At 60.8% G+C, this 114,590-nt stretch carries 104 protein-coding genes, 2 tRNA genes, 1 pseudogene and 1 riboswitch (2 of these 108 running past the window's edge); of the genes and pseudogenes, 62 read left to right on the forward strand and 45 right to left on the reverse strand.

Going from position 1 to position 114,590, the window contains the following annotated elements:
- The 4 genes from DTW90_RS08245 to ppk2 (DTW90_RS08255) form a co-directional block, all read left to right on the forward strand.
- Positions 1-587, forward strand: partial view of a LysR family transcriptional regulator gene (locus DTW90_RS08245; protein WP_149338386.1) — the final stretch only. Its footprint begins 610 nt before the window's first position; the window shows 587 of its 1,197 coding nt (coding positions 611-1,197); the start codon falls outside the window, past its left edge; the stop codon is at positions 585-587.
- A gap of 74 nt (positions 588-661) precedes the next feature.
- Positions 662-922, forward strand: a complete 261-nt coding sequence (locus DTW90_RS08250; RefSeq protein ID WP_149337594.1) for a BON domain-containing protein — start codon at positions 662-664, stop codon at positions 920-922.
- A 116-nt stretch (positions 923-1,038) separates the two neighbouring features.
- Entirely contained in the window at positions 1,039-1,212 is a 174-nt protein-coding gene (locus DTW90_RS37040; protein ID WP_165927786.1) for a hypothetical protein, read from the forward strand.
- A gap of 166 nt (positions 1,213-1,378) precedes the next feature.
- On the forward strand, positions 1,379-2,293 hold the full coding sequence (gene ppk2 / locus DTW90_RS08255) for a polyphosphate kinase 2 (protein WP_132520913.1): 915 nt from the start codon (positions 1,379-1,381) through the stop codon (positions 2,291-2,293).
- A gap of 168 nt (positions 2,294-2,461) precedes the next feature.
- Here ppk2 (DTW90_RS08255) and DTW90_RS08260 read toward each other — a convergent pair whose 3' ends face one another.
- The 3 genes from DTW90_RS08260 to DTW90_RS08270 all read right to left on the reverse strand — a co-directional run bounded on the left by DTW90_RS08260 (position 2,462) and on the right by DTW90_RS08270 (position 5,269).
- The gene (locus DTW90_RS08260) at positions 2,462-2,674 is read right to left on the reverse strand and encodes a hypothetical protein (protein WP_132520915.1); all 213 of its coding nucleotides are present in this window, start codon (positions 2,672-2,674) and stop codon (positions 2,462-2,464) included.
- A gap of 197 nt (positions 2,675-2,871) precedes the next feature.
- Positions 2,872-3,096: a hypothetical protein gene (locus DTW90_RS08265; RefSeq protein WP_149337595.1), complete on the reverse strand. Its 225-nt coding sequence runs from the start codon at positions 3,094-3,096 to the stop codon at positions 2,872-2,874.
- A 139-nt stretch (positions 3,097-3,235) separates the two neighbouring features.
- Positions 3,236-5,269: an acyltransferase family protein gene (locus tag DTW90_RS08270; protein WP_246664911.1), complete on the reverse strand. Its 2,034-nt coding sequence runs from the start codon at positions 5,267-5,269 to the stop codon at positions 3,236-3,238.
- Between the two features lie 32 nt (positions 5,270-5,301).
- Here DTW90_RS08270 and DTW90_RS37045 point away from each other — a divergent pair, with 32 nt between their 5' ends.
- On the forward strand, positions 5,302-5,709 hold the full coding sequence (locus tag DTW90_RS37045) for a hypothetical protein (RefSeq protein WP_188079903.1): 408 nt from the start codon (positions 5,302-5,304) through the stop codon (positions 5,707-5,709).
- A gap of 425 nt (positions 5,710-6,134) precedes the next feature.
- A complete protein-coding gene (locus DTW90_RS08280) occupies positions 6,135-6,941 on the forward strand; it encodes a hypothetical protein (protein ID WP_149337597.1) in 807 nt (268 codons plus the stop codon).
- A 65-nt stretch (positions 6,942-7,006) separates the two neighbouring features.
- Here the strand turns inward: DTW90_RS08280 and DTW90_RS08285 are convergent.
- Positions 7,007-7,082 (reverse strand) — tRNA-Thr (locus tag DTW90_RS08285).
- A 115-nt stretch (positions 7,083-7,197) separates the two neighbouring features.
- A complete protein-coding gene (locus DTW90_RS08290) occupies positions 7,198-8,172 on the reverse strand; it encodes a nitronate monooxygenase family protein (protein ID WP_149337598.1) in 975 nt (324 codons plus the stop codon).
- Positions 8,173-8,493: 321 nt separating this feature from the next.
- Between DTW90_RS08290 and DTW90_RS08295 the strand changes: the two genes are divergently transcribed.
- On the forward strand, positions 8,494-9,732 hold the full coding sequence (locus DTW90_RS08295; protein ID WP_149337599.1) for a hypothetical protein: 1,239 nt from the start codon (positions 8,494-8,496) through the stop codon (positions 9,730-9,732).
- Positions 9,733-9,747: 15 nt separating this feature from the next.
- Here DTW90_RS08295 and ppk2 (DTW90_RS08300) read toward each other — a convergent pair whose 3' ends face one another.
- Complete coding sequence (gene ppk2, locus DTW90_RS08300; RefSeq protein ID WP_132520927.1) at positions 9,748-10,644, reverse strand: polyphosphate kinase 2; 897 nt, start codon at positions 10,642-10,644, stop codon at positions 9,748-9,750.
- Between the two features lie 283 nt (positions 10,645-10,927).
- On the opposite strand from ppk2 (DTW90_RS08300), the gene phoR reads away from it, so the two are divergent.
- From phoR to phoB, 7 genes are all read left to right on the forward strand, one after another.
- The gene (gene phoR, locus DTW90_RS08305; protein ID WP_149338390.1) at positions 10,928-12,148 is read left to right on the forward strand and encodes a phosphate regulon sensor histidine kinase PhoR; all 1,221 of its coding nucleotides are present in this window, start codon (positions 10,928-10,930) and stop codon (positions 12,146-12,148) included.
- A gap of 179 nt (positions 12,149-12,327) precedes the next feature.
- Positions 12,328-13,362: a substrate-binding domain-containing protein gene (locus tag DTW90_RS08310; RefSeq protein ID WP_132520929.1), complete on the forward strand. Its 1,035-nt coding sequence runs from the start codon at positions 12,328-12,330 to the stop codon at positions 13,360-13,362.
- Positions 13,363-13,419: 57 nt separating this feature from the next.
- Positions 13,420-14,901, forward strand: a complete 1,482-nt coding sequence (gene pstC, locus DTW90_RS08315; protein ID WP_132520931.1) for a phosphate ABC transporter permease subunit PstC — start codon at positions 13,420-13,422, stop codon at positions 14,899-14,901.
- The gene (pstA, locus tag DTW90_RS08320) at positions 14,898-16,232 is read left to right on the forward strand and encodes a phosphate ABC transporter permease PstA (RefSeq protein WP_149337600.1); all 1,335 of its coding nucleotides are present in this window, start codon (positions 14,898-14,900) and stop codon (positions 16,230-16,232) included. Before pstC ends, pstA begins: the two co-directional genes overlap by 4 nt.
- 13 nt (positions 16,233-16,245) lie before the next feature.
- Positions 16,246-17,061 carry a phosphate ABC transporter ATP-binding protein PstB gene (gene pstB / locus DTW90_RS08325; RefSeq protein WP_132520935.1) on the forward strand — a complete coding sequence of 272 codons (816 nt, stop codon included), beginning with the start codon at positions 16,246-16,248 and terminating at the stop codon, positions 17,059-17,061.
- Between the two features lie 45 nt (positions 17,062-17,106).
- Positions 17,107-17,820 carry a phosphate signaling complex protein PhoU gene (gene phoU, locus DTW90_RS08330; RefSeq protein WP_132520937.1) on the forward strand — a complete coding sequence of 238 codons (714 nt, stop codon included), beginning with the start codon at positions 17,107-17,109 and terminating at the stop codon, positions 17,818-17,820.
- 30 nt (positions 17,821-17,850) lie between these two features.
- Positions 17,851-18,534: a phosphate regulon transcriptional regulator PhoB gene (phoB, locus tag DTW90_RS08335; RefSeq protein ID WP_132520939.1), complete on the forward strand. Its 684-nt coding sequence runs from the start codon at positions 17,851-17,853 to the stop codon at positions 18,532-18,534.
- 70 nt (positions 18,535-18,604) lie between these two features.
- Here phoB and DTW90_RS08340 read toward each other — a convergent pair whose 3' ends face one another.
- Entirely contained in the window at positions 18,605-19,129 is a 525-nt protein-coding gene (locus tag DTW90_RS08340; protein ID WP_132520941.1) for a GcrA family cell cycle regulator, read from the reverse strand.
- Positions 19,130-19,554: 425 nt separating this feature from the next.
- Here DTW90_RS08340 and DTW90_RS08345 point away from each other — a divergent pair, with 425 nt between their 5' ends.
- The 3 genes from DTW90_RS08345 (at position 19,555) to DTW90_RS08355 (ending at position 22,836) form a co-directional block, all read left to right on the forward strand.
- A complete protein-coding gene (locus DTW90_RS08345) occupies positions 19,555-20,754 on the forward strand; it encodes an aspartate aminotransferase family protein (protein WP_149337602.1) in 1,200 nt (399 codons plus the stop codon).
- A 72-nt stretch (positions 20,755-20,826) separates the two neighbouring features.
- Positions 20,827-21,744, forward strand: a complete 918-nt coding sequence (gene argF, locus DTW90_RS08350; protein WP_132520945.1) for an ornithine carbamoyltransferase — start codon at positions 20,827-20,829, stop codon at positions 21,742-21,744.
- A 102-nt stretch (positions 21,745-21,846) separates the two neighbouring features.
- Positions 21,847-22,836, forward strand: a complete 990-nt coding sequence (locus DTW90_RS08355) for an Hsp33 family molecular chaperone (protein ID WP_149337604.1) — start codon at positions 21,847-21,849, stop codon at positions 22,834-22,836.
- Between the two features lie 5 nt (positions 22,837-22,841).
- Here the strand turns inward: DTW90_RS08355 and apaG are convergent, their stop codons facing one another.
- Together apaG and DTW90_RS08365 are read right to left on the reverse strand one after the other, a co-directional pair.
- Entirely contained in the window at positions 22,842-23,234 is a 393-nt protein-coding gene (apaG, locus tag DTW90_RS08360) for a Co2+/Mg2+ efflux protein ApaG (RefSeq protein WP_132520949.1), read from the reverse strand.
- Positions 23,235-23,470: 236 nt separating this feature from the next.
- Entirely contained in the window at positions 23,471-24,655 is a 1,185-nt protein-coding gene (locus DTW90_RS08365) for an O-succinylhomoserine sulfhydrylase (protein WP_149337606.1), read from the reverse strand.
- Between the two features lie 45 nt (positions 24,656-24,700).
- Positions 24,701-24,779, reverse strand: a riboswitch (SAM riboswitch).
- A 73-nt stretch (positions 24,780-24,852) separates the two neighbouring features.
- On the opposite strand from DTW90_RS08365, the gene DTW90_RS08370 reads away from it, so the two are divergent.
- From DTW90_RS08370 to DTW90_RS08385, 4 genes are all read left to right on the forward strand, one after another.
- Complete coding sequence (locus DTW90_RS08370; protein WP_188079904.1) at positions 24,853-25,947, forward strand: 2'-deoxycytidine 5'-triphosphate deaminase; 1,095 nt, start codon at positions 24,853-24,855, stop codon at positions 25,945-25,947.
- Positions 25,948-26,004: 57 nt separating this feature from the next.
- Positions 26,005-26,078: transfer RNA gene (locus DTW90_RS08375), tRNA-Gly, on the forward strand.
- 386 nt (positions 26,079-26,464) lie between these two features.
- The gene (locus DTW90_RS08380; RefSeq protein ID WP_149337609.1) at positions 26,465-27,577 is read left to right on the forward strand and encodes a hypothetical protein; all 1,113 of its coding nucleotides are present in this window, start codon (positions 26,465-26,467) and stop codon (positions 27,575-27,577) included.
- Positions 27,578-27,886: 309 nt separating this feature from the next.
- Positions 27,887-28,441, forward strand: coding sequence for an acyltransferase (locus tag DTW90_RS08385; protein ID WP_246664912.1), 555 nt, complete (start codon positions 27,887-27,889; stop codon positions 28,439-28,441).
- A 105-nt stretch (positions 28,442-28,546) separates the two neighbouring features.
- Here the strand turns inward: DTW90_RS08385 and DTW90_RS08390 are convergent, their stop codons facing one another.
- Entirely contained in the window at positions 28,547-30,562 is a 2,016-nt protein-coding gene (locus DTW90_RS08390; protein ID WP_149337613.1) for a methyl-accepting chemotaxis protein, read from the reverse strand.
- Positions 30,563-31,019: 457 nt separating this feature from the next.
- Between DTW90_RS08390 and DTW90_RS08395 the strand changes: the two genes are divergently transcribed.
- The gene (locus DTW90_RS08395) at positions 31,020-31,340 is read left to right on the forward strand and encodes a low molecular weight protein tyrosine phosphatase family protein (RefSeq protein WP_149338392.1); all 321 of its coding nucleotides are present in this window, start codon (positions 31,020-31,022) and stop codon (positions 31,338-31,340) included.
- Positions 31,341-31,400: 60 nt separating this feature from the next.
- Here DTW90_RS08395 and DTW90_RS08400 read toward each other — a convergent pair whose 3' ends face one another.
- Entirely contained in the window at positions 31,401-33,323 is a 1,923-nt protein-coding gene (locus DTW90_RS08400; protein ID WP_149337615.1) for a glycosyltransferase family 2 protein, read from the reverse strand.
- Between the two features lie 60 nt (positions 33,324-33,383).
- On the opposite strand from DTW90_RS08400, the gene DTW90_RS08405 reads away from it, so the two are divergent.
- Positions 33,384-34,271, forward strand: a complete 888-nt coding sequence (locus DTW90_RS08405) for a transporter substrate-binding domain-containing protein (protein ID WP_149337617.1) — start codon at positions 33,384-33,386, stop codon at positions 34,269-34,271.
- A 71-nt stretch (positions 34,272-34,342) separates the two neighbouring features.
- Here DTW90_RS08405 and DTW90_RS08410 read toward each other — a convergent pair whose 3' ends face one another.
- The 5 genes from DTW90_RS08410 to DTW90_RS08430 all read right to left on the reverse strand — a co-directional run bounded on the left by DTW90_RS08410 (position 34,343) and on the right by DTW90_RS08430 (position 38,366).
- Positions 34,343-34,756, reverse strand: coding sequence for a tellurite resistance TerB family protein (locus tag DTW90_RS08410; RefSeq protein ID WP_132520973.1), 414 nt, complete (start codon positions 34,754-34,756; stop codon positions 34,343-34,345).
- A gap of 140 nt (positions 34,757-34,896) precedes the next feature.
- Positions 34,897-36,399, reverse strand: coding sequence for a thermonuclease family protein (locus DTW90_RS08415; protein ID WP_132520975.1), 1,503 nt, complete (start codon positions 36,397-36,399; stop codon positions 34,897-34,899).
- 15 nt (positions 36,400-36,414) lie between these two features.
- Complete coding sequence (locus DTW90_RS08420) at positions 36,415-37,080, reverse strand: helix-turn-helix transcriptional regulator (RefSeq protein ID WP_132520977.1); 666 nt, start codon at positions 37,078-37,080, stop codon at positions 36,415-36,417.
- A gap of 152 nt (positions 37,081-37,232) precedes the next feature.
- Positions 37,233-37,880: a response regulator transcription factor gene (locus DTW90_RS08425; protein ID WP_149337619.1), complete on the reverse strand. Its 648-nt coding sequence runs from the start codon at positions 37,878-37,880 to the stop codon at positions 37,233-37,235.
- 57 nt (positions 37,881-37,937) lie between these two features.
- Positions 37,938-38,366: a hypothetical protein gene (locus tag DTW90_RS08430; protein WP_246664913.1), complete on the reverse strand. Its 429-nt coding sequence runs from the start codon at positions 38,364-38,366 to the stop codon at positions 37,938-37,940.
- Between the two features lie 112 nt (positions 38,367-38,478).
- On the opposite strand from DTW90_RS08430, the gene DTW90_RS08435 reads away from it, so the two are divergent.
- Positions 38,479-38,835: a DUF952 domain-containing protein gene (locus tag DTW90_RS08435; RefSeq protein ID WP_149337621.1), complete on the forward strand. Its 357-nt coding sequence runs from the start codon at positions 38,479-38,481 to the stop codon at positions 38,833-38,835.
- Positions 38,832-39,920 carry a quinone-dependent dihydroorotate dehydrogenase gene (locus DTW90_RS08440; protein ID WP_149337623.1) on the forward strand — a complete coding sequence of 363 codons (1,089 nt, stop codon included), beginning with the start codon at positions 38,832-38,834 and terminating at the stop codon, positions 39,918-39,920. Before DTW90_RS08435 ends, DTW90_RS08440 begins: the two co-directional genes overlap by 4 nt.
- Here DTW90_RS08440 and DTW90_RS08445 read toward each other — a convergent pair.
- The 3 genes from DTW90_RS08445 to DTW90_RS08455 are packed head-to-tail and all read right to left on the reverse strand — an operon-like array spanning position 39,896 to position 42,053.
- Entirely contained in the window at positions 39,896-41,257 is a 1,362-nt protein-coding gene (locus tag DTW90_RS08445) for an MATE family efflux transporter (protein ID WP_149337625.1), read from the reverse strand. The two genes, DTW90_RS08440 and DTW90_RS08445, sit on opposite strands and share 25 nt — an antisense overlap.
- Before the next feature lie 18 nt (positions 41,258-41,275).
- Positions 41,276-41,785: a CAP domain-containing protein gene (locus DTW90_RS08450; protein ID WP_149337627.1), complete on the reverse strand. Its 510-nt coding sequence runs from the start codon at positions 41,783-41,785 to the stop codon at positions 41,276-41,278.
- Position 41,786: 1 nt separating this feature from the next.
- Entirely contained in the window at positions 41,787-42,053 is a 267-nt protein-coding gene (locus DTW90_RS08455; protein ID WP_132520989.1) for a DUF6460 domain-containing protein, read from the reverse strand.
- Between the two features lie 145 nt (positions 42,054-42,198).
- Here DTW90_RS08455 and DTW90_RS08460 point away from each other — a divergent pair, with 145 nt between their 5' ends.
- The 3 genes and pseudogenes from DTW90_RS08460 (at position 42,199) to DTW90_RS37050 (ending at position 44,272) form a co-directional block, all read left to right on the forward strand.
- The gene (locus DTW90_RS08460) at positions 42,199-43,143 is read left to right on the forward strand and encodes a methyltransferase domain-containing protein (protein ID WP_149337629.1); all 945 of its coding nucleotides are present in this window, start codon (positions 42,199-42,201) and stop codon (positions 43,141-43,143) included.
- A gap of 216 nt (positions 43,144-43,359) precedes the next feature.
- Positions 43,360-43,992: pseudogene (locus DTW90_RS08465) on the forward strand (YitT family protein); the annotation flags it as partial.
- 112 nt (positions 43,993-44,104) lie between these two features.
- The gene (locus DTW90_RS37050) at positions 44,105-44,272 is read left to right on the forward strand and encodes a hypothetical protein (protein WP_188079905.1); all 168 of its coding nucleotides are present in this window, start codon (positions 44,105-44,107) and stop codon (positions 44,270-44,272) included.
- Positions 44,273-44,360: 88 nt separating this feature from the next.
- On the opposite strand, the gene DTW90_RS08470 is transcribed toward DTW90_RS37050, so the two are convergent.
- The 3 genes from DTW90_RS08470 to DTW90_RS37055 form a co-directional block, all read right to left on the reverse strand.
- Positions 44,361-44,822, reverse strand: coding sequence for a carboxymuconolactone decarboxylase family protein (locus tag DTW90_RS08470; protein ID WP_132520995.1), 462 nt, complete (start codon positions 44,820-44,822; stop codon positions 44,361-44,363).
- Positions 44,823-44,849: 27 nt separating this feature from the next.
- Positions 44,850-45,350 carry an Rrf2 family transcriptional regulator gene (locus DTW90_RS08475; RefSeq protein ID WP_149337633.1) on the reverse strand — a complete coding sequence of 167 codons (501 nt, stop codon included), beginning with the start codon at positions 45,348-45,350 and terminating at the stop codon, positions 44,850-44,852.
- Between the two features lie 112 nt (positions 45,351-45,462).
- Positions 45,463-45,606: a hypothetical protein gene (locus DTW90_RS37055; RefSeq protein ID WP_188079906.1), complete on the reverse strand. Its 144-nt coding sequence runs from the start codon at positions 45,604-45,606 to the stop codon at positions 45,463-45,465.
- A 144-nt stretch (positions 45,607-45,750) separates the two neighbouring features.
- Between DTW90_RS37055 and DTW90_RS08480 the strand changes: the two genes are divergently transcribed.
- The 3 genes from DTW90_RS08480 (at position 45,751) to DTW90_RS08490 (ending at position 49,672) form a co-directional block, all read left to right on the forward strand.
- Positions 45,751-48,261, forward strand: a complete 2,511-nt coding sequence (locus DTW90_RS08480) for a ligase-associated DNA damage response DEXH box helicase (protein WP_149337635.1) — start codon at positions 45,751-45,753, stop codon at positions 48,259-48,261.
- Between the two features lie 157 nt (positions 48,262-48,418).
- Positions 48,419-49,147: a ligase-associated DNA damage response endonuclease PdeM gene (pdeM, locus tag DTW90_RS08485; RefSeq protein ID WP_149338396.1), complete on the forward strand. Its 729-nt coding sequence runs from the start codon at positions 48,419-48,421 to the stop codon at positions 49,145-49,147.
- 57 nt (positions 49,148-49,204) lie between these two features.
- Positions 49,205-49,672, forward strand: a complete 468-nt coding sequence (locus DTW90_RS08490; protein ID WP_132521001.1) for a DUF3828 domain-containing protein — start codon at positions 49,205-49,207, stop codon at positions 49,670-49,672.
- A gap of 12 nt (positions 49,673-49,684) precedes the next feature.
- Here the strand turns inward: DTW90_RS08490 and DTW90_RS08495 are convergent, their stop codons facing one another.
- On the reverse strand, positions 49,685-50,650 hold the full coding sequence (locus tag DTW90_RS08495) for an alpha/beta fold hydrolase (RefSeq protein ID WP_149338398.1): 966 nt from the start codon (positions 50,648-50,650) through the stop codon (positions 49,685-49,687).
- A 91-nt stretch (positions 50,651-50,741) separates the two neighbouring features.
- Here DTW90_RS08495 and DTW90_RS08500 point away from each other — a divergent pair, with 91 nt between their 5' ends.
- Positions 50,742-51,320 carry a TetR/AcrR family transcriptional regulator gene (locus tag DTW90_RS08500; protein WP_149337637.1) on the forward strand — a complete coding sequence of 193 codons (579 nt, stop codon included), beginning with the start codon at positions 50,742-50,744 and terminating at the stop codon, positions 51,318-51,320.
- Positions 51,321-51,329: 9 nt separating this feature from the next.
- Here DTW90_RS08500 and DTW90_RS08505 read toward each other — a convergent pair whose 3' ends face one another.
- Positions 51,330-51,893, reverse strand: coding sequence for a dihydrofolate reductase family protein (locus tag DTW90_RS08505; protein ID WP_149337639.1), 564 nt, complete (start codon positions 51,891-51,893; stop codon positions 51,330-51,332).
- 114 nt (positions 51,894-52,007) lie between these two features.
- Between DTW90_RS08505 and DTW90_RS08510 the strand changes: the two genes are divergently transcribed.
- Both DTW90_RS08510 and DTW90_RS08515 read left to right on the forward strand, forming a co-directional pair.
- Positions 52,008-52,502: a helix-turn-helix domain-containing protein gene (locus tag DTW90_RS08510; RefSeq protein ID WP_132521007.1), complete on the forward strand. Its 495-nt coding sequence runs from the start codon at positions 52,008-52,010 to the stop codon at positions 52,500-52,502.
- 189 nt (positions 52,503-52,691) lie between these two features.
- A complete protein-coding gene (locus tag DTW90_RS08515; protein ID WP_149337641.1) occupies positions 52,692-53,609 on the forward strand; it encodes an MBL fold metallo-hydrolase in 918 nt (305 codons plus the stop codon).
- Between the two features lie 93 nt (positions 53,610-53,702).
- Here the strand turns inward: DTW90_RS08515 and DTW90_RS08520 are convergent, their stop codons facing one another.
- Positions 53,703-54,509: a TIGR02186 family protein gene (locus DTW90_RS08520; RefSeq protein WP_132521011.1), complete on the reverse strand. Its 807-nt coding sequence runs from the start codon at positions 54,507-54,509 to the stop codon at positions 53,703-53,705.
- On the reverse strand, positions 54,509-55,432 hold the full coding sequence (locus DTW90_RS08525; RefSeq protein WP_132521013.1) for a sulfite exporter TauE/SafE family protein: 924 nt from the start codon (positions 55,430-55,432) through the stop codon (positions 54,509-54,511). The genes DTW90_RS08520 and DTW90_RS08525 overlap by 1 nt, the downstream gene beginning before the upstream one ends.
- A 279-nt stretch (positions 55,433-55,711) precedes the next feature.
- Here DTW90_RS08525 and DTW90_RS08530 point away from each other — a divergent pair, with 279 nt between their 5' ends.
- Positions 55,712-57,340, forward strand: coding sequence for an ABC-F family ATP-binding cassette domain-containing protein (locus DTW90_RS08530; protein WP_149337643.1), 1,629 nt, complete (start codon positions 55,712-55,714; stop codon positions 57,338-57,340).
- 45 nt (positions 57,341-57,385) lie between these two features.
- Here DTW90_RS08530 and DTW90_RS37600 read toward each other — a convergent pair whose 3' ends face one another.
- The 5 genes from DTW90_RS37600 to DTW90_RS08555 form a co-directional block, all read right to left on the reverse strand.
- A complete protein-coding gene (locus tag DTW90_RS37600) occupies positions 57,386-57,874 on the reverse strand; it encodes a hypothetical protein (RefSeq protein WP_246664914.1) in 489 nt (162 codons plus the stop codon).
- A 465-nt stretch (positions 57,875-58,339) separates the two neighbouring features.
- Positions 58,340-59,032: a hypothetical protein gene (locus tag DTW90_RS08540; RefSeq protein WP_149337645.1), complete on the reverse strand. Its 693-nt coding sequence runs from the start codon at positions 59,030-59,032 to the stop codon at positions 58,340-58,342.
- 192 nt (positions 59,033-59,224) lie between these two features.
- On the reverse strand, positions 59,225-63,160 hold the full coding sequence (locus tag DTW90_RS08545) for a peptidoglycan-binding protein (RefSeq protein WP_149337647.1): 3,936 nt from the start codon (positions 63,158-63,160) through the stop codon (positions 59,225-59,227).
- Positions 63,161-63,509: 349 nt separating this feature from the next.
- A complete protein-coding gene (locus tag DTW90_RS08550) occupies positions 63,510-64,247 on the reverse strand; it encodes a glycerophosphodiester phosphodiesterase family protein (RefSeq protein WP_149337649.1) in 738 nt (245 codons plus the stop codon).
- 96 nt (positions 64,248-64,343) lie between these two features.
- Positions 64,344-65,189 (reverse strand): protein-L-isoaspartate O-methyltransferase, encoded by an 846-nt coding sequence (locus DTW90_RS08555; protein ID WP_149337651.1) that lies wholly within the window; start codon positions 65,187-65,189, stop codon positions 64,344-64,346.
- A 212-nt stretch (positions 65,190-65,401) separates the two neighbouring features.
- Here DTW90_RS08555 and DTW90_RS08560 point away from each other — a divergent pair, with 212 nt between their 5' ends.
- The 3 genes from DTW90_RS08560 to DTW90_RS08570 all read left to right on the forward strand — a co-directional run bounded on the left by DTW90_RS08560 (position 65,402) and on the right by DTW90_RS08570 (position 70,833).
- A complete protein-coding gene (locus tag DTW90_RS08560) occupies positions 65,402-67,198 on the forward strand; it encodes an acyl-CoA dehydrogenase C-terminal domain-containing protein (RefSeq protein WP_149337652.1) in 1,797 nt (598 codons plus the stop codon).
- 76 nt (positions 67,199-67,274) lie between these two features.
- Positions 67,275-68,483 (forward strand): acetyl-CoA C-acetyltransferase, encoded by a 1,209-nt coding sequence (locus DTW90_RS08565; RefSeq protein WP_149337654.1) that lies wholly within the window; start codon positions 67,275-67,277, stop codon positions 68,481-68,483.
- Between the two features lie 136 nt (positions 68,484-68,619).
- The gene (locus tag DTW90_RS08570) at positions 68,620-70,833 is read left to right on the forward strand and encodes a 3-hydroxyacyl-CoA dehydrogenase NAD-binding domain-containing protein (RefSeq protein WP_149337656.1); all 2,214 of its coding nucleotides are present in this window, start codon (positions 68,620-68,622) and stop codon (positions 70,831-70,833) included.
- An 85-nt stretch (positions 70,834-70,918) separates the two neighbouring features.
- On the opposite strand, the gene DTW90_RS08575 is transcribed toward DTW90_RS08570, so the two are convergent.
- Positions 70,919-71,695, reverse strand: coding sequence for an adenylate/guanylate cyclase domain-containing protein (locus DTW90_RS08575; RefSeq protein WP_149337658.1), 777 nt, complete (start codon positions 71,693-71,695; stop codon positions 70,919-70,921).
- Positions 71,696-71,874: 179 nt separating this feature from the next.
- Between DTW90_RS08575 and DTW90_RS08580 the strand changes: the two genes are divergently transcribed.
- From DTW90_RS08580 to DTW90_RS08595, 4 genes are all read left to right on the forward strand, one after another.
- Positions 71,875-72,210 (forward strand): metalloregulator ArsR/SmtB family transcription factor, encoded by a 336-nt coding sequence (locus DTW90_RS08580; protein ID WP_149337660.1) that lies wholly within the window; start codon positions 71,875-71,877, stop codon positions 72,208-72,210.
- Positions 72,207-72,641 (forward strand): SRPBCC domain-containing protein, encoded by a 435-nt coding sequence (locus DTW90_RS08585; protein ID WP_149337662.1) that lies wholly within the window; start codon positions 72,207-72,209, stop codon positions 72,639-72,641. Before DTW90_RS08580 ends, DTW90_RS08585 begins: the two co-directional genes overlap by 4 nt.
- 56 nt (positions 72,642-72,697) lie before the next feature.
- On the forward strand, positions 72,698-73,573 hold the full coding sequence (locus DTW90_RS08590) for a dienelactone hydrolase family protein (RefSeq protein ID WP_149337664.1): 876 nt from the start codon (positions 72,698-72,700) through the stop codon (positions 73,571-73,573).
- Between the two features lie 206 nt (positions 73,574-73,779).
- A complete protein-coding gene (locus DTW90_RS08595) occupies positions 73,780-75,216 on the forward strand; it encodes a DUF1254 domain-containing protein (RefSeq protein WP_149337666.1) in 1,437 nt (478 codons plus the stop codon).
- A 60-nt stretch (positions 75,217-75,276) separates the two neighbouring features.
- Here the strand turns inward: DTW90_RS08595 and DTW90_RS08600 are convergent, their stop codons facing one another.
- Positions 75,277-75,681 carry a cupin domain-containing protein gene (locus DTW90_RS08600; RefSeq protein ID WP_188079907.1) on the reverse strand — a complete coding sequence of 135 codons (405 nt, stop codon included), beginning with the start codon at positions 75,679-75,681 and terminating at the stop codon, positions 75,277-75,279.
- A 43-nt stretch (positions 75,682-75,724) separates the two neighbouring features.
- Positions 75,725-76,441 carry a nitroreductase gene (locus DTW90_RS08605; protein ID WP_149337668.1) on the reverse strand — a complete coding sequence of 239 codons (717 nt, stop codon included), beginning with the start codon at positions 76,439-76,441 and terminating at the stop codon, positions 75,725-75,727.
- Between the two features lie 288 nt (positions 76,442-76,729).
- On the opposite strand from DTW90_RS08605, the gene DTW90_RS08610 reads away from it, so the two are divergent.
- Positions 76,730-77,008, forward strand: a complete 279-nt coding sequence (locus tag DTW90_RS08610; protein ID WP_149337669.1) for a hypothetical protein — start codon at positions 76,730-76,732, stop codon at positions 77,006-77,008.
- A 1,078-nt stretch (positions 77,009-78,086) separates the two neighbouring features.
- Here DTW90_RS08610 and DTW90_RS08615 read toward each other — a convergent pair.
- Positions 78,087-78,476, reverse strand: coding sequence for a hypothetical protein (locus DTW90_RS08615; RefSeq protein WP_149337671.1), 390 nt, complete (start codon positions 78,474-78,476; stop codon positions 78,087-78,089).
- 995 nt (positions 78,477-79,471) lie between these two features.
- On the opposite strand from DTW90_RS08615, the gene DTW90_RS08625 reads away from it, so the two are divergent.
- Positions 79,472-79,843, forward strand: coding sequence for a hypothetical protein (locus DTW90_RS08625; RefSeq protein WP_149337676.1), 372 nt, complete (start codon positions 79,472-79,474; stop codon positions 79,841-79,843).
- Between the two features lie 70 nt (positions 79,844-79,913).
- On the opposite strand, the gene DTW90_RS08630 is transcribed toward DTW90_RS08625, so the two are convergent.
- Positions 79,914-80,615: a hypothetical protein gene (locus tag DTW90_RS08630; RefSeq protein WP_149337678.1), complete on the reverse strand. Its 702-nt coding sequence runs from the start codon at positions 80,613-80,615 to the stop codon at positions 79,914-79,916.
- Positions 80,616-80,896: 281 nt separating this feature from the next.
- On the opposite strand from DTW90_RS08630, the gene DTW90_RS08635 reads away from it, so the two are divergent.
- Positions 80,897-82,261, forward strand: a complete 1,365-nt coding sequence (locus tag DTW90_RS08635) for a diguanylate cyclase (RefSeq protein ID WP_149337680.1) — start codon at positions 80,897-80,899, stop codon at positions 82,259-82,261.
- A gap of 3 nt (positions 82,262-82,264) precedes the next feature.
- Here DTW90_RS08635 and DTW90_RS08640 read toward each other — a convergent pair whose 3' ends face one another.
- Positions 82,265-82,747 (reverse strand): GNAT family N-acetyltransferase, encoded by a 483-nt coding sequence (locus tag DTW90_RS08640; protein ID WP_132521049.1) that lies wholly within the window; start codon positions 82,745-82,747, stop codon positions 82,265-82,267.
- A gap of 145 nt (positions 82,748-82,892) precedes the next feature.
- On the opposite strand from DTW90_RS08640, the gene DTW90_RS08645 reads away from it, so the two are divergent.
- Together DTW90_RS08645 and DTW90_RS08650 are read left to right on the forward strand one after the other, a co-directional pair.
- Positions 82,893-83,336 (forward strand): nuclear transport factor 2 family protein, encoded by a 444-nt coding sequence (locus DTW90_RS08645; RefSeq protein ID WP_132521051.1) that lies wholly within the window; start codon positions 82,893-82,895, stop codon positions 83,334-83,336.
- Positions 83,337-83,564: 228 nt separating this feature from the next.
- Positions 83,565-84,890, forward strand: coding sequence for an MFS transporter (locus tag DTW90_RS08650; RefSeq protein WP_132521053.1), 1,326 nt, complete (start codon positions 83,565-83,567; stop codon positions 84,888-84,890).
- Between the two features lie 64 nt (positions 84,891-84,954).
- Here DTW90_RS08650 and DTW90_RS08655 read toward each other — a convergent pair whose 3' ends face one another.
- A complete protein-coding gene (locus DTW90_RS08655; RefSeq protein ID WP_149337682.1) occupies positions 84,955-88,458 on the reverse strand; it encodes a PAS domain-containing hybrid sensor histidine kinase/response regulator in 3,504 nt (1,167 codons plus the stop codon).
- A gap of 211 nt (positions 88,459-88,669) precedes the next feature.
- Here DTW90_RS08655 and mscL point away from each other — a divergent pair, with 211 nt between their 5' ends.
- The 4 genes from mscL (at position 88,670) to DTW90_RS08675 (ending at position 93,829) form a co-directional block, all read left to right on the forward strand.
- Positions 88,670-89,104 carry a large conductance mechanosensitive channel protein MscL gene (gene mscL / locus DTW90_RS08660; RefSeq protein WP_149337684.1) on the forward strand — a complete coding sequence of 145 codons (435 nt, stop codon included), beginning with the start codon at positions 88,670-88,672 and terminating at the stop codon, positions 89,102-89,104.
- A gap of 127 nt (positions 89,105-89,231) precedes the next feature.
- The gene (locus DTW90_RS08665) at positions 89,232-90,398 is read left to right on the forward strand and encodes a pyridoxal phosphate-dependent aminotransferase (RefSeq protein WP_149337686.1); all 1,167 of its coding nucleotides are present in this window, start codon (positions 89,232-89,234) and stop codon (positions 90,396-90,398) included.
- A 223-nt stretch (positions 90,399-90,621) separates the two neighbouring features.
- The gene (gene galE, locus DTW90_RS08670) at positions 90,622-91,656 is read left to right on the forward strand and encodes a UDP-glucose 4-epimerase GalE (RefSeq protein ID WP_149337688.1); all 1,035 of its coding nucleotides are present in this window, start codon (positions 90,622-90,624) and stop codon (positions 91,654-91,656) included.
- 211 nt (positions 91,657-91,867) lie between these two features.
- Positions 91,868-93,829, forward strand: a complete 1,962-nt coding sequence (locus DTW90_RS08675; RefSeq protein WP_132521063.1) for an EAL domain-containing protein — start codon at positions 91,868-91,870, stop codon at positions 93,827-93,829.
- Here DTW90_RS08675 and DTW90_RS08680 read toward each other — a convergent pair.
- Positions 93,826-94,755, reverse strand: a complete 930-nt coding sequence (locus DTW90_RS08680; protein WP_132521065.1) for a LysR family transcriptional regulator — start codon at positions 94,753-94,755, stop codon at positions 93,826-93,828. The two genes, DTW90_RS08675 and DTW90_RS08680, sit on opposite strands and share 4 nt — an antisense overlap.
- 173 nt (positions 94,756-94,928) lie before the next feature.
- Between DTW90_RS08680 and DTW90_RS08685 the strand changes: the two genes are divergently transcribed.
- From DTW90_RS08685 to DTW90_RS08725, 9 genes are all read left to right on the forward strand, one after another.
- A complete protein-coding gene (locus DTW90_RS08685; RefSeq protein ID WP_132521067.1) occupies positions 94,929-96,137 on the forward strand; it encodes an ABC transporter substrate-binding protein in 1,209 nt (402 codons plus the stop codon).
- A gap of 8 nt (positions 96,138-96,145) precedes the next feature.
- Positions 96,146-96,928, forward strand: a complete 783-nt coding sequence (locus DTW90_RS08690; RefSeq protein WP_132521069.1) for an ABC transporter ATP-binding protein — start codon at positions 96,146-96,148, stop codon at positions 96,926-96,928.
- Position 96,929: 1 nt separating this feature from the next.
- The gene (locus tag DTW90_RS08695) at positions 96,930-97,631 is read left to right on the forward strand and encodes an ABC transporter ATP-binding protein (protein WP_132521071.1); all 702 of its coding nucleotides are present in this window, start codon (positions 96,930-96,932) and stop codon (positions 97,629-97,631) included.
- A gap of 244 nt (positions 97,632-97,875) precedes the next feature.
- Positions 97,876-98,763, forward strand: coding sequence for a branched-chain amino acid ABC transporter permease (locus DTW90_RS08700; protein WP_149337690.1), 888 nt, complete (start codon positions 97,876-97,878; stop codon positions 98,761-98,763).
- A 1-nt stretch (position 98,764) separates the two neighbouring features.
- Positions 98,765-99,757, forward strand: coding sequence for a branched-chain amino acid ABC transporter permease (locus DTW90_RS08705; protein ID WP_149337692.1), 993 nt, complete (start codon positions 98,765-98,767; stop codon positions 99,755-99,757).
- Between the two features lie 19 nt (positions 99,758-99,776).
- Complete coding sequence (locus tag DTW90_RS08710; RefSeq protein ID WP_149338404.1) at positions 99,777-101,372, forward strand: GMC family oxidoreductase; 1,596 nt, start codon at positions 99,777-99,779, stop codon at positions 101,370-101,372.
- 99 nt (positions 101,373-101,471) lie between these two features.
- A complete protein-coding gene (locus DTW90_RS08715) occupies positions 101,472-102,563 on the forward strand; it encodes an enoyl-CoA hydratase/isomerase family protein (RefSeq protein WP_149337693.1) in 1,092 nt (363 codons plus the stop codon).
- On the forward strand, positions 102,560-103,441 hold the full coding sequence (gene mmsB, locus DTW90_RS08720; protein ID WP_149337695.1) for a 3-hydroxyisobutyrate dehydrogenase: 882 nt from the start codon (positions 102,560-102,562) through the stop codon (positions 103,439-103,441). The genes DTW90_RS08715 and mmsB overlap by 4 nt, the downstream gene beginning before the upstream one ends.
- A gap of 111 nt (positions 103,442-103,552) precedes the next feature.
- A complete protein-coding gene (locus DTW90_RS08725; RefSeq protein WP_149337697.1) occupies positions 103,553-104,407 on the forward strand; it encodes a hypothetical protein in 855 nt (284 codons plus the stop codon).
- A gap of 464 nt (positions 104,408-104,871) precedes the next feature.
- Here DTW90_RS08725 and DTW90_RS08730 read toward each other — a convergent pair whose 3' ends face one another.
- The 3 genes from DTW90_RS08730 to DTW90_RS08740 all read right to left on the reverse strand — a co-directional run bounded on the left by DTW90_RS08730 (position 104,872) and on the right by DTW90_RS08740 (position 107,052).
- Entirely contained in the window at positions 104,872-105,051 is a 180-nt protein-coding gene (locus tag DTW90_RS08730; RefSeq protein ID WP_149337699.1) for a hypothetical protein, read from the reverse strand.
- Between the two features lie 202 nt (positions 105,052-105,253).
- Complete coding sequence (locus DTW90_RS08735) at positions 105,254-106,480, reverse strand: alpha-D-ribose 1-methylphosphonate 5-triphosphate diphosphatase (protein WP_149337701.1); 1,227 nt, start codon at positions 106,478-106,480, stop codon at positions 105,254-105,256.
- Between the two features lie 194 nt (positions 106,481-106,674).
- Complete coding sequence (locus DTW90_RS08740; protein ID WP_149337702.1) at positions 106,675-107,052, reverse strand: helix-turn-helix domain-containing protein; 378 nt, start codon at positions 107,050-107,052, stop codon at positions 106,675-106,677.
- A gap of 84 nt (positions 107,053-107,136) precedes the next feature.
- On the opposite strand from DTW90_RS08740, the gene DTW90_RS08745 reads away from it, so the two are divergent.
- Complete coding sequence (locus tag DTW90_RS08745; protein ID WP_149337704.1) at positions 107,137-108,297, forward strand: alkene reductase; 1,161 nt, start codon at positions 107,137-107,139, stop codon at positions 108,295-108,297.
- A gap of 105 nt (positions 108,298-108,402) precedes the next feature.
- Here the strand turns inward: DTW90_RS08745 and DTW90_RS08750 are convergent, their stop codons facing one another.
- The gene (locus DTW90_RS08750; RefSeq protein ID WP_149337706.1) at positions 108,403-110,472 is read right to left on the reverse strand and encodes an ATP-dependent helicase; all 2,070 of its coding nucleotides are present in this window, start codon (positions 110,470-110,472) and stop codon (positions 108,403-108,405) included.
- Positions 110,473-110,712: 240 nt separating this feature from the next.
- Between DTW90_RS08750 and DTW90_RS08755 the strand changes: the two genes are divergently transcribed.
- On the forward strand, positions 110,713-111,588 hold the full coding sequence (locus tag DTW90_RS08755) for an SMP-30/gluconolactonase/LRE family protein (RefSeq protein ID WP_132521089.1): 876 nt from the start codon (positions 110,713-110,715) through the stop codon (positions 111,586-111,588).
- A 64-nt stretch (positions 111,589-111,652) separates the two neighbouring features.
- Here the strand turns inward: DTW90_RS08755 and secD are convergent, their stop codons facing one another.
- Positions 111,653-114,217, reverse strand: coding sequence for a protein translocase subunit SecD (gene secD, locus DTW90_RS08760; protein ID WP_132521091.1), 2,565 nt, complete (start codon positions 114,215-114,217; stop codon positions 111,653-111,655).
- A 99-nt stretch (positions 114,218-114,316) separates the two neighbouring features.
- Positions 114,317-114,590, reverse strand: partial view of a hypothetical protein gene (locus DTW90_RS08765; RefSeq protein WP_149337708.1) — the 3' portion only. 149 nt of this gene lie beyond the right edge of the window; only the last 274 of its 423 coding nucleotides appear in the window; its start codon lies beyond the right edge, outside the window; it ends in the stop codon at positions 114,317-114,319.

A 114,590-nucleotide genomic window follows, 5' to 3' on the forward strand; every position in this document is an offset into this window, starting at 1 on the left:
GCTGGGTGGCCCGCTGCCTCGGTTCTCTCGTGTCGCGCTGGAACACCAGCGGCAACAGGAGCGCGCTGTCATTGGTGCTGATGACAGCGGATGACCTGAGAGAGGCGCTGAGATCAGGCCGGATCGACGTTGCGATCGTCGACTCCGTCTTTGGCCTCGACAGTTTCGAGCATGTGGAGCTTCTGGCGACGGAGATGGTGGCGATCGCTCCGATCGAAAGCACGGAGAAGGACCTCGCCGCACTGATCGAAAACCGTCCGCTCTGCCTGCCGAGCCCCCGCACCGGCATCGGCCATGCGGCCACAGGCCTGAGCGACGGGCGGGGCAGGCCGCGCCGTCACCGCGGACGGGATATCACCTCGGTGGATTCGCTTCCCGTTATCGTCGATCTCGTAGCCAATCACGGCTACGTCTCCTTCCTCGGCCATGTCAGCGCCAGGCCGATCGCGGACAAGGTGCGCATCCTCGAGCTAGAGCAGCCGCTGCCGCTATCCTATCATCTGGCCCACAATGGCCGGAAAGCCTCGATCGATGCGTGCCGGCTGATCCGGGAGGCGGTCGCGGAAATAATAGGCGACCAGCAATAGCCCTGTTCACAGGCCTTTGATGAAACGAAACCGGTAGCGAAGCGTTGAACCAGTCCAAACAGATGGAGACCGTCATGGTACAGCGTTTTTCGAACCTTGATGCCGATGAAGCAGCCGGCAGGGCGAACAGCGCCGGTTTGATGGCGGCAGCTGTCAGCAGCGCGCTCAGTGACGCCTATGACATCAATGCATCGAACATTAGAGTCTCCATGCTCGGCTCCTACGCCATTCTGGAAGGCACCGTCCATAACCGCGGTGACATCGCGCGGGCCATTGAAATTGCTGAGGAAGTGGCGGGCGTTGGCAAGGTCAGAAGCCGTCTGGTAGTGCGCTGAAGCGTCACCCGAAACTTACGCGACGGAACAAACGACCGTCTTCTGCATTATCCTTATGTCGTTGGTAATATCATATTGCGATCCGGCCCCACTGCCGGGCGTTTAAGGAGAAGAGAATGAAGATGCTTGTAACGGCGCTTTTTGCGCTGAGTGCCTTTGCCGCCACTGCGACATTTGCCGAAGCCCGTGACTATCACCATCACTGGCACCACCATGAATACCACCATCATTGGCACAACTGGCACCACTATCATCACAACAATCATCATCAGCATTTTTCCCACAACTGAGATTCAGCTGATCGCTGCTTGAAAGAGGTCCGAAACGGAATTGAACGGCGCCACCCAGGCGCCGTTTTCATTTGCGCGTGAGCTAGGAGACTGCTCGTCGCATCTTTGTTATCAAAGCGACACATGCCATTGGCAGTGTGGACTTTCAAGCAGAAGGACGCGCACTATGATCGAGAATTCCGAAGAGCAGCTGAACCGTATCAAAGAAGAGATCGCCGACAGTTTTGACGAAGAGCTGGAAATGCAGCTTGAAGAGGACCGGCTCGATGAGCTGGTCGCCGAGGGCCTGAGCAGCGCTACGGAAGCCAATATCGATCGCAAGCTCTATTTCCGCGAACTCTTTCGCCTCCAGCACGAACTCGTCCGCCTCCAGGATTGGGTACAGTACAAGAAGCTGAAGGTGGTCGTGCTGTTCGAAGGCCGCGACTCCGCCGGCAAAGGCGGCGCCATCAAGCGCGTCACGCAGCGCCTCAATCCGCGCGTCTGCCGTGTTGTCGCATTGCCCGCCCCGACGGAGCGCGAGCGGCACCAATGGTATTTCCAGCGCTATGTCCCGCACCTGCCGACCGCCGGCGAAATGGTCCTCTTCGACCGCAGCTGGTATAACCGCGCTGGCGTCGAGCGCGTCATGGGTTTCTGCACGCCAGACGAACTGGAAGAGTTCTTCCGCACCGTGCCGGAATTCGAGCGTATGCTGGTCCGCTCCGGCATCATCCTCCTGAAATACTGGTTCTCGATCACCGACGAGGAACAGGAATTCCGCTTCAACATGCGTATCCAGGATCCGTTGAAGCAGTGGAAGCTCTCGCCGATGGACCTGCAGAGCCGCGTCCACTGGGAAGAATACACCAAGGCCAAGGAAGAGATGCTCGACCGCACCCACACGAAGGAATCGCCGTGGTGGGTCGTTCAAGCAGTCGACAAGAAGAAGGCCCGACTGAACTGCATCGCCCATCTCCTGAAGCAGATTCCTTACGAAAACGTGCCGAAGGACGAAATCATCCTGCCGGAACGCGTCCGCAACGCCGATTATCACCGCGCGCCGGTTCCGCCGGAAATGTACGTTCCGGAAATCTACTGATATCGCAGCACGATTGCTGCTCACCCGTAAAGCGGCCGTTCCGTCAGGGGCGGCCGCTATATGATTCCTGGATCTTTGAATTCAGCCGGTCGATACCGCTCGCCGGATATCCTGCCGAAGCACTGCCTGGCAAAGCCGCCGCCAGATGCCTCGGTCGCAGCTTGCATATCAATGCGCTGTAGGTCTTGAAACCGGTTGCCGCCCGGCACTGCTGACGGGTCGCCGCGTGTTGCTCAACATCTTCTGACGATCGAGATAACCATGCTCCCAAGCCTTGCAATCGGCGCTTTCGGACGCATGCGGATTATGCTCACCACCCATGCCCTTCAAAAAGGCACTCGCACCAGCACGATAGGCATTCTTCTGCGGTCTTCTTGCCATGACCTTTCTCCCTCTTGCAACATACCCAAACGCGCGGAGAGGCTGATGGTTCCAAGGAATATGAGAAAAAACGCATACGAGGCAGGAAGGTTTTTTCTGTCGGAAAAATACAATTATTGCAAAAGCTTACGTCGAATCCGTCTCCATTTTTCAGGAGCCGAATACTCACAAATGGCGCGAAAGCGGATAGACCGCTGTCAGATTTCCCCGGCGTCGATGCGGCGGCGAATATCTTCTCCCAGCGTTTTGAAGGTCCCGAGGAGCTGCTCGTAGTGATCCAGCACGAGTTGGGTGCTGTCCTCCCACGGCCCATCGCCAAAGCGCACCTGATGATGCACGTCGCCAGCCTTGATCCTGACGATGCGCCTCGAAAGCTCTTCCATATGCTCAACGCAATCGGCCAGTCGCTCTACCAGATCCAAGCTCAACACCTCCCCAGTTCTTGGGATGCCGCATATGGCGGCACTGAACTATGTTGAAAGGGCAAATGCAAGGCGGGCTGAGGCTGCGTCGAAACATTCTTTCGAACGATCTTCCGTGACCTCAATCCGGCCCACTCAGTCACCGCCGCTGCAGAGGTTGGAATGCCTGACGGAACAGATAGGCGATGCTCGCCGACGTGGTAGCGGTAATGTGATCCGCGTCCTTGTAGAGTGGCACACCGTTGCGCAGCGCATCGCAATGCTGGTTGGCGCAGAAGGCAGGCAGCGGATCGACGATCTCCGCATTATAGGTTTGCGCGAGTTGAGTCAGGACTTCGCGGGAAAGCGCCTGCCTCTTGCTTACATAGTCCCAGGGCGGTGCGAGATCGGGTGACGTTCCTTCCATGGCCGCCTTGGCCGCGGCTTCCGGAATGTAGTGGCCCATCTCCGGAACATCGTGAACGAGAATGACGCGGGTTCCGGCCTGCTTCAGGTCATTCAGCAGGCGCGACAAGGCCGCCTTGATCGGGGCCGACTTGTCTGTCAGCGGCGGCGGAACGGAGGGGTCGAAATAGACACCCTCGTTTGGCAGTTCGGCGTCGTGGATGTATTTCGGCCAGTAGGCCGCCAGGAAAACGAGCGGAATGTGCCGGGACAGGACCAGATCCTTGACCGCATCGTTGAACGCCCCGCATCGCTCGGTATCACCACGCGCTGAAAGCGGGACGCCCGGAAGCGGCGGACACGACGCATGCCCGGCAAACAGTCCGGAAACGCCGGCATCGCGAGCGGCAACGCCGATCGCCGGGGCCATTGCGCCGGAATGCGAGTCGCCCCAGACGACGAAAGCCGGGTCTTGCGATGACTGGGCGCCGACATTGCAAAGCTTGCCTGCACGAATATCGGAAATCGATGGACCTCCATTGTCATCGATAAAGCAGGGCGAGACGCCATATGGCCCTGCATCGTACGTCGCCGAGTATATCTTTTGAACGTTGTCAGGCAGGCGACCGGGAATACCCTTCATATGGACGACGGTATTGCCGAGAATGACTGCTCCGACGGCAACCACGATCGCGCCGCCAAAGACGGACTTCCGTCCAATATGGCTTCGGCTTCCCCGGAACGGGCGCTCGATGAAGGCCCAGGATAGGGTCGCAATCGCAATCGAGCCAAGGACGACGAGGATGGTCTTTGCTATATCGAGCGAATGACCGTCCAGCATTCTTGTGAAGACGATCAGCGGCCAATGCCAGAGATAGAGGGAATAGGAGATCAGGCCCACTGACACCAGCGGCGGAGAGCGCAGCAGCTTCGCAGTCACCCGGCTGCCATTGCCGAACTGGATAACGAGCGCCGCTCCAAGGCAGGGCAACAGCGCCGCGATACCGGGAAAAGCCATGCGGTCGTCGAACCCGAATACCGCAACGGCGATCAGCGCCAGGCCAAGGGCCACCAGAGCCTCTTTCGGCAGGTCGGCAATCCTCTGCGGCAGCGGATTGACAGCGACCAGCGATCCCAGCAGCAATTCCCACGCCCGGAACGGAAGCAGATAGAAGGCGGCACTCTGGGAGCGCTCGACCATCCAGGCGCTGGCCACCAGCGAGGCCACGAACAAGATCACTAAAACAGCGGTCAGCCGCCGGGGCGCGAACCGATGGATTGCGATAAGAAGCAGCGGGAAGAGGATATAGAACTGCTCTTCGACGGCGAGTGACCAGGTATGTAGCAGAGGCTTCGTCTGCGCCGCGATGTCGAAATATCCGGTTTCCTTTTCGAACTGGAAGTTCGAACCGAACATTGCCGCCGCCTTCAGGCTGCGCGCGAAATACTCCATCTCGACCGGCATCAGCAGCAGCCAGGCAGCGACCGCACATGCAATCATGACAGCAAACAGCGCTGGGAAAATCCGCCGGATGCGACGCTCGTAAAAGCGTATCAGGCTGAATTCGTTGCGTTCGAGTTCTCCCCCGATCAGGCCCGCCATCAGGAAACCGGAGATCACGAAGAAGACGTCGACACCGACGAACCCGCCGCCAAAGCCTGAAATTCCGGCATGGTAGAAGACGACGGGCAGAATGGCGATTGCTCTTAGACCGTCGATGTTAGCCCGGTAGGGCATGCCTGGCCGTGATGCGCCGGAAATCGATCGGCGGGGGTATTCGATATTCAACTTGAAACCCTTTGAAAGGAAGAAATTTCGGCGTGCCTGAACATCTTGGTGAAATTTCGCCCGGCTTCGACCAAATCGATTTTGGTCACCGCCCACTTATGCCGGCAACGGCGATGTCGCCGAGTCCTGGAGCGGAGGCGCGAGAGGACAGCGACCCAGAGCCTCTATCGGGCATAAGTGCCAGGGCCGTTTTTGGTGGCAGCCCGCTCTCCGCCAGGGCGGTTGTGTCCTTGAAGGGCACCATCGTCTCCGAGCCGAAATTATTTGACGACCTTGATCTTTATTTCGTGGTTTGCACGGTCGGATGTTCTGACGACCAGTCGGTCAGATCCCGCAAAGCCAGGGTCGGAGCGGTAATAAACTCCGGCACCATTAACCTTTCGACCCGCGCAAGCTCGGAACTGCCCGTCAATGCCGTTCTTGAAGCGGCTTTCATTTAGCTCAAAGCTGAGCTGACCGTGTTGTGGGTACACGGGGGTTTCAGGATAAGAAGCGCCTCCAGACTGGCAGCCCTCGTTCATAGCTATTGCAAGACCCAGAAACGTCTTTTGACCGGATTTTGCGGTGGCCGTGTACGAAGTGCTCGCGCAACCTGTGAGTAGAAACATCGCTCCAATTGAGAATCTGACCGCAATAATGGCGGCACGACGGACAAAAATATTCATTTGCAAAGTATTTTATCCTTATGGGCTTGCCGACTATTTTCACGACTTCGCGGAGAGTCAATAATAGCATAGTACATTGTAAACGAGTGATAAATCGAGGCTTGGGTTCTTCCTTGACTGCTAACTGCTCATGATTGCTGGCTGCTTGTGTGTAACACTGTCAGACGATAGAAATTGCCTGCTACTTATGGGGGCATTCAATGTCGATTCGCCTTAATTCTCTTGCAGTCGTTTGCGTTGTTATTTCCGCTATCCTTCTGATCGCGATTGGAAACACAGCGGCCGCAGCAGCCCAGCAATCGCTAGAAGCGCGCCCGATGGATTTCGTGCTCGTCCACAACCACAGTTGCCTGCCGGCATGCATTCAATGGATATCCGCAGAAGGCAAAATAACCGCGGAATCGCCCAAGAGTCTCAACAAGCTCCTGAAACGCCTCAAAGGACGGAAGCCGCCGGTTGTGTTCCAGTCGATGGGTGGAGATGTAGACGCAGCTCTTTCGATAGGGCGCATAATACGCGCTGCAGGCTTGGAAACGGCCGTCGGAAGAACGCAGTTGGAGGGCTGCCCGATGGTGCAGCCTCGTTGTCCCGAGAAGATTGCGAAAGCCGGGCCCTCGACCGGTGAAGTTCATTCAGGCGGCGCGTATTGCTTTTCGGCCTGTCCCTTTGCATTGGCAGGAGGGGCGGTTCGCGCAGCAGCAGTGAACTCGTCCATCGGCGTTCACCAAATAACCAACGGACTCCTAGTTACGAGTCTGGCGAATCCAGGCCATCGAAACCTCGACGAAATTTCCACTGATCCGTCTCCGGCCCTTAATGAGTATCTGTCCTCTTATCTTGACGAAATGGGCGTCAACCACCAGGCCGTGTTCGCTATGATGGGATTAGCGACCCCGCAAGGCCTCTACTACGTTCGAAACGCCGAAGCGCTGACATCAGGCATCATAACCAAGACTTTTTCCTATAACGACGAACCAGGAAACGTTTTCAGTGGATCTGATGATTAACTGAGCTTCTCGCTGGGACACGAGAGTGAGCTGAAGCGAGGGTTCAATTATCTGGTTTGAAAAGCTGGTGCCGCTTGCAGGACTCGAACCTGCGACCCCATCATTACGAATGATGTGCTCTACCACCTGAGCTAAAGCGGCATTTCGGGGCTGATTTGATCGGCCCGGCGATTTGCATGGCGCTGATACAGTCAATGCGGGGAGATTTCAAGCGCTCTCTTGAGGGATCGGCAAAAAAGCGTGCCGCTGTGGATGATCAACTGTCCTGTCCCTGGAGCGATAGCCGAAAACGAGCCTGCCGGTATTCGCGTTCCAGGCGGTCGACGAGGGTGCTGACCGGCTCTACGGCCTTGACCCTGCCGATGCCCTGGCCGGCGCCCCAGATATCCTTCCAGGCTTTGGCGCTGCCTGTTGCCTGCTCAAAATCCATCTTCGAAGGATCGGCCTGCGGCAGGGCCTCGGGGTCGAGGCCGGCGGCGCGGATCGAGGTTTTCAGGTAGTTTCCGTGCACGCCGGTGAAATAGTTGGAATAGACGATCTCGCCGGCATTCGCTTCGACGATCGCCTGCTTGTAGGCATCGGCGGCACGCGCCTCCTCAGTCGCGATGAAGGGCGAGCCGATATAGGCCATGTCGGCGCCCATCGCCTGGGCGGCAAGGATCGCGCCGCCGCTCGCAATCGCGCCGGCAAGCAGCAGCGGCCCGTCGAACCATTCGCGGATTTCCTGCACCAGCGCGAAAGGGGAGAGCGTTCCGGCATGGCCGCCGGCACCGGCCGCCACCGCGATCAGCCCATCGGCCCCCTTGCGGATTGCTGAGTTGGCGTGGCGATTGTTGATGACGTCGTGCAGCACGATGCCGCCATAGGAATGGACGGCTGCATTCACCTCCGGAACCGCCCCCAGCGACGAGATGACGATCGGCACCTTGTATTTGACGCAGAGACCAAGGTCATGCTCGAGCCGCTTGTTGGATGTGTGGACGATCTGGTTGACGGCAAAAGGCGCTGCCGGGCGATCAGGGTTGGCCGCATTGTGGGCAGCCAGTTCCTCGGTGATCTCGGCCAGCCATTCGTCGAGCTGGCTTTCCGGCCGGGCGTTGAGGGCAGGGAAGGCGCCGATCACGCCGGCCCTGCATTGGGCGAGCGTCAGTTCTGGATGGGATATGATGAAGAGTGGCGAGGCCACGACCGGCAGCCTGAGATGGGTTTTCAGGATCGGGGGAAGGGCCATTTATCACCATGTTTGACGTTTACGGAAACGTTAGAGCACTAACAGATATAAGACGGACGGGAAAGACGGCGCAGGAAGCCGGCTACCGCCCGACCTGCATCCGATCATTCGAGGCTATTCAGCAACATCGCCCATTGAGAGCATTGCTGCCGTTCCCTCCACGACTATTTTCCATATTGTGCCGTCATGCGCATTTATCCCCGTCGGAGTGACGGCAGATTTCCGGCAAGGCTTGCGCATCGTCGGACCAGACGTTACCGAATTTGGTTAGGCATTGGTAAAGATTAGGCCTGCGGTAAGAGTTAGAGTAGAGGATCGGACGTGAGCGGATTAGAAACGGCTATCAGAAACGCGCTACAGCGATCCGATCGCGCCAATCCGGAAATCCGCGCCCGCATCTATCAGTCGGCGCGCCAGGCGCTCGAGGCAGGGCTCAGAAAGCAGGATATTACCGACACCGATATCATTTCGGGCCAGCGCCAGCGTCTGGAAGCGACGATAAGGTCGATCGAGGGCGAAGAGCGCATGCGTCTCCAGGCGAGCGTGGTGCCGCCGGATGCTGGCGCGCTTCGACCGCCCACCCGTCCCGCGGCCCCACCGCAGCCCCAGCCCCAGCCCCAGCCTCAGCCCCGGGAGGTTCAGCCGCCGTCGCGCAGCGAACCGGTCGTTGAGGCTGGTCCGGCCGTGCAGGGCGAGACACGACGGGAGCCGGCTTTCGCCGAGCATGAGACATCGGACGCAGATCTCGACGATGTTCGCGCCGGGCCTGGCGATCACCTCGGTGTCGAAGCGCCCGAAGGGGAGCCGGATGCGATGCCGGCAGCCGCACGCTCGATGAATTTCAAGCCGGAGCGGGCGGTGGTGCGGCGCAAGCCGCGCAAGTTCTTTTCGCGCCTCCTGGTCTTCTGCATCGTGGTGGCAGCGCTCGGCATGGGCGCCTGGTGGGTGAAAACCTCGGGCGTGCTGATGACGGCGGCGCAGCGCGACACCAGTGTCCGCAATCCTCCGGCGCATGTCGAGGCGGAGGATTATGACGGCAACGACGATTCCGATTCGAGCCCGGGCACCGGTAACTCGGGCCTGGCGACGATCGACCCGCAGGATACGTTCTCGAACGAATGGATCGAGATTTTCAAACCGACCGACGCCCAGAAAGTTGCCGCCGGAGGTCAGTCCAAGGCGGAAAACGTCTCCGAAAACGAAGGCCCTGCGGTCCGTATAACCTCCAGTGCGAGCGGCGCGGACGGCGATGCCGTCATCGAGGTGCCGGCAAATGTCGTGCAGCAGATGGCCGGCAAGGCCTCGACGATCGCGCTGACCTTGCAGGCGACCTCGGACACGCCGAGCCAGATAACGGTCGAATGCGACTTCCAGTCGCTCGGCGGCTGCGGCCGCCATCGTTTCGATGTCACGCGGTTGAAGTCGGATGCGCTGTTTCAGGTCCGTCTTAGTCAGGCCTCGGCCAGCGCTTCGGCAGGCAAGCTGATCATCAACAGCAATGTCGATGGCAAGGGCAGCGGCGTCAATGTCTATGCGATCAGGGTGCTCCCGGGCGAGTAAGTCGGTTTCGTCCGCTCAATCCTTGCAGACTTCCTTCAGAAAATCCGGCCCGAGCATGATGATCTTGTCGTCGATTTCGCCGATGGCGGCTTCATCCTTGCCCTCATAGTGCAGGCCGCTCAAAAGATGGCGGATGAGGTTGAGCCGGGCGCGGCGCTTGTCGTTCGCCCTGACCACGATCCACGGTGCATATTTTGTGTGGGTCTCTTCCAGCATGCGATCACGCTTCTTGCCGTAATCGTCCCATTTCGAGAGGGCGGCGATGTCCATCGAGGATAGCTTCCAGACGGCACGGGGGTCGTGGCGACGATCGTGAAAGCGCTTGATTTGCATCTCCCGACCGATGTCGAGATAGAATTTGAAGAGGTAGATGCCTTCGTGCTCGATGATCCTCTCGATCTGCGGTGCCTGCTTCAGAAAGATTTCATATTGCTCCGGCGTGCAGAAACCCATGACTGGCTCGACACCGGCGCGGTTGTACCAGGAGCGATCGAAGAGCACGAATTCGCCCGCCGTCGGAAACTGCGCGACATAGCGCTGGAAATACCATTGTCCGGCTTCCCGGTCGCTCGGCTTGGAAAGAGCGACGATCCGGGCGAGGCGGGGGTTCATATGCGAGGCAGTCGCCGCAATCGAGCCGCCCTTGCCGGCCGCATCGCGCCCCTCGAAAAGCGCGAGAATCCGCTTGCCTGTCGCCTGCAGCCAGAATTGCACCTTCACGAGTTCGGCCTGCAGCGCCTCGAGTTGCTCCAGATATTCCGCCTCTTTCAGCCTTTTCTTGTAGGGGTAATCGCCGCAGGAAACCGCATTTTCCTCCACCCAATCGGGTAGCACCGGGTCATCAACGTCGAAAATTCGGGTCTTGCCGTGAATATGCAGCTCTACAGCCCGGCTTTCTCTGTCCAATCCCATGTCCCCCTCCCGCACGATTTTGTCCTGTTCTTGGTTTTCGCCGTTCCAAGGGTGCGGCAAAAAAAACCTAAGTGAAAGAAAAGCCTGATTAATATTTTCTTTCAAGGCTTTTTCGGATCGGATGGCCCTTGCGCGGAATTCCTTAGCCGGATTATTGGCGCCTGTGGATAGTCAAGAAAACTTCTGTCATGAATCCGCGCTATCAGACGGAATCTTGGATTCAAGATTGGAACGCGGCGAGGTGCCCTTGGAAGACGAGTCGTCATTCCTGAAAAAGCTGGCGATGCGATTGAGGCAGGAGTTTGCCATCCTGTTCCTTGCGACGCTGATTGCCATCTTCGCGCTCGTCGAAAAGATCGACGTTGGCGTGGTCCTCTGGATATGGATCGCGACCATCTTCGTTGCATTGGCGCGACGACCGCTGGTCGTGCGGGTGCCGGCGCCGGCGCAGGCCGAGCCGGAACACATCGATCTTCAAAGCCTGCTGCGTCCTGTGGTGGCTGGCTTCGATGCTCTTGATGTCCCCGTTCTGGTCCTCGGGCGGGATGCCTCGGTCCTCCATCAGAATCCGGCTGCCGAAAAGGCGCTCGGCCCCATCTCGCTTGGTGCCCATATTTCTGCAAAGCTGCGGTCGCCTGGTGTTCTCGACATGGTTCGCGAAACCATCGTCACCAATACGCCGAACCAGATCGAGCATTCAGAACGGCTGCCGTCCGAACGCGTCTATATTGTCCGAAGCGCGCCGATCCGGCTGCCGGGGACGAATACCGGCTCCGGCGCCTTCTTTGCGCTGTCCTTCCGCGATATCTCCGAGCTGCGCCATATCGATCGCATGCGGTCCGACTTCGTCGCCAATGCCAGCCATGAATTGCGAACGCCGCTCGCCTCATTGCGCGGCTTCATCGAGACCATCCAAGGACCGGCCCGCAACGATGCGAAGGCGCAGGAGCGCTTTCTCGGGATCATGTTCGACCAGACGACGCGCATGAGCCGCCTCGTCGACGATCTCCTGTCGCTGTCGCGCCTTGAATTGAAGTCGCATATCGCGCCTGACCAGAAGGTGGATCTCGTGCCGCTGCTCGGTCATGTCAGGGACTCGCTGTTGCCGCTCGCCACCGATCTCGACGTCACAATTGCCCTCCAGATACCGGATGGAAAGGTGGAGGTGTTGGGAGACCGCGACGAGCTTGTCCAGGTATTCGAGAACCTGATCGAAAATGCCTGCAAATATGGCCAGGAAGGCAAGATCGTCGATGTTTCCCTGCGCCAGGAGCAGAGTGGCGCCGTCGAAGTGTCGGTCGCAGACAAGGGGCCGGGCATCCCGGCGGAACATGTTCCGCGCCTCACCGAACGTTTCTATCGCGTCAGCGTCGAGGACAGTCGTTCGAAAAAGGGAACGGGCCTGGGGCTTGCGATCGTCAAGCACATCCTCACCCGCCATCGCGCCCGCCTCGTCGTCAAATCCGAGGTCGGCAAGGGGACGGTCTTTACCGTACGCTTCTGACACTCTGTGAAATACGGCGCTATTTTTTATTTTAATTAATATATTTCAATTACTTGCTTTGTCATAATTGTTTCATTCGCTTGACATAAAAGGGCGGTGCTTGGACCGCTAATAGATGGACGCTGAAAGGCGAATCCTATCGTTCGCCGCCGCCACACAAGCCCTCCGGGGGATTCTCAATGAATGCCTTAAAGTTATCTATTGCAGCGTTGCTTGCATCCGCCATCCTGTCTGGAACGGCTGTTGCGCGCGATCAAATTCAAGTTTCCGGTTCGTCCACCGTTTTTCCCTATGCCAAGATTGTCGCTGAATCCTTTGGCGAGAGTTTCCCCAACTTCAAGACGCCGGTTGTCGAATCCGGCGGCTCTGGCGCCGGGCTGAAGGAATTCTGCAAGGGTGTCGGTCCCGATACCGTCGACATCGCGGATTCCTCCCGCCCGATCAAGGATAGCGAAGTGCAGGCCTGCAAGGCTGCTGGCGTCGCCGACATTCAGGAAGTCAGGATCGGATATGACGGCATCGTCTTTGCCTTCGACAAGAGCAATCCCGACATCAAGTTCGTTCCCACCGATCTCTACAAGGCGCTTGCCGCCGAAGTGGTCGTGAACGGCAAGCTGGTTCCAAATCCCTATAAGAAATGGTCCGAGATCAATCCGGCCCTGCCGGATATGGAGATTGCGGCTTACATTCCGGGCGAAAAGCATGGAACGCGCGAGGTCTTCGAAGAGAAGGTACTTGCTGCGGGCTGCAAGGATTCCGGTGCACTCGATGTCATCAAGCAGTCGGTTTCAGATCCCGATCAGCAGACTGCCAAGTGCATTGCGGTCCGCAAGGACGGCGCGGCTGTCGATATTGACGGCGATTATCCGGAGACCCTGGCTCGCATCGATGCCAACAAGCACGGTATCGGCGTCTTCGGGCTGTATTTCTACCAGAACAACGCCGACAGGCTGAAGGTCGCAACGGTCAGCGGCATCGTGCCGTCGGGCGAAACCATTGCCAATGGTACCTATCCGGTGTCGCGGCCGCTGTTCTTCTACGTCAAGAAAGCGCATCTCGGCGTCATTCCGGGCCTGAGGGAATATGTCGATTTCTTCATTTCCGACCAGATGATCGGGCCTGACAGCCCGCTCGCCGAATACGGGCTGGTGCCTGCGCCCGATGCCGAGCGCGACCAGATCCGCAAGGACTTCCAGGATGGAAAGATCATGTAAACGATTGTGCGTCGGCGTGGATTTCCAATTCCGCGCCGGCGCTGCCGGGGATTTTGAATGAACCTGTCACTGCTGCTGCTGTTGCTGCTGATCATCGGCGCTGCTGCTTTCGTCCTCGGACGGACGCGGGCGGCATCGCTGGCTGGCGGCCGGCCGTCGGCATTGCATTCGCGTTTCGGCTATCACGGCGCCTATGCGGCAATCTGGGCCACGCTGCCGGCGCTCGCCCTGATATGCGCATGGCTGTCGATCAGCCCGGAGATCATCGATTCCATGGTGCTGAGGTCCTTTCCGGAAGAGGTGCAGGCCCTGCCGGAGGCAGAGCTCAATCTCAGCTACGGCATGGTGCGGACGATCGCCCATGGCATCAGGATCCTCGACGACCGCCAGCTGGCAGGTGTCAACGCCGGCACGACCGATCTGCAATTGGCCCTGGCGCAGAAAGGCGTGCCGCTCGCGGCGCGCCCGACAGGCTACATGATCGACGCCGCGGCGAAATATAACGACTTGCGGTTTGTGAGCCGCGTCGTCATGGCCGTGGTTGCGCTTGTGATTGCCTTGGGCGGCGCGGCCTACGGATTGCAGTCGGTCAATACGCGTTTCCGCGCCCGAAATCGTGTCGAACAGGTTATCCTGGGCGCCCTGATCCTCGCATCCTCCATCGCAATCCTGACGACGGTCGGCATTGTCGCCTCCATGCTGTCGGAGACGATCCGCTTCTTCAATCTCGTCCCGGCATCGCAGTTCTTCTTCGGAACCTTGTGGGACCCCCGTTTCGCCGATGTCGGCTCCCATTCCGTCGGATCCTTCGGCCTCATTCCGCTGCTTGCCGGAACGCTTTACATCGGCCTGATCGCGATGGTGGTGGCGGTTCCGATTGGCCTCTTCGCCGCAATCTACATGGCCGAATATGCCTCGGTCCGCGTCAGGTCGGTTGCCAAGCCGATGCTGGAAGTGTTGGCCGGCATCCCGACCATCGTCTACGGCTTTTTCGCGCTCGTCACGGTCGGCCCCTTCCTGCGGGACCTCTCCAGCGACATCAACGGCTTCCTGACCGGAGACTATACGAATTTCATCGAGGCGCAGAGCGTACTGACCGCCGGCTTCGTCATGGGCGTAATGCTGATCCCCTATGTGTCGTCGCTGTCAGACGACATCATCATGGCGGTGCCGCGGTCCCTGCGCGACGGCTCGCTCGGCCTCGGCGCGACCCGTTCCGAGACCGTCAAGCGCATCATCCTGCCCGCCGCGCTGCCGGGCATCGTCGGCGCCCTGCTGATGACCGCCTCGCGCGCGATCGGCGAGACCATGATCGTCGTGCTGGCTGCCGGTGTCGCGGCTCGCATGCAGATCAACCCGTTCGAGCCGATGACGACTGTCACGGTCAAGATCGTGAATCAGCTCACCGGCGATCTCGAATTCACCTCGCCGCAGACCCTTGTCGCATTCGCGCTCGGCATCACCCTCTTTTGCCTGACCCTGTGCCTGAACGTTTACGCTCTCTACATCGTGCGCAGATACCGGGAGCAATACGAATGAGCAAAGTCGTATCTCCGACGGCTCCAGCGAACGGGGCAAGGGCACTCTCCCGGCCGATCAGGCATCGAGACATAGGCCTGCGTCGCCGCTATGCCGCCGAGCGCCGTTTCCGCGCCTATGGCATCGCTGCCATTACGTTTGGGCTGGTCTTCCTCATCATTCTCGTCTCCTCGATCGTGCGGCATGGCTATACCGCCTTCGTTCAGACGACGATCACATTGCCGATCGAATTCAGCGAGAAGACGATCGATCCGCGCAACGCACGCGCCAGCGACCCGAATGTGCTGAACGCCGCCAACTATCCGCTTCTGGTGCGCGATGCCCTGGTCAAGGCGCTCTCGATCGATCCGTCGAACCGCCTGGCCGTCCGCAAGGCGACGGACATGGTTTCGGATAGCGCACGCGTCGAACTGCGCAATCGGATCACCGCTGATCCCTCGATCATCGGCAAGACGGTGAAAGTTACATTTCTGGCCAGTGCGAACATCGATTCCGCCTACAAGCGCGAGATCGACCTGACCGTGCCGGAGAGCAACCGCAAGGTTTCCGACCAGCAGATCGCCTGGATGAAGCAGCTTGCCGCCGATGGCGCGCTGCACGAAAGTTTCAACACCGGCCTGTTTGTCTCTGGCAATTCGAGCCGCCCTGAATCGGCCGGCCTCGGCGTTGCACTCGTCGGTTCGCTCTACCTGATGGCGACAGTACTGGTTCTGGCATTGCCGATTGGCGTGGCGACGTCGATCTATCTGGAAGAGTTCGCGCCGAGGAACCGGTTCACGGATCTGATCGAGGTGAACATCAACAATCTCGCCGCCGTGCCGTCGATCGTCTACGGCCTGCTCGGCCTCTCTGTCTTCATCAATTTTGCCGGTCTTCCGCGCTCCGCCTCCCTGGTCGGAGGGCTCGTCCTCAGCCTGATGACCTTGCCGATGATCATCATTGCCACGCGTGCAGCGCTCAGAGCCGTGCCGCCGTCGATCCGCAGCGCCGCGCTCGGCCTTGGCGCCTCGCGCATGCAGGTGGTGTTTCATCATGTGCTGCCGCTCGCCATGCCGGGCATCCTGACAGGCACGATCCTTGGCCTGGCGCATGCGCTGGGCGAGACGGCACCGCTGCTCCTCATCGGCATGGTTGCCTTCGTCACCAGCTACCCCACGTCACCGCTCGATCCGTCGACTTCGCTGCCGGTCCAGATCTACATGTGGTCCAACGAGGCCGAGCGCGCCTTTGTCGAACGGACGTCGGGAGCGATCATCGTCCTCCTCATCTTTCTCGTCGCGATGAACATCGGAGCCATCCTGTTGCGCCGTCGTTTCGAGCGCCGGTGGTAGGAGAGCGGACAAGATGAACACCATGGTCAAGACCGCAGCCGGAAAGCCCCTGAGCCAGAAAATGATCACTCCCCCCTACAAGATGATCGGCCAGGACGTTTCTGTCTTCTACGGCGAAAAGCGCGCGCTTTTCGATGTGAACCTCAATATCCGCGAAAACACCGTGACGGCGCTGATCGGCCCCTCCGGCTGCGGAAAATCCACCTTCCTGCGCAGCCTCAACCGCATGAACGATACGATCGAGAATTGCCGGGTGACCGGCCGCATCACGCTTGACGATCAGGACATCTACGATACGGTGATTGATGTCGTCGAGCTGCGCGCCCGAGTCGGCATGGTGTTCCAGCGGCCCAATCCGTTCCCGAAGTCGATCTACGAAAACGTCGCCTATGGGCCGCGCATTCACGGCCTTCACAAGTCGAAGGCCGATCTCGACCACATCGTGGAGACCAGCCTGCAGAGGGCGGGGCTGTGGGGTGAGGTAAAGGATCGGCTCCTGGAGGCGGGCACGAGCCTTTCCGGCGGCCAGCAGCAGCGCCTCTGCATCGCCCGCGCGGTTGCCGTCAGTCCCGAGGTCATTCTGATGGACGAGCCGTGCTCGGCGCTCGACCCGATTGCGACGGCCAAGGTGGAGGAACTCATTCATGAACTACGGGAGAATTTCACGATCGTCATCGTGACGCACTCCATGCAACAGGCAGCCCGCGTTTCGCAACGCACCGCAATGTTCCATCTCGGCCAATTGGTCGAGGAGAACGACACAGACAAGATGTTTACCAATCCCGACGATCAGCGCACGCAGGACTACATCATGGGCCGTTTCGGTTGATGATGCCCCTGAGTGCGCTCGCCCTTTCAATATGAGGACAGAAACATGGTTTCGACACACATTCTCTCAGCCTACGACGAAGATCTGAAGTTCCTGTCGCGCCGCATCTCGGAGATGGGCGGCCTGTCGGAGCAGATGGTCGGCGACAGCGTTCGCGCCCTGGTCAACGGCGACGCTGCCCTGGCCCAGAAGGTCATTTCCGACGACGTCGTCCTTGATCACGCTGAACGCGAGATCAACGACAAGGCGATCGTCACGATCGCCCGCCGCCAGCCAATGGCTGCCGACCTGCGCGAAATCATGGGCTCGATCCGTATCGCCGCCGACCTGGAGCGTGTTGGCGACCTCGGCAAGAACACCGCAAAGCGCGTGCTCGCCGTGCAGGGCACGGGCGTTCCGCGCCGTCTCGCCCGCGGCATCGAGCATCTCTCCGAACTGGCGCTCGTCCAGCTGAAGGAAGTGCTTGACGTCTACACGACCCGCTCGCCTGACAAGGCCGTCTCGATCCGCGAACGCGACGAGGAAATCGATGCCATGTACACCTCGCTCTTCCGCGAGATGCTCACCTACATGATGGAAGATCCGCGCAACATCACCACCTGCACGCATCTTCTCTTCTGCGCCAAGAACATCGAGCGCATCGGCGACCACGCCACCAACATTGCCGAAACGATCTACTACATGGCAACCGGTGCGCAGGTCGAAGGCGAACGCCCGAAGGATGATACCGCCAATACCGTCGGTGCCGTGACGGAATAACCCCACGCCGTTGAAGGAGACCACAAACGAATGGTTCCTAGAGTTGCTGTCGTAGAAGACGAAGAAGCACTGAGCGTGCTTCTTCGCTATAATCTCGAGGCTGAAGGCTTCGAAGTGGACACGATCCTGAGAGGTGACGAGGCTGAAATGCGCCTCCAGGAGCGTACCCCCGATCTTCTGATCCTGGATTGGATGCTCCCCGGCGTGTCCGGCATCGAGCTCTGCCGCCGGCTGCGCATGCGGCCGGAGACCGAGCGCCTGCCGATCATCATGCTGACGGCGAGGGGCGAGGAAAGCGAGCGCGTGCGCGGACTGTCGACCGGCGCGGACGACTATGTCGTCAAGCCGTTCTCGACCCCGGAACTGATGGCCCGCGTCAAGGCGATGCTGCGTCGCGCCCGGCCGGAAGTGCTCTCGACGGTCCTGCGCTGTGGCGACATCGAGCTCGACCGCGAGACGCACCGCGTCCATCGCAAGAGCCGCGAAGTTCGCCTGGGACCGACGGAGTTCCGCCTGCTCGAATTCCTGATGTCCTCTCCGGGCAGGGTCTTCTCGCGGTCGCAGCTTCTGGACGGTGTCTGGGGCCACGATATCTATGTCGACGAGCGTACCGTCGACGTTCATGTCGGTCGCCTGCGCAAGGCGCTGAACTTCTCCAACATGCAGGATGTCATCCGGACCGTCCGCGGTGCCGGCTACTCCATGGAAGCGTGAGCCGTCTCCAGCTCAAAGCCAAACGAAAAACGGGCCTTGCGGCCCGTTTTCTCTTTGTGGCGATATGAGTTTAGCGGGCCGCGCGCCGGCGGTCATTTACCGGCTGATAGGCGAGGCGCTGATGGTAGGTGCAGTAGGGCGAAGAGTCCGGGGACTCGCAGCCACAGAAATAGAAATCGTCCTTCAGCGGGTCGCCGACCGGCCACTTGCATGTGCGTTCGGTAAGCTCCGTCAGGCCGAGACGACGCGAGATCGGAACGACGACGTTGGAGGCCGGACGGAACTCCATTTCCTCCATCTCGTCGACTTCGATCTCTTCCTTGAGCATGGTCGCGCCCTGCTGACGGGTAACCGTCCTGGTTGCGACGCGGGAGGCGTAGGTGGGCGCGCGCGGAACAGTGGCATTGCGCTTCGGAGCGCGTGCCGTTGTGGCCGTGCCGCCCGCTTTTGCGCGGCCCGGCAGGCTCAGGCGATGCACCTTGCCGATGACAGCGTTTCGGCTCACTCCGCCGAGCTGAGCGGCAATCTGGCTGGCGCTCAAGCCCTCGGACCATAGTTTCTTCAGCTTCTCAACGCGCTCGTCTGTCCAATTCATGACCTGTCTCCGCCTGTCGCGTTTCTCATGGCAGAATCCCTCACCATCGCCCCAAGTATATTGGAGCTGAAAACGCTCTTAAATTGTGGTGACTAGTTCCGCCGCATGCAGTCTAGTAATTGAGTTTTAACCTAGTGTGAGGCTGACTCCGTGACAAGAGTCGCTCGAATCATCTCGAATCGATTTCGGCGTTTTCCCCAACTTGCTGTTCCGCAGAGTCATTTTTGCAACATAAGAAGTTGCAAATATACCACCGCGAAACGGTCGCTCTGCCGCACCTGCTAAATCCTCAGTTTTGTTGACATCGCGGTGCGAAAAGTAAATAGTGCCAACGCCGCCGCGAGGCGGCATTTTTGATTTTTCCGGACCGGTTCTTAGTGCGAAAATCCGTGTCCGAGCATGGTTTGACCGAGGAGAATTGCGTCATGGCAACCGCCACCCCGCTGTACGACACCTATATGCGTGCTCCACTGCGGTTTGAGCGAGGCGAAGGCGTCTGGCTCATCACGGAAACCGGCGAGCGATATCTCGATTTCGGCGCAGGCGTTGCCGTTACCTCGGTCGGTCATAGTCATCCGCATGTCGTCGGCGCGCTGAAGGCGCAGGCGGACAAGGTCTGGCATCTGTCGAATATCTACGAAGTGCCGGGTCAGGAAGTGCTGGCCAAGCGCCTGACCGATGCCACCTTTGCCGACAAGGTGTTCTTCACCAATTCCGGCGCCGAGGCGCTGGAATGCGCGATCAAGACGGCGCGGCGCTATCAGTTCTCGAAGGGCCATCCGGAGAAATTCCATATCATCACCTTCGAAGGCGCCTTCCATGGCCGTACGCTCGGTACGATCGCCGCAGGCGGCCAGGCAAAATATCTCGAAGGCTTCGGTCCCAAAGCGCCGGGTTTCGATCAGGTGCCCTTTGGTGATATCGAGGCCGTGCGCGCCGCGATCACCGATGCGACCGCCGGCATATTGATAGAGCCTGTGCAGGGCGAAGGCGGTGTGCGTCCGGCCTCGCCCGAGTTCATGCGCGCGCTGCGACAGCTCTGCGACGAACATGGCCTGCTGCTGATCCTCGACGAGGTGCAGACCGGCGTCGGCCGGACTGGCAAGCTCTTTGCCTATGAATGGAGCGGTATCACCCCCGACATCATCGCCGTGGCCAAGGGCATCGGCGGGGGCTTTCCGCTCGGTGCCTGCCTTGCGACGGCGGAAGCCGCCTCCGGCATGGTCGCCGGCACCCATGGAACGACCTATGGCGGCAATCCGCTGGCCATGGCTGTCGGCAATGCGGTGCTCGACGTTATCCTTGGTGACGGCTTCCTGCAGCATGTGCGCGACGTATCGCTCGTCTTCCGCCAGGGGCTGGCATCGCTGAAGGACCGCTATCCTGATATCATCGAGGATGTGCGCGGCGATGGCCTGTTGCTCGGCATCAAGGCCGCGATCCCCTCGGCCGAGCTGCTGGCTGCGATCCGCGCCGAGCATCTTCTCGGCGTGCCGGCGGGCGACAACGTCATCCGCATGCTGCCGCCGTTGACCGTCACGGCCGAGGAAGCACGCGAAGGGCTGAACCGCATCGAGCACGCCGCCGAGAAGCTGCGCGCCGAACGCGCCAAGAAATCGGCTTGATTTTCCCGCGCCTGCTGAAGGGGCGTTGGCCCCGCAGCAGGCGTTATCAGTTTTAGGGTACAGGGCAGGACCATGGCATCACCCAAGCATTTCCTCGATCTCTCCGCCGTAGAAGCTTCCGATCTGCGCACCATCATCGATGATGCGATGGTGCGAAAGCAGGCTCTGAAGGCGGGCTCCGCCGACAAGCCGCTGGCCGGCAAGATGCTGGCGATGATCTTCGAGAAGCCCTCCACACGAACTCGCGTCTCCTTCGATGTCGGCATGCGCCAGCTCGGCGGCGAGACGCTGTTCCTGTCGGGCACGGAAATGCAGCTCGGCCGCGCCGAGACCATCGGCGATACGGCCAAGGTGCTCTCGCGTTATGTCGACGCCATCATGATCCGCACGACCGAGCATTCGCGCATGCTGGAGCTTGCCGAACATGCGACCGTGCCAGTCATCAACGCGCTGACGGATGACACGCATCCCTGCCAGATCATGGCCGACATCATGACCTTCGAGGAGCACCGCGGCCCGATCAAGGGCAAGACGATCGCCTGGACCGGCGATGGCAACAATGTGCTGCATTCGCTGGTCGAGGGCGCTGCCCGTTTCGGCTATCGCATGAATATGGCGGTACCCCTTGGTTCCGAGCCGAAGGATAACTATCTGAACTGGGCCCGCGATGAGGGCGCCGAAATCATGCTTTATCATGATGCCGACCGTGCGGTCGAAGGCGCCGATTGCGTGGTAACCGATACCTGGGTCTCCATGAATCAGGAACATCGGGCTCGGGGTCACAATGTCTTCCAACCCTATCAGGTGAATGCGGCCTTGATGTCGAAGGCCCGCAAGGAAGCTTTGTTCATGCACTGCCTTCCCGCGCATCGCGGCGAGGAGGTGACGAACGAGGTGATCGACGGCCCGCAATCCGTTGTGTTCGATGAGGCGGAAAACCGTCTGCACGCACAAAAATCGATTCTTGCCTGGTGCCTGGGCGCGATCTGAAAATATCCGGACGCTGCGTCATAAGCTGCGAACCGGCAAATGTTATGCGAGGCCGAAGGATAGGTCGGATCGCATCTCGTTTGACAGACAAGGAATAGAGCTATGACGGAAAATGCAGCATCGCTGGGCCAGTTCGATTTCGCAGGCGACGATCATGTCGTTCCCTTTCAGGTGGAAGGCCTCGACGTTCGTGGCCGCGCGGTCCAGCTCGGGCCGATGCTCGACGCCATCCTGGAACGGCACAGCTATCCGGCACCGGTTGCCCGCCTTCTGGCGGAGGCGATCGTTCTGACTGTCCTGATCGGCACCTCGTTGAAGTTCGAGGGCAAATTCACCGTGCAGACCAAGGGCGACGGCCCGGTCGATCTTCTGGTTGCGGATTTTTCCACGCCGGAGAATGTGCGCGCCTATGCCCGTTTTGACGAAGAGGCTCTGGAAAAGGCGATCAAGGCCGGCGAGACAGAACCGGAGCAGTTGCTCGGCAAGGGCGTGCTCGCCTTTACGATCGATCAGGGACGCTATTCGCAGCCCTATCAGGGCATCGTCGAGCTCGATGGCACCTCGCTGGAGGATATTGCCGGTGTCTACTTCCGCCAGTCGGAGCAAATCCCGACGCGCGTTCGTCTCGGCGCCGCCGAGCTCTTCGACCGCGATGAGGCGGGAAAGCCGCGCCATCGCTGGCGGGCAGGCGGCCTCATAGCGCAATTCCTGCCCGATGCGCCGGAGCGCATGCGCCAGCGCGATCTCCACGGTGGCGACGGAGATAATGGCCTCAGCGATCATGTCGAGGATGATTCCTGGTCGGAAGCCCGCACGATGGTCGAGACGATCGATGCCGACGAACTCACCGATCCCCAGGTCGGAACCGAGCGGCTGCTTTATCGGCTGTTTCATGAGCGCGGCGTGCGCGTTTATGAATCGCAGGCGGTCTACGATCGTTGCAGCTGTTCGCGCGACAAGCTGAAAGGCGTCCTTACCGGCTTCTCTGCCGAAGAGATCGAGGCGAGCCAGGAGGATGGCGAAATTTCCGTCACTTGCGAGTTCTGCTCGACCACCTACAAGTTCAGGGTCGACGAAGTAACCGAGGCGTAATGGCCTCAGTTCAAGGTGCGCATCAGGCCGGGTGAATCCAGCGAGAAGGCCGGGATGTCGACATCGAAGACCTCCCCGTTGTCGGCTTCCATCTGGTAATGGCCAAACATCATGCCGGATGGTGTGTCGAGCGGGCAGCCGGAGGAATATTCATAAGTATCGCCTGGCCCCAGCCGCGGCTGTTCGCCGACCACGCCGGGTCCGGTGACTTCGTCGACCTGACCGTTCTGGTCCGTAATGTGCCAATAGCGGGACACGAGACGAACGGCAACGGTCGAGTTGTTCGAGATGACGATGCGGTAGCTCCAGACATAGCGATCATCATCCGGATCGGACTGCTCCTCCAGATAAAACGGCTCGACAACCACTTCGATATCCCGTGTGAGGGCGCGATACATGCCTAACACCTTAATCAAGATATGTTACCGATATCCTATACGCCACCTTGCCCGTCAAGGAATGGAATGGTGAATAGACCCTTAACGGCGGTTTTTATGCGGCATTTCGAATATTAAGGCTAATACGCAGGGTTAACGCCGCAATCTCGCCTCTCTACAGTCCCTCAAACTGTGAAATTTTGATGATGGGGCAGTGTGGGACTGCCCGGGCTTTCACCCGGACAGTCGTTGGCTGATCAGGCCGAAACCTTGGCGAGCGCCTGTGCGAAATCCTCGATCAGGTCGTCCGTATCCTCGATGCCCGCCGACAGGCGAACGGTGCCCGGCGAAATGCCGAGTTCCGCGCGGGCCTCGTCGGTGAGGTTCTTGTGGGTCGTCGTCGCCGGATGCGTGATCAGGCTCTTGCTGTCGCCGAGGTTGTTGGAGATTTTCACGATCTCAAGCGCGTTCTGCAGCGCAAACGCCGCATCCTTGCCACCCTTCAGCTCGAAGCAGACCAGCGTTGAACCGCCGGTCATCTGCTTTGCGATGATATCGGCCTGCGGATGGTCCTTGCGGCCCGGATAGATCACCTTGGCGACCTTGCCCTGCTCGGCGAGGAAATCGGCGATCTTGGCAGCATTCTGCGTCTGCTGCTTGACGCGCAGCGGCAGGGTCTCGATGCCCTTCAGCAGCGTCCAGGCGGTAAACGGCGACATGGCCGGACCCGTGTGGCGATAATAGTCCTGCAGGTTCTCGTCGACCCACTGCTTGTCGGAGAGAATGACGCCGCCGAGGCTGCGGCCCTGTCCGTCGATGTGCTTGGTGGCGGAATAGACGACGATATGCGCGCCGAGTTCCAGCGGCTTCTGGAAGATCGGCGTCGCAAAGACGTTGTCGACGACGACCTTGGCGCCGATCTGGTTGGCGAGCTTGGCAACGCCGGCGATATCGACCACCTCAAGCGTCGGATTGGTCGGGCTTTCCAGGAAGAAGACCTTGGTGTTCGGGCGGATCGCTTTTTCCCAGTTCTCGAGGTTCCGGCCGTCGACCAGCGTGCATTCGATGCCGTATTTCGGCGCCAGCGTCTCGACTACCCAGCGGCAGGAGCCGAAAAGGGCGCGTGCGGCAACGATATGGTCGCCGGCCTTGACTTGGCAGAGGATGGCGGCGGTGACCGCAGCCATGCCCGAAGCCGTCGAGCGCGCCTCTTCAGCGCCCTCGAGCGCGCACATGCGCTTCTCGAACATGTCATTGGTCGGGCTGCCGTAGCGCGCGTAGATGAAGCCGTCGGTCTCGCCCTTGAAGCGCGCCTCGGCCGCTTCCGATGTGTCGTAGACAAAGCCCTGCGTGAGATAAATCGCTTCCGATGTCTCGCCATATTGCGAGCGGAGCGTGCCGCCGTGAACGAGTTGAGTTGCGGGGCGCCAAGTCTTGCTCATGCCATCACCACCTTCGTGATACAAAAAAACCGGTCGCAAAAGCAGACCGGTTTCAACCCGGTCTTTTTAGCCATTTGTTTAACGTGGCTGCAAGCCGACCGGCCAAATCACCACGGGATAAGATTGCAATACTGCCGTTGACCGCTTGCGTCAATTCCCTGAGTTTGGTTTTGTCTGCGGCAAATTATGGATGAGGCATGATGGCTCGCGATACAGGAATCTTGGCGGACCGCGCCATTGCAGCGCTCTTCGAAGAGGGGCGGCTGAGGACGGAAAAGGATCTCGATCTCGACCAGATTCAGCCGGCAAGCCTGGACCTGCGCCTCGGCTCCAAGGCTTTTCGGGTGCGCGCCAGTTTCATGCCGGGCCCTTCGCATCTCGTCTCGGACAAGCTCGACCGCCTGAGCCTTCATGTCATCGATCTGACTGAAGGCGCCGTGCTCGAAACCGGCTGCGTCTATATCGTGCCGCTGATGGAGCATCTCGATCTTCCCGAGAATATGTCGGCCTCAGCCAATCCGAAGAGCTCGACGGGCCGCCTCGATATTTTCACGCGCGTCATCACGGATTATGCGCAGGAGTTCGACAAGATACCGGCAGGCTATTCCGGCCCGCTCTATCTCGAAATCAGCCCGCGCACCTTCCCGATCGTCGTTCGCCGTGGCTCGCGCCTGTCGCAGATCCGCTTCCGCATCGGCCATGCCATGCTGGGGGAACCGGAATTGCTGGCGCTGCACGAGAGGGAAACGCTGGTCGCCAGCAAATTACCCAACGTGACGGGCGGCGGCATCGCGCTCTCGATCGACCTGACAGGCGACAAGGACGGCCTGATCGGCTATCGCGGCAAGCATCACACCGCCGTCGTCGACGTCGACAAGAAGAACCAGCACGACATCTTCGATTTCTGGGAGCCGCTTTACAGCCGCGGCCGCACGGAACTGATCCTGGATCCGGATGAATTCTATATCCTCGTCTCCCGCGAGGCCGTGCACGTGCCGCCGCATTTTGCTGCCGAGATGACCCCCTTCGATCCGCTCGTCGGCGAATTCCGCGTGCATTATGCCGGCTTCTTCGATCCCGGCTTCGGCCACGCCCCCGCCGGCGGCCGCGGCAGCCGCGCAGTGCTGGAAGTGCGCAGCCACGAAGTCCCCTTCATCCTCGAAGACGGCCAGATCGTCGGCCGCCTGGTCTACGAACACATGCTGGAACACCCGAGCAGCCTCTACGGATCAGGCCTCGGCTCGAACTATCAGGCGCAGGGACTGAAGCTGTCGAAGCATTTCCGCCTGTGATCTCACGTCAGCGAGCCTTGACAGCAGCGGGGAACTGTTGAAATTCTGTCTGGCAGTGCGGGTGTAGCTCAATGGTAGAGCAGCAGCTTCCCAAGCTGAATACGAGGGTTCGATTCCCTTCACCCGCTCCAGCTGCCCTCGGCCGCATTTTTTGATATTGTCCAACGAAGTGCAATAGATTCATAAAAATCAGGTAGATGCCTGCCTCGCACGATAACTCCCGTCACCATGAGCCCGCCCAAGCTTTTGAGATAGTAGAAAGCCGTCGCTTCCAAGCTCATTTCGCTGGCCTACTTTGGTGAGCGCTTTTGGACAACTAAAGCGAGAGTGTTGTCTCGATATTGATAGGTCCTCGATTGCATATAGAACGCTGATAAAAGATCAAGGCAGGAAAGACAAACCATCGTCGCTCCCTGCCACGCCATCTTTTATTTTGCCTTGCGTAATAAAGTAGAAAAACCATGGCATCTTCTAACCGCAGCCCACATTGTGGCTGAATGCCACACCCGATTGACGCGTGGCGGCGGATCTGGATATTCTTGTTATAGTTGAGGGAATTACCGTGCGGCGCGCTATTACTTCAGTTTCTATTTTTAAGGCTTTGGCGGCGTTGGCTGTCTTTGTGGCGGTCTGGATGCCGAGCAATTTCGCTTTTTCGAATCCGCTAGACGCGCCGATGCAGTTCGTCCTCATTCATGGGGACACGGCGTATTGCCGACCGAATGGCAGTTGTGCCGCGTGGATTGCCGCTGAAGGCACGATTGATCAGGATACTCCCGGCGCTCTCCAACGAATGCTGAAGAACCTCGGAAATCAAAAGTTACCCATTGTCATCAGATCGCCCGGCGGCAACGTCAATGCGGCAATCGAAATGGGAAAATCAATTCGGACCCACGGCCTCACAGTTGTCGTCGGCGGCACGCGACTGGACGGGTGCCCGACATCTGAACCCCTATGTGGCGAGGCGCGAAAAAGCTTTGACGGTTCCGGGACCGGATCGGTTTACTCAAGTGGTGCAATCTGCTTCTCGGCATGTCCATACGTTCTCGCAGGCGGGGCAAGACGAGCTTTTGACCGTTATGCGGTCGTTGGCGTCCATCAAATTACCTTTGTCTGCGATGAGACAATGACCAGATATCTCATGCGATATCGGATAGTTAATGGACACAAGCAGATCGTCTCCAAGCGCCCGGTGAGTAGCAAGTTCGTGGATGAACGCCGCTCGACCAAGTTGCCGAAGGCCTTTCGCAAGAAGATGATCGCGTATTTTGAGAGCATGGGGGTAAACAAAGGCATCGTTGATCTGGCGATGTCTGCAAGCCCAGCGATGATACATGCAATCGACGATCAGGATGCCATCAAACTTGGTTTGACGACTGATGATGCTGAGCCTCTCGAGGTTGTTATGGCTGGAACCTGTCCGAGGGAGCAGTCGCTTCCCGCCTGCGACAGCGCGGCCGCCAATGCTGTTGCGCCGCCTGCTTCGACGCCCAATCCCGTCGGACCGGACGACTTTTCGGTCAGCGCCGCCATGTTGTCAGCCTCGGGGGTTGAAGTTCAAACCAGCATCCCGAACACGAAACTTCGCCAACAGCCCGTTCCTCCGCAAAAATGGGTCCCGCACTGGTAGCTTCGGTGCCGCCTGGTGCGGTCATGACCCGCATCCCTAAGCGCAAAACATTGGGGTTGCTATCAACCTAATTGACTCTAGCGACAACGATCATTTCCCCGCACGGCGCATCGACTCGTCGAGTGCTCCTCGATAGGATAGTCCTCTGTCATTGCAGAAGATCTTAAACCTGTTGATCACCTTCACCCGCTCCAAATTTCAGCACAAGCACACTATATGAATTTGAGGACTGCAGATCAGCCAGTATCTGCCTTTCAGGTTCCCGCCAGAGAGCTATGTCAAGCTCAGCGGAAAAGGAGATCGCTTCAGTTGAGAAAGATAAGTTTAACGAACTTCTTCAGGTTGAAGGCGATTTTTACGCGCGGCGTCCTTGATATAGCAAGGAAGACGAGAATACCGCGCGGCACGACGATTATGTGGAAAGACGGCAGCGTTAAGCTTGGACAACGGGTCAAATTTCGCCGCGGCGTGGTTGTCGATGCCCAGAAGGACAGCATCGAAATCGGAAACAATGTCTCGCTGAACGACTATGTCATCCTGCTAGGACGCGGCGGGATCAAGATCGGCAATGATGTGCGGATTGCCGGACATGTGATGGTTGTTTCCTTCGATCACAATTTCGATGACGTCACCCAGCCGATCCGGATGCAGGGTGTGACCAAGAAGCCGATCGTCATCGAAGACGATGTCTGGATCGGCGGCGGCGCAAAGATACTCGGCGGCTCGCATATCGGCAAAGGCTGTGTCATCGGGGCCAATGCCGTCGTCAAGGGAGATACGAAGCCCTACGGCGTCTACGTGGGCTCACCCGCCAGATTCTTGAAGTGGCGCGGCGACACGGCCAGCAGGAACGCCGCGGAATAACCGTCACCGTCGAAGCCCGACGGAATCATAATTCCCCAAAAGAAAACGGGCGGAACACGTGGTGCTCCGCCCGCTTGCCGTGAGGCCTGTATTGCAGGCGCTATCTCAGAATTCCGTCCAGTCCGCATCCTTTGCCGGAGCGGCTGCGACAGCCGCGTTGCCGCCTCCGAAAGCACTCATCAGCTTCTGGCCGAGTGCGCGGGCCGGCGAGGCGGTGGGGCGTGTTTTGCCCTCTTCGGCGGTGCGAACGGGGGCGATAGCCGGGCGACGGACGGCCGGCCGCGGCGCGTGACCTGCGGAGGCCTGTACCGGCGATGCGCGGAAGGTCTGGCCGCCATCTGTGCCGGTCAGGCGGAACTGGGCGAGCAGCGAGGTCAGGGCCGCAGCTTCCGAGGCAAGGCTGTGGCTGGCCGCCGTGCTCTCCTCGACCATCGCGGCATTCTGCTGTGTGCCGTGGTCCATCGTGTTGACGGCCGTGTTGATCTCCTGCAGGCCGGCCGACTGCTCGCGCGAGGCTTCTGCGATCGCATGGACGTGCTGGTTGATTTCCTGCACTTCCGCCACGATCGTGTCGAGCGCCTTGCCGGTTTCGCCGACCAGGTTGACGCCGGTCTGGACATGGCCGCCCGAAGTGGTGATCAGCGACTTGATCTCCTTGGCAGCATTGGCAGAGCGCTGTGCAAGCTCGCGCACTTCCTGTGCGACGACAGCAAAGCCCTTGCCGGCCTCGCCTGCGCGGGCAGCTTCGACGCCGGCGTTCAGCGCCAGAAGGTTGGTCTGGAAGGCGATATCGTCGATGACGCCGATGATATTGCCGATCTCGACGGAGGACTGCTCGATCTGCTGCATGGCGCGAACTGCATTGCGGACGATCTCGCCGGATTTTTCAGCGCCGGCCCGGGTGCGGGCAACGAGCTGGCTTGCTTCTTCTGCGCGCTTTGCGGCGTCCTTGACCGTCGTCGTGATCTGTTCAAGCGCCGCCGCGGTTTCCTCTACGGAGGCTGCCTGCTGTTCGGTGCGCTTCGAAAGCTCGTCTGCGGAACCGCGGATCTCGTTTGCGCCGGCGTTGATGGCGCGGGCGTTCGAGCCGACCGTCTGCAGGGTCTCGTTCAGCTTGTCGACGGAATTGTTGAAATCCTGGCGAAGCGCGTCCAGATGTTCGACGAACTGCGTGTCGATGCGCGTGACGAGGTCGCCGTCGGCGAGCCGCTTCAGGCCATCGCCCAGCGCCTCCACGGCCCTTTGCAGCGAGGCGGCTTCAGAAATCCGCTGTGCCTCGCGCTGCGTACGTTCGCTTTCCGTGAGGCTGCGATCGGCGTCTGCCTGGGCTTCCAGGCGGGCGCGCTCGATGGCGTTGTCCCGGAAGACGGAGACGGCAGATGCCATCTGGCCGATTTCGTCGCCGCGGTCGCGACCGTCGATCTCGTCCCTGGTATCGCCTTCAGCCAGCGATACCATGCGGCGATGCAGGCGCGTCAGCGGCGAAGCGATCCCGGCCTGAGCGACATAGACGCCGAGCGCCATCGCGGCGAGCGTCAGCGTGCCGAGAATGCCGAGGCTCCAGTCGATCGCCATATTGACGCGGGCAGAGACGGCGTCGGCACCCTTGTTCATGCGGTCGGTCAGGGCGTTGTTGTTGGTCTGCATCTTCGGGATGAGGATGTTCATCTTGTCGTAGAGCGCCGTCATCGAGGCAGTCGCTGCCTTGGTGTCGCCGGCCTTGCGCTGGTCGGCAACCTTGGCTGCCAGATCGTTCAGCTCGTCCATCCCGGTCAGGATTTCATCCATCTGGGTCTTCTGCGCCGGAACGAGCGCTTCGGCCTGCGACAGGCGGTTCTTGGCTTCGTCGAAACGGCTCTTCGCGGCGATAGTCGCCTTGTATGCGTCGCTGCTCGGGTCGAAGGCAAGCAGCAGGCTCGTCTGCAACACTGAAGTCAGCACTGACGTGCTCGACCGTGTTCCAAGCGTTGCGGCAACCGCCTCGCGATCGAGGAAGGTGCTATAGGTCTGGTCCGCCCTGCGGAACTCGCTGACGACGTAAAGCAGGCCGATGAAGGATATCGCGCCCAGCAGAACGATCACGGAGAGAATTTTGGTCTTGATCTTAAGACTTTTGAACATGATTTGCCCATCTGGGTGTAATCGCGCCGCACGACGGAGCGCGCGGACATCAACCCGAAGGCAACGATGTGTAACGCGCGGAACCTGATGCACGCAGGTGAAACCGAAATATTGGATATCCTTGCAAACAAGGCGCAAACGACTTGCGTCATGCGATCGGTCTTGGGGCCGATGTCGTTTCGGTACAAATAGAGTCGATATTGATTAATTGAGCCCTAAGAATCCGCAGCAATAAATCCTGATAGTGATGATGTTCCCGATTTTTTGGCAGTTGGGTTGTGGATGCCGTCAGGGTGGGCGGCGGCTCTGCAGCGTGGTAGACGTTGGAACGCCATTATTTCCTGCCAGAACTCCGTAGCTAAACCACCGGGTTTCATATTTCGATGCATCCCTGAATACGTTGGTGTAATCATGGTTGAAACACGCAATACGACGTGAATTTCCATCGAGGTCCGACATCAAAAACGTTTTATTTGTATGCAGCCAGAATAAACTGCGCAGCCCGACCGCGGAGCAGGTGTTCTCAGGATGGGAGAACATCAAGGTTTCGTCCGCGGGAACGAACAACGACGCCTGCAATCCGCTGAGCAGCGACCAGATCGAGTGGGCCGATATAATATTCGTGATGGAGAAATCGCACCGCAACAAAGTTTTGCGACAATATAAGAAGTCGCTCATCGGCAAGCGGTTGGTGTGTCTCGATATCCCCGACGACTATGACTACATGGACCCGGCACTCATCCGAATACTTGAGGCAAAAATTCCAAGGTATCTCTAGCGACGGCCGCCATGGTGTGCGTTTCGCGGATAGCGTTATTACAGTATGGAGATGCCTTCACTAAGACTTCCGTACCACGGGCACATGCGGGGTCTTGTGCCAGAAGAATGGGTTGGATCGCAGCTCGAAAACGGCGCGCCACGCGGCCAGCGACACCAGCATCCAGTAGAAGGGCACCATCATCCAGCGCCAGCCAATCTGGCGCTTTTCGTGTTCGATCATCGCCGCGGTCCCGAGGACCAGGAACGTAGCATAGCTGCCGAGTATATTGACGAAGTCGATGGCAAACAGCGCCCGGGTCGCGAGCGGGAGATCGTCGGTCGGAACGGCAAGCATGTCGATAACGGAGCGAACAAGAAACGCCAGGATGAGCGGATGCGCCAGCGATGAGAGCAGCATGCCGCCGATCAGCAATTGGAATACGACGAAACCGCGCATTCCCATCTCGCGGCGCAGGGCCGCGGGATCGCGCATCATCACAAGCCAGGTCTGCAGCCAGCCCTTGAACCAGCGCGTGCGCTGCCGTGTCCAGACGCCCATGGTGACGGGGGCGTCCTCCACGGTCTGGCGGCGGATCACGTCGGCGCGATAGCCGAGGCGATAGAGCCGCATGCCGAGATCGGCGTCCTCGGTCACGTTGAACGGATCCCAGCCGCCGACGGCTCGCAATATATCGGTGCGAAAATGGTTCGACGTTCCGCCGAGCGGCATCGGCATGCGGTGTGTCGCAAGCATCGGCAGCAGCGAGCGGAAGAGGGCGGAATATTCAAGCGAGAAAAGCGCGCTGATCCAGGATTCCCGTCCGTTCGCGATCACAAGCGGCGCCTGCAGGCAGGCGATGTTGTCGGGCGCGCTGGAAAAGCGGGCATGGGCTTCGCGCAGTTGCTGCGGATGAGGCCGATCCTCGGCGTCGTAGACGGCGAGATAGGTGCCACGCGCGCCGGCAAGCGCGTAGGTCAGCGCCTTCGGTTTGGTCCGCGGCTGCGACGGAGGCACTTCGATGATCTCGAATTGCGGGCCTGGCTTCTCGGCCTTCAGCGCCGCGATGGTCTCGACGTCGTCGGCCTCGCAGACAAGCTTGATATCCAGAAGGGACGCGGGCCAGTCGAGCCGTTTCAGGGTAGCGATCAATTGCCCGGCGATATCGGCCTCACGATAGAGCGCGACCATGACGGTGTAGATCGGAAGCGGCCCGTCACCTGGAAGGCTCGATGAGCGCCGGCGTCGTTTGCGCTGTAGCACCGCGCCGGCGCGCAACAATAGCGCAGCGAAATAGAGAAGCGACAGGAAGACATGCAGCGAGAGTTGTACCGCTTGGCTGACGAGCAATCCGGCAATCAGCAGGCTTGCGGCAACGCCGGTATAGAAGCCCTGATTGCCGTGAAAGACGACGCGGGCGCTGAAACGCGGCTGGCTTTCGAATAGCCCGGCGATCGTATCACGCACCCGCCTTGCCGAGCCGGCCCGCCAGACGGCTTTTCGCATGGTGGACGGGCTGGCGATCGCCCGCGAATCCTTGAGACCCGGCAGGCGGGTGATCGACGAGCGTATATCGCCAATCCGCCAGGCCTCGGGAGCGATAGCCGTCATCGGGGCTTGGCGAGAATGGGTCAGCCGCAGCATCCTTGGCCGGATCAACTGGCTGTCCAGCGAGGGACTGTCAACGATCGCACCATCCTCGACCGTTTCGACGAAAGGCAGGCGCAACGCTCGGGCGAGGGCGGCGTAATACGCCTTTTCCTCCACAAGCCCGCTTGCGATGAGTTCCTGCTCGATGCTCGTGCCGTTGGCAATCGCCCGCTGTGCCGCCGCCTCGATGTAGGGTTTGCCGATCCCGAGCTCACTGAGCGCAGAGATCTCCTGCTGCAGAAAGGAAGGCAACTCGTCAGAACACGCAGAGCCGACGCCCGCGGCTGTCGGTACGACCTCCGGTGCAACGGTCCGGACTATGGTCAATTGCGGTGGATATTCCCCGATACGCATGACTCTGCTACACCATCACCATGGCGGTGACGCCCCTGCTATCCCCGAGGGTGGATCATATTGAGACGCGCGCTACTTTCATCCCTAAATTTTAAGGGGTTTTTAAGATTTTACAGCCTAGGCGCGATTTTAATTGCATTTCTCCTCTCTGTGCCGGTCGCCCATGCGGAACCCGTCTCATCAGGTCTGCCCATCCTCTTTGACGCTCGCGAACGTCTTCCCAAACCCGATCTTTCCACCCTCGTCAGGCTGCGGTTCCTGACCTCGGTCGACTTTCCGCCCTTCAATTTCACCGACCAGAGCGGCAAGCTCGCGGGTTTCCATATCGATTTGATCAGGGAGATCTGCGACGAACTGGGCGTTTCGGAAAAATGCCAGATCCAGGCAATGCCCTTTGGCGATCTCCAGACGGCGCTCACCGCTTCCCAGGGGGATGCCGTCATTGCGGGCATTGCTGTGACGCCGGAATTGCGCAAGCAATATGCCTTTTCGCGGCCCTATCTGATGCTGCCGGCCCGTTTCATCCGCAATCTGAGCAAGCCGCTCGATGGCACGACCGCGGCTGCCCTTGCCGGCCATCCAGTCGGCGTGGTCAAGGGCACGGCGCATGAAGCCATGCTCGCCGCCTATTTCCCGGCGATCAAGTCCGTTCCCTTCGATAGCAAGGAAGCACTGCTTTCTGCGGTTAGGGATGGCAAGGTTGATGCGGCATTCGCCGATGGATTGCAATTTTCCTTCTGGGCATCATCGCCTGCTTCGGAAAAATGCTGCGCCCTATTCGATGGCCCCTATGTCTCGCAGCAATTCCTGAGCGAAGGCATGACCATCATGCTGCGCCAGCAGGATGCGGACCTCACGGCAGCCATCAACCACGCGCTGGCGACCCTGTCGCGCACCGGCCGCCTGCAGGAAATTTACCTGCGCTATTTTCCCCACGGGCTATACTGATCTGGCTGAGATCAAAGCGTTTTCGCTTTTCTTCGAATAGTAAAACCGCGGCCGCACCTTTGCTGGGTTTGCTAGCCCTTGCGATAGCGGGCAATGGCGCTGCGCTCGATGGCGGCACAGGTCAGCTTGTCGAGCCCGAGCCGATCGCGCAACAGGCTAAGCAGCCGCAATTCCTCGGCTTTGACGGAAAAATCCGCAGAAGCGACTTCGACGGCCAGCGCATAGGCGGTGTCGTAGAGGCGCGGCGAAAGCGTATCGCGCACCGTTTCCAGAACAATATCCAGCCCTTCCGGCCCGGAGAGCAGTTTGGCGCAATCGCGGGACACCGAGATCAGGTTCTCGTCATCGAAACCCTTGAAGACGGGCAGCGCCTGGATCAATTCGCCGATCCTGCTGAGCTCGCGGTCATTCATGGTCCGATCTACGGCTGATGCCATGACCATGACGTAGATCAGGGCTTCTTGAGCGGAAAGCGGGTGGTTCATCGTTCGGGCTATCCTTTTGACGGTCGCACCAAGTTAGAAAGTCCGGTTGCCCGTTGCAAGCCTTCCCGCTCATATCGGCCATCCGGCCTAAAATCGGGCCTCCCGCTCAAACCGGCCCCCCGCACAAATCGGCCCCTGGTTCAAATCGGATTGAGCGGATCTTCCACTGGCGGCGCGGGTGCCAGCGTGGACTTCGCGCCCTTGCGTGGATCGCTGCCGTAGATGCCGCGCTTCTGGTCGCGCGCTTCCTGATTGGCGTCCGAAAGCGATGCGCCCGGCGCCGGCTCTGCCCAGCCGTTGCGCACCAGCCAGTCGCTGAGATCGGTCTTGGCATAGCGGCAGGAGGCAACCGTGTCGGTTTGACCGGCAGACTCGGGCATATCGCAATCGACGGTGCGGCCTCGCAGGAACATGCGCAGCGCCGTGCGCGCTGTCGCCCCGCAGGGCCAGGTCTTGCCGCTGTCATCGACACAGATTCGGCCGGGATCTGTCGGCAGAACCCCCTGGAGCTGGATTTTCCTGCCGCCGATCGTCAGCTCGCCGGCGCGATTGGAAAAGGGACGTACCAGCTGTACGGTCTTGCCGGGTGTCGCGTTTTGCGGCGCGGGCGCCGCCGGGCCTTCAGGTGCTGCCGGCTGCGTCTGAGATCCATCCGGCGTCGCGGGCGCTGCCGGCGCCTGCCGAGCGCTCTTCTTCGCCGCATCCGCCAGTTCGGACGGGGATAGGCCCGTCTCCGGCGATGCGGGCAGCTGCGGCGCCACAGATGGCTGTTGCGGTAGCGGAGATTGCTGTTGTGGTATCGGAGATGGCGGTTGCACCGCAACGGTCCGACCCGGAACGGGCGTTGTGGTCGCGGGCGCTGCGGGCACAGGCGCCATGACTGCGGACGTCGGGACCGGATCGATGTGGAGCTCATCCTTTCCGGGGTGACCGAGGCTGGCCGTCACGACGTTCCTGGCAGCTATCTCCGATGGGCTTTGTGGCCGCGGAATCGGGATCGCGACCGATGCCTCTTTCGATGTCGCCTTGTAGGGATGGCCGGGCACAGCGGCAGCAACCGCCGCCGCCGGCGATGAATTTGGAGAAGGCTGCGGGGCGGGAGAGGGCAAAGGCTTGTCAACGGCGGGCTCTGATGTCGCCACCGATTTGCTTTCCTCCGGCTTGCTGCTTTCTGCAGGTTTGACGACGACCGGCGGCGGGGAAGCCTTGGCGTGCGCGTCGCCGGGCGGAGTGGGTGCCGGAGATGGCACCGCCGCGGGCTTGCTTTCCGCCGTCGCCTGAGGAGCAGCGGCCTGTGTCACCGTCGCAGGCGGCGCGGTAACCGGTGCGGCTGCCGGGGCCGGCGGATTGTTCGCCTTGGTATTATCTGCCGGCGTCACAGCCTTGGCTGCTTCGGTCGCCGGCGCAGGTGATGTTGCTGCAGGAGGCGTTGAAGGTGCCGGGGGAGGCGTTGCAGTCGCCGGCGATGCCGAGGCGACAGGTGCCGGTGGCGCAGCAGGAGCGGCGGCGGGAGTATTTTCCGCAACCTTCACCGGCCGCGGCGCGATGATCCATCCGCGGATTTCAAACTGGACTCCGATCAGCGTCAGCCAGGAGCCCACAACCATTCCTGCCAGTCCGGCCAGCCAAATCTCTCGACGCATAACAAGAAAACTTTCCTATTGGCTCGCCCATATAATCCGGGCGATCCATTCGACGTCCGATAGTTCCAGGCTGCGATTGGGGTGATCGGGATTGAGCGAAAGCAGCTCTATGCTGCGCGGGCTCTGGCGCAGCAGCACCTTGGCCATCACTTCGCCCTCCCGTGTCTTGACGACGACACGGTCGTTGCGGCGCACCTGCGCGCCGGGCTCGACGATCAGCACGTCGCCGTCGCGGTAGAGCGGCATCATGCTGTCGCCCTGGACTTCCAGCGCATAGACGCCGGCCTTCTGCGAGGGTGCGGCGGGAAATTCCACCACGTCCCAGCCCTGGCCGGCGGGAAAGCCGCCATCGTCGAAAAAGCCGCCGGCGCCCGCCTGCGCAAAGCCGAGCAGGGGAATGGAGCCTCCCTGCGGGGGGAAAGCGCCTTCCGGAATGCCGCCCGCAAGCGGCATCGGCCGCATGAGGCCGAGAAATTCCTCCATGCTGGCGCCGGTTGCGTCGAGCACCTTGGCGATCGATTCCGTCGAAGGCCAGCGCAGCCGCCCGTCGATGCTCAGCCGCTTGGATTTGTTGAAGGAGGTCGGGTCGAGGCCTGCACGCCGCGCAAGGCCGGACGGCGTCAGATCATGCCGCTCGGCAAGTCTGTCGATCGCCCCCCATATCTGCTCGTGTGACAGCATCGTCGCTCAAGGCCCGGAAAGCCGGCACGCCCGGCACATCTTCAGTCAGGCCTGAGATTAGCCGAGGCCTGTCTGCGAGTAAAGGGTTTGACAGGAATAAAATCCTTTATTAGCTCTTTGTTAACGGTTCGCCGATCACGCGAGATTGCCGTTCAAGCAACCATCGCCATGTTGATGCGGCCGAGCTGGATGACGGCCTGCGTGCGGCTGTCCACATTGAGCTTCAACAGGATTGCCGAAACATGCGCCTTGATGGTCGCTTCGGAAACGCCGAGTTCATAGGCGATCTGCTTGTTGAGCAGCCCTTCGGCCAGCATGGTGAGTACGCGGCTCTGCTGCGGCGTCAATGTCTGCAGGCGGCGCACGAGGTCGGCGATATCGGGGTCCTGTTCCTGGCCTTCCTGATAGTTGGAGGGCGTAAAGATATCGCCGGCAAGCACCGCCTGGATGCCGCGGCGGATATCGTCGATGCCGGAGGATTTGGAAATGAAGCCGGAAGCGCCGAATTCGAGCGCCCGGCGGATCGTGGTGGAATCGTCACTCGCCGATACGATCACGATCGGCAGGCTCGCAAATTCGGCCCTGAGTGCCATCAGCCCGGAAAAGCCGCTGCTGCCGGGCATTGAGAGATCGAGCAGCATGAGATCCGCCTCGACATGGGCCGAGGCCGCTGCGCGGGCCGCCTCGAAATCGCCGGCCTCGACGATGATCTGCTCCCCTTCCATGCCGCCGACCGCCTGCCGTAGTGCGCCGCGAAACAGCGGATGGTCGTCCGCAATGATGATGGTTTGCTCGCTCATTGAAGCCCCCTCCCAAGAGCCTGGCCACCCCCTTGCGGATGCGGCCTGCATCACATTTTATTCATATATCGCCCGGGTCTTCTGCGGAAGAGGCTTGTCGGTCTGCTCCTCGTTCTGGAATTCCTTCACCATGCCCATAAAGCTTCGCATCATCCGTTCCATGATCCCGATAGAGCGGTCGACTTCGGCATCAGTGGGCAGCGTCGACTTGCCTTCGTTCGCAGCGACGGACTTCTCCAGCGCCGTCACGCGGTCGGAGAGGCGGTCGAGTTCGGCGTCATAGGCCGCACGTTCGTCGGCCGCCATGCGGCAGACGAGGTTGCCGTCCTTGTCCTGGCAGATCGACATGGCGCCCGTCTGCTTGTCGAGGCGGACGAAATGATCGCCGCTGCGCTGCAGCTCGAAGCGCGCCGCATCCGGCTCGGCGGCGCCGGCGCAGAGCGGAAAGAGGAAAGCCAGACATGCTGTTGCCATTGCCTTGGTCATGTCATCCTCCGGATTTTTAGGAGCACAGGTGCAAATATTCGCCTTCGTCCGTGGACATCCGCGCCGCTTTTCGGCAAAGCGCTAGCGACAGCCACTCCCTGGCCCGAAGAGGATGATGACCGTGACGCCAGTCGTTTACAAGATCGTACCGGACGCGCTCTGGCAGGAAGCCAGACAAAGCGGAGTTTTTAAGGGCGCGAGCATCGATCTGACCGACGGTTTCATCCATCTCTCGACGGCAGTCCAGGCCAAGGAGACCGCTGCCCGGTATTTTTCCGGCCAGTCCGGCCTGCTGCTGGTGGCGATGGATGCCGCGTCCCTCGGCGACAGGCTGGTTTTCGAGCCCTCCCGCGGCGGCGATCTCTTCCCACATCTCTATGGCGAATTGCCGCTGACGTCGGTGCTCTGGGAAAAGCCGCTGCTGATTGGCGCTGACGGCGCGCATGTCTTTCCGGAGATGGGTGAATGATCGGTGCCTTGAAGGATATCGGCCGACGCGGCCTCTTCATGTTCGACCCGGAGACGGCGCATGGCATGTCGATCGCCGCGCTGAAATCCGGCCTCGTTCCGGCCTGCCGGACGAGAAGCGATCCACGCCTGCGCCAGACGGTCGCCGGGCTCGATTTCGAAAACCCTCTCGGCATGGCGGCGGGCTACGACAAGAATGCCGAGGTTCCGGAAGCGCTTCTGCGCCTCGGCTTCGGCTTTACCGAGATCGGTACGGTCACGCCGAAGGCGCAAGCCGGAAATCCGCGCCCGCGCATCTTCCGGCTGGTCGAGGATGACGCCGTCATCAACCGCCTCGGCTTCAACAATGAAGGCCATGAGGCTGCCTTCCGGCGCCTCTCCTCAATCCGCGGCAAGGGCATCATCGGCGTCAATATCGGCGCCAACAAGGACAGCACCGATCGCGTCAGCGACTACGTGACCGGCATCCGCCGCTTCTATTCCGTCGCGCGCTATTTCACCGCGAACATCTCCTCGCCCAACACGCCCGGCCTGCGCGACCTGCAGGCGCGCGAGAGCTTGGCTGCTTTGCTGTCGGCCGTGCTTGCCGCCCGCGACGAAGAAGCCGCAAAGGCTGGCCGGAAAATCCCGGTCTTCCTGAAGATCGCACCGGATCTGACGGAGGAGGGGATGGACGATATTGCGGCCGAGGCGCTTGCCCATGATCTCGATGGGCTGATCGTTTCCAACACGACGCTGTCTCGCGACGGTTTGAAGGATCAGCGGCAGGCAAAGGAGACGGGCGGCCTGTCAGGCAAGCCGGTCTTTGCAAAGTCGACGACCGTCCTTGCCAAGATGCGCCGGCGCGTCGGCCCGGCCATGCCGATCATCGGCGTCGGCGGTGTCTCGTCCGCTGAGACGGCGCTGGAAAAGATCCGTGCCGGTGCCGATCTGGTGCAGCTCTATTCCTGCATGGTCTACGAAGGCCCCGGCCTGCCCGGCAAGATCGTTTCCGGACTTTCGACATTGCTCGACAGCGAGCGCGTCAATTCGATCCGCGACCTGCGCGATACCAAGCTGGATTACTGGGCCGATCGGCCAATCTGACTAGCAAATGTCTGGTCGGCCCTCGGCTTGACCAGCATCATCAGGAAGACGCCGCGGAAGAGCAGAAAGCCGTTGAGCGACAACCAGAGCCCGAGGTTTCCGAGCCAGGGAACGAAGATCGCAAGCGCGATGAGATAGCCGGCAAAGGCCATCAGCATGCGGTTGCGCATGTCGCGAGACCATGTGGCGCCGATGAAGACGCCGTCCATGAGATAGGCAAGCGCGCCGGTCATTCCTGTGATCGCCGCGAGCGGCAGGTAGCTCTCGGCCGCTGAGCGCACCTCCTGCGAGGTGGTGAGCGCTGCAATGATGTCGGGTCCGAATGCGAGGAAGAACAGGCCGGCGATCGCAGCCAGGCTGAAGGACCAGCCCATGGTGAGCCTCAGTCCGCGATCGAAGGCGGGACGGTAGCCCGCACCGATCGCACGGCCGGTGATCTGCTCGGCGGCATTGGCAAGACCATCGAGATAGAAAGCCGAAATCAGCACGAAATTCATCAGCACCGCATTGGCCGCAAGCGTAACCGCGCCGAAATGGCTGCCGATACGCGTCATCAGCGTGAATGCGCCGAGGAGAACGAAGGTGCGGATCAGGATGTCGCGATTCAGCGCGAAAAGCTCGCCCAGCTTCTGCCGCGACAGCAGCTCCGATCGCGACGGCCGTTCTGAGCCGGAGAATTCATTGAGAACGATCGCAAGGCCGGTCACCGCGCCGACGGTTTCGCCAAGCAACGTTCCCCAGGCAACGCCTGAAACACCCCAACCAAGGCCAAGACCAAGCGCGATGGCAAGCAGGATATTGATGCCGTTGATCAGCGTCTGCAGGACGAGCCCGATCTTGCCCTGCCCACGCCCGAGCACGAATCCGAGGATTGCATAATTGGCGAGCGCCACCGGGCCGGAGAGAATGCGGATCGAGAAATAGGTGCGCGTCGCATCCGCCACGCCGCCTTCCGGTCCCATCAGCTTCAGCCCGAGCCATAGCAAGACGGGAGAGAGCACCAGCAGCAGTACGCCGCAGGCGATGGCAGACAGAAGCGCACGCCAGAAGACGGCCTGCTGTTCGTGCAGGTCGCGGCGGCCATAGGCCTGCGCCGTCAGGCCTGTGGTCGAGGAGCGCAGGAAATTGAAGCTGGCAAAGATCAGGTCGAATAGAACGGCGCCGATCGCAAGGCCGGCCAGCGATTCCGCCTGCCCGAGACGCCCGACGACGGCAGTGCCGGTCAGGCCGAGAAGCGGTGTCGTCATGAAGGCAAGCGTCATCGGCACGGCGATCGATAGCACCAGCCGGTGCGTCACATCGAACGCTAGCCTATTGTCCCGTGCCCCCTGATCCATGTCGCTGCCTTCCCGTCATTATACGGCGTTTGAGGACAGCACCATGGACCAATAGGGAAGGTTGTTGGAAGAGGGATCGCGCGCCAGTGCAACACCAAGGCCGGTATAGTGGCCAAGCATGTTTTCGAGATGGTGCGGCGAGTGGATCCAGGCGTTGACCACCGCATCGACGGTCTGCTGACCCTCGGCAATGTTTTCCGCGGCCGGCAGCTTGACGCCGCTTGCCTTCACGCGGCGGCCGAAATCGTCGCCGAAGCCGATGAAATGCGCCATCTTCTTCAGGCTAGCCATGCGCTTTGCCTGATAGAGCGCGGCTGCCTTGGCGGCCGGATCGATGCCAAGCGCCGGCAGCCCGTTCTTGGCCCGCAACGCGTTGACGAGCGGAAGTGCCGCTGCGGTCTGGTCGTTGCCGGGCGCGTTGTACACTTGCGGCGACTGGGTCGCGCAGCTTGCGGCGCCGGCAGCAAGTGCAAGAGCGGTGAAACGTAGCGCGCTGCGGCGGGTGAAAAGCGTGGATTGTGTGGTCATGTCAGCGATTGTAGTTGAAGAGACGGAGGACGATGAAGATCGGGATCACGATGGTCGCGCCCAGGATAAGATAGTCGCCGAACTTGCCGAGCGCGGCAAAGCCGGTATGCCAGATGTCGAGCACGACATGCCTGATATTGTAGATCAGATCCATCGGCTGCCAGCCCATGACCTTCATCACGAAGCCGACGATCAGCGACACCACGATCAGCTTGACGATCGTACGGGCGGGCGAATCCCCGAGAAATCTGTTCATCTGATCCGACATTCGCAATCTCCTGTTTGCCCTGGGATAAGGCCACGAATCGAACGTCGCAAGCGCTTTTGCGGCATTGCGGGGCTCTGCCTGAAATAGGACTTGAGTTTTTTTGTGGCCACCGCCAGATAGCGGCCGTTCCCAACAGAGTTTTTTCATGCCCAGAGCCCAGCTATCTTCCGGCGACGTTACAGCCGATCGCCGCGCCGACTATGCCAAGATGCTAGATGAGGGCGGCGACCCGTCGGCAGCGGCCGAACTGATGGAGCAGGCGCTGGAACTGGCGCCTTCCTGGGCCGCCGGCTGGCATCAGCTGGGAACCTACCGCGAAAAGGCGAAGGACGCCGCCGGCGCTGCCGCAGCCTTCGAAAGGGTGCTGGCGCTCGATCCCGACGATATATTCGGCGCGCGGCTGAAGCTTGCTGTTTTGGGCGCGACCGAAATGCCCGATGTGCCGCCCAGCCGCTATGTCGAACGCCTCTTCGACGACTATGCCGATCGCTTCGAGAAATCGCTGGTCGAGAAGCTGGATTACACGGTGCCCCGCAAGCTCGCGGCCCTGATATCGGAAGCCCCGGCCATCCCCCGGCATTTCCGCCTTGCGATCGATCTCGGCTGCGGCACCGGATTGCTGGGACCCGAAATCCGGGCCGGCGTCGACCGGCTGGAAGGCTTCGACCTCTCGCAGAACATGCTGGCAAAGGCGGATGCCAAGGGCGTCTACGATCATCTGGCCCAAGCTGATCTCTCGCTGCCGCCGGCTAGCTCGGGCGTCACGGGCGACGGCCTTGCCGCCCATCGCGCCGACCTGATCACCGCAGCCGATGTGCTGATGTATCTCGGCAATCTCGAAAGCGTCTTTGCGATCGCCGACGAGCTGGCCTTGCCGGAGGCAGTCTTTGCCTTTTCGGTCGAGGATGGCGGGGAGGGCGATGGCGTACAATTGCGCGATTCCCTGCGTTATGCCCATTCGGAGACCTATGTCAGGACTCTTTGCGACAGGCATGGCTTCGATGTCGTCGAGCTTGCCAGAACGACCATTCGCAAAGATGGCGGAAAACCCATTTCCGGCATCCTGTTCCTTACGCAGAAATCGTCCTGAAGGAACGATTCTTGCGAAGTTAAAATAGGTCAGTATTGCTTACGTATTTTGCTTGCGGAGAGGGCGGGAAGTCTCGATAATTCGCGCCAATAGCTGGAGAGAACGGCGTCCTGGACGCGTGGGGACCGCTCGGCTGGATTTCATCTCACATGACCCGCCACGCTCAAGCCCGCCTTGAAGCGTTCATGAACTCGTCCGCCGTTGGAGAATGACGACATGGCCCAGCTCATCAGTGCCCTTGGTTTTGGAAATACCGCTGCCACGCGTCATACGCCGATCGAGGACGTGCAAGGCGTCTTTTCCGGCAGCCTCGTCTCCGCCATCGGCCTGTATCTGCTGGCAAGCGCCGGTCTGCTGACCGGCAGCACCGCCGGCGTCGCCTTCCTCCTGCACTATGCTTTCGGCATCAATTTCGGCCTTGCCTTCTTCCTGCTCAACCTGCCGTTCTTCTATCTGTCCTGGAAGCAGCTCGGCATGGCCTTCACGATCAAGACCTTCATTGCCATCGGCCTGACCTCGCTGCTGACGACGCTGCAGCCGAAGGTGATGGCGATTGCCGCCATCCATCCGGCTTGGGCGGCACTCGTCGGCGGTCTTCTTCTCGGCTACGGATTGCTGGCGCTCTATCGCCATCGCGCCAGCCTCGGCGGCGTCGGCATTCTCGGCATCTATGTTCAGGAACGTTTCGGCATCCGCGCCGGTCTCGTCCAGATGGGGATCGACCTCTGCGTGCTGGCGACGGCCTTCTTCGTCACCACACCGCCGATCATTCTCTATTCGGTTTTCGGCGCCATCGTGATGAACCTCTTCATCGCGATCAACCATCGGTCCGACCGCTACGTCGCTCTGACGCGCCAAGCCGATACCCCCCAACCCCGTGCGAATGATAAACTATTCGTAACTTGCCACTCGTCTGGCGCAGGAGGACAATTCTCTTGCGCCGGATAGATGAGGTGAAGATATGTCAGAGTTGGAAAAGCTTGTCAGACGCCGCATGCAGGAAGAATACGCCAAGGGTTCTTCTGCGGAAAGGATAGCACAGGTTGTCCGGGAAATATTCGAAAACGTCCATGCGTCGGGCGAGCAGCAACATGCCGGCGCGACGGAAAAGGGCGCTGACCACGCCTGATTGAAGGTCGCCGACCCGATTTATTCGGGTCGGTCATGTGCTGTTTTCGCTGTGCCAACAACGTTTTCGCCGGCACAAAGGAAATTTCTTACGCAGCCTTCGTGGCCGCATCGATCGGATGCTGTGCCCGGAAGCTGACGGCAAGACGGTTCCAGATATTGATCGCGCCGATGGCGACGGTGATCTTCGTCATTTCCTCTTCCGAGAACTGCGCCTTGAGCGCCTCGTAATCGGCATCCGGAGCGCCGGTTTCCGAAATCTTCGTCACAGCGTCGACCCAGCCGAGCAGGGCGCGTTCGCGCGCGTCATAGATCGGGGATTCCCGCCAGACGCACATCAGGTTGATCCACTGTTCGGAAAGCCCATCATGGCGCGCTTCCTTGACATGCATGTCGACGCAATAGGCGCAGCCGTTGATCTGCGATGCGCGCAGCTTGATCAGGTGGATGAAGCGGCGGTCGAGGCCGGAGGTCTGGACATACTGTTCCAGGGCGGCGACGGCCTTATAGGCATCAGCAGAAGCTTTGGCGAAGTTGAAACGGGGTTGCATGGTGTTTTCTCCTTTGGTCGCGAGCCCTCAGCGGCTCGCTTTGCGTTCGTGAAGTTCAAGAAAGGCGCAGCCGCGAGCGGCAATGCCGCCGTCGTCGTCTGCGTTCAGTTCTGCCACAAGGTCGGCAATCGACACCTTGGCGAGTTCGGCGCGATAGGCCTTTTCGGCCCTCAGCATTGCGGCACTGACCTGGCAGGGCTTGGTGAAGTAGCGGCCAGGAAGCGGATTAGGCCCACGCTGTCGGATTTCGCTGCAGCGGAAGGCTGGCTGCGGTCCTTCGACGGCAAGGACGATGTCGAGCAGCGAAATCTCCCTAGGCGCCTTCGCCAGCCGATAACCGCCCTTCGGCCCGGGCACGGTATTGACGAGGCCTGCGCCCGAGAGCGCCTGCAGGTGCTTCAGCAGATAGCTCACCGAAACCCCGTGAAATTCCGCAAGGGCCGCAGCCGACAGCACGCCCTCTTCCGAAAGGCCGGAAAGCACCGCCACGCAATGGATTGCCTGTTCGACACCGTCACCGAGTTTCATGACCATCTCCTATCATGGATAATATTTATCCATGATTTGGCGCACATGTCAAGAAGCCGGTCATCATCGCCGTCGGGCCGACGAAATGCCGTTGCTTTCCGAATTCATCGTCCTACTGGGAGGTCGCCGGGCTGGAGCTTTCCGAGGGGTCCTTACCCTTGTGCAAATGAGAACTCGACAGCGAATAGCCCACGCAAATGACGAAGCCGACCGCAAGCGCGGCAATCATCAAGCGGTTTCCGAACTTCGAATCCATGCAGCACCTTTGCCGTGACTGTCACGGGAAAACACGCCCGCATGTCAGATGTTCCGAAACGAGCTCTCGGTCAGGACTGCGAGTTGACTTGTCCCATAGGAGGGATCTGCTTCAATTCTCTCCTATTTGAACTACATTCATGCCGTGGATCAGATCGATGTCGAAACCAGCGTCAGCCTGCCCGTCCCTTTCACCCGCTGGTTTGCGGAAAAGGGCTGGCAGCCGCGCGCCCATCAGCTGGAGCTGCTCGCCCGCACCGAGGCCGGCGAAAGCACGCTTCTGATCGCGCCGACCGGTGCCGGCAAGACGCTGGCCGGCTTTCTCCCCTCGCTCACCGATCTGACCCGCCGCGGCAAGATCCCACCTGGCTCCGCCTTCACCGGCATTCACACGCTCTACATCTCGCCGCTGAAGGCGCTTGCCGTCGATATCGAGCGCAACCTGACGAAGCCGGTGACCGAGATGGGCCTGCCGGTCACCATCGAAAACCGCACCGGGGATACGCCCGTTGCTAAGCGCCAGCGCCAGAAGCTGAACCCGCCCGACATCCTGCTGACGACGCCGGAGCAGGTGGCCCTGCTGCTGGCGAATGGCGAAGCGGAACGCTTCTTCAAGGATTTGAAATACGTCATCTTCGACGAATTGCATTCGCTGGTCACGTCAAAACGCGGCCATATGCTTTCCCTCGGTCTTGCCCGGCTTCGCAAGCTGGCGCACGGGCTGCAGACGATTGGCCTGTCCGCGACGGTAGCCGAACCGATGGACCTGCAGAAATGGCTGGTGGCGCAACAGGAAGGTTGCGAGCATCACGCCGGCCTCGTCATGGTCGAAGGTGGTGCAAAACCCGACATTTCCATCCTGCACACCGAGGAGCGCATCCCCTGGTCCGGCCATTCGGCCAAATATGCCATCCCCGACGTCTACAAGCAGCTGCTCGATCACAAGACGACGCTGCTCTTCGTCAACACCCGGTCCCAGGCCGAAATGCTGTTCCAGGCGCTCTGGACCGTCAACGACGACAACCTGCCGATCGCGCTGCATCACGGCTCGCTCGATGTCGCCCAGCGCCGCAAGGTCGAGGCCGCGATGGCCGCAAACAAGCTGCGGGCCGTCGTCGCTACCTCGACGCTCGATCTCGGCATCGACTGGGGCGATGTCGATCTCGTCATCCATGTCGGCGCGCCCAAGGGTGCGTCGCGCCTTGCCCAGCGCATCGGCCGCGCCAATCACCGCATGGACGAACCCTCCAAGGCAATCCTCGTTCCCGCCAACCGTTTCGAGGTGATGGAGTGCCAGGCAGCCCTCGATGCGAATTATATCGGCGCGCAGGACACGCCGCCGGTCGGCCGCGGTGCGCTCGATGCGCTTGCCCAGCATGTGCTCGGCATGGCCTGCGCCGAGCCCTTCGACATGCTGCAGCTCTATGATGAGATAACCAGCGCCTCGCCCTATGCCGATCTCTCCTGGGAAACCTTCGAGCGCATCGTCGATTTCGTCGCGACCGGCGGCTATGCGCTGCGCACCTATGAGCGCTACGCCCGCATTCGCAAGACGCCGGAGGGACTGTGGCGCGTTTCCAACCCGCAGGTCGCCCAGCAATATCGCCTGAACCTCGGCACCATCGTCGAAAGCCCCATGCTGAATCTGAGAATGGTCAAGCGCGGCGAGGGCGGGCGCATCGGTCGCGGTGGCGCCACACTCGGCAAGATGGAGGAATATTTCTTCGAGCAGCTGTCTCCCGGCGACACTTTCATCTTTTCAGGCAAGGTGCTGCGCTTCGAGGGCATCCGCGAAAACGAGGCCTTAGCGAGCCAGGCCTATTCCAACGATCCCAAGATCCCGTCCTATGCCGGCGGCAAGTTCCCGCTTTCCACTTATCTCGCCGATCAGGTCCGCACCATGCTCTCCGATCCGGATCGCTGGAGCCATCTGCCGGATCAGGTGCGCGATTGGCTGGCGATCCAGCAGGAAAAGTCGATACTGCCGAAGCGCGACGAGCTTTTGATCGAGACATTTCCGAGGGGAAGCCGCGCTTACATGGTCGCCTATCCCTTCGAGGGGAGGCTGGCGCACCAGACGCTCGGCATGCTGCTGACCCGCCGGCTGGAACGCGCCGGCGCCAAGCCGCTCGGCTTCGTGGCGACGGACTATTCGCTCGGCATCTGGGGCCTCGAGGACATGGGAGAGATGATCGCGAACGGCAAGCTCGACCTGTCAGAACTCTTCGACGAGGACATGCTGGGCGATGATCTCGAAGCCTGGCTCGACGAATCCTTCCTTTTGAAGCGCACCTTCCGCAATTGCGCCGTGATTGCTGGCTTGATCGAGCGCCGGCATCCCGGCAAGGAAAAGACCGGACGGCAGGTGACTGTCTCCGCGGACCTCATCTACGACGTGCTGCGCAGCCATGAGCCGGACCACATTTTGTTGCAGGCAACCCGTCAGGATGCGGCGACCGGGCTTTTGGATATTTCGCGGATCGGCGATATGCTGAGGCGAATCAAGGGCCACATCACCCACCGGGCGCTGGACCATATTTCGCCTCTTGCCGTGCCTGTTATGCTGGAGATCGGCAGGGAAGCGGTGCCGGGCGAGGCGCATGACCATCTGCTGGCGGAAGCTGCAGACGATCTGATTGCCGAGGCGCTCGCCTAACCCTCCCCTTGAGGGGGAGGGTCGGCACGTAGTGCCGGGGTGGGGTGACAGCGGCGGTCGAGGGGTCACCCCCACCCGTCGCTTCGCGACGACCTCCCCCTCAAGGGGGAGGTAGATGGCCGCGCATGGCCTCCGACACTGGAAAGAAACAGACGTGATGCATCGCCTAGCCCTTGCCGCCCGCACGACAATGATGACCGACATCGCCCCCGGCGTGGACACCTCGGTCCACGGCGTCGCTGCCGTCTGCGATCCGCTCGGCGCGCTCTATCTGCCCGATGACGGCATTCTGGTCGTGTCTGATCTGCATCTGGAAAAGGGGGCAGCCTTTGCCCGCCGCGGCATGATGCTGCCGCCCTATGATACGCTGGCGACGCTGACCGTGCTTTCAGCCGTCATTTCCCGCTACGATCCGAAGCTCGTTATCTCGCTCGGCGACAATTTCCATGATCGCGTCGGCTCCGCGCATCTGCCCGATGCCTTCCGCGCGCTTATCGTCGAGATGGCGCGTGGCCGTGAATGGGTCTGGATCAACGGCAACCACGATCCCGATGGAACCGTGGACCTGCCGGGCAATTCCGTCGACGAGATGCACTATAACGGCCTGACCTTCCGCCACGAGCCCAGGGACGGCCTGCAGAAGGGCGAGATATCGGGCCACCTGCACCCGTCGGCGACGGTTCGCCGCCGCGACAGGGCCATCCGCCGTCCCTGTTTCGCGACCGACGGCGCCCGCCTGCTGATGCCGGCCTTCGGTGTCATGAGCGGCGGCCTGGATCTGCGCCACAAGGCGATGCACGGCCTCTTCGATCATGCCGCGCTGATCGCCCATCTGCTCGGCCGCGACCGGATCTATTCGGTCAGGTTCGGGCGGCTTTCGGCCTGACGCATCCAAATTTGTTTCAGTAGCATGCCACTATCCAACGCGATCACAGGAGCCAGCATGCGACTTCCGTCCTTTGCCCTTGCATTGTTCTTCGGCCTATCCGCCATCACCACCCAGGCCCTTGCAGCCGGCTTCGAGACGCCCGAAGCGCTGCTGAAGGCGCTCTACAGCAATCAGGGCAAATCGACGGACGGCCCCACGCCCTATGCTCCTTATTTCTCCGATCACCTGAACGGTCTCTTTCAGGACGACCTCAAGAAGACCCAGCCCGGCGATGTCGGCGCCATCGATTTCGATCCCGTCATCGCAGGCCAGGATGGAAAAGCCACGCATGTGAAGATCGGCAAGCCTGACGTCGATGGCGATAACGCCAAGGTGGTCGTCAATTTCGAGAATGGAGGGCCGGTGACGCTCTACTACACGCTGGTGCGCGAACATGGCGGCTGGAAGGTCGACGACATCGCCGACAAGGCGGGGGACAATTCCTGGTCGCTCGGCGACATCTTCGCAAACGCCCAATACTGACGGGCATTCGGCTTATCCCGGAAGCGTCGCCAAGGCCTCCGCATCGCGCCGCTGTGGCCAGGGATTGACGGCGTCGCGCAGCCAGAGAACCGTGTCCAGCCAGAACCCCGCCGCATGACGGGCATGGAAAAGGCTGAAATGGCCGATCGCATCCAGGCCGAAATCCGATGGCTCGAGGGCAGCCTGTGCCACCTCCGCATGCCGATAGTAGCTCAGCCCGCGGCGGACGGCCGCTGCGGTTCCGATATCGTCGTCCGAGACTGTCACAGCGAGGATCGATGCCTCGACCGCATCGAAGCGGGCGATGACATCGCCTCTTTCCGGGACAGGGTGGCTGCGTTCCATCCGCGCGCCGCGAAAACTCCATTCATTGGCGACGCCGGCCGGCAGGTCTTCGAGCCAGCCGAGCCGCTTTCCGGGAAAATAGCCGAAAACGGCGGTTAGAACAGGCATCACGATATGCCACTTCCAGACGAGGCGCATGCGATGCGCCGCCGCGTAGTCGCGCCAATAGGCATATTGCGCGCCGACCGTCAGCATCCGGTCGATGAGACCGGCATGATCAGAAAGGCCCGGCAAAAAGCCGCCAATGCTGTGACCGACCACCAGGAGCGGCAGCTCGCAATTTCGCTCATGCATGGCAATCAACGCTGCATCGAAATCGAGTTCGCCCCAGTCCCGCCATCGATAGCTGCAGCCGCGCAATCGCGGCGGTCTCGATAGCCCGATGCCGCGATAGTCGTAGGTCAGGACGTCGAATCCACGTTCGGCGAGGAACCGCGCATAGTAGTGATAGTAGCGGGCAAGCACGCCGGTCGCCGGGTTGATGATGACGTTGCCGCAGCTACTTCCGCCAGCCGCGCGCCAGATATGGCCCCGGAGAACCACACCGTCGCGGCACCGGATATCGATCGGTTCAGCATCGGATGCCAACGCACGCTTCGTCGTGCTCGGCCCCCGCTCAGCCACCTGTTCCATACCGTCGGTCCCGTCGATCCACTTCAGATAGGGAAACACTCTAGCGATCCGATATTGCCGTTGATACTCACTAGTCGGTATACTTGGGGACATGAAGACCGCACCCGAAACCACCCGCGACCGCATCGTGACCGCCGCTGCAAAGCTCTTCTACGGAGAGGGCATTCGCGCCGTCAGCGTCGATGCCGTTGCGGAAAAGGCTGGTGTCACCAAGCGCACGCTCTACTATCACTTCGACAGCAAGGACGAGCTGATCGCCGCCTATCTCGAAGGCCGCGATCAGCCAAACCTGGCTTTGTTCCAGAAATGGTTTGCCGAAGCCGAAGGCGGGGTGGACGTGAAGGTCAGGGCCATCTTCGAGCAGCTGGCAAAGTCGGCGCGCCACCCGAAATGGAAAGGCTGCGGCTTCCTGCGCACCTCGGCGGAACTGGCCAATATGCCCGGTCACCCGGCCATGAAGATCGGCGCTCAACACAAGAAGCGGGTAGAGAATTGGCTGACGGAGACTTTCGAGGCCGAAGGCATCCTTGATGCCCGCAAGCTCGGCCGCCAGGTCGTCCTTTTGCTCGACGGCAGCTTTGCCGTGGTGCTCATGCACCGCGACCCGTCTTACATGGAGACAGCCGGTGAGGCGGCTGCGGCGCTGGTTGCCGCAGCCCTGCGGAGTTGAACGGCCCGATCAGGCCGCGTCCTTCACCGGTTCGTAGCGCAGGATCACGCCGCCGGTCTTCAGCGGCTTTGCCTCCAGCAGCTTCAGCGGCACCTGCTCGCTCGCCGGCTTGAAATGCGGATTGCCGCCGCCGAGGATGACGGGGACGAGGCAGATGCGATATTCGTCGACCAGACCGGCCCTGGCGAGCGAGTCCGCGAGTTCAGCGCTGCCGAAGACGAAGATCGTCTTGCCCGGCCGCTGCTTGAGCGCCTTCAGCTCTTCCACGGGATCGCGGACCACGCGGCTGTTGTTCCACTCGGCCCTATCCATCGTGCGCGATGCGACGATCTTCGAAATGCCGTTCATGTATTCCTTGATCTCGGGCGTTTCCGTCGCCGTCGGCCAGTAGGCGGCCATGCCCTCATAGGTCTTGCGGCCGAAGACCAGCATGCCGCCCTCGTTTCCCAGGCCCCGTGCATAGTGTTCGAGTTCATCGCCCCAGGCCAGCATATGGAAATCGATCGCCCATGGCGCCTTTCCCTCGAAATAGCCGTCAAGCGTCATCAGGTTCCAGACAACAAGCTTTCTCATCTCTCTTCCTCCGCTTCGAGATACTGCACCAAGATTAAACTGGTTGCAAAAAGCAAGCACTTGCAGGCTAAGTAAACCGATGGCAAAATGCAAGCAGTTTCTTTGGAGATTCGAATGGACGCGATTCACCGCTCCGGCTGCCCGATCAATCTGACGCTCGAGGTCCTCGGCGACCGCTGGAGCTTGATCATCATCCGCGACATCATGTTCGGCAATCGCCGGCATTTTCGCGAGCTGCTGCAGAATTCGGAGGAGGGGATCGCCTCCAATATCCTCGCCGACCGGCTGAAGCGGCTGGTAGAGCGCGGCCTGCTGACGCGTAGCGATGATCCGACGCACAAGCAGAAGGCCATCTACAGCCTGACCGAAATGGCAATCGAACTCGTGCCGCTCTTTGCCCATATGGGCGCCTGGGGCCGCAAGCACCTGCCCGTGTCGGAAGAACTCTCGATCCGCGCGGAACTGCTGGAAAAGGGCGGCCAGCCCCTCTGGGACGACTTCATGGACGAGCTCAGGGAGACCCACCTCGGCATACCATTGCCGCCTGGAAAGCCTTCCGTGCTGGAACGGCTGACGGCCGCCTACCTAGAAGTGATGGCGCGCAAGTAGCGCGTCGTCATTCGCCGACACTGCCTGACCCTGCTGAAGAACCGTCCGCCCCGATTTCGAGTGCGGCGTGGACACCGGCTCCCGATATACATCGGGTGTACGCAGCCTAGACCACCGGATGATTACATCCGCTCTGCCAACGGTGGTACTCAAGCACATCCGAAAACGTATGGTCTTCAGGAGGCAAAGATGAGCTTGGACAATACCTTATATCCCGCCAAATCGGGACGCGAAGAACTGGTTCCGTCGCGCTACGCGGTGCGGATAGGCGAGATTGACGTACTTGTCATCAGCGATGGCGTGCTGCCGCTGCCAACCGCAATGTTGGGACACAATGCCAAGCCGGCCGATCGTGCGGCCTGGCTCGGCGATATGTTCCTGCCGCAGGACGCCTTCGATTGGGCACTGAATGTGGTCGTGGTGCGCAGCGGCGACCAGACCATCCTCATCGACGCCGGGCTGGGATTGGACCCGGACCTGAACTTGCCGCGGGCAGGGCAGTTGATCAGGCGACTGGAGGCGGTCGGCATCGATCTTGGATCCGTCACCGACGTGGTGCTGACCCACATGCACATGGACCATGTTGGCGGGCTTCTCGTCGACGGCGTGAAGGAGCGGCTGCGTCCGGACCTCAGGATCCACGTGGCAGCAGCCGAGGTCAAATTCTGGGAAGAGCCCGATTTCTCCCACGTCTCGATGCCGCCGGGTTTTCCGGACGCGCTTCGGGCGGCCGCCAAGAAGTTCCGGAAAGAGTATGAGAGCCACCTGCGGCTGTTCGATGACGAGTACAAGGTTGCGCCGGGCGTGGTCGTCTCCCGCACCGGCGGCCACACTCCCGGGCACAGCGTGGTTCGCGTGGCCTCGGGCAAAGACCGCCTGATGTTTGCCGGCGACGCCGTCTTCGCTGTTGGCTTCGAGCATCCCGATTGGTTCAATGGTTTCGAACATGATCCTGAAGAGGCGGCCCGCGTTCGCGTCCGGCTTCTGCGGGAACTGGCAGAGACCGGCGAGCTGCTTGTCGCCACGCATATGCCGTTCCCCTCCGTCGGCCATGTTGCCGTCGATGGCGACGCCTTCCGTTGGGTACCGGTCTTCTGGGACTACTGAGCGCTTATTGCGTTACAGCGAAACGAAACGAGGCAGCGCACCACTGGTCGATCGCTGCCTCGTGCGTCACTGCCGAGTTTGCGATTACGCGCTCTAGTTTTTCCGGAAGACGAAGCTTGCCGTCCATCCCGTGATGACGGCGAGCAATACGGCAAAGCAGCCGTAGGTGATCGGCCGCTCATGCGCGGCGTCGGTGATGGTCTGCTCGATGCCTGTCTTGATGACGCGCAGCGGCAGGGTTCTTTCCACGACGAACTTGCCGCTCTTGAAGAGATAGGCATGGACCGTGTGCACGCCGTTCGGCACGTCGGCCGGGAGGCGCAAGGTTGCCCTGAACAGGCTGGAGCTGACGAAGCGGACGCCGGCGGGATCGCGGACATAGAGGCCTCCGGCCTCCTGCAGTCGCCGGAAGGCATCGCGGAATTCCGTCAGGTCGCTGGCATTGTTGCTGACGAAGCCGATCGGCGTCAGCGGAATATGATCCATGCCGATGCCGTGGTCGTTGAGCGAAAGCGGCGTGGTGATGCTGTCGATGGCGCGGGTGCTGGAAAGCGAATAGGCCTCGGGCACACGCTCGAAGGTCATGGACCGGGTGTTGACCCAGATGCCGAAGACCCGCTCCTTCCTGCGCACCGTGGCGTTCTCCCGCGGACCTTCCAGCACGACGACGATGTCATATTGCCCGATCGCCAGCAGCAGCTGGTCGGTGTTTGACAGCGCGCCGAAGATCGTCAGATCCGCGCCGGTAAAATCCGAGGTGATGGCGATCTCGCTGGTGGAGGTGCCGATCTCCATGTCCTCGCGCGACGAGGTCGACGTTGACGGCTGGTCGAGCAGCACCTGGGCTTGCACAGCAATAGGCGCAATGAGCAGCGCAAGGGCAACCAGGACAGGACGCATCAACGGCCCGCCCCCTCGATGACGACGGAATAGATATCGGCAGGTGTGACGACCAGCCCAACGGCAAGGCGAAGGCCGACGGCAAGCACCAGCAGGCCGAGAAGCGCGCGCAGCTGTTCGCCGCGCAGCCTCTGGCCGACGCGCACGCCGTATTGCGCGCCGATCACGCCGGCGACCATCAGCACGAAGGCAAGCACGATATCGACCGAATAGTTCGTCGCCGCCTGCACGACGGTCGTATAGGCGGTCACGAAGATGATCTGGAACAGCGAGGTGCCGACCACGACATTGGTCGGGATGCGCAGCAGGTAGATCATGGCAGGCACCATGATGAAGCCGCCGCCGACGCCCATGACCGAGGTAAGGATGCCGATCCCGAAGCCGAGCGCGATGACCGGAATGACGCTGAGATAGATCTTGGATTTCTTGAAGCGCATCTTCAGCGGCAGCCGGTGCACCCAGTTGTGGCCTGGCCTTCTCGCCGCGGACGGTTCGTTGCGCGCGGCGCGGCGCATGGCGTTCAGGCTCTCCCAGAGCATCAGCCCGCCGATCGTGCCGAGAAAGACGACATAGAGCAGCGAGATGATGAGATCGAGCTGGCCGATGCGTCTGAGTAGCGAGAATATCCATATGCCGACGGTCGCGCCGACCAGACCGCCGATGAGCAGCACCGTGCCGAGCTTCATGTCCAGCGTGCCGCGCCGGAAATGCGTGAGCGCGCCCGAGATCGAGGAGGCAACCACCTGGTTGGCTCCCGTGGCGACCGCAACGACGGGCGGGATGTTGTAGAATATCAGAAGCGGGGTGATGAGAAAGCCGCCGCCGACGCCGAACATGCCGGACAGGAATCCGACGGCCGCACCCATGCCGAGGATGATGAAGATATTCACCGAGAGTTCGGCGATCGGCAGGTAGATTGTCACGGCCTGTCCCCGTTATCGGCGCCAATGAGATCGGGCGCCTTTTGAATTTTCCCCGTTTGAATGAGCGATCCTATCGCGAAATCATTGCCAGAGGTTTAGTAAAATGCGTTATGCCGCGGCGCGAACAGGCAAGCGCCTGTAGTGCTCCCCGGGGGGCAAGCGATTGCCACCCGCAGGCAAAATGACTGCATGACGGAATATGACATTGAAAATTTGCGACAAGCCGCACAACCCGTGGCATAAGGGCGCCCGAAACTCCCAAGGCGACCTATCCAGACTATGATCCGTATCGAAAATATCAGCAAGCAGCTCAGCCACCGCATTCTCTTCATCGAAGCATCAGCAGCCCTCAACAAGGGCGAGAAGATCGGTCTCGTCGGCCCGAACGGCGCCGGCAAGACCACGGTTTTTCGGATGATCAACGGCGAAGAGCTTCCCGACGAGGGGCAGGTGGCGGTCGAGCGCGGCGTCACCATCGGCTATTTCAACCAGGATGTCGGCGAGATGTCCGGGCAGAGCGCGGTTTCGGCCGTCATGGATGGCGCAGGCCCCGTCAGCGTCGTGGCCGCCGAATTGCGCGAGCTGGAAGCCGAGATGGTCGATCCGGATAAGCTCGACGAGATGGACCGGATCATCGAGCGTTACGGCGAGGTGCAGGCGCGCTACGAGGAACTCGACGGCTATGCGCTCGAGGGCCGCGCCCGCGAGGTTCTGGCGGGCCTGAGCTTCAGCCAGGAAATGATGGACGGCGATGTCGGCAAGCTTTCGGGCGGCTGGAAGATGCGTGTGGCGCTCGGCCGCATCCTCCTCATGCGCCCCGACGTCATGCTTCTCGACGAACCGAGCAACCATCTGGATCTCGAAAGCCTGATCTGGCTGGAGCAGTTTCTGAAGGATTATGACGGTGCGTTGCTGATGACCTCGCACGACCGCGAGTTCATGAACCGCATCGTCACCAAGGTCATCGAAATCGACGGCGGCACGCTGACCAGCTTTTCCGGCGACTATGAATTCTACGAGCAGCAGCGGGCGCAGAACGAAAGGCAGCAGCAGGCGCAGTTCGAGCGCCAGCAGGCGATGCTTGCCAAGGAAATCAAGTTTATCGAGCGCTTCAAGGCGCGCGCCTCGCATGCCTCGCAGGTGCAGAGCCGCGTCAAGAAGTTGGAGAAGATCGACCGCGTCGAGCCGCCGAAGCGCCGCCAGACGGTCGCCTTCGAATTCCAGCCCGCGCGGCGCTCAGGCGAGGACGTGGTCAGCCTGAAGAACGTGCACAAGAAATACGGCAGTCGCAGCATCTACGAGGGCCTCGATTTCGTGGTGCGCCGCCGCGAACGCTGGTGCATCATGGGTATCAACGGTGCCGGCAAGTCGACGCTTCTGAAGCTGGTGACGGGCTCCACGGAGCCGGATCAGGGCAGCGTGGCCCTCGGCGCGAGCGTCAAGATGGGCTATTTTGCCCAGCACGCCATGGACCTTCTGGATGGCGAGCGCACCGTGTTCCAGTCGCTGGAGGACGCGTTTCCGCAGGCAGGGCAGGGACCGCTGCGCGCGCTGGCCGGCTGCTTCGGCTTTTCCGGCGACGATGTCGAAAAGAGATGCCGGGTCCTGTCGGGCGGCGAGAAGGCACGCCTCGTCATGGCGATCATGCTCTTCGACCCGCCGAACCTGCTCGTCCTCGACGAGCCCACCAACCACCTCGACCTCGACACCAAGGAAATGCTCATCAAGGCGCTGTCGGAGTATGAGGGCACGATGCTCTTCGTCTCGCACGACCGTCATTTCCTGGCCGCACTCTCCAACCGCGTGCTCGAACTGACGCCCGAAGGCATCCACCAATATGGCGGCGGCTACACGGAATATGTCGAGCGCACCGGCTACGAGGCACCCGGCCTGCCATTAGCCCGCTAATAAAATCGAGGGGCCGGCGCAATCAGCCGGCCTCGCCTCCATGTCTCAGCGATTGCTGCCGCCCCAGGATTGCTGGCAGGAAATGACTGCGCATCCGCCGTCACGGCTCGGGATGACGGATCGCCTCGCTTCCGTCCCGGTGCCGCAGAGGGAGCCATTGCTCACATAGCGATCGTAGAGCTGCGCTCCGCTCCGGGAAGGATAGCGGAAGATGACCGCCCGTTCTCTGGCAAGGGTGTCCTGAATAGCCGAACATGTCATCGATCCGGAATTGTACCGGCTGATGGCAAGCGCATCGCCAGCCGGAAACGCGAGTACCGCCGCCAGATAGCCCGCGCGATTGCAGAGCAGGTGCTGCAGCCGAAGACGCTTTGATATTGCAGACATAAGGCTTTCCTTCCGCGCAATGATCGTGGTCGAGCGCAGCTGGGGCGGCGCTGCGATCTTCGATGACAGATAGAAAACCGCCCGAAAAATCCAGATCGCGCCGAATTGCAGCAAACGGATTGCCTGAACACGTTTTCGTGCGCGCATGGAGGCCCACCTGCATGCAGCTTTCCAAGAAAAGTATCGAAACGACAAAGTATATTTTAAATTACTTTGAAATTGATTAAAATTTGAGCAATTAAAAATTAACGTTACTACTAATACTGAAGTATTGAACGGGATAATACTATTGCCTTTAACCGATCGTTTACATAATCGTTCGCCCATTAACGGTTTGTTAAGCGTTACCGGAGAGGCCCCAAAATGAAACGTCATGGTATTTTGATTGCAGCAAGCATTGCACTTTTGTTGGGCGGCAGCAGCCTGGCACAGGCGCGGACGGCCGATTGTTCGGATGCCGGAGCAGGATCCGTGGAATGCATGGTCAATCGGCCGGTGAACACAATTCCGGCGACTAAGGGATTTGAAGACTTCGGTAGTCGGAATGGGCGCGGTTCCAATTCCGGCAGCTCGACCGGCAGCAAGACCTCCGGCAATGACAGCGCATCCAATTCAGCCGGCGACAAGGGACCCTCGAACGACGACAAGGGCAGCGGCAACAGCCAGGGCAATGGCGACCAGGGCAACGGCGACCAAAGTGGTGGCGACCAGGGCAAGGGTGACCAAGGCAATGGCGACCATGGCCACGGTGATCACGGCAAGGGCGACCACGGTAAAGGCGACCACGGCCACGGTGATCATGGCCATGGTGACCATGGCAAGGGCGACCACGGCAAGGGCGACCACGGCCATGGCGATCATGGCAAGGGCGACCACGGCAAGGGCGACCACGGCAAGGGCGACCACGGTAAAGGCGACCACGGCAAGGGCGACCACGGCAAGGGCGATCACGGCAAGGGCGACCACGGTAAAGGCGACCACGGTAAAGGCGACCACGGCAAGGGCGATCACGGCAAGGGCGACCACGGCCACGGTGATCATGGCCATGGTGACCATGGCAAGGGCGACCACGGCAAGGGCGACCACGGCGAGGGCGACCACGGCGATGGCGATCATGGCAAGGGCGATCATGGCAAGGGCGATCACGGCAAGAGTGACCATGGCAAAGGCGACCATGGCAAGGGTGATCACGGCAAGAGTGACCATGGCAAAGGCGACCACGGCAAGGGCGACCATGGCCACGGTGACCACGGCAAGGGCGACCACGGCAAAGGTGACCACGGCCAGAACAACGGTAGCGGTCACACTCCGCTCTGATTACCGCACCGCACCGCCGGAAGTGAAGAGCGCTTATCGGCCGGCGTGAGTTGCGAGCCGACACCGACCGGAAATCATGATGCGCGCGAAGGGAGACCGTCGCGAGCACGGCCGTTTGACATGCACAAAGGCCCGGCGGAGGATTCCGACCGGGCCTTTTGGGGTAGAGCGCAATAGCGCTTATTTGTTCTTGGCCAGCAACGCCTTGACGACCTTGTCCGTCACCTTGCCGTCAGGTTCCATGCCGATCGACTTCTGGAAGCTCTTCAGCGCGGCGACTGTCTTTTCGCCCATCGAGCCATCCGGCGGGCCGGCGTCGAAGCCGTTATTGTTGAGGATGGCCTGGATGTTGCGGATCGCCTTCTTCATGTCGACAGAGGCGGTGTGGACGCCCTTGCCGGTCCAATCGTCGGGAATGTCTGCGCTGTTGGCCTTGCTGTCGACCGGCTGCGGCTTCCAGGTGTCGACCGCCGTGCGGGCAGCGCTTAGCTGGTCCGGCTTCATTGCGTTGGCGACCTCGTCGCGCTTCTGCGCCGCATCCTTGTCGCCGCCCTTGGCTGCAATGGCGAACCACTTGTAGGATTGGCCGAGATCCTGCTTCACGCCGTTTCCGCGCGCATAGAGGATCGCAAGGTTGAACTGACTGTCCGAGATGCCGAGATTGGCGGCCTTTGTGAACCAGTCGGCTGCCGTATTGTAGTCCTGCGGGCCGGTAGCGCCTGACGCATAGAGGACGGCGAGGTTGTGCATCGCGCTGGCATTGCCGGCATTGGCGGCGCGCTCATAATAGTCCTTGGCCTTGGCGAGGTCGCGATCGACGCCGTTGCCCTTTTCATAAAGGCTGGCCAGGCGATACTGCGCCGGCGCAAAGCCGCGATCGGCCGAGAGTTGGTACCAGCTGGCTGCCTGCTTCATGTCCGCCGGTACGCCGCGGCCGTCTGTGAAGAGCGCGCCGACTTCGAAGAGCGCCAGCGGATCGCCATTCTTTGCCGCATCGGCAAGGGCCGGCGGCTGGATGGTGCTGGGAACGATGATCGACGGCGCAGGAGCGCCGGGTGCCGTTGCCGTCGTTGCTGCCTGCGGTGCGGCGGCCGAGACATCAGGGGCAGCCGGCGCCGGCGTGCTGGGCACAAAGCCGGATGCGCCCTGCGCAGGGGCCGCAGCGCTAGGCGGCGTGAACGTCTCGCCCCCGGCATCGAGCGGGCTTGCCGACGTCAGGTGATTTTCCGTTCCAGCCGGAGGGACGCCAACGGGCGGCTGGACAGCCGGCAGCTGTGCGTTCTCATCGATCGAGGGCGGCATTGCGGCTACATTGCCGAGATTGGCCTGAGCTACCGGTGCCGTTGGCGCAGCGACGGGCTTCGCCGGGTTCTCGGTGGCCGAGGTCAGGGCGGAGATTTCAGCCGGCGGCGGCGCTTTCTTGCCATGCGTCAGCGTGTTGACGAGCGGGAAGGCCATGATCGCTAGAAGCGCTGCGCCGATGGCAAGCAGGATAGGCCGGCGGAAGCGCGAGAATGCCTTGCCGCCTTTGTTGCCGCCGTCCTTGGCGTTGGGCGAGATGCGCTGCGTCTGGTCCACTTCCATTGCAGCCGCCTGTGCGGCGCGACGGGCAGCGGCGATATAGTCGGCACGTTCGCTTTCGCTCGGGGCCTTGGCATTGCCGGAACGGGCGGCCGTCTGGCTGGCGCGGACGCGCTCGAGGATCTTGCGAACATCAGGCGCGCCCGAGCCCGGCTCCAGCAACTCGTTGGCTTCCTCCGACGGCATGACATCGACCGGATCGATCGAGGGGGCCGGATCGATCATAGGGCGCTCGCCGGTTACAGCAGCCGGTTCCGCGGCCTTGCGGCCGGAGAGAAACCGCTTTCCGAGGCTGGCGAACAGGCTGGACTTGATGCCGGCCTTCTTTGCTTCCGCCTTGATTTCCGCCATCGCTGCGGCGTCCATCGCCGTGCTCGCGGCGGCAGCTGCCATCGACGCTGCAACCGGCTGTTCCGCGACCGTCGAGGTGCGGATGATCGGGGCCGGGCGCACCGGGGCAGCCGTCATGACCGGCGCGTTTGCCGCGCTCGCATAGGCGTGATGGCTCTGCTCTTCCTCGACATGAAACGGATCGACATTGTATTCGGCGGCCGGCATGCGCGGCGCGGGCCGGCTGCTTTCCCGGCTTGTTTCCATATGGTCCAGCCGGTCGGCGATCTGTACGAGCGTGCCGTGCAGCGCTTCGAAGGTCCGATGCGTCCGCTCGTCGCTGTTGCGGCTGATATCCTCGAGATGCCGCAGATCTTCGGCAAGTGCCGCGATTGCCGACATGTCAGCGGCCGGGACGGCACCGCCGCCAAGCGTTCCATTGCGGGAATAGGCCTCAACGACGGCTTCAGCGGCCTGCCGGGCGGCCTCGATGATATATTCGTCGCTGGTCGCCATATAGTCTTCGAGCGCGCCCATGCGGCGGTCGAACTCGGCGGGGAACTCGCCGCCGGCGTCGCCGCGCGGTTCGCTGATCATCCGAGAAAGATGGGCGATCTGGTCTTCCAGGGCGCGCAGCGCATGCGTATCCGTCGGGGCCGCGGCGGTGCTGGTCTCAAGCCTGTCGGCGATATCGGCAAGCCGGCTTTCCAGCCGATAGACGACATCCTCGTCCAGTGCGGAAACGGGGGCCGGGGGCTGGAAATCGATCGCTTCGATACGGCGGGCGAGGTAGTCGAGGCGTTCCGCCAGCACATCGTTGACCGAGCCATGCTCGAGCGCGTCGATTTTCTGCGAGATATCGGCAAGATGACGCGTCAGGTCCGGCTGCGGTTCTGCTTTCTGCGAGCGCTCCATCAGGTAGGAGAGCTGGTCGAGGCGCTCTTCGAGCTTTGCGACCGATTCCCCGTTGCCGAGTTCCTCGATGCGCATGGTCAGCGCTTCGATCCGGTGCGCGAGGTCGTCGACCGGCTGCTGCTGCGCGGTCTGGCGACCCATGAGGTCGATCTGGTCGCCGAGATTGGCAAGGCGGCCTTCCAGACGCTGGATCAGCATGGGATCGGCGGCATTCGCGGCTGTCCGGCCGGTGGCGGCAATGGCCCGGCTGATCTCGTCCAGCCGCATGTCGATTGCGGAGAATTGTTCGCTGAGCGCGACGCCCTGCGGCTGCATCATATTGCCAAGCTGCTCCATGGCCGTCGCGATGGAGATCAGCTTCTGTTCCAGCGCATGCACGGCCGGGCTGTCATTCATGCCGCCGAGCTGGCGCTTCATGTCGTCGAGACGATAGGCAAGAGAAACCAGCTCTTCCTGCAGGCCCGATGTATCGAGCGCCTGCAGCCGGTCTTCGATGCCGTCCCAGCGGTTTTCCATGCCGCGCACGGAATCCTCGCGGGCAAGCCCGTCCATCAGCGAGCGCAGTTCTTCAAATTCCGTTTTCAGCCCTGCCGTTTCCGGCGCCCCGCCCGTATGACCGAGCTGGTTGATGCTCTCGGCAAGCCGCGCCAGGTCGTCACGCACGTCGCCGGCGAAGTTGCGGTCTTCGGCATTGGCCTTGATGCTGCGGATTTCTGCCCTGAGCGCGCTAATCTCGCGCCCGACGCCGTCGGCGATATCCTGCTTCAGGTCCTTGCGAAGGCTGACGAGAGCCTGCGCGATCTCTGTCATCGCATCGGGGTTTGCAAGCGGGCTTGCCGGGCGCTGCGGGGCAGGCGCGGCCGTTCGCTGCGCCGGACGCTCGAAGGAGCGCGAAGCAAAGGACTGCGGTTCGGGATGGGAAGGCTCGTCGTGGCGGCTATAGCTGCGTTCGCGGCTCGCCTCAAGCGCGCGCTGGCGCTGGCGGATTTCCGTGAGCGGGTCGGGCCGGCTGATGGGCTCCGGGCGCTGCTCGGCGCGAGCCGGCCGTTCCTGGCCGCGGCTGCCATAGGCGTCGCGTTCGCCGCGGGCTGCCATCGGCGCCCTTTCGGCATAGGCCACGCGATCGGTAGCGGCAGCATAGGTAGGCGCCGTGCGCTGGCGTGCGTCGTGCACGCCACTTGATCCCATCAGTCCCTCGATACGAGCTTCCAGTCCCTCGATCGTGCGGCTCAACGCATCGAGAGAGGTCCTGTCGCTCATGCCGGGAGGATTTGATCGCGATCCGCTCATCTTTTGCTCGCTTCGACGTTGAGCCCTTAATGGGCCACTTCCTGTTCAATCCGACTGCCGTCCTCCTGATCCGAGGCAAAGGCTATCGGCAACCGTCTGGCAAGGATTAGCTTATTAGACTTTCCTCAAGCTGACGGCCGGGCGGCGTTCCCTGGAAAACGCGAGACAATAAAGGGAAACACGGATCACCACTTTCACCGCGCACAATTCATTAGACGTGGTAAACAAGCGGTTAATTTCCGTCGGATTTTTTTAACCTTTTGTTGCGAGTTGGCCATTCGCGCCGCAACCAGGCCGACATTTGCAATTTCTAAAATTAGTATCGATACAAATAAAACTATAAATTGCCCTAGGCCAGAAGCCTGGGATCGTCGAGCATGATCGCATCGGGCAGACTTTCGGCAATCCTTGCAAGCCCATCGCCATCCACCTTGCCGACGGGGTAAGGCGGATATTCCGGCAGCGGTACGCTGCGGGGCTGGCCGACCATGATTGCGAGCCGCAATCCACTCTCGCGTACTGATTTTGCCCGCTCCACGGTCAGCGCCCCCTGCCAGAGCCGGAACCAGTTCGCGCCGGCAAGCCGAGCGTTGACAGCCGAATCCGGATCACTGACAAGTGCGAGGATCGCCATGTCGGCGGCCATCTCTCGTGCTGCACGGATCAGCGCGATATCGCGTAAGCCGAGAATGGTGCGCGCGGTCGCGCCGGCGGAAGCCACGGAAGCAATGATGGCGGGAAGATGGGTCTCCTCCATCAGCTTCACGTCCAGCAGCAGGCCGAGCGGGTACGATGCGGATATGGCCTCCGGCAGCGTCATCACGGAGGGCAGCAATTGCCGCAAAGTTGCAAGGTCAAGCTCGGCAACGGTACGCGGATCGCCGCATAGCCGCTGCAGATCGGCGTCATGGACGCAGACGTGCACACCATCCGCCGTCACCCTCACGTCGGTTTCGACCGCATCGGCGCCGGCCGCCTCTGCCGCGCGAAAGGCCTCCGCACTGTTTTCCGCCGCCAGCAGCGCGCCGCCGCGATGGGCGATGACGAGCGGTTTGTGCGAGGCATCCGTCCATGATCCGAAAGTCACCGGTATTTCACCTGAGCTATGAAGGAGGATGCGTTATTGTCCGATTTAAATGTCGGCTTTGCGACAAGGCCCAGTAACGGGGCCTAGTAACAGGACCTAGTAATCAAGCTCGTCGGATGAAAACCAGACATCGCGATAGACGGCCATGGCACTTTCGTCGGGCGCGCGGCTTTCGGTCGGCCATAGCGAGCGTACGCGCCGTGCGTCACGGCCGTTTGGCGCTCGAACGCATTCATCGGTGCTGGATGCGCCAATACAGGGAATGAACCAGGATGGCATCAATGGCTTTGCCCGAAATCCGGCTTCTGTCCAGGTAACCAGCATGGCAAGGCCGATATCGTCGGCAGGGCGCCAGGGAAAGATCATCCGTCCGCCCGGTCGCAGCGCCTTCAGCCAGGAAAGCGGCGGACGGGCGACACCGGCATTGACATAGATGACGTCGGACGGCGGAAGGGGCTGTGTGGTCGCATCCCCCTGGATGATATCGACGCCCTCGAAAGGGATGAGATTGTCCCGCGCGCGGTTCGCCAGGCCATCCTCTCTCTCGAAGCCATAGACATGCCCGTTCGGCAGCACCAGCATCGACAGCAACGCGGTATAGTATCCCGCGCCCGCGCCTATATGGGTGACGGTCTCGCCGCTTTGGGGCGCGACCGCGCCGATCCATGCTGCATGCAGAAACGGCTCGCCATTGTTGATGCCCTTGCCGACGTCGAGCGCAACCAGCGCATTCTGGTAAAGGTAGATCGGGTCGGCGCTCGGCGTTTCGAAATATTGCGACCCGACCATGATGTGCCAGGGGCCGGGCGGGAGAAAGGCCTCTCGCGGTACGATCTCGAATATCCGCTCCAGACGCGGATCGGCGGACTTGCTCGCCGCCGCCATCAGCCTGGCATAGAAATGCCTGATCTCGTCGAGTGTCGCTCTGCCTGTCGCAGGCATGGTCGTCCTCCATAAGCCCGTCGGTGGAATTTGACGCGGGATACCATCATTCGGAGTTGTATTTGCCGCAAGCGATTTTCTTGTTGTGATGTTGTCATGCTGCCGTCGATTGGCAAGGATAGCGTTTGATCGCATAAATTTGACGTTTACGCGCACGTCAATATTTTATATGCATTATGGCCGCCGGCTTGCGAATTGGAGGATTTCAGACGATGCCCACCTACAAGGCCCCCGTGGACGATACGCTTTTCGTTCTTAACGACGTTCTCGGGCTGGAGCGTTATAACAATCTTCCCGGTTTTGCCGACGCTACCCCTGACATGATCGAGGCCATCCTCGGCGAGGCGGCGAAGATGGCGGAGGAGGTTCTGTTTCCGCTGAACTATTCCGGCGATCAGGAAGGCTGCACCCGCCACGCTGACGGCACTGTCTCGACACCGAAGGGCTTCAAGCACGCTTACGACGCCTATCGCGAAGGCGGCTGGATCGGGCTTGCCGTGCCGCAAGAGTTCGGTGGCCAGGGGCTGCCCTATACGCTGCATGCTGCAGTCTGCGAATACACCTCTGCTGCCAACATGTCGCTGATGATGTACCCTGGTCTGACGCAGGGCGCGATTGCCGCCATCCTCGCTCATGGCTCGGACGAGCAGAAAAAGACCTATTTGCAAAAGATGGTCGAGGGCACATGGTCCGGCACGATGAACCTGACCGAACCGCATTGCGGCACGGATCTCGGCCTTTTGCGCACCAAGGCGGTGCCGCAAGCCGATGGAAGCTACAAGATCACAGGCCAGAAGATCTTCATTTCTGCCGGCGAACACGACATGACGGGCAATATCGTCCATCTGGTGCTCGCCCGCATCGAAGGCGCGCCCGAGGGCACCAAGGGCATCTCGCTCTTCATCGTCCCGAAATTCATGGTTGGCGAGGATGGCGCGCTCGGCGAGCGCAACGGCGTTTCCTGTGGCGCGATCGAACACAAGATGGGCATTCACGCCAACGCCACCTGCGTCATGAATTACGACGAGGCGACCGGTTACCTGATCGGCGCGGAAAATCGTGGCCTCAACGCCATGTTCGTGATGATGAACGAGGCCCGCGTCAGCGTCGGCCTGCAGGGTGTCTCGGTTGCCGAGATCGCCTATCAGAATGCCGTTGCCTATGCCCGCGAACGGCTCCAGGGCCGCTCGCTCTCCGGCCCCAAGGCGCCGGACAAAAAGGCCGACCCGATCATCGTTCATCCGGATATCCGCCGCTCGCTGATGACCATGCGCGCCTTCAACGAGGCCGGCCGCGCCTTCCTGCTCTGGACTGCTCTGAAGTCTGATATTGCCCACCGCGCGACGGACGAAAAGGAGCGCCAGACCGCCGACGATATCCTTGGTCTCGTCACGCCGATCCTCAAGGGCGTGATGACCGACAAGGGCTTCGAGCACGCGGTCATGGCGCAGCAGGTCTTCGGCGGCCATGGCTATATCGAGGAAAACGGCATGAGCCAGTATGTCCGCGATGCCCGCATCACCATGATCTATGAGGGCGCGAACGGCATTCAGGCGCTCGATCTCGTCGGCCGCAAGCTCGGCCTCAACGGCGGCCGTGCCGTCATGGCGCTCTTCAAGGAGATCGGCGATTTCTGCGAGGAAAACCGCAATGACGAAAAGCTCTCCTTCTTCACCAAGCAGCTGAAAAAGGGCTTGAACGACGTGCAGGCCGCGACCATGTGGTTCATGCAGCATGCCATGGCCAAGCCCGACAATGCCGGCGCCGGCTCGACCGATTATATGCACCTCTTCGGCCTTGTCGTTCTCGGCTATATGTGGGCAAAGATGGCAAGGGCGGCAACGGAAGGGCTTGCCGCAGGCGAGACCGCCCGCGAGGAGTTCCTGCGCAACAAGCTCGTGACCGCGCGCTTCTTCATGGAGCGCATCATGCCGGAGACCGCGCTGCGCAAGGCCCGCATCGAAACCGGCGCGGAAACGATGATGACGCTGAGCGCCGAGGCGTTTTGACGGGGCGCCCCTTCTCCCCGAGGGGAGAAGAGAAGACGAATTCAACGGCCCGACGGCCGCCAGGGAGAAGACTGAAATGACCGACGTTTTCATTTACGACCACGTCCGCACGCCGCGTGGGCGCGGCAAGAAGGACGGGAGCCTGCATGAGGTTCCCTCCGTGCGCCTTGCCGCCAAGACGCTGGAGGCGATCCGTGATCGCAGCGGGCTGGATACGGCAACCGTCGACGACATCATCATGGGCTGCGTCGACCCGGTCATGGACGCCGGCGCCGTCATCCCCAAGGCCGCCGCCTTCGAGGCCGGCTATTCGACCACTGCTCCCGGCATGCAGATTTCCCGCTTCTGCGCCTCCGGCCTCGATGCCGTGAATTTCGGCGCGGCCAAGATCGCGCAAGGGGCAGACGACATCGTTATATCGGGCGGCGTGGAAAGCATGTCGCGCGTCGGTCTCGGCATGTCGGGCGGCGCGTGGTTCATGGATCCCTCGGTGAATTTCCCGGCCTACTTCATGCCGCAGGGCGTCTCGGCCGACCTGATCGCCACCAAATACGGCTTCTCCCGCACCGACGTCGACGCCTATGCGGTCGAGAGCCAGAAGCGTGCAGCTCATGCCTGGAAGGGTGGCTGGTTCGACAAGTCTGTCATTCCGGTCAAGGACCAGAACGGTCTTGTGATCCTTGCCCATGACGAACACATGCGCCCCGGCACCGATATGCAGGCGCTGGCGGCGCTCAATCCTTCGTTCCAGATGCCCGGCGAGATGGGCGGCTTCGAGGCCGTCGGCATTCAGGCGCATCCGGAGGTCGAGCGCATCAACTATGTCCACCATGCCGGCAATTCGTCCGGCATTGTCGACGGCGCGGCCGCCGTGCTGCTCGGCTCCAGGGCCGGCGGCGAGAGCATGGGCCTCAAGCCCCGCGCCCGCATAAAAGCCTTTGCCAATATCGGCTCCGACCCGGCTCTGATGCTGACCGGCCCGGTCGACGTTACGGAAAAGCTGTTGAAGCGCACCGGCATGACGCTCGCCGACATTGACCTCTTTGAATTGAACGAAGCCTTCGCCGCCGTCGTGCTGCGCTACATGCAGGCCTTCGAGATCGACCACGACAAGATCAACGTCAACGGCGGCGCCATCGCCATGGGCCATCCGCTCGGCGCAACCGGCGCGATGATCCTTGGCACGGTGCTGGACGAGCTGGAGCGCCGCGACCTCAACACCGCGCTGGTAACGCTCTGCATCGGCGCCGGCATGGGCACGGCGACTGTGATCGAGAGGGTTTGAGGGCTAACCCTCCCCCTTTTGGGGAGGGTCGAGCGTAAGCGAGGGGAGGGGTTTCACCGCAAATTCCCCTCTCCAACCCCTCCCCACCAGGGGAGGGGCTTTGCCGCAAAGATCGTCCGGGAAAAGGAAATCCCACATGACCACCTACACGAACTTCACCGTCGAAACCGACGCCGACAATATCGCCCTCGTCACCTGGGACATGCCCGGCAAGTCGATGAATGTCTTCACCGAGGAGGTGATGGACGAGCTGAACGCCATCGTCGAGGAAACGAGCGCCGACACTACTCTCAAGGGCGTGGTCATCACGTCAGGCAAGTCCACCTTCTCCGGCGGTGCCGATCTTTCGATGATCAAATCGATGTTCACCTTCTACAACGAGGAGAACGCGAAGGACCCGGCTGCGGCAGCGCAAAAACTCTTCGATCTCGTCGGGCAGATGACTGGCCTCTTCCGCAAGCTGGAAACATCAGGCAAGCCGTGGGTCTCGGCGATCAACGGCACCTGCATGGGCGGCGCGTTTGAAATGTCGCTTGCCTGCCACGGCCGCGTCGTCTCCAGTTCGAAGAGCGTCAAGATCGCCCTACCGGAGGTGAAGGTCGGCATCTTCCCCGGCGCCGGCGGCACGCAGCGCATCTCGCGGTTGACGGACGCGCAATCGGCGCTGCAGATGATGACGACGGGCCAGTCGCTGACCGGCGCTCGTGCCAAGGCGATGAACCTCGTGCACCAGGTCGTCGAGCCTGACCAGTTGATCATAGCCGCAAAGCAGATGATCAAGGACGGGCTGAAATCAGTCGCTCCCTGGGACGAAAAGGGCTTCAAGGTGCCTGGCGGCGGCATCTGGACGCCGGCTTCCGCCCAGCTCTGGCCGGCAGCCCCCGCCATCCTCCGCCGCGAGACCGCAGGCAATTATCCCGCCGCACTCGCGATACTGAAATGCGTCTATGAAGGCCTGCAGGTACCCTTCGACACCGGCCTCAAGATCGAGCAGCGCTATTTCACCCAGGTACTGCAGTCGACCGAAGCCTTCTCGATGATCCGCTCGCTGTTCATCTCCATGCAGGAACTCGGCAAGGGCGCCCGTCGCCCTGCAGGAATCCCGAAGGCCGAGCTGAAGCATGTCGGAATCGTCGGCGCCGGTTTCATGGGCGGCGCGATCGCCTATGTCACGGCTGCAGCGGGCATCCGGGTCACGCTCATCGACCGCGACATAGAGGCCGCCACCAAAGGCAAGTCGCATTCCGAGACGCTGGTCAAGGATTCGATCGGTAAGGGAAGACTGACACAGGAAGAGGCAGCAGCCCTCCTTGGCAACATCACGCCCTCGGCGGCTTACGCCGACCTTGGGGATGCCGATCTCGTCATCGAGGCTGTCTTCGAGGACCGCGAGGTGAAGAAGGCGGTCATCGAGGCGGTCGAGGCCATCCTGCCGGAAACGGCGATCTTCGCCTCCAACACCTCGACCCTGCCGATCACAGGCCTTGCGAAAAACTCGAAGCGGCCGGACCAGTTCATCGGCATCCACTTCTTCTCGCCGGTCGAGAAGATGATGCTGACCGAGGTTATAACAGGCAAGGAGACGGGAGACCGCGCCCTTGCGGTCGCGCTCGATTTCGTCGCCGCGATCAAGAAGACGCCAATCGTCGTCAACGACACGCGCGGCTTCTATGTCAACCGCTGCGTCTTCCGCTACATCCACGAAGCCTATGACATGCTTATCGAAGGCGTGCCGGCGGCCATGATCGAGAATGCCGCCAAGATGGCCGGCATGCCGGTCGGTCCGCTATCGCTCAACGACGAAGTCGCGATCGACCTTTCCCAGAAGATCCTGAAGGCGTCAGTCGCCGATCTCGGCCCCGCGGCCGTCGCCCCGGAACATATGAAGCTTATCAACAGGATGGTCGACGAGCTCGACCGCCGTGGCCGCAAGAACGGCAAGGGCTTCTATGATTATCCCGCGAAACCGGCCAAGAAGTCGCTTTGGCCCGGCCTCAAGGAATTCTACCCGCAGAAGCAGGCTTCCGAGGTCGACGTGACAGTGCTGAAACAGCGCCTGCTGGTGACCATCGCGCTCGAAGCCGCCCGCACCATGGAGGAGGGCATCGTCACCGATCCGCGCGAGGCAGACGTCGGCTCGATCCTCGGCTTCGGCTTTGCGCCCTACACCGGAGGCACGCTCTCCTATATCGACGGCATGGGCGTAAAGGCCTTCGTCGCGCTCTGCAAAAAGTTAGCCACGGCTTACGGAGATCATTTCAAGCCGACCGCGCTGCTGAAGGACATGGCCGCCAAGGGCGAGACCTTCTACGGCCGGTTTGATCCCTATGGAAAGAAGCAGGCCGCTTAGCCGGCTTTCCTCTTCTCGCCGCGGGGGAGAAGAAACCAAGCCACCTGCGCCCAGCCCTCTTCTCGCGGGGAGAAGGGGGGAGCCATCAACGCCTCACAAGCACCCTTGCCGTCACCGACTGCTCGATCCCCTTCAGCGTAAGCAGGCGCGTCTCGGTCCCGCTCATAAGGTCGGGCTCGCGGCCAGCCGTCTCACACGACACCAGGATCTCGCCCGCTGTGGCCTTGGATTCCAGCCTTGCCGCCAGGTTGACCGCGCCGCCGATCGCTGTGAAATCGCTGCGGAAGGTGGAAAACTCGCCGATCTCGACATCGCCGCTATGGATACCGACGCCGACGCCCAGCTTCTCATCAGGCATTCCCTCCAGATTCAGGTTCAAGGCGTCGAGCGCTGCGCTGCAGCTCTTCTGGATGTCGAGCGCGGCCATGATCGCCGCATAGGCGTGATCCCTGTTGGCGATCGGAAAATTGAAGATCGCCATCAGCCCGTCGCCCATCTGCTTGTTGACGATGCCGTCATGCGCCCAGATCGCCTGCGCGCAGAGATCCTGAAACAGGCTGACGATCTCGCTGAGGCGGACTACCTCGATGCGCTCCGACAGTGCCGTGAACCCCCTGATATCTGCAAACAGAATGGTGGCGTTGGCGGTTATGTGACGCTGCTTTTTGACGTAGCGAAACGAGCGCTCGCAGATCGTGCAGATGTTGGGGTTCATCTTGCTGCGGGTGATGCCGAAGGCGCGCAAGGGAAGGGCGAGCGGCCCGCGGATCGGGATCGGCACGCGCATCTGGTCCCAGCACCCCCGGCAGATGAGGGCGTTGGCATGGTGGGTCGATCCGATTTGATCGGAGACTACTGTCATCTTCCGCTATCCGTCCCCCCGAAAGGCTCGCTGGTTTATGACAGCTTGAGCTTGTGCCATCCTTCAGATTTTTGCAACTGTTGAAATATTAGGGTTATCGGAATTAATTGGGGTGTCCGCCCTGTGGTCCACGGCACGACAGGCTTGCAAAACATTACACCATATGGTGTAATATAGGCATGGATCACTTGACGGATATATTGACGGCCATTTCGCATCCGACGCGCCGCGCGATCATCGGGCAGCTGGCCAATGGGCCGGCGCGCTTCCTGGATATCGCAAAACCCTTCGACACGGCCCTGAACGCGGTGACGAAACACCTGAAGCTCTTGGAAAGGGCCGGCCTGATCGAACGCCGGAAACAGGGCCGCGAAGTCTTCATCTCGTTCCGGGCCGAACCGCTCCGCGAGGTGGCTGAATGGATGAACGAATACGAGCACTTCTGGAACGAGCGCCTCGATCAATTCGAGGGTTACTTCGAGGAGAGGAATAGGGAGGAGAAAGACAGCAAATGACGGCAACTGCAGAAACCGTGGCAATCAAGCTCGAACGGACGATCCCGGCGTCTCCGGGCAAGGTATTCGATGCCTGGCTCGATCCCAGCGTTCCCGGCACACCCTGGCATGGAAACGAGAAGCTCATCGTCGATCCCAGGGTCGACGGGCTCTGGTACTGGCTCTCCCTCGGCAGCACGCCCCACTATGGGCGGTTCCTTAACATGGAGCGGCCGGGCCTGATCCGCATATCCTGGATGTCGCCAAATACGCTGGGCCTGGAATCGACGGTTACCGTCACATTCGAGCAGAATGGCGAGGGCACGCTCCTGACCCTGGTGCATTCAGGCCTGCCGAACGATGACATGGCAAGGGCGCACGAGAGGGGCTGGGGCGCCATCACCGAACGATTCAGCGACATCTTTGCCGGCGGAACGCGCCGCAGTGCCTGATAGCCGCCCGTCCATCAATCAGGCGCGATGACGCCCAATTGCTCGAGGAATTAGCCATGACCGAGACCCCGCCCGATGATGTGATCCGCCTCTGGCCCGAGGGACCGCCGACCAGACTGGAGGGTGTCGGCCCCGAGATTACCTTCAGCAAACCGGTCGGCACGGCCAGGTCCGCGACGATGCTGCGCAACGTGTCGGAGCCGACGCTCAGCGTCTTCAGGCCGGAAAGGCCGAACGGCGTCGGCGTGATCGTCTGCCCCGGCGGCGGCTGGCGCATCCTGGCGATGGAACATGAGGGGACAGACGTCGCAAGCTGGCTGACGGCCGAGGGCTACACCGCCTTTCTCCTGAAATACCGCGTGCACGGCACGCCGCAAGCGCCTGAAGACTACGAGGCCTGGGAGCAGGCACTGATATCAGGCATCGACATGCCGCAGCGAGGGCGCAGGGCGCTGCGTGGCATGGATGAGGTGAAGCCCTACGGGATATTTGATGCCGCGCGCGCCGCCGCCGCTGACGACGGCCGCCGCGCCATCGCCATCGTGCGCGAACGGGCGGCAGAATGGGGGCTTTCGGCGGACAAGGTCGGCATGATCGGCTTCTCCGCCGGCGCGTTTCTGGTAACCGATGTGGCGCTCGATCCGCGCGCAGCCCCGCTCGCCTTCGCAGCACCGATCTATGGCGGCGAAACCCAGGGACGTCAGGTGCCTGAAGATGCCCCGCCGCTCTTCACCGTCGTCGCGCAGGACGACATCGTCGCCTACCGCATGGTCGAACGCCTCTATTCCAACTGGACCGACGCCGATCGCTCCGCCGAAATGCACGTCTACCGCCGGGGCGAGCACGGCTTCGGCATGGCGAAGCAGGGGATGCCATCGGACGGATGGATCAATCTGTTTCGCGATTGGCTGGCGGATTTGGGCTTGAGCTAATCGTCAAGCAAGCCCCGTCGATATCTGCTCCCCCGTCAGAAGCGGTCACGCCACAGCCGCTGCGCCTGCTCAAGCCCCCAATTTCGGCTAAGCCTTACGTTGTATTTCTCATTTATTTAGGCGATGCTAATGTTGCGAGGGGTGGCTTAAACGTCGGGCAAGCCAATTCAGGCTCCGGGACGTAAGCCAATACATCGGGGGAGAAAATGAAAGTCACACGTCGTACCGTGTCGCTCGGCGGCATTGCATTGCTTGCTGCAACCTCGCTTTCGCCTGCACATGCCGTCGACGATCCGCTCGTCGATCCCTTCGAAGGGAGAAGCGATTTCTGGCTCGCCGTCGATGCCTATATCTACGGCTATCCGTTGGTAACGATGGAGATGACGCGGCGGGTGGTGACCAACGTCCCCAGGGTCAAGGGTACGAAAGGGCCGATGGGGCAGATCATCAAGCTGCGTGAATATCCGGATGCATCGTTCAAGGATGTCACGGCGCCGAATGCGGATACGCTCTACACGACGGCATTCATCGATGTGGAGAAGGAACCCTGGGTCTTTTCGATCCCTGACATGAAGGACCGGTATTTCCTGTTTCCCATGCTGGACGGATGGACCACGGTCTTCCAGGTGCCGGGCAAGAGAACGACGGGCGGCGGAGCGCAAACCTATGCGATCACCGGTCCCGGATGGAAGGGCGAACTCCCCGACGGCGTCACGGAATACAAGTCGCCGACCAGCATCGTCTGGATACTCGGACGCATCTATTGCACCGGCACGCCGGAGGACTACAAGGAAGTCCACGCATTGCAGGATGAATGCAAGCTCGTCCCGCTCAGCAGCTACGGCAAGGAGTGGCAACCGCCGCTCGGCAAGGTCGATCCCAAGATCGATATGAAGACGGCGGTCCGCGACCAGGTCAACCGGATGAATGCGGTCGAGTATTTCACGCTGCTCGCCGAACTCCTGAAGACCAACCCGCCGGCCGATGCCGACGCCGACATGGTCGCCAGGATGGCCGAAATCGGCATCGTTCCGGGGCAGGATTTCGACAAGAGCAAGCTGGATGCGCATTTCATCAAGCGCATCCCCGAAATCGCATTCGGGCGCATCATGCTGCACTTCAAGGCAAGCGATGGCGACATCAAGGATGTTAACGGCTGGGGCTACACGACCAAGACGGGCATCTACGGAACGGATTATGTGCAGCGGGCTCTGATTGCGGCCATCGGGCTTGGCGCCAACCGTCCCGAGGATGCCATCTATCCGACCTCGACGAAATCGAAGGACAGAGTTCTCGCCCGCGCCTATCGCGGGTCGGAAAATTATGTCCTGACCTTTCCCAAGGACCAGATGCCGCCCGTGCGCGGGTTCTGGTCGATAACGATGTATAACGACAAGTATTTCTTCGTCGAAAATCCGCTCAACCGCTATTCGATCAGCGCGCGGCAGGATCTGAAGGCCAATCCGGATGGTTCTGTCGACATATACATCCAGAACAAATCTCCCGGCGCCGACAAGGAATCCAACTGGCTGCCCGCACCAAAGGAAAAGTTCATCCTGATGATGCGGCTCTACTGGCCGGACGACAAATCGCCGTCGATCCTCGATGGATCATGGGTGATACCATCCGTCACGAAGGCGTGACAGCGGACCAAGAGATCGCAAGGGAGGGCCGGCCGGCATCCCTTGCGATGACGCCCGATGTCAGTTCACGGGTGTGAGAACCGGAGCGCCCTTGTTCTTGAGCAGCACGACGACGAATTTCGCCGGCTTGGTCTTGCTTGCGTTGCGGCCGACCACGTGAATGTCGGAAGGTCCTTCGTAATAGGTCTCCCCCGGCGACAGGGTGACTTCCTTTTCTCCCTTCACCTGCATCACGATCTGGCCTTCCAGAACGTAGACGAAGGCGTTGGCGTCATGCTTGTGGATGGGATCGGCGGCTCCCGGTCCATATTCGACCAATATCATCAGCCCCTCCTTGCCCGGATAGTTTGGCAGGTCCTTTTGCATGAGCGGCGTGACGTGGACGTCATTTTCGGCGGCAACCGCCAAGGTGCCGGACAGGCAAAGTCCAGCCGACACAACGAGCCTTAACAAAGTTGAATTCATGGTCGTAATCCCTGTGGTTGTTGATGAGAGCGGGGCACAGATTTCATAAATCCAGCAACGAATCCCCGGGCGCGATGTGCGGCACCCGTTGCGAAGTCGAGCCGACGAAGGTGGTGGTCTCGGAAAGCGGCGCCCGGCCCGTGCGGATGTAGGGCTCCTTGACGTCCTCATAGCCGATCGACATGCCGCAGAAGAGCATGAGCCCTTCGGGTGGCGACAGGATCTCGGCGACGGTCTTGCGATAGACCGACCAGGCCATCTGGGTGCAGCTGTGCAAGCCTTCGCCGCGCAGAAGCAGCATGACTGTTTGAAGATACATGCCGAGGTCGGCCCATTGCGGGAAACCGAGATCGCGGCTGATGTAGCAGAACAGGGCGGCGGGCGCGCCAAAGCAGTTCCAGTTCGCGGAAGCCGCTCTCTGGCTCGCCTCCCAGTCGCCATCGGCAATGCCGAGCGCGCTGTAGCGCTCATGGCCGAAGGCGGACCGGCGCTCGCGATAGGGAGACTTCAGCGCGGACGGGTACATTTCATATTCCCGCTCGTCCCAGGGGTCCCCTGCGACCACGCGTTTGCCGGCGCGCTTCTTCAGTTCGGCAAGCGGCGCTCCCGTCACCACATAGATATTCCACGGCTGGATGTTCGACCCGGATGGAGCCCAGGCAGCAGCGGAAAACACGCGCTCCAGCACCTCGCTCGGGACCTCCCGATCGACAAACCCGCGCACCGCCCGCCGGCTTTTGACCGCCTCATACACGTCCATGATCACTCGCCTTCTCTGCTATGCCCTCGGCAGCCAGAAAGGTACCAAGCCAGGATAAGCCGACCAATCCTGCGCAGTGTCTGCCGGCGCACGACGTTTGATCAGGCGGGGTCATACCGAAGGTTAGGTGAGGTGATGCCGATGCGGTGGTTGTTTTGGGTTTAGCGGCCGAATTCGTGGGGCGCGTCTGGGTAGCTGGCCGCCCGATGTCCCCACCAGTCCACTGAAGGACGACAGAGAGGTATCGTACGCTTCGGGGCTGGTAGATTTTGGGGTTGGGTAAGGTAGATGGCCTTGTGCCATGGCAATGTCCGCTATCCACCAGAAGCCGTCAATTTAAGTTATGCTGAGAGGATTGGTATCAAACCAAATATCCTCATGACGCGAAGCAATAAGAAATCGCCAACCGGGAGGAAGGCCAAGATATCGAACGACGGCGGGGCATTGGTGTTCCAAATGAGAAATATGCATCGGCTTGAAGAATTCGGGGTCGGTGGAAAATTCATCTCCACCCCAAATGAACCAACCGCTGGTGCCGGACTCAGGCGGATGTCTCAAGCCATTTAGTGGCTGGATGCCTTGCAGCGCGGTGTCGGAAATTCTTACCTTAGTTGACGGAGGAGACGGCGTGAACGTCACGCCGCGTCGCAAGCATACTTCGACTTGATCTCGGTTCACCACTTGCTCCACGTTGGATGAAACCAATAGCAATGGGACTGGCCGTAACCAGCCTTTGACCGCTTCGGGCCGAAAGCGGCCTCCCACAAGATCTAAGGTTGGGAGGATGGGGATGCAATTGCAGATGTTACCTCGCCACGAGGTTCCACTGGGCCTCGATAGAAACTCGTGCCTCTTTCGCTACTTCAACGAGTGATTCATATAACCCCGAATACGATTGGGTCCGCCAAAAAACTTCAGGCCACTGCCCCCAATCTTCTTTTATTGGACCGAAATATCGTTCAACAGAGTATCGAAACAATCCGTGTGTTTCGCTTCGTTCAATAACCGCCCGAAACGAGCTTGCCGCGTCGGACAATATCTCTATCGGTTTCCAATTTGTCGCGGCATCCAATCGCGGGGCTTGGACCATTCTAACTCTCGCTCATACTGCTATGGCGGCCCAAGCCTTCTCAATCAAACATACTTTGTCAACAAGACCTAGATTTGTGGTTAGAGTGGGGTGGGTCGTCATGACGAGTTCTTTGGCAAGGCAACCACGCACCGGAAGTTTCATTGCGGCGACTTGCGCCTAGGCCCGGTCGCGAACATGGCTATGGCATAGCCCACTGCGATGACAACCCACACAACAAACATAAATTCGATGAGGGGAAGAATGCCAATTATGACAAGTGCCCCTTGCGCCGAGTCTTCTGGCGTCAAAACCACCGCTAAAAAGGCGAAAATGCAAACTAACGGTACCCAAGTAATGACTGTAATGATGACGAAAAGTCGCTTTATTGCCCGCCGTGTAGCGTTTGGTCCGCTCATACAATCGCCCAGTGCAGTGTGGTTGCACCGGCCTTGATATCATGACACTGCGTCAATTGCAGGTCTGCTTTGGGCCGACGACGGTCTTGGGCATGCGTTGCTCCTTGGTTAGGGCTGGAGTGAGCGGTCAGACGATGTTGATGAATTGAGATTACAGCTAAATCGGAGCGCCGGTCCACGTGTTGGTAGGCGGAGCATAGGGGTCTGTGGCGCATAATTCTACGTAGTTCGAACTGTCTGTCACGGGCAGCCGTTCTCTTCGACCAGATGCGATAACCGCTTTGACCTGCTCCCAATCCTCAAGCGTCATATAATTATCAAATGACATTAATTCCGACCTTAAAGCGTCTTCCGTCCACACGGTTTTCTCCGGGACGTTATCCGTTATGAAGGTCACCAGATATTTCTCTGTTTTTCCGTGCGGGTTGATGCAATCCAACTGACTTGTTGGCTCCGATGCAACCACTTGCGTCTCCAAAGAGAGAGGTGCTGTCGGCAATGGATTCGTACCGATGGCCAAAGCCAACGCGATAATGGTGAGTTGCATGAAAGTCCCCATCCCAATAGGTCGTTTCGAGATTGTCGTATCGAAACGAGAAATGCAAGCCGCCAACTAAACGTCTTGCGCGAGTTCTCGTCCTTTCATATCGTGCGTTTGCGCCGCCACTTCGATGTCGGAGTTTGCGGTTCGAGAGGTGGCCTATGAGCGATAGCGGAAACCTTATTATCTATCCGGTACCCAGTCTCGTTGCCACGCTGCTTAGCCGGGAGCGAACCAAGGGAAGTCCTCTGACAGAGGACGAGGTCATCGGAATCCGCGATAACTGCGAGGCAATCGCGGTCCCGCGCGATGTTGCCAGAAGAATGGACGAGGAACGCGGTTACCTCGATATTGACCCTGAGAACTGCTGGAATGAGTGGCAACGCGCGCGAAGGGAACTGATGAGAGATTGAGGCCAGCATGATCTACTCTTCAAAGCTCATGATGTTGTAGAAATGACCGCTTCGGGCCGAAAGCTGCCATTGATGGCTCAACTGGGCCGGTATTCGGCAAGGCTGCACAAGAGATAACAACGCCTTACACATACTTTCATCCCCACCCCCATCACCCATGCCTACAATCCTCCCGCTTCCGTCGCCGGAGTGTTTCGCGAGACGTTCGCGGGCAGGCGGGGGCCGGCGCTTTCGTTTGATCCGTAACGTGCGGAAAGGGCGGAAGAGGTGAAAGCCATGGGTAAGTATCGGGTTACTGATGTCTGCCCTATCAAGCCTCCCCCGGGCAGCCGTGCCCGGTTCGGTTGAGCCGTGCAAGTGGCAGGATTTCCCGAAAGGAAATCGCGAATGAAGCCATGCAGCGAGGCGAGGTGATCACCTGTAGGGGAGGGATGCCCCGAAAGAACGCCGAAGGCCACGCGAATGCGGAGCCACAGATTTATACAAAAATGAGGTTCCGCATTCGTGTGGGCTCTCCGATCAATTGGAGCAACGCATGCGGCCGGACCGGCCGGGTGGATGATGGAGCATGTCCGGAAGGGGATGGCGATGAAAAGCGAAGAGGAACGACGCCGGGAGATCGAGGAGGAGGACAGGCAGCTCTTCATGCCCGGCCTTACCTATGGCGAGTACCGAAGGCTCACGGAGCGCGAGCAGCACCGCGCCTATCAGAAGTTCACCCAGCTCCCGGCAACCGTTCTCGGCTATTGGAAGAGCTGCAGCCTTTCCCCTTGTCGCCGCGCCAAGCGCTGCAAGGGGTTCCTGACGGAAGCGCAATATGAAGAGCGCTATCACCGTGCCTGTCCGCCCTGCGTCGGCAACAGCGTGGAGCGCCACGCTGAAATCGTGAAGACGCTCAATGCGCTGTTGGAGCGGGCGAAGGAACTGCAGCGGGCCAGGGAAGAAAAGGGCCGGAAGTGAAAATCTGCGGTCAGCACCCGGCCCTGACCCGCCACGGCGCGAGCCGGGCCGGCGCTTGCTGTGCGGCGGCCTACCGCCCCGCCGCCTCGAAGGTCTCGCCAGCAGCGACGTCGGCTGCCAGCTTCACCACCCCTTGCGCGCCATCATGCGCGGCAAGCCAGCGGCTGACCTTGCAGGCGGCCTTGGCGTAGAGGTCGCGGGTCTGGGCGCTTTCCACCCAGGCGTTGCGGGTGGTCGGCATGTTGGCCTCGGGCTCGAGGATGCAGCGGTCGGCAGTCCCTTCCGGTTTCAGGTAGCGCGGATCGTTGGAAATATTGACGGCAAGGCCCTCGTCGAACCATTGCGGAATGGCCTTGTTCCAGGTCTTTTCAAGGCCAAGCCGGCTGTGCAGCTCGATATGGGAAAGCTCGTGGGCGGCGATGACGGCGTTTTCGCCGCGCGGCGAAAGGAAGAGCGCCTTGTCGAGCAGCGCGATCCCATGCGATTTGCCGCCCATCGGGTCGTAGCAGGCATCGGTCTTGCAGATCAGGATGCGCGGATTGCCATCAAGCGCGCCGTAAAATGTCTTCACCCGATCGCGCGCCTGCGCCACGATCGCCTGCGCGTCTTCGCGCTCCTGCGGCGTCATGGAGTTTTCGAGATAGAGATTGCCGCCCATGTCGGCAAAGCCATAGCAGGAAGGGCAGGCGACGGCCGCGGCCGCCGGATAGGCAAAGGCGATTGCCGCGATAGCAGCAACAAGAAAGGCCGCAAGGCCAAGAATCAGTCTCATGATGTCTCCTCCACGGTCCCGGCGCACAGAGATAGGCGGCAGATTGTGGCAAGCTGGCGGCAAGGTGGCCGCAAGACCTTTCAAGCGCATGAGCGGCAGAATTCTCCGGCAATCTCTAATTTATCATCCTACGATAACCCCATCGTAAGCTCTGCAGACCACTATGGGCGCCAATCAACCACTATGATCGGCTCCAGGGACAGCTTGGCATTGGCGATGCGCTTCGTTCATTCAGACTCATTGGCCCCACCATTGCCGGCGTAGCGCTGCTGATCCTCGGAATGGCGACCTTCCCCTATTATGGCGTCGCCCGGATCGATGCCGAGGCGCGGCATCGGCAGGAAGCGCTGGTCGAGCGCAATATCGCGCTCTGGATCAGCGATATCGAATTTTCGCTGACCGCCTGGACCATCTGGGACGAGGCGATCGCAAATCTGGACAACAGCTTCAATTTCGAATGGACTGACCGCAACATTGGCGCCTCATTGATCGGCACCTCGCGAACGCGCTTTGCAGCTGTTCTGAATTCCAGCGATGCGATCCTCTATTCGCGAACGGACGATACGGTGAAAGCCCGCCCATTCTTCATGAGAGGGCCGGCCGCAATCGTAAAGGATGCGTCTCAGCTCGTGGCAAACGTGCGCGAAAGGGAACTCACGCCTGCCAAGCCCGGCATTCCCAAGCCCATTGCCATCAGCCGAATAGAGGTTTTGGGGGAAGAGGCCGTTCTTCTTTCCGCCAGCCTGTTTCAGCCGGATTTCGGCACAGCCAAGCCGAAGGGCGATCGCGCGCCGATCCTGATCACGGCAATGCCCATCGCCGGCAGCCTGCAGGATTTCTTCGGAGAGCGCTTTCTGCTTGACGACGCCCATGTCAGCCCGCTGTCGTCAGTCACGCGCGACCGCGCCCGCGTAGAAATCGCCGTCGGTTCGGAAGGCGAGGTCGAGGTCCTCTCCTGGCGTCCGCCCGCACCGGCGGCGGATGTGCTCTACCAGTCGCTGCCGCTGATCGTCACCGTCAGCCTCGTTCTCCTGGCCGGCGGTTTCTTCCTGGTCCGTATGTCCCAGGGGACTGCGCAGATGCTGGTCAGCCGCGAGCGGCAGATGCGGCACGCGGCCACGCATGATTTCCTGACGGGCATCGCCAATCGCTCGCTGCTGGCTGAGGAATTCAAGACGCTATCCGACGCCGGACCACTGATGGTCGTCTGCATCGATCTCGACGGCTTCAAGGGCGTCAACGATAGCCATGGTCATGCGATGGGTGACGAGCTGTTGAAAGTCGTCGCCGCAAGGCTTCGGTCGGGAACGCGGGAGGAGGACCGGCTTTTCCGTCTGGGCGGCGACGAATTCGCGATCCTGATGCCAGACCTGTCGCTTGCGGAAGCCGAGCAGGTTTGCCGCCGCCTGTCTGCCTCGCTCTCAAGCCCGATCGCCCTGCCGCGTTGCAATATTGCCATCGGCGCCTCGTTCGGGATCAGCGAGGTCGCGGACAAGGACACGACCTGCGATGCCGCCCTCAATGCGGCGGACGCCATGCTCTACCAGGCAAAGTCCCTCGGCCGCGGCAGCGTTGTCACGGCCTCGAACGTGGCCGCGTCAGGGTCCGAAAAGGATGTCCGTCGGTCGGCCGCGGCGCGCCGTTGAACGCTAGAGGTTGCGGTACATGACAAGCGCGTCGACATAGCCTTCGGTCGGATGAAGGAATGCGCCGGGGAGGCGGCCGACGACATCGAAGCCGACGGAGGTCCAGAGCTTTACCGCCCGCACATTGCTGCTGATGACGAAATTGAACTGCATCGCCCGAAATCCGCGCTCTCTGGCATGATCGAGCGAATGCTCGTGCATCCTGCGGGCAACGCCCTTTCCGCCGGCCGCGGGGTCGACCATATAGCCGCAATTGCAGACATGCCGTCCGCCACCCGCCTGGTTGGCCTTGATGTAATAGGTCCCGACGATAGCGCCCTGGTCTTCGGTAACGAACGTTTCGCGGTCCGGTCCCAGCCAGTAGGCAAGCGCATCCGCTTCGGAAAGATCAGGATCCAGCGCGTAAGTTTCCCCAGCGCGGATCGTCGGGCCTATAATCCCCCATATCGCGCTTCGATCACTCTCAACTACCGGGCGTATAAGCATGTTACCGTCCGTTCGCTCCATAGAACACTTTAGATGCTCTAGCTCACCGCCTCCACGGTGAATAGCAGAAAGATTGGCGGATAATGTCGGGTGGCGTCCACCCCCTTCGTCCTTGGACTATCATCAACCGAAGAGGAGACATGCCATGACCGAAAAGGTGGAGATGAAGGGCGAGAAAGCCGCGATCGAGGCGGTGCTTGCCGCCTGGGGCGACGCGATCGGCGCCAAGCGAGCGGTAGAGGCGGAATCCTATCTCACGGAAGACGTCGTGCAATATACGCTGGCGCCGCCGCTGCAATACAAGGGCCGGGATGCCGAAGACCTGCAGCAATGGTTCGACACCTGGGACGGGCCGATCGGCGGCGATGTCCGCGATACGGAGCTGATCGCCGGTGCTGATGTGGCCCTCTGGCGCGGGCTGGTACACATGACCGGCACCAAGACAGATGGCGTCAAGGTCGATCTCTGGTTCCGCCAGACCGTCGGGCTCAGGAAGATCAGCGGTGATTGGAAGATCGCCCATGTGCATGGCTCGGTGCCCTTCGCCATGGATGGCAGCGGCCTCGCCGAGCTTGGATTGAAACCCTAGGCCGGAACAGCGGCCTGCCGCTCTGTGAAAAGAAGCGGAAGTTCGCTGAGCCTGTTTGACATCTTTACCCATGAAGATAATCTGCGTATATGCAATATGCGCGGGTATGCCTTCGGCTGCCGATGCATGACGGCGGCCGGTCTCTCATTGCCCGGCCCGATGACAGCGGAACGGCCCGGGCCGTGTCGTTCCTCCTTCCAAAACCGGCCACGCTCTGGGAGGAGTGACATGAAAGATGATAATCCGGCGCTGAAGAGCGCTGTCCACAAGGCGACCATGCGGCTTCTGCCCTTCCTCGGGCTCATGCTGGTCCTGAACTTTCTCGATCGTTCCAACGTCGGCTTTGCCAAGACGGCCTACCAGGCCGATACCGGCATTTCGGATGCGGCCTATGCGCTCGGCGCCGGCATCCTCTACCTCGGCTACGCCACTTTCGAAGTGCCGAGCAACCTCATCATGCAGCGCGTCGGCGCCCGTCTCTGGCTCTCCCGCATCATGATCACCTGGGGCATCGTCTCTGCCTGCATGGTCTTTGCCCATACCGCGACGACCTATTACATCGTCCGCTTCATGCTCGGCGTCTGCGAGGCCGGCTTCTATCCGGGCGTGCTGCTCTATCTGACCTACTGGTTCCCCGCCAAGGAACGCGCCCGCGCCACCGGCCTCTTCTATCTCGGCGTGCCCCTTTCGCTCGTCATCGGCGCTCCGCTTTCCGGCTGGCTGCTGACGCACCATGATGTCTTCGGGCTCAGCAACTGGCAGTGGATGTTTGCGGTTGAGGGCCTTGCGGCGACGATCGTCGGCATTGTCGGCCTCTTTTACCTGACGAGCCGTCCCAGCGAGGCGAAATGGCTCACCAATGAAGAGAAGAAGGCGCTGACTTCAGTCATCGAGGCCGAGGAGCGCGGCAAGCTCTCCGAGGTGCGCCACTCCGTCTTCAGCGTGCTTAAGGATTGGCGCGTGCTGGCCTTCATCGGCATATATCTCTTCATCCAGGTCGGCGTCGGCCCCATCACCTTCTATTTCCCGGCCCGTCTGGCGCAGGCCATGGGCGGCAGCATCAACACCTGGGTCGGCGTGCTGCTCGGCCTGCCCTGGTTCTGCGCGCTGATCGCAACCCGCATCTTCACGGTCTATGCAGACAAGCACGACAATCACCGCATCGTCTGCATCGTCATGCTGACGCTCGGCACCATCGCACTCGGCACGATCGGCCTGACCATGAACCCGTGGGTGATGGTGATCGCCGCCTGCATCGCCGTTCCGGGCCTTGCCTCCTCGCAGCCGGTCTTCTGGAGCCTGCCGACGCGCTATCTCGGCGGCGTCGGGGCTGCGAGCGGCATCGCCTTCATCGTCTCGCTCGGCAATCTCGGCAGCTTCGCCTCGCCGCAGATCAAGGCCTATGTCGATGCAGCGACCGGAAATGGCGATATCGGCTTCTATATTCTCGCCGGTTGCTGCTTCCTCTCGGTGCTGCTCCTGATCGCCCTCGGCTCGCATCGCCGCTGGATCGTCGACAGTGCTCCGGCTGCAAGCGGTAGCCGCGCCCACTGATCCCGAAAAGGGGAGCGCCTGCCCGCAGGCGCTCCCTAAACCATGGTCCCGGAAAGGGTCGATTTCACTGCGCCGCAGCGCGCTTCAGGCTCGAAACCTGGGCAAGATAGGCGCGAAGCGCCGCCGGACGCACCGGCTTCTGTTGCAGGCCGATGCCATATTTCTCCGCCTCGGCGCGCACATCGGGCGAACGGTCGGCAGTGATCAGAAGGGCAGGCAGGTCGCCGCCGAATGTCTCGCGTAGCTTGCCTATGGCCTCGATGCCGGTGCCGTCGCCGAGATGATAATCGGCGATGACGAGGTCCGGGGCTCCATTCGCCGGCATCGCGGCGAGCCCCGCGATCGATTCCGCCGTGAGCACATCGCAACCCCAGCCGGAAATCAGAAGCCGCATGCCTTCGAGAATATTCGTCTCGTTGTCGATGCACAAAACGCGAAGGCCCCTGAGCGTCTGAGCGACTCCATCGGCCGAGGTGGTCGCCGCTACAGCCTTGGTATCCGATTGCGTCAGGTCGATCGGAATGGTGATACGGAAATCCGTGCCCCGGCCCGGCACCGAGCGCAGCTCGACGGGATGATCGAGCACGCGGGAGATGCGGTCGACGATCGAAAGCCCGAGCCCCAGTCCCGATGCGGTGCGCGCACCTTCGTCCAATCGGGCGAATTCCTTGAAGACGGTGCGGAATTTCGAGGCCGGAATACCGATGCCTGAATCCATGACCTGAATGACAACGGATTTGCCCCGCCGTCTCACACCGATCAGCACCTTGCCGGTCACAGTATATTTGATGGCATTGGAGACGAGATTCTGCACGAGGCGGCGCAGGAGATTGGGATCCGAGCGTACTTTCAGCTTCGTCGGCATGACGACGAGCTTGAGCTTCTTTTCGCGGGCAATCGGCGCAAAATCCGTCTCGATGCGTTCCAGGAGGCCGGATAGCGCGACTGTCCCGAACCGCGGCTTCATCGCACCCGTATCGAGCCGGGAAATGTCGAGAACGGCACCCAGGATCGCCTCCACCGATTCCAGCGCGGAGTCGATGTTGCGGACGACCGGACTGTTTTCGCTCTCGCCCAGCCGCTCGACCAGCGCCGAGGAATAGAGCCGGGCCGCATTGAGAGGCTGCAGGATATCGTGGCCGGCTGCCGCAAAGAAGCGCGTCTTGCCGATATTGGCCTCGTCGGCGGCAGCCCTTGCTTCGCCGAGCTCCCGGTTGACGCGGGTGAGCTCGGCCGTGCGTTCGGCAACACGCTGTTCCAAGGTTTCGTTGGCCTGTTTCAATGCCTTGTCGGCGGCGACGCGCTGCGTAATGTCCGTGAGTGTTGCGACGAAGCCCTTGTCCGGCATGGCGTTGGAGCGCACTTCGATGATGCGCTCCCCGCTGGCAAGAACCAGCGGAAACGGCTTGCCGAGCGTCAGGAAATGGCGAACGACCTGGCTTTGGTCGGCGGCAGCTATGTCGCCGCGATCGCTGAGGATGGCGACGATGTCAGCGAGCGGATATCCGACTTGCCCGACATTCTCGGGCAGGTCGAGAAGCTGGCGGAAACGCCGGTTCCAGATGGTGAGCCGGTGATGGGAATCGAAGACGGCGATACCCTGCTCCATCTGCGAAAGCGCCGTCTGCAGCATGTCCTGGTTATATTGCAGCGCCTCGCTCGCCTGATCGAGGAGCCAGGCCGTATCTGCCGAGGCATCCTCGGTTTTCTGCAGGATAAGCGACAGCACTAGCCTTGCCGAGGACGAGCCGATGGCGCTGCCGAGAAGCTGTTCGGAAAAATGAATGAGCGCCATGTCTGCCGGCTGGTCGTCCTCGAGCCGTCGCCCGGCCGTGCGCTCATAGGTGTTGAAGGAACGCTGCATACGCTCCTCGCCGAGATAGCGGGCGATGGCGATCTTGAGGTCCCCGACGCTGAGCCGCGTCTTCCACCCCCGCGTTGCAAATTGCGAACGGGAATGCCGCTTGACGAAAATGCCGGCCTGGATGCGCTCCAGCGGCCGGGCGTTGCGGGTCAGCGATCCGAGGATGAAGGCTGCCGTATTCACCAGAAGGCTCAGCACCGTCGCGTTGACCAGGGGATCGGCGGTCGGTGCGGCAAAGAGGCTCGCGCCGGGAAACACGAAGGAGAGGATGGCAGAGGAAACCTGCGAGTAATCCGGCCCGCCGAGGCTCGGCAGGAACAGCAGATAGGCCCAGGTAACGAAACCGAAGCAGAGCCCGAGGATTGCGCCGCGGGCGTTTGCCCGTCGCCAGATCAGACCGCCGAACAGGGCAGGGGCCATCTGCGCGATCGCGGCGAAGGAAAGAAGGCCGATCGAGGCGAGGCCGGTCGTGCTATCCGTGGAGCGATAATAGGCATAGCCGAGCAGCATGACGCCGAAGATCGCTGTCCGCCTGATATGCAGCAGCTTGTGACCGAAATCGTCGCGTTGCAGGCCTATCCCCATCAGCTTTCGCCTTAGGAAAATCGGCATGATGATATCGTTGGAGACCATGATCGACAGTGCCACCGATTCCACGATCACCATGGCCGTGGCTGCGGAGAAACCGCCGATGAAGGTGATGAGCGAGACGACAGGAATCTGTCCCATGAGCGGCAGCGACAGGACATAGAGATCCGCATTGCCGCGTCCCTCGAAGAGCAGCACGCCACCGATCGCCACGGGGATGACGAAGAGATTGATCGCGACCAGGTAGAGCGGGAAAAGGAAGCCGGCGAAGCGCAGTTCCTTGGCGCTGTGGTTCTCGACCACGGCCACATGGAACTGCCGGGGCAGCATGATGATCGCAAAGGCCGACAGCAATGTCAGCGTGATCCAGCGGCTGAGTGGTGTCTTGTATTCGAGGGCAGCCATTGCCGTGTCGTTCGCGGTCATCTTGGCCCAGAGGTCGCCGGGTCCGCTGAAGAGAAGCCACATGACGCAGAAACCGAGCGTCAGGAAGGCCAAAAGCTTGACGAGAGACTCCATCGCGATGGCAAGGATCAAACCGTCCTGATGCTCGGTAGCATCCGTGTGGCGCGTGCCGAACATCGTGGCAAAGCAGGCGAGCACGATCGTGACGATCAGCGGCAGGTCGAGAAAATAGAGGTTGCCGCTGCCGATGCCGTAATCCGACGGATTGACCATCGCCGACACGCTGGCGGAAACCGCCTTGAGCTGCAAAGCGATATAGGGGATCGCTCCGACCAGGGAGATCAGCGCCACGATCATCGCGACGGTGGAATTCTTCCCGTAGCGTGCGGCGATAAAGTCGGCGACGGAGGTCAGTTTCTCCGCCTTGGCAAGTTCGATGATCCGGCGAAGGATCGGCATGCCGAGCGTGAAGACCAGGATCGGCCCGATATAGATGCCGAGAAACTCCAGTCCCTTTTGAGAGGCGAGGCCGACGCTGCCGAAATAGGTCCAGGATGTGCAGTAGATGGCGAGGCTGAGCGCGTAGACCAGGGGGCGGCCGTGCAGCGGCGACGCCTGCAGGCGGCTCTTTCTGTCTCCATAGCTGGCGACTGCGAACAGCAGCAACAGATAGCCGAACGCGGAGCCGAATATTACCCATCCTGGAAGCATCGACCCTCCCGGCATCTTTCTCCCCCGGGGCAGTTTAGGTCAAACCGCGTGTATTGAACATCGGTCTGCATCTAAGCCTTAAGTCAAAGCCGGCGGGCCCGGGCGATGCAGGCGCTTCAAATAAGAACAGTTGACTATTGAAGATCGTCGTCAAAGATGTAGCTAACGAATTCAAAGGCATGTTCAACGGCAACGCAAAGGGGACTATTCGATGCTCAATGAGTTCAAGGCCTTCATCGCCCGCGGCAACGTCATGGATCTCGCCGTCGGTGTGATCATCGGCGGCGCCTTCGGCGGCATCGTCAAATCGCTGGTTGACGACATCATCATGCCGATCGTCGGCGCCGTCTTCGGCGGCTTTGATTTTTCGAACTATTTCATTCCGCTTTCATCGGCGGTGAACGCGCCGTCGCTCGCTGCAGCCCGCGCCCAGGGCGCCGTCTTCGCCTATGGCAGCTTCCTGACTGTCGTAATCAACTTCCTGATCCTCGCCTGGATCATCTTCATGATGGTCAAGGGCGTGAATACGCTGCGCAAGCAGGTCGAACGGCATGAGGAAAAGGCCGCCGAGGCCGCCCCGCCGCCGGCTGATGTAGCGCTTCTCACGGAAATCCGCGATCTTCTGGCCAAGCGCCCGGCAGTCTGAGGTCTTGCATAAGCCTTGATCGCAGAGGCAGAGCGTCATTCATCACAGAAATCGATGTTTGACTAAGTCAAAGTCATGGGATTTGCCCTCTAAACTGTTTTATGAAGGCGAAAACCGGAGACTTTGCATGTCGATATTGACCAGCCTGAGCCCGCGCGCGCTTGCCGCGCCCGAAAGCGGGATCGTGGAAGTGATGAACTATGCCCGCGGCCGCGACGGCCTTCTGCCGCTGTGGGCCGGCGAGGGCGACCTTTCGACGCCTGATTTCATCAACAATGCTGCCATGGCTGCACTTGCTGCCGGCGAGACGTTCTATACTTGGCAGCGCGGCATTCCCGAGCTTCGCCAGGCGCTCTCGGACTACTACGTCCGGCATTTCGACGTCTCTCTGTCGCCAGAGCATTTCTACGTGACCGGCTCGGGCATGCAGGCAATTCAGCTCTCCGTCCAGGCGATCACCTCGCCAGGTGATGAGATGATCTATCTGACCCCCGCCTGGCCGAATATTGCCGCAGCGCTGGAGATATCGGGCGCCCGCCGCGTCGGCGTGCCGCTCCAGTTCGAAAACGGCAAATGGACGCTGGACCTCGAACGGCTCGAGGCAGCAATCACGCCGAAGACGAAGGGCATGTTCATCAATACGCCGTCGAACCCGACCGGCTGGACCGCGACGCGCCAGGACCTCTCGGATATGCTCGCGCTTGCCCGCAAGCACGGACTCTGGATCATGGCAGACGAGATCTACGCGCTTTACTACTACGGTGGCGGCCGCGCGCCCTCCTTCCTCGATGTCAAGGAGGCGAATGATCGTATCCTCTTCGTCAACTCCTTCTCGAAGAACTGGTCGATGACCGGCTGGCGGGTCGGCTGGATCGTGGCGCCGCCGGAGACGGGGCAGGTCATCGAAAACCTGGTGCAATATTCGACATCGGGTGTCGCCCAGTTCATGCAGAAAGGCGCTGTCGCCGCGCTGAACGAAGGCGACGATTTCGTCCGCTCCAACATCGAAAGGGCGATCCGCTCGCGCGATATCCTTTGCGACACGCTCATCGCCACCAACAGGGTCGAGACGCTGAAGCCGGAAGGCGCGCTCTATGCCTTCTTGAAGGTCGACGGCATCGTCGACAGCCGCAAGGCAGCGCTCGACATCGTGGACAAGACAGGTGTCGGGCTCGCCCCGGGAACGGCCTTCGGCGAGGGCGGCGAAGCCTTCCTGCGCGCCTGTTTCCTGCGCAACCCGGGCCAGATCGCCGACGCAGCCGAACGCCTGAGCGATTATATCAAGCGTCTCTGACCGACTGGACAACTTGCCGTAGCAGATCCAAAGCCCGGCTCCGTGCCGGGCTTTTTGCTGCCGAAATAGCAGATCGATAAAACTTGAATAATTGTCGAAATGAGGGGCTAACCACGCAAGTAATCTTTGTGTTCCGAAGGAGTGCAAAGCGCCCTTTGATAGTCAAATCTGAAAGAAAGCGGGCCTCATATGCTTCCCGTACGAGTAGGCAGGGGTGCGAAGAATGGCGGTATTGGTAACAGGCGGCGCCGGCTATATTGGCAGTCACATGGTCTGGGCCTTGCTGGATGCCGGCGAGCAGGTTGTCGTCGTAGATCGGCTTTCGACTGGCTTTCGCTGGGCGGTCGCCCCGGCTGCGCGCTTCTATCTTGGTGACGTTGCAGACGAAGCCTTGATGCAGCGGATATTTGCGGAAAACGACATCGATTCCATCATTCATTTTGCCGGCTCCGCTGTCGTGCCTGAATCCATTGCCGATCCGCTGGCCTATTATGAAAACAACACGGTCAAGACGCGCTCGCTCATGGGCTCTGCCATCAAGGCCGGCATCCGCAATTTCGTCTTTTCGTCGACGGCGGCCGTCTATGGTCCCCAGGCCTCCTGCGAACCGGTTCAGGAAGCAGCGCCGCTCCGTCCCGAAAGCCCTTATGGCCAGTCCAAGCTCATGTCGGAAATGATGCTGCGGGACGCTGCGGCAGCCTATGATTTCAATCATGTCACGCTGCGCTATTTCAACGTTGCCGGCGCCGATCCCAAGGGTCGCACCGGACAGTCCACCGACGGCGCGACCCATCTCGTGAAAGTCGCCTGCGAAGCAGCTCTCGGCAGGCGCAGGCAGGTCGAGATTTACGGAACCAACTATCCGACCCATGATGGCACGGGCGTGCGCGACTATATCCACGTCACCGATCTGACCGATGCCCATCTGAAAGCTTTGCAGCGCTTGCGTGGCGGCGGTCATTCGCTCGTTGCCAATTGCGGCTATGGCATGGGCTGGTCGGTGCTTGACGTCTTGAACATGGTCACCCGCGTGCACGGTCGTGCCTTCAAGATCCACATGGCGCCGCGTCGGCCGGGCGATGCTGCCTGCGTCGTTGCAGATGCTTCGCTGGCGCGCCGCGAGCTTGGCTGGACGCCGAAATACAATTGCATGGAAACGATCGTCAGATCGTCGCTCGCCTGGGAAAACTATCTTGCCCATCGTTCGAACTTCGATCTTGGCGGCGCAGAGAAGGTCCTTGCAGCCGCAAATGCCTGAGTCAGGCCAGATGCCATTGTTGTTTGAAGTATAGATATTGCTGAGTATTAATTTGAGAAAAGAAGTTTTGCAGATGTGTAAATAATAGAGAACTTCCCTGTCGCGGAAGATAATATATTCAAAGACGTGCCGGTTGTGTAAATTTTTACTCCTGAAAAATAACTGAAAATCAAGTTTTCCGTGGTTTCATGATTATCGAGAGAGGGAAACCATGAAAAGTCTGCTTTCAGGTCTGCGTTTGCAGAAGGACAACCCGAAGTTCCTGTTGGCTCAGTACGACGCCCTGTCGGCACAGATTCCTATTCTCTACGTTCTCCTCGTGATCAACGCGCTATCCGTCGCGATTACCCATATTCATGCAGCACCGCTTTGGCTGGCACTCGATATCCCGGTTGCGCTGAGCGTTGTTTGCGTGTTCCGCATCATCTGGTGGCAGATGAACGGCAAGGGCCGTCTCGATGCCGAACGCGCCTACAAGGTGATGCGGCGGACCATCTACGTCTCAGGCGTTCTGACTGTTGGTTTCGGCGGCTGGGCGATCGCGCTTTACCAGTACGGCAACCCGTTTCAGCAGGGACAGATTGCCTATTTTCTTGTTGTCACAGGCATATCCTGCATCTTCTGTCTCATGCATCTGCCGGCGGCGGCCTTCGTGACGACGGCCATCACCTTCTCGATGATGGTGGTGGTTTTCATGTTTTCCGGCAATCCGGTCTTCCAGGCGACAGCCCTGAGCGTCATGTTTCTCGCCTATCCCTTCATTCGCGTGATCAACAGCTATTTCCAGAATTTTTCCGGTCTAGTCCGGCTGACGGAAGAGCTGGAGGAAAAGCAGAAGGAGGCCGAGCGGCTGAACCTGGTCAACAGCAGGAATGCGCTGCATGACCAGCTGACCGGCCTTGCCAACCGCCGCAGCTTCTTCCGCGAACTGCAGATTCTCCTTGAAGCGCATCCCGACCAGGCGCCGATCGTCGGCCTCGTCGATCTCGACGGTTTCAAGCCGGTCAACGACGTGTTCGGCCATGCTGCCGGCGATCAGGTGCTGAAGGAAACGGCCGCGCGATTTCAGGCGTTGATCGGCAGCCATGGCACGGTCGCACGCCTCGGCGGCGACGAATTCGGCGTGATCTTCCCGCGGGATATGAGCCGCGATGACGTGTCCGATAGGGGACACGCGCTCTGCGCCGCCCTGCGGCAGGCCTATGAGGTTCCGGGCGGCTCGATCCGTGTCTCCGGCTCATGCGGCATCGTCTATCCCGAGGGTGGCGGCCATACCGTAGAAGAACTCTATGAAAAGGCGGATCTGGCGCTTTATCAGGTCAAGAACAAGCGGAACGGTGGCGTCGAATTCTTCTCGGACGATCTCGAAACGATCCTGAAGCAGCGCCACCTCATCGAGCTGGAATTGCAGGGCGATGATTTCGCCAGGGAACTGAAGCTCGAATATCAGCCGATCGTCGACCTTGCCGATGGCCGCGTCGTCGGCCTGGAAGCGCTCGCCCGCTGGGACAGCGCTCGGTTCGGCCGCATCAGCCCGGATGCCTTCATTCCGGCGGCCGAGCGTACCGCCGTCATCGGCAAGATGACCCGCACGCTGTTTGCGCAGGCGCTTCAGGCGCTCGCTGTCATTCCCGCTCCGGTTCGCCTATCCTTCAACCTGTCGGCGCGCGATATCTGCGACCAGGAGACATCCATGGCGCTGCTGGCCATGATCAATGCCGCGACGGTCGATCCGAGGCGCATCGAGTTCGAGATCACCGAAACGGCGCTGCTGTCGGATTTCGATACGGCCTATGAAGTGATCGGCATGCTGCGTTCAGCCGGCATCACCATCGCGCTCGATGACTTCGGCACCGGCTTTTCAAGCCTCAGCCACATCCATCGGCTGGAATTCGACAAGATCAAGATCGACAAGAGCTTCGTCATGCAGTTCGAGCAAGACATGCGCTGCATGAACATCACAAGGTCCGTCGCTGACCTCTGCCACAATCTCGGCATCGCGTCGGTGGCTGAAGGCGTCGAGACGGCCGAGATCGCCAAGGCCCTCTATGCGTCAGGCGTTCGGCTGGCGCAGGGCTATCATTTCTCCCGGCCCCTGTCCCTCGACCGCGCAATCGAATTCGTGCGGCAGAACGAGGCCGGCACGATGCTGCCCAAGGCCGTCAACGCTTAGTCGGGCAGGATTGCCGAAGCCCGGCCGAGGAAGGCCGGGGCATTGCGTTCCACCGCTTCCACCAGAAAATCGATCACTGCCCTGACACGCGGCACATGCCTCAGATCGCGATGACAGGTGATCCAGTAGTGCCGCTTCAGATCGACCTCACCGGGCAGCACCATCTGCAGGTCAGGGTATCCGTCGGCGATGAAGTAGGGCAGAACACATAGGCCGAGCCCGTTTCGCGTTGCCGTCAATTGCGCAAAGATGCTGGAACTCTGGAATTGCGGCCGGATGCGCGGATGTATGTCGCCGAGATAGTCGAGCCCCGGCGCAAAGATCATGTCTTCGATGTAGCCGATGAAGGGATGATCGAGCAGATCTTCGCGACAGGTCACAGGTGGATTGACGGCCAGATAGTCCCGCGATCCATAGACTTGTAGATGGTAGTCGGTGAGCTTCTCCACGAAATAGGGGCCACCCTTTGGCTCGTCGAGCACCACGCCGAGATCGGCCTCCTTGCGGGACAGGGACATGATCTGCTGGATCGTCACGAGCTCGAGCGCAATGTTGGGATAGCGCGCGTTGAAATCCTGCAAAATCGTCGCAAAGAAGAAGTTGGAAAATCCCTCCGGCGCGCTGATGCGCACGACACCGCGCTGTGTGGTGGAGCCCGCCGCCAGATCGGCCTGAAGCCGCTCGGTTTCCTGCTCCATCCGCTCGGCGGTATCGACAAATCGCTGGCCCATGCTGGTCAGCACATAGCCGCGCGGATTGCGTTCGAAGAGCTTGACCTTGAGTGCGAACTCCAGCCGGTCGATGCGCCGGGAGACGGTGGCATGACTGCTGCGCAATTGCCGCGCAGCGGTCGAAAGCTGCCCCGTCCGCGCCACGGCGAGAAAGAATTGCAGATCGTCCCAGGTGAAATGCTGCGACCCGTTCATGCTCCTCCTCTGTTCAAAAATGAACAGACCCTGTTTGGAATTAATTGCAAACTATGCTTGCGTCAACGCGCGATTTCCTTGATCGTAATATTCTGAAAAGTCGTTTTGAGGAGAACGGCTGGTCAATTCTGAACAGATTCGCAATCTGCCAAATCTCTGGGAGGAGAGAAGTAATGCGAAAGAACATCATCGCGTCCCTGGCATTTCTGCTGGCCGGCAGCACCGCTGCTTTCGCCGCCGGCATCTCCGACAACGTGGTCAAGATTGGCATCCTGAACGACCAGTCGGGTGTCTACGCCGATTTCGGCGGCAAGTCTTCGGTCGAGGCTGCCAAGATGGCGGTCGAGGATTTCGGCGGCAAGGTGCTTGGTGCCCCGATCGAGATCGTCGATGCCGACCATCAGAACAAGCCGGACCTAGCCTCCAACATTGCACGCCAGTGGTATGATCAGGATCATGTCGACGCGATCATGGAACTGACCACCTCTTCCGTTGGCCTTGCCGTGCAGGCGCTCTCCAAGGATGAGAAGAAGATCACCATCAACACAGGCGCTGCCACTACTGACCTCACCGGCAAGGCCTGCACTCCCTACGGCTTCCACTGGGCCTACGACACGCATGCGCTTGCAGTCGGCACCGGCGGCGCCATGGTCAAGCAGGGCGGCAACAGCTGGTTCTTCCTGACCGCCGACTATGCCTTCGGTTATTCGCTGGAGCAGCAGACGAGCGATTTCGTCAAGGCAAACGGCGGCACGATCGTCGGCTCCGTCCGCCACCCGCTGTCGACCAGCGACTTCTCTTCCTTCCTGTTGCAGGCACAATCCTCCGGCGCCAAGGTGATCGGCCTTGCCAATGCCGGCCTCGACACATCGAATGCCATCAAGCAGGCGGCCGAATTCGGCATTACCCAGGGAGGCCAGCATCTGGCGGCTCTCCTCTTCACCTTGGCTGAAGTTCACGGCCTTGGCCTGCAGGCAGCGCAAGGGCTGACCTTGACCGAGGGCTACTACTGGAACCTCGACGACAAGAGCCGCGAATTCGGCAAGCGCTTCTTCGAACGCACCGGCAAGATGCCCAACATGGTCCACGCAGGCACCTATTCCGCCGTGACGCAATATCTGAAGGCGATCCAGAAGGCCGGGACGGATGACACCGAAGCTGTCGCCAAGGAACTGCACGAAATGCCGGTCGACGATTTCTTCGGTCGCGGCGGCAAGGTCGGCCCGAACGGTCGCATGATCCACGACATGTACCTGCTGCAGGTCAAGAAGCCTGAAGAAAGCAAGGCACCCTGGGATTACTACAACGTGCTCGCCACGATCCCCGGCAAGGATGCCTATATCGATCCCGCCAAGAGCGGCTGCCCGCTGGTCCACGGCTGATCGCTGCGATGGCTGTCTCTGCGGCCAACAACAACAGGGAACCGCGGGTGGTCTTGTCCGCCCGCGGCCTGAGACGCGATTTCGGTGGCTTCACCGCTGTCAGGAATGTCGATCTCGATGTGCACGATGCGAGCGTCCACGCGCTGATCGGGCCGAACGGTGCCGGCAAGACGACGGTCTTCAACCTCCTCACCAAATTCCTGCAGCCGACCCACGGCACGATCACCTTGATGGGAACGGATATTACCAAAACCCCGCCCGACAAAGTGGCGCGCATGGGCCTCGTGCGCTCCTTTCAGATATCGGCGGTCTTCCCGCATCTGACGGTGCTGGACAATGTGCGCGTCGCGCTCCAGCGGCCCAACAATCTGGCCCACCAGTTCTGGCGGCCACTCGCAGCGCTCGAAAGCCTCAACGATCGGGCGGACCAACTTCTTGGCGTCGTCGGGCTGACCAAGGAGCGTAATGCAGTGGCCGCCGATCTCTCCTACGGTCGCAAGCGCGTGCTGGAGATCGCCACCACGCTGGCGCTCGACCCGAAGGTGCTGCTCCTCGACGAGCCCATGGCCGGCATGGGACAGGAAGATGTGAGCGTCGTATCGGGCATCATCCGCGACGTCGCAAAGGATCGCGCCGTCCTGATGGTCGAACACAATCTCTCCGTCGTCTCCAATATCTGCCATCACGTGACCGTGCTGCAGCGGGGCGAGATCCTTGCCGCGGGCAATTACGCCACCGTCAGCAACGACGCGCGTGTCCGCGAGGCCTATATGGGCACGGAGGAGACGTGAGATGACGACGCTTCTCGAAATCCAGGGCCTCAATGCCTGGTACGGCGAAAGCCACGTGCTGCACGGAGTCGACATGAAGGTAGGCCAGGGTGAGACGATCACCATCCTCGGCCGCAATGGCGTCGGCAAGACGACGACGCTGCGCACCATCGTCGGCATCATCCGCTCCCGAAAGGGCACGATCAGCTTTGACGGAGCCGACATGATGCAGGTGCCGCTGCACAAGACCGCGCATCGCGGCATCGGTTTCGTGCCGGAAGAACGCGGCATCTTCTCCACCCTCAGCGTCTCGGAAAACCTGATGCTGCCGCCTGTTGTGGCGAAGGGTGGCATGACGCTCGATGAAATCTACGAACTCTTCCCCAATCTCTACGAACGCCGCAACAGCACTGGCACCAAACTCTCGGGCGGCGAGCAACAGATGCTCGCCATGGCGCGTATCCTGCGCACAGGCGTGCGCTGCCTGCTGCTCGATGAACCGACCGAGGGCCTTGCGCCCGTCATCGTCCAGCGCATCGGCGAGGTGCTGAAGAAGCTCAAGGAACGGGGCATGACCATTCTCCTCGTCGAGCAGAATTTCCGCTTTGCCAGCCGCATCGCCGATCGTTTCTATCTGATGGATCACGGCCAGATGGTAGCTGAATTCCCGGTCGGTGAACTGCCGGAGCGGATGGGGATGCTGCATAAGGTTCTGGGGGTGTGATGGTGGTGATCAGGGCTCTCGAATTTGCTGATGGCAAGACCCCTCCCCAACCCCTCCCCACAAGGGGGAGGGGCTTATCTGCCCTATCGTCCATGCTGCAATTGGGTCAAGGCCGCGCCACGAGTCTTCTCCCCCCTTGTGGGGGTCCGAAGGACGGGTCGAGACCGGTGGCTCGACCCCGGGACCGGCGGGCCAGAGAGGGTCTTTGTCATCGCATCGTGAAGAGAGCGGAGGCCGTAACGCCATGACGATGATCTTCGGCATCCCGCTGCAAGCATTCCTAGGCCAGCTACTGATCGGCCTCATCAACGGCTCCTTTTACGCCTTGCTCAGCCTCGGCCTTGCCATCATCTTCGGCCTGCTCCGGGTGATTAATTTCGCTCATGGTGCGCAATATATGCTCGGCGCTTTCGCGGCTTACCTGTTGCTTGCCTATACCGGCATCGGCTACTGGCCCTCGCTGATCCTCGCGCCGCTCATCGTCGGCATCCTCGGTGCGGTCGTCGAGCGGCTGTTCCTGCGGAGGCTGTACGATCTCGACCCGCTCTATGGCCTCCTCTTCACCTTCGGCCTGGCGCTCACGATCGAGGGCACCTTCCGTTACCTCTATGGAGCCTCGGGGCAGCCCTATGCGCCGCCATCCGCGCTTACCGGCGCCGTCAATCTCGGCTTCATGTTCCTGCCCATCTATCGCGGCTGGGTCGTCATCGTTTCGCTTGTCGTGTGCATCGGCACATGGCTTTTGATCGAGAAGACCAAGCTCGGCGCCTATCTGCGCGCTGCCACTGAAAATGCCGTCCTCGTTCAGGTCTTCGGCGTCAACGTGCCTGTTCTTCTGACCCTGACCTACGGGTTGGGCGTGGCACTCGCCGCTTTCGCGGGCGTGTTGGCGGCGCCGATCTATCAGGTGTCGCCGTTGATGGGGTCGAACATCATCATCGTCGTCTTTGCCGTCGTCGTGGTCGGCGGCATGGGGTCGATCATGGGGGCGATTGTGACGGGCTATCTTCTCGGCATTGCCGAGGGACTGACAAAGGTCTTCTATCCCGAAGCCTCGAATATCGTTATCTTCGTCATCATGGCGATCGTGCTTCTCCTCAGGCCCGCGGGTCTCTTCGGGCGGGATGCTTGATATGGCTGAGATGACCCATACGCTCAAATCGAAGGAACGCAGTCGCACGGCCATGTCGGTTCAGGCCGGCTTCCTGGTGACAGGCCTGTTGCTTCTTCTACTGGCGCCGTTCTTCGTCTACCCGATCTTCCTGATGAAGCTTCTTTGCTTCGCGCTCTTTGCCTGCGCCTTCAATCTGCTGCTCGGCTATACCGGCCTGCTCTCCTTCGGCCACGCGACCTTCTTCGGCGGTGCGGCCTATTTCACTGCCTATACGGTGAAATCTTGGGGCTTTCCGCCAGAGCTCGGCATATTGACGGGTGTCGCAGGCGCAGCCGTGCTCGGCCTTGTCATGGGCTTCCTCGCGATCCGCCGGCAGGGCATCTACTTTGCCATGATCACACTGGCCCTGGCGCAGATGTTTTCCTTCTTCTGCCTGCAGGCGAAATTCACCGAGGGCGAGGATGGCATTCAGTCGGTCCCACGCGGCCACCTCTTCGGCGTCATCGATCTCAGCAACACCAACACGATGTATTACTTCGTGCTCGCCGTCTTCATCATCGGCGTCTTGATCATCTGGCGCTTCATCAATTCTCCCTTCGGCATGATCCTGAAATCGATCCGCGAGAACGAGCCGCGGGCCATATCGCTCGGCTATTCCGTGGTGCGCTACAAGCTCGGCGCCTTCGTCATGTCGGCGGCGCTCGCAGGCCTCGCAGGTGCGGTCAAGGCGCTCGTCTTCCAGTTCGCCACGCTCACGGATGTCGCCTGGCAGATGTCAGGCGAGGTCATTCTTATGACCCTGCTCGGCGGCATCGGCACGCTGATCGGCCCGCTCTTCGGGGCGGCCTTCGTCGTCACGCTGGAAAACTATCTCGCCACCTCGGAATTCCCGGTGACGATCATCACGGGCATCGTCTTCATGGTTTGCGTCCTGCTCTTCCGCCGCGGCGTCATCGGTGAGTTCTACGCCTCGCGTCTCGGACGGAAGCTGGGGTTTGAATATCGTCGATGAGGCGGTGAACGGCGGAAAAATGGATCGCTACGACTACATCATCATCGGCGCCGGCAGTGCAGGCTGCGTGCTCGCCAACCGCCTGTCCGAGGATCGCAACAACCGCGTCCTGCTCCTCGAAGCCGGCGGCAACGACAACTACCACTGGATCCACATCCCGGTTGGCTATCTCTATTGCATCAACAATCCGCGGACCGACTGGTGCTTCACGACGGCGCCGGAAGCGGGGTTGAATGGCCGGGCGCTGAATTATCCGCGTGGCAAGGTGCTCGGCGGCTGCTCCTCGATCAACGGCATGATCTACATGCGCGGCCAGGCCCGGGACTATGATCTCTGGCGCCAGCTCGGCTGTACCGGCTGGGGCTGGGATGACGTGTTGCCCTATTTCACCCGCTCGGAGGATCACTATCGAGGCAAGGACGAGATGCACGGGACGGGCGGCGAGTGGCGCGTCGAGAAGGCGCGCGTCACCTGGGCCGTCCTCGACGCCTTCCAGGCGGCGGCACGTGAGGCGGGCATTCCGGAGACCGCGGATTTCAACCGCGGTAACAATGAAGGGTCGGGCTATTTCGACGTCAACCAGCGCTCCGGCATCCGCTGGAACACCGCCAAGGCCTTCCTGCGGCCGGCAATGAAGCGAGAGAACCTGACCGTCCTGACCAAGGCGCAGGCGCGCCGTCTGCTGGTCGAGGAAGGCATCGTAACCGGCGTCGAGTTCCAGCATGACGGCACCGCCAAGCGAGCCTATGCGGATAAGGAAACCGTGCTATCCGCCGGCTCGATCGGTTCGCCGCATATTCTGGAACTCTCCGGTATCGGCCGCGGCGATGTGCTCAGTGCGGCCGGCATCGATGTCGTGCGCGAGGTCAAGGCCGTCGGCGAAAACCTGCAGGATCACCTGCAACTGCGCATGGCCTACAAGGTCACAGGTGTGCCGACCTTGAACGAGAAGGCAACGAAGCTCATCGGCAAGGCAGCGATCGGGCTCGAATATCTCATGCGCCGCTCCGGCCCGATGGCGATGGCGCCGAGCCAGCTCGGCATCTTCACCCGCTCCGGTCCCGATAAGGAAACGCCCGACCTGCAATATCACGTGCAGCCCGTCTCGCTCGACAAGTTCGGTGATCCTCTCCATTCCTTCCCGGCAATCACCGCCAGCGTCTGCAATCTGAGGCCGGAGAGCCGCGGTTCGGTGCATCTGGCAAGCCCCGATTTTGCCGCCCAGCCGACGATCAGCCCGAAGTATCTTTCGACGCCCCGCGACCGCGAGATCGCCGTGCGCTCCATCCGGCTGACGCGAAAGATCGTCTCCCAGCCTTCCTTCGCCCGATTCAAGCCTGAGGAGTTCAAGCCCGGCCCCTCCTACCAGAGCGAAGCCGATCTGGAGCGCGCTGCGGGCGATATCGGCACCACGATTTTCCATCCGGTCGGCACCTGCCGCATGGGCAATGACCCGCAGAGCGTCGTCGATGTCAGGTTGAGACTGCGGGCCTTGGCCAGGCTCAGGATCGCCGATGCCTCGGTCATGCCATCAATCACCTCGGGCAACACCAATTCGCCGACGATCATGATCGCAGAGAAGGCAGCCGAAATGATCCTGGCCGACAATCGTTGAGCCCGGCGCTGGACAGATACTATGTAAGGCCCATGTCCTTGGGTAAGCGGGTCCTTGGGTAAGCGGGGCGTCGGACATAAAACGGAGCTTTGAAGGCAGATGTCACTTACGGAATCGGGCACCGACGACATCATCATCGAACGCAGCGGATCAGCGGGCGTCATCCGCCTCAACCGGCCGAAGGCGCTGAACAGCCTCACATTGCCGATGGTCGAGGCGATCAGTGCTGCCCTGCGGGCGTTCGCGATAGACAACACGATTGCCAGCGTCGTCATCATGGGCGAAGGCGGGCGCGGCTTCTGCGCCGGAGGTGACATCCGCGCACTTCACGTCAGCGGCCGCGATGGCACCGGCGATGCGAGCTCATTCTGGCGGGCGGAATTTCGATTGAACCATGCGATCGCCCATTATCCCAAACCCTATGTCGCGCTGATGGACGGCATCACCATGGGCGGCGGCGTCGGCCTCTCCTCCCATGGCAGCCACCGCGTCGTCACGGAGCGGACGAGGCTCGCCATGCCGGAAACAGGCATCGGCTATTTTCCCGATGTCGGTGCAACCTGGCTGCTGCCGCGCACGCGGGGAGAACTCGGGACCTGGATGGCGTTAACGGGCCTCGACATCAATGCGGCCGACGCCATCTATGCCGGCCTTGCCGACCATTGCGTGGCATCATCCGGCCTCACCGATCTGGTTGCCGCGATCGGCGACCTGCCGTCGGACGCTTCTGCAGCGCATGTGCATGATGTCATCGCCGGCAGGTCAGGCGAACCCGCAGATGGGAAGCTTGCCAACGCCAGGGCGCTGATCGATGCTGCTTTTGCCCATGACAGGGTCGAAGAAATATTGGCGGCTCTCGCCATGGCCCCAGAGGCTTTTGCCCAGGATACTTTGAAGGTCATCGCCACCCGTTCGCCGACCAGCCTGAAGCTGACGCTGCGGCTGCTGCGGGCCGGGCGCAGGAGCAAGAGCCTTGCCACATGCCTGGAGCGCGAACTCGGCGCTTGCCTGCAGGTCCTGCACAGCCCGGATTTCTACGAAGGCATCCGCGCGGCCGTCATCGACAAGGACCGCAATCCGAAATGGTCTCCCGCCAGCCTCGCAAAGGTGGATGAGGCGACGATCGATCGCTTCTTTGCGCAGAAGCCTAAGCTTTTTGAGAATCAGGACGGGAAGGAAAATCCATCATGACACGGATCGCATTCATCGGTCTCGGCAATATGGGCGGGCCCATGGCCGCCAATCTCGTCAAGGCGGGCCATACCGTCACCGGTTTCGACCTTTCCCACGACATGCTGGCCGCTGCCGAAAAATCCGGCGTGAAGCCCGCCAATATGCTGACTGACGCGATTGCCGATGCGGAGGTCGTGATCACCATGCTGCAGAAGGGCGCGCAGGTCCTGACCGTCTGGGGCGATATCACCCGCTCGCCGGCCAAGGACACGCTTGTCATCGATTGCTCGACGATCGATGTCGACAGCGCCCGGCAGGCTCACGCCATGGCCAAACAGGCGGGATGCCTTTCGCTGGACGCCCCGGTCTCGGGCGGCACGGGCGGTGCGACGGCGGCGACACTCACCTTCATGGCCGGCGGCTCGGAGGAAAGCTTTGCGCGCGCCAAACCGCTTCTGGAAGCCATGGGCAAGAAGATCGTCCATTGCGGCGACGCGGGCGCCGGCCAGGCAGCGAAGATTTGCAACAACATGATCCTCGGCATCTCGATGATCGGCGTCTGCGAGGCCTTCGTGCTCGGCGAGAAGCTCGGGCTCTCGCATCAGGCGCTGTTCGACGTCGCCTCGACCTCCTCGGGCCAGTGCTGGTCGATCAATACCTATTGCCCGGTTCCAGGCCCGGTTCCGACCTCGCCGGCCAACAATTCCTATAAGCCCGGCTTTGCGGCGGCGCTGATGCTGAAGGATCTTCGGCTGGCGCAGGAGGCGGCCCTATCGAGCGGCGCGGCCACGCCATTGGGTGCCGAGGCTGCCCAGCTTTTCTCTCTGTTCGAGAAACAGGGCAATGGCGCGCGTGATTTCTCCGCCATCATCGAGATGTTTCGGGAGCGGATTTAAGGACTGGAGGAGGCTTGCGGCAAATGCTACCATAGATAGCTATTTCCTCAGGAGGCCGATGCTGTTCATGCCGACACCCCAATGAGCGAGTGGGATAAGCAAATATCCGGAATGCCTGTCAGTCAGACATTCCCCTTCGATCATATGAAAGCATGTCTTCGCACCGGCAGGTTGTTGACGTCGATCACCTGGGCCTCGATCATTGCGGCCTGCGCGCTCTTCCTCTCCGCGATGCTGTCCAGCGAGGCGTATGCATCGCTCTATCTCTGGCGTATACCCTACTTTGCCGCGATTGCCGCAACGACCGGCCTCGCTGACTATTATGTCAGGCTCGAAACCAGAGAGCTATGGACGGAAATCTATGCCGGCACCAAGTGGCTGACGCCTGCTGGGGAAATCGGGACAGCGATCAAGGCAAATGCCAACGGGAGAAGCGTAGAACTCGACTTCAACGACCCGTTTCCCGTTGTGATACCTGTGGTCATGTTGTCGGCAGTCGAGCATTCGCCCGATAAGGCTGCATTGATCGCTGCAAGTGGAAGGTTGAAGCTGCTCCGGAACAGGATGAGGCGGCGTTTATTCTACGCTTGTCTTGCTTTCGACGTCGTTGCTGGCGTCTTCGCATTTTCATGCGCAGACCCTGCGCTTCCGCCTGCAGTGGCCGCCGCCATTGCCCTTGCCATTTCGCTGTGGCTCTTCGGCTGGCAATTTTGCTTTCTCGTCGAACCGACCAGAACCGGCTACCCGGACAAGACCCTCCTGGAGTTTTCCGCTCGCAGATGGAGGACGAACTATGGGGAAATCGGCTCTGTCCGCTGGGTCACGATAACGGAACAGGAAGGAGCAGCCGATAAGGTCATGATTGTCCTGAAGCTTTCCAATGGCATTGCGGCACGCTTCAATCAGAAAGACCTCACCGTCGTCGAAGAGCCCATCGTATCCTCGTCGCTGCCTGCGACAACTTGAGGGTGGGGACCGCTTTCTGGGACGAGAAAATATTTGCTACGGAATTGCCGGAAATTAGAAGGTCCCACAATCGCTATGAGGCTCGTTACCAGATATTGTCCATCAGGCTACTAGACAATCCAAATTCACCGGACGTAAGCTAAGAACGATGATGGACGCCAAAACAGAGAAAGCGATCGTGATCCTGATCTGCCTCGGAACGATCGCGTCGATGATCATGGCTTTCGCGTGAATATGGAGGGGGCGGACGAAATGCTTTACGATCCAGAAATCTCTCGATCTCTGTGGCCACTGCCTTTCCGCCGGCAGTCGTGGGGAACAGTGATTGCTCTTGTGTCAGCCATCGCGGTGGCCGGGATCATATGCGAGAATCTGCCCAGCGCCTTGGTTACCGGGCGAAGCGTATCGCCGGTTTCGTCGAACCACGCGGCGAATTGACGGGGTCAGACCGTCGCAAGACAAGCCTAGACCGAAACGGTCAAATCCACCGGCTGCACGAAGGACAGGGGCGCAGTTGCCGAGGCCGTCTGCGGCTGGATAAGCCAGGCACCGAGTGCGGCCAGTGCTGCGCAAATGAAAACGGCCAGAATCGCCTTTTGAAAATAACGCCGCCGTTCGAGCTTCAAGTCTTCTTCATATTCCATCTTCATCTCCTTCGTCAGACACATGCCTGACGAATGGAAGGCCGGTTTGATTGGGAGTTCGGCCATTCTGCAGGGAGCGCTCAGTCTTTTGAGCGTTCGAGTGACAATCTGCGGTTAGTTTATCCGTTTTACATGAACGTAATCCGAACGAGCCGACGCCGAAGCAGAGAAAATCGCGGACGCAATGCGACTTCCTGTCGCTTCAATGGCCCGCGGGAGCGGCGCGATAGGCTTCCCGGCCGGCGACCCAGGTGCGACGTACTGCGGGGACAGCGCCGTCCGGCCAATCGATCAACACGAGATCCGCCCGCTTGCCGACTTCGATCACGCCACGATCGGAAAGCCCGGACGCGCGCGCCGGATTGCCGGAAACGAGCTGCCAGAGCGCATGGAGCGGTGCCACGGCATCGGCCTTGAGCCGCGCCAGGCCGAGCAGCATCGCCGGGTAATAATAGTCCGATGCGAGAATGTCGCAGAGGCCCTCGCGGATCATGTCGGCGGCACCGATCGAAGCGATGTGGCTGCCGCCGCGCGTCGCGTTCGGCGCCCCGAAGACGATGAAGTCGCCAGCGTCGCGGGCGGCCTGCGCCACCCTCTTGTTCATCGGGAATTCGCTGATCCGCGCGCCCCGGAGGCGGAAGAAATCGCGTGTCTCGATCTGGCTGTCGTCATGCGACAACATCGGCGCGTCGACGGCCTGACCGAGAGTGGCCACTTCCTCGATCGCAGCGGGCACCTGCGGCCGGCGCTCCCACATGCTCCGGACGAGCGCGACCATATCGGATACCGGGATCTTCGCCCGCTTGGCGCGTTCCGTCATCTTTTCCGCAAATGCAGGCGTTTCGGGATCGACCGTCGGGAAGGCCGGATCGAAATCGAACGGCCGTTCCTGGAGCGGTATCGAGGGATGCAGCATGACCATCGATGTGTGGTCGTTGAAGGCGATCGACGGCTTGCGCGGACCGGCAAGCGCCTCGCGGATAAGGTCGATAGCCTCGAAGCAGAAGGTTTCCCAGCGCAGCTGCACGCGATTGTCCACGGTCAGCCGCGGGGCGAGTGCGTCGAGTGCGCGGACGATGGCATAACCGTTTTCCACCGACCGAAGCCCCGGCTCCCAGCTCAGCGTCAGGGCGTGGTAGGCGGTCGCAATGCCGTTGGCGGCAAGCTGGCGGTCCGTTTCGAGCAGCGCGGGGGCAACCGGGAGCATGGTGCCGGGACGCGGCATGACCTGCCGTTCGAACGCGTCGCCATGAATATCCACGAAAGCCGGGGCAAGCAGATGGCCACGTCCGTCAACAATATCAGCTCCGTCGCGGGCACCGTCGATCGCTGTGATCCGGCCATTTTCGATGCGAACAGAAGCGGGTTCCAGACGGTCGCCGAACACCACGGTCGCGCCCTCGATGATCACTGCCGAATTGTTCTGCATCTGTCTCGTTCCCGCAAAAAAGAAGAGGCGCAGCAGCCAAGTCCCACGACAGGCTGCGCGCCGCGGGCTGCTTCTACCCAGCCGATATGACAGATTTGAGAAGGTGACGCAGAGGCACGCGCCTTATTTTGATGTCCTACCCCGGCGTGACGGCCAAGCCTTCACCGGCTCACGGACCGGATTAGCGATGGCCGTCAGATCACACGATCTCGCACGACAGCCTCGCATGGCAGAAGCCTGTCGACCTCATCGAGTTCCTTGGCGTGATGGGCTCCCCATTCGATGAGTGAATCAAGGATAGGCCGCAAACTTTCGCCAAGCGGGGTGAGCAGGTATTCGATGCCTTGAGAACTGCCGGCAGAAGGCTGTCGGCTCACCATCCCATGTTCCTCGAGCACTCGCAGCTGCTCAATCAGGACTTTCTGGGAAATGCCTGCAATGCGCGTCTCAAGCTCGCAGGTGCGTTGCGGGCCATCCAGCAGTGTGTAAAGCAGAACCGCCTTCCAGCGCCCGGAGATGACACCCAGCGTGCGCTCGACCGGCAAGCCCGGCAGTCTCTTGATGATGTTCATGTGTCACCACTGACCAAAGCGTGTGTAGATTGGGATAGCCGCCAATAGATAAATCTTCGACCGGCAATAACCGAAGGAGTATTTATGGTGAGCCTGTTCGAATCTCAATGGCTGGGCGGTACCGTTCAGCTGAAGAACCGTATCGTCATGCCGCCCATGACACGCACGCGGACATCCGATGGCGACGTCCCCAATGCACTGATAGCCACCTATTACGGGCAAAGAGCCACTGCCGGCCTGATTGTCGCTGAGGTAGCCGACGTTGCCCCATCCAGCAAAGGCTACGCCAAGACGCCCGGCCTCTATACGGATGCTCAAATACAGGGCTGGCGTCTTGTGACCGATGAAGTGCATCGCAAAGGCGGCACGATATTTTCGCAGATATGGCATGTTGGCAGAATGGCGCATCCGTCGCTCATGCCAAACGGCGAAGCCCCTTGGGGCGTGACCGAGCAGCCGGCCGAGAATTCGGATGTGTTTGCCCACGATGCCGAGGGCAAGTTGGGCTACATGCGCGCAGGCAAGCCGCGACGCCTCGAAACGGAAGAAGTATCGGCCCTGGTCGACACCTTTGCCCAGGCCTTCGCCAACGCGCGGCTAGCCGGTTTCGACGGGGTCGAACTGCATGCAGCCAACGGCTATTTGTTGGAGCAGTTCATGAACTCGGCCCTCAACACGCGCACTGACCGCTACGGAGGCCGTAGCGTGGAGGATCGCACGCGGCTCCTGATGGAAGTTGTCGACGCGGCGGTGCGTGAGCTGGGTCCCGGGCGAGTTGGCGTTCGCCTCTCACCCTTCGGCTATTTCAACTCCATGCCCGAGGACCCTCTCGCCGAGGAGACACTGCTCTACGTTTCCAAGCAACTGGGTCGCCGTGGTGTCGCATACATTCACCTGCTCTACGAACTGATGCCCACGGGCAATATGGAGACTGCCGAGTTCGAAAAGCACCACATCGACCACGCCGTGCTTGCCAAGGTTCGGGCGGCGTTTCCGGGCACAATCATCTGGTGCGGCGGCTTCACCAGCCGCGAGCAGGCTGAGGACGCGCTGGGCACCGGTCTGGTGGACATGATCGCCTTCGGCAGGCCTTATATCGGAAACCCGGATCTCGCCGAGCGTCTTAGGCATGGCTGGCCGCTGGCCGTGGCGGATCGGTCGAGCTATTACACCCGACGCGGTGAGGTGGGTTTCACGGACTTCCCGGTCTATTCGGGCGATAGCGCCGTGCAGGGCGCAGCCTGACCGCAGGATGAAGCTTGCGTTCGGGCCGGATAAATCCGCCGACGTCTGCTGATTACTGACATTTGCTGGCGAATCCCTGCTCAGGGGTTCGCGAAATCGAAGCGGCTACCGCCACATCCCTCTCATGCGGGCGCCGACGTCAACGCGGACCTGGCGTGCCTGGGCGATAGCAGCGGATTCCGAGCTGACTTTCGGCCAGCCGCAGACCTCGAAGAACTGCAGCAGCGTCGCCGGAATGAAGCGGGTGCGTGAGGCGTAGACATGCCGGTCGCCCTGCGCATTCTGTCCGTGGGTGAAGAAGCGCTGCGGAGCGACAAGATGCAGGCTGTCTTTTGCCCGCGTCATGGCGACATAGAGCAGCCGGCGTTCTTCCTCGATCTCGCTGGACGAGCCGACCGCGAGATCGGCCGGGATGCAGCCGTCGACGACGTTGAGCATGAAGACCTTTGTCCATTCCTGGCCCTTGGCGGAATGGATGGTCGAGAGGATGAGGTAGTCCTCGTCGAGCAGCGGAACGCCGGCCTGGTCGCTGGTGGCGTCGGGCGGGTCGAGCGTCAGCTCGGTGAGGAAGCGTTCGCGCGAGGCATAGCCGGCGGCGATCTGCTCCAGCTGGATCAGGTCGGCAAGCCGCGTTGAAGCATCCTCGTGCATGCGCTCCAGATGCGGCTCATACCATTGCCGCACCAGCCCGATTTCCGCCGGCCAGCCGGCCTTGCCACTCTTCACCTCCTGCAGGGTCGAAACGAAGGCGGTCCAGTCGTCGCCCGTGCGTGGTGGAGCGGGAATATCTGACAGAGCCGCAAGCGGGCTCGGCTCTTCGCCCATGCGATCGAGGACGCGCTGGGCTGTCGAGGGGCCTACGCCCGGCAGCAGCTGCATCAGCCGGAAGCCGGCGACGCGGTCGCGCGGGTTCTGGGCAAAGCGCAACGCGGCCAGCATGTCCTTCACATGAGCGCTGTCGAGGAATTTCAAGCCGCCGAATTTGACGAAGGGAATATTGCGGCGAGTGAGCTCCACTTCCAGCGGCCCGCTGTGATGCGATGCGCGGAAAAGCACGGCCTGTTGTTTCAGCCGGATGCCTTCCTCGCGGTGATCGAGCACCATGTCGGCGACATAGCGCGCCTGGTCCGTCTCGTCGCGCACCGTCACCAGTCGTGGCCGCTCGGCCGACTGCCGCTCGGTGCGCAGGTTTTTGGTGAAGCGTTCCGAGGCAAGGTCGATGACGGCATTGGCGGCAGCCAGGATCGGCTGCGTCGAGCGGTAGTTGCGATCGAGCGTCACGACATTGGCCGCAGGCGTGAACGAGGTCGGAAAATCGAGGATGTTGCGCACCGTTGCCGCACGGAACGAATAGATCGACTGCGCGTCGTCACCGACGACGGTCAGGCCCTGGCCATCAGGCTTCAGCGCCATCAGGATCGAGGATTGTAGCCGGTTCGTGTCCTGATACTCATCGACCATGACGTGATCGAAGCGGCCGCCGATATCCTCTGCGATCAGCGGCTCCTGCATCATGTGCGACCAGTAGAGCAGCAGGTCGTCGTAATCGAGAATGTTCTGAGCCTGCTTGGCCTCGACATAGGCGGCGAAGAGATCGCGAAGCTGCTTTTCCCAGGTGGCGCACCAGGGAAAGGCATGGCGCAGGATCTCTTCCAACGCCGCTTCCGAATTGACGGCGCGCGAGTAGATGGCGAGGCACGTTCCCTTCGTGGGGAAACGGCTTTCCGTCTTGGAGAAGCCGAGATCGTGCCGCGCAAGGTTCATGAGATCGGCGCTGTCTTCCCGGTCATGGATGGTAAAGGCGGGGTCGAGACCGATCTGTTCGGCATAGTCGCGCAGCAGCCGCGCTCCGATGCCGTGGAAAGTGCCGCTCCAGGAGAGCGCATCGGCCATGATGCCGGCATTCGGTCCGAGCACCTGTGCACAGATCCGCTCGACGCGCCGTCCCATCTCGGCAGCCGCGCGGCGGGAAAAGGTCATCAGCAGGATGCGGCGTGGATCGGCGCCCTTGAGGATCAGGTGCGCGACGCGGTGGGCGAGCGTATTGGTCTTGCCCGAACCTGCACCGGCGATGACCAGCAGCGGTCCGGCAACATGCTGCCCCTCGATCCCGGTGCCGTGCTCGACAGCCATGCGCTGTTCCGGGTTCAATTTTTCCAGGTAGGCCGCGCTCATCATTTCTCCTGACCGGCTGGATGGTCGACCCCGATGGAAGCCGCAGAAAAGCGAATCAGCCCTTTAGTGCATAGGAATGTTCGACGAATGTTCCAGAATAATCAAAGCTGTCAAGAAGGCCGCGTGGTTTGACGCGGCGCAACAATGGAACGTGAGGGGGAATTACATACGTTTACAACGCGACTTGGACAGGATAGCCTTACATTCCGTTGGACTGTCGACCGCAAGGGACGCTTCCGCATGAACGACACTATCGCAGTTGGACTGCGCCAGCCCGAGGGGCCGGTCGCGCTGCTGGATGGACGTATCGCTTTCGTTGAGCTGGAAGACAGTCGCCGTAGCTTGTCTCTCATTGAAAATGACGGTTCCCTGCGCGAAATCTGTCGCCCGGGTGGCAGACCGTCCGGGCTTGCGGTGGATGGTGACGGCTGCTTCTGGGTGGCCGGCGGCCCTGAAAATTCCGTCGTGAAAATATCGCCCGAAGGTCAGGTTCTGCAGACCATCGAGGGGGCTGCCGACGGCCCGTTTCTTTTTCCCCACGGCCTTGCCTTCGGTCCCGACGGCCTGCTTTACCTGACGGATTCGGGTGTCCGCGTTTCCGACCTTGTGGACGGCACGGATATCAGAGCCGATTTCATCGATGCTTCCTATAATGGCCGTGTCTACCAGATCGATCCGATTGAAGGACGGGTGCTGAGGGTCCTAGCGACGGGCCTCCTGCTCGCTAATGGCATCGCCTTCGATGCGGAAGGGCTGCTGTATTACAGCGAGACGCTGACGGGAAATATCTATCGCCAGATCGTTGGCGGACGTCAGGAAGTATTTGCCCATCTGCTGCAATCGCCAATCACGGATCAGTTGAAGGGGCCATGCGGCATAGCCTTCGACCGCAACGGAATTCTCTATTGCGCCATGTATGGGCAGGGGGAAATTTCGCTAGTCGATCAAAGCGGTAAGATGATTGGTCACATCAGGACCAACGGCGCGCGGCCAGGCAATATCGCTTTTGCGCCTGACGGCAAATACGCCGTCATCACGGAACAGGAGCACGGCGCGATCGAGCGAATTCCCGTACCCCGTCCGGGCTTGCCGTTGCACATGCCTTCCCTGGACTGACACCCGGCGAGAAGCCGGAGGAGCGTGCCCGGATGCCGGGCACGCCATTCCCATCAAACTGCCGTTATTCCGCAGCCGGGATCTGCTTTGTATCCTTCGCAGCCTTGGCCTCGGTCGGCTTTTCGTCGTTTGCCGCGGCGGAATGGCTCGCATGGCGGCGACGCCAGTCACCGAGGAAGAGCAGAATCGGCGCTGCGATGAAGATCGACGATGCGCCGGCAACGAGGATGCCGAAGGCCATCGGGATCGCGAAGCTCGATACTGCGCTGCCGCCCCAGATCGCCATCGGCAATAGCGAGAGGAAGGCCGTGGCGTTGGTGTAGAGGCTTCGCGCCAGGGTCTCGTTGATCGACTTGTCGATGATCTCGCGCAGCGGCATCGACTTGTAGAGACGCATGTTTTCACGCATGCGGTCGTAGACGACGACCTTGTCGTTGACAGAATAGCCGACCATCGTCAGGAGAGCGGCGATCGCCGTCAGGTTGAAGTCCAGACCGGTGATGGCGAAGAAGCCAACCAGTTTGGTAACGTCGAGCACCAACGTCGCGATGGCGCCGACGGCAAACGGCCATTCGAAGCGGAACCAGATGTAGAACAGCATCGCAAAGCTTGCGATGACGACCGACAGGATACCCGCCCAGGCAAGTTCGCCCGAAACCTTCGGACCGATGACATCGGTGCCTTCGACCGTCGCCGTCGGATCGATCTTCGCGACTTCGGCCTTCAGCTTGGTCACTGCAGCTGTCTGGGCTTCTTCACCGCCGTCCTGACGCTGGGCGCGGACGAGGATGCTGTTCTTGTCGCCGAAGGACTGCAGCGTGATTTCGCCGAGGCCGAGCGTGTCCAGGCCCTCGCGGAACTTAGCAAGATCCGCCGCGTCCTGGGTCTTGACCGACATCTGGATGCCGCCGCGGAAGTCGACGCCATAGTTCAGGCCCGGATGGATGAACAGGATGATGGAGGCGATCGACAGGAGCGCCGAGACGCTGACGCCGAAAAAGCGCGCCTTCATGAAGTTGATGTGCTTGTCATAGGGGCTGAAGGGGATCAGCGGCCTGATGTTGAGCACCTTCAGCTTCATGCGGCGGGTGATGCCGATCATCGCGACGCGCACGAAGGCAACCGAGGTGAACATCGAGATGATGAGGCCGAGACCCATTGTCACGGCGAAGCCGCGAACCGGGCCGGAGCCGAAGTAGAACAGGATGCAGGCGGCGATCAGCGCCGTCATGTTGCCGTCGATGATGGTCGAATAGGCCCGGCGGAAGCCGGTATCGATGGCCGCAAAGGCGCTCTTGCCCTTGCGCGTTTCTTCGCGGATGCGTTCGTTGATGAGAACGTTCGCGTCGACTGCGAGACCGATGCCGAGAACGACACCGGCGATGCCAGGCAGCGTCAGCGTCGCACCGACGAGTGTCAGGGCCGAGAAGGTCAGGATCGTGTGGATGAGCAGGGCCACGTTGGCCAGGATGCCCCACGTTCCGTAGAGAACGAAGATGAAGAGGGCGACGAGGACAAAACCGACGATGCCGGAATAGATGCCCATCTTGATCGCATCGCTGCCGAGGTCGGCGCCGACGGTGCGTTCTTCGATGACGGTGAGCTTGGCGGGCAGGGCGCCGGCGCGCAGCAGGGCTGCGAGCGTGGTGGCGCTGTCGGCCGTGAAGCTGCCGGAAATCTGGCCGGAACCGCCGGTGATCGGCTCGCGGATGACAGGCGCGCTCAGCACCTTGTTGTCAAGCACGATGGCGAAGGGCTTGCCGACATTCTGGCGGGTGATCTCGGCAAAGCGGTTCGCACCGGCGCTGTCGAAGCGGAAGGTGACGAGCGGCTCATGCGTATTCGGGTCGAAGCTGACGCGGGCATCCGACAGACGGTCGCCGGAAAGTTCGACGCGGTCGAGCACCGGATAGCTGTTGCCCTTTTCGTCCTTCATGACGGTAACGCCAGGACCCGGATTGTTGAGGTCGCCCGTATCGGCCAGCATATGGAAGGACATCTTGGCGGTCGAGCCGAGCAGTTCGCGCAGGCGGCTGGGGTCCTGGGTGCCCGGAAGCTGGACGAGGACGCGGTTGCTGCCGATGCGCTGGATAGTCGGTTCTGCAACGCCCACCTGGTCGACGCGCTGGCGAATGACTTCAAGGCTCTGCTGCACGGCGGAATCGACGTTCGCGGCGATACCGGCCGGCGAAAACGCAACGGTCACAGCACTACCGTTCGGCGTGATCGTCAGATCGGACTGACCGGCGCTGAGGCCTGTGGTAACCGGGTTCGCGAGAGTCTTGAGCTGCTCGATGGCAGCATCGCTCTGCGACGGGTCGTTCAGGGTGACGACGATCTGGTCCTTGTTGAGGATGATCGACTTCGTCTGGATGTTCTTCTCGCGCAGGACGCGGCGAGAATCCTGGAGCAGCGTCTGCAGCCGCTCATGGGTCAGATCGTTCTGGTCGACTTCGAGAACGAGGTGGGAACCACCGCGAAGGTCGAGGCCGAGGGAGACCTGGTTATGCGGCAGCCAGGCCGGGATACGGTCTAGCGTCGACTGCGGAAGCACGTTCGGCAGGGCGATGAAGAGGCCAAGCACGATGATCACCGTATAGGTGAGCACCAGCCATGGTGAGGTGCGCATGTTGTTAATCCTTCAATACGCTTGTGCCAGCGATACTGTCGCTGGCGGCGTTGTCTGTCGTCATGTCTGAAATGCGCCGCATGGGGCGCGCACGTAAGCTCAGCCTACGAAAACCGGCGGCGCGCGCGCCAGATAGGCACGCGACGGAATGGAGGCCGTCGGGGAGGCATCGGCATAGTCATGGGCCGATGCGGGAGGGTTGAGAAGCGAAAGCGAGGGCGGCGCGGGAAGCAGCGCGCTCGCGCCCTCATGCCACGTTCCCTTCGGCGCTGCGTCGCGCTCAGCAGCAACAATGCCGCGCGCCGTATCGCGTAGCGACAGATAGAGCGGCTGGGTGCTCTTGCCGGCTGCAAAGGAGCTCGTCTCGGTGTTG

The sequence above is a fragment of the Neorhizobium sp. P12A genome (assembly GCF_008365395.1).
GTDB lineage: Bacteria > Pseudomonadota > Alphaproteobacteria > Rhizobiales > Rhizobiaceae > Rhizobium.

Coding starts and splice junctions, on each gene's coding strand:
- DTW90_RS08250 (WP_149337594.1), top strand. CDS start 662: ATGGTACAGCGTTTTTCGAACCTTGATGCCGATGAAGCAGCCGGCAGG.
- DTW90_RS37040 (WP_165927786.1), top strand. CDS start 1,039: ATGAAGATGCTTGTAACGGCGCTTTTTGCGCTGAGTGCCTTTGCCGCC.
- ppk2 (WP_132520913.1), top strand. CDS start 1,379: ATGATCGAGAATTCCGAAGAGCAGCTGAACCGTATCAAAGAAGAGATC.
- DTW90_RS08260 (WP_132520915.1), bottom strand. CDS start 2,674: ATGGCAAGAAGACCGCAGAAGAATGCCTATCGTGCTGGTGCGAGTGCC.
- DTW90_RS08280 (WP_149337597.1), top strand. CDS start 6,135: ATGTCGATTCGCCTTAATTCTCTTGCAGTCGTTTGCGTTGTTATTTCC.
- DTW90_RS08290 (WP_149337598.1), bottom strand. CDS start 8,172: ATGGCCCTTCCCCCGATCCTGAAAACCCATCTCAGGCTGCCGGTCGTG.
- ppk2 (WP_132520927.1), bottom strand. CDS start 10,644: ATGGGATTGGACAGAGAAAGCCGGGCTGTAGAGCTGCATATTCACGGC.
- phoR (WP_149338390.1), top strand. CDS start 10,928: ATGCGATTGAGGCAGGAGTTTGCCATCCTGTTCCTTGCGACGCTGATT.
- DTW90_RS08310 (WP_132520929.1), top strand. CDS start 12,328: ATGAATGCCTTAAAGTTATCTATTGCAGCGTTGCTTGCATCCGCCATC.
- pstC (WP_132520931.1), top strand. CDS start 13,420: ATGAACCTGTCACTGCTGCTGCTGTTGCTGCTGATCATCGGCGCTGCT.
- pstA (WP_149337600.1), top strand. CDS start 14,898: ATGAGCAAAGTCGTATCTCCGACGGCTCCAGCGAACGGGGCAAGGGCA.
- pstB (WP_132520935.1), top strand. CDS start 16,246: ATGAACACCATGGTCAAGACCGCAGCCGGAAAGCCCCTGAGCCAGAAA.
- phoU (WP_132520937.1), top strand. CDS start 17,107: ATGGTTTCGACACACATTCTCTCAGCCTACGACGAAGATCTGAAGTTC.
- phoB (WP_132520939.1), top strand. CDS start 17,851: ATGGTTCCTAGAGTTGCTGTCGTAGAAGACGAAGAAGCACTGAGCGTG.
- DTW90_RS08340 (WP_132520941.1), bottom strand. CDS start 19,129: ATGAATTGGACAGACGAGCGCGTTGAGAAGCTGAAGAAACTATGGTCC.
- DTW90_RS08345 (WP_149337602.1), top strand. CDS start 19,555: ATGGCAACCGCCACCCCGCTGTACGACACCTATATGCGTGCTCCACTG.
- argF (WP_132520945.1), top strand. CDS start 20,827: ATGGCATCACCCAAGCATTTCCTCGATCTCTCCGCCGTAGAAGCTTCC.
- DTW90_RS08355 (WP_149337604.1), top strand. CDS start 21,847: ATGACGGAAAATGCAGCATCGCTGGGCCAGTTCGATTTCGCAGGCGAC.
- apaG (WP_132520949.1), bottom strand. CDS start 23,234: ATGTATCGCGCCCTCACACGGGATATCGAAGTGGTTGTCGAGCCGTTT.
- DTW90_RS08365 (WP_149337606.1), bottom strand. CDS start 24,655: ATGAGCAAGACTTGGCGCCCCGCAACTCAACTCGTTCACGGCGGCACG.
- DTW90_RS08370 (WP_188079904.1), top strand. CDS start 24,853: ATGATGGCTCGCGATACAGGAATCTTGGCGGACCGCGCCATTGCAGCG.
- DTW90_RS08390 (WP_149337613.1), bottom strand. CDS start 30,562: ATGTTCAAAAGTCTTAAGATCAAGACCAAAATTCTCTCCGTGATCGTT.
- DTW90_RS08400 (WP_149337615.1), bottom strand. CDS start 33,323: ATGCGTATCGGGGAATATCCACCGCAATTGACCATAGTCCGGACCGTT.
- DTW90_RS08410 (WP_132520973.1), bottom strand. CDS start 34,756: ATGAACCACCCGCTTTCCGCTCAAGAAGCCCTGATCTACGTCATGGTC.
- DTW90_RS08415 (WP_132520975.1), bottom strand. CDS start 36,399: ATGCGTCGAGAGATTTGGCTGGCCGGACTGGCAGGAATGGTTGTGGGC.
- DTW90_RS08420 (WP_132520977.1), bottom strand. CDS start 37,080: ATGCTGTCACACGAGCAGATATGGGGGGCGATCGACAGACTTGCCGAG.
- DTW90_RS08425 (WP_149337619.1), bottom strand. CDS start 37,880: ATGAGCGAGCAAACCATCATCATTGCGGACGACCATCCGCTGTTTCGC.
- DTW90_RS08430 (WP_246664913.1), bottom strand. CDS start 38,366: ATGACCAAGGCAATGGCAACAGCATGTCTGGCTTTCCTCTTTCCGCTC.
- DTW90_RS08435 (WP_149337621.1), top strand. CDS start 38,479: ATGATGACCGTGACGCCAGTCGTTTACAAGATCGTACCGGACGCGCTC.
- DTW90_RS08440 (WP_149337623.1), top strand. CDS start 38,832: ATGATCGGTGCCTTGAAGGATATCGGCCGACGCGGCCTCTTCATGTTC.
- DTW90_RS08445 (WP_149337625.1), bottom strand. CDS start 41,257: ATGGATCAGGGGGCACGGGACAATAGGCTAGCGTTCGATGTGACGCAC.
- DTW90_RS08450 (WP_149337627.1), bottom strand. CDS start 41,785: ATGACCACACAATCCACGCTTTTCACCCGCCGCAGCGCGCTACGTTTC.
- DTW90_RS08455 (WP_132520989.1), bottom strand. CDS start 42,053: ATGTCGGATCAGATGAACAGATTTCTCGGGGATTCGCCCGCCCGTACG.
- DTW90_RS08460 (WP_149337629.1), top strand. CDS start 42,199: ATGCCCAGAGCCCAGCTATCTTCCGGCGACGTTACAGCCGATCGCCGC.
- DTW90_RS37050 (WP_188079905.1), top strand. CDS start 44,105: ATGTCAGAGTTGGAAAAGCTTGTCAGACGCCGCATGCAGGAAGAATAC.
- DTW90_RS08470 (WP_132520995.1), bottom strand. CDS start 44,822: ATGCAACCCCGTTTCAACTTCGCCAAAGCTTCTGCTGATGCCTATAAG.
- DTW90_RS08475 (WP_149337633.1), bottom strand. CDS start 45,350: ATGAAACTCGGTGACGGTGTCGAACAGGCAATCCATTGCGTGGCGGTG.
- DTW90_RS37055 (WP_188079906.1), bottom strand. CDS start 45,606: ATGGATTCGAAGTTCGGAAACCGCTTGATGATTGCCGCGCTTGCGGTC.
- pdeM (WP_149338396.1), top strand. CDS start 48,419: ATGCATCGCCTAGCCCTTGCCGCCCGCACGACAATGATGACCGACATC.
- DTW90_RS08490 (WP_132521001.1), top strand. CDS start 49,205: ATGCGACTTCCGTCCTTTGCCCTTGCATTGTTCTTCGGCCTATCCGCC.
- DTW90_RS08495 (WP_149338398.1), bottom strand. CDS start 50,650: ATGGAACAGGTGGCTGAGCGGGGGCCGAGCACGACGAAGCGTGCGTTG.
- DTW90_RS08500 (WP_149337637.1), top strand. CDS start 50,742: ATGAAGACCGCACCCGAAACCACCCGCGACCGCATCGTGACCGCCGCT.
- DTW90_RS08505 (WP_149337639.1), bottom strand. CDS start 51,893: ATGAGAAAGCTTGTTGTCTGGAACCTGATGACGCTTGACGGCTATTTC.
- DTW90_RS08510 (WP_132521007.1), top strand. CDS start 52,008: ATGGACGCGATTCACCGCTCCGGCTGCCCGATCAATCTGACGCTCGAG.
- DTW90_RS08515 (WP_149337641.1), top strand. CDS start 52,692: ATGAGCTTGGACAATACCTTATATCCCGCCAAATCGGGACGCGAAGAA.
- DTW90_RS08520 (WP_132521011.1), bottom strand. CDS start 54,509: ATGCGTCCTGTCCTGGTTGCCCTTGCGCTGCTCATTGCGCCTATTGCT.
- DTW90_RS08530 (WP_149337643.1), top strand. CDS start 55,712: ATGATCCGTATCGAAAATATCAGCAAGCAGCTCAGCCACCGCATTCTC.
- DTW90_RS37600 (WP_246664914.1), bottom strand. CDS start 57,874: ATGCGCGCACGAAAACGTGTTCAGGCAATCCGTTTGCTGCAATTCGGC.
- DTW90_RS08545 (WP_149337647.1), bottom strand. CDS start 63,160: ATGAGCGGATCGCGATCAAATCCTCCCGGCATGAGCGACAGGACCTCT.
- DTW90_RS08555 (WP_149337651.1), bottom strand. CDS start 65,189: ATGCCTGCGACAGGCAGAGCGACACTCGACGAGATCAGGCATTTCTAT.
- DTW90_RS08560 (WP_149337652.1), top strand. CDS start 65,402: ATGCCCACCTACAAGGCCCCCGTGGACGATACGCTTTTCGTTCTTAAC.
- DTW90_RS08565 (WP_149337654.1), top strand. CDS start 67,275: ATGACCGACGTTTTCATTTACGACCACGTCCGCACGCCGCGTGGGCGC.
- DTW90_RS08570 (WP_149337656.1), top strand. CDS start 68,620: ATGACCACCTACACGAACTTCACCGTCGAAACCGACGCCGACAATATC.
- DTW90_RS08575 (WP_149337658.1), bottom strand. CDS start 71,695: ATGACAGTAGTCTCCGATCAAATCGGATCGACCCACCATGCCAACGCC.
- DTW90_RS08580 (WP_149337660.1), top strand. CDS start 71,875: ATGGATCACTTGACGGATATATTGACGGCCATTTCGCATCCGACGCGC.
- DTW90_RS08585 (WP_149337662.1), top strand. CDS start 72,207: ATGACGGCAACTGCAGAAACCGTGGCAATCAAGCTCGAACGGACGATC.
- DTW90_RS08590 (WP_149337664.1), top strand. CDS start 72,698: ATGACCGAGACCCCGCCCGATGATGTGATCCGCCTCTGGCCCGAGGGA.
- DTW90_RS08595 (WP_149337666.1), top strand. CDS start 73,780: ATGAAAGTCACACGTCGTACCGTGTCGCTCGGCGGCATTGCATTGCTT.
- DTW90_RS08600 (WP_188079907.1), bottom strand. CDS start 75,681: ATGAATTCAACTTTGTTAAGGCTCGTTGTGTCGGCTGGACTTTGCCTG.
- DTW90_RS08605 (WP_149337668.1), bottom strand. CDS start 76,441: ATGGACGTGTATGAGGCGGTCAAAAGCCGGCGGGCGGTGCGCGGGTTT.
- DTW90_RS08610 (WP_149337669.1), top strand. CDS start 76,730: ATGGCCTTGTGCCATGGCAATGTCCGCTATCCACCAGAAGCCGTCAAT.
- DTW90_RS08615 (WP_149337671.1), bottom strand. CDS start 78,476: ATGCAACTCACCATTATCGCGTTGGCTTTGGCCATCGGTACGAATCCA.
- DTW90_RS08625 (WP_149337676.1), top strand. CDS start 79,472: ATGAAAAGCGAAGAGGAACGACGCCGGGAGATCGAGGAGGAGGACAGG.
- DTW90_RS08630 (WP_149337678.1), bottom strand. CDS start 80,615: ATGAGACTGATTCTTGGCCTTGCGGCCTTTCTTGTTGCTGCTATCGCG.
- DTW90_RS08635 (WP_149337680.1), top strand. CDS start 80,897: ATGGCGACCTTCCCCTATTATGGCGTCGCCCGGATCGATGCCGAGGCG.
- DTW90_RS08640 (WP_132521049.1), bottom strand. CDS start 82,747: ATGCTTATACGCCCGGTAGTTGAGAGTGATCGAAGCGCGATATGGGGG.
- DTW90_RS08645 (WP_132521051.1), top strand. CDS start 82,893: ATGACCGAAAAGGTGGAGATGAAGGGCGAGAAAGCCGCGATCGAGGCG.
- DTW90_RS08650 (WP_132521053.1), top strand. CDS start 83,565: ATGAAAGATGATAATCCGGCGCTGAAGAGCGCTGTCCACAAGGCGACC.
- DTW90_RS08655 (WP_149337682.1), bottom strand. CDS start 88,458: ATGCTTCCAGGATGGGTAATATTCGGCTCCGCGTTCGGCTATCTGTTG.
- mscL (WP_149337684.1), top strand. CDS start 88,670: ATGCTCAATGAGTTCAAGGCCTTCATCGCCCGCGGCAACGTCATGGAT.
- DTW90_RS08665 (WP_149337686.1), top strand. CDS start 89,232: ATGTCGATATTGACCAGCCTGAGCCCGCGCGCGCTTGCCGCGCCCGAA.
- galE (WP_149337688.1), top strand. CDS start 90,622: ATGGCGGTATTGGTAACAGGCGGCGCCGGCTATATTGGCAGTCACATG.
- DTW90_RS08675 (WP_132521063.1), top strand. CDS start 91,868: ATGAAAAGTCTGCTTTCAGGTCTGCGTTTGCAGAAGGACAACCCGAAG.
- DTW90_RS08680 (WP_132521065.1), bottom strand. CDS start 94,755: ATGAACGGGTCGCAGCATTTCACCTGGGACGATCTGCAATTCTTTCTC.
- DTW90_RS08685 (WP_132521067.1), top strand. CDS start 94,929: ATGCGAAAGAACATCATCGCGTCCCTGGCATTTCTGCTGGCCGGCAGC.
- DTW90_RS08690 (WP_132521069.1), top strand. CDS start 96,146: ATGGCTGTCTCTGCGGCCAACAACAACAGGGAACCGCGGGTGGTCTTG.
- DTW90_RS08695 (WP_132521071.1), top strand. CDS start 96,930: ATGACGACGCTTCTCGAAATCCAGGGCCTCAATGCCTGGTACGGCGAA.
- DTW90_RS08700 (WP_149337690.1), top strand. CDS start 97,876: ATGACGATGATCTTCGGCATCCCGCTGCAAGCATTCCTAGGCCAGCTA.
- DTW90_RS08705 (WP_149337692.1), top strand. CDS start 98,765: ATGGCTGAGATGACCCATACGCTCAAATCGAAGGAACGCAGTCGCACG.
- DTW90_RS08710 (WP_149338404.1), top strand. CDS start 99,777: ATGGATCGCTACGACTACATCATCATCGGCGCCGGCAGTGCAGGCTGC.
- DTW90_RS08715 (WP_149337693.1), top strand. CDS start 101,472: ATGTCACTTACGGAATCGGGCACCGACGACATCATCATCGAACGCAGC.
- mmsB (WP_149337695.1), top strand. CDS start 102,560: ATGACACGGATCGCATTCATCGGTCTCGGCAATATGGGCGGGCCCATG.
- DTW90_RS08725 (WP_149337697.1), top strand. CDS start 103,553: ATGCCTGTCAGTCAGACATTCCCCTTCGATCATATGAAAGCATGTCTT.
- DTW90_RS08730 (WP_149337699.1), bottom strand. CDS start 105,051: ATGGAATATGAAGAAGACTTGAAGCTCGAACGGCGGCGTTATTTTCAA.
- DTW90_RS08735 (WP_149337701.1), bottom strand. CDS start 106,480: ATGCAGAACAATTCGGCAGTGATCATCGAGGGCGCGACCGTGGTGTTC.
- DTW90_RS08740 (WP_149337702.1), bottom strand. CDS start 107,052: ATGAACATCATCAAGAGACTGCCGGGCTTGCCGGTCGAGCGCACGCTG.
- DTW90_RS08745 (WP_149337704.1), top strand. CDS start 107,137: ATGGTGAGCCTGTTCGAATCTCAATGGCTGGGCGGTACCGTTCAGCTG.
- DTW90_RS08750 (WP_149337706.1), bottom strand. CDS start 110,472: ATGAGCGCGGCCTACCTGGAAAAATTGAACCCGGAACAGCGCATGGCT.
- DTW90_RS08755 (WP_132521089.1), top strand. CDS start 110,713: ATGAACGACACTATCGCAGTTGGACTGCGCCAGCCCGAGGGGCCGGTC.
- secD (WP_132521091.1), bottom strand. CDS start 114,217: ATGCGCACCTCACCATGGCTGGTGCTCACCTATACGGTGATCATCGTG.